This window comes from Paenarthrobacter sp. 10L420 (assembly GCF_056395385.1).
The window spans coordinates 114,091-227,456 of sequence record NZ_JBFTJK010000005.1 but is presented as its reverse complement, the minus strand read 5'-3'; the positions used below and the strand labels follow the sequence as shown (position 1 = coordinate 227,456).

103 protein-coding genes (2 of these 103 only partly in view) are annotated in these 113,366 nt (G+C 62.0%); 54 read left to right on the top strand and 49 right to left on the bottom strand.

Features of this window, described 5'->3' with window-relative positions; all coding sequences use genetic code 11:
* The 10 genes from AC1DD5_RS10770 to AC1DD5_RS10725 all read left to right on the top strand — a co-directional run.
* Window positions 1-333, top strand: partial view of a nuclear transport factor 2 family protein gene (locus AC1DD5_RS10770; RefSeq protein WP_442004994.1) — the 3' portion only. 120 nt of this gene lie to the left of the window's left edge; only the last 333 of its 453 coding nucleotides appear in the window; its start codon lies beyond the left edge, outside the window; the stop codon is at window positions 331-333.
* The gene (locus AC1DD5_RS10765; RefSeq protein ID WP_442004995.1) at window positions 330-1,082 is read left to right on the top strand and encodes an HpcH/HpaI aldolase family protein; all 753 of its coding nucleotides are present in this window, start codon (window positions 330-332) and stop codon (window positions 1,080-1,082) included. The genes AC1DD5_RS10770 and AC1DD5_RS10765 overlap by 4 nt, the downstream gene beginning before the upstream one ends.
* The gene (locus AC1DD5_RS10760; RefSeq protein WP_477521436.1) at window positions 1,079-2,722 is read left to right on the top strand and encodes a bifunctional 3-(3-hydroxy-phenyl)propionate/3-hydroxycinnamic acid hydroxylase; all 1,644 of its coding nucleotides are present in this window, start codon (window positions 1,079-1,081) and stop codon (window positions 2,720-2,722) included. The genes AC1DD5_RS10765 and AC1DD5_RS10760 overlap by 4 nt, the downstream gene beginning before the upstream one ends.
* Window positions 2,723-2,848: 126 nt before the next feature.
* Window positions 2,849-3,844, top strand: a complete 996-nt coding sequence (locus AC1DD5_RS10755) for an ABC transporter substrate-binding protein (protein ID WP_477521435.1) — start codon at window positions 2,849-2,851, stop codon at window positions 3,842-3,844.
* A 69-nt stretch (window positions 3,845-3,913) separates the two neighbouring features.
* Window positions 3,914-4,774 carry an ABC transporter permease gene (locus tag AC1DD5_RS10750; RefSeq protein WP_442004998.1) on the top strand — a complete coding sequence of 287 codons (861 nt, stop codon included), beginning with the start codon at window positions 3,914-3,916 and terminating at the stop codon, window positions 4,772-4,774.
* Window positions 4,771-5,544, top strand: a complete 774-nt coding sequence (locus tag AC1DD5_RS10745; RefSeq protein ID WP_477521434.1) for an ABC transporter permease — start codon at window positions 4,771-4,773, stop codon at window positions 5,542-5,544. Before AC1DD5_RS10750 ends, AC1DD5_RS10745 begins: the two co-directional genes overlap by 4 nt.
* The gene (locus AC1DD5_RS10740; RefSeq protein ID WP_477521433.1) at window positions 5,534-6,370 is read left to right on the top strand and encodes an ABC transporter ATP-binding protein; all 837 of its coding nucleotides are present in this window, start codon (window positions 5,534-5,536) and stop codon (window positions 6,368-6,370) included. Before AC1DD5_RS10745 ends, AC1DD5_RS10740 begins: the two co-directional genes overlap by 11 nt.
* A complete protein-coding gene (locus AC1DD5_RS10735) occupies window positions 6,367-7,056 on the top strand; it encodes a TetR/AcrR family transcriptional regulator (protein WP_442005001.1) in 690 nt (229 codons plus the stop codon). Before AC1DD5_RS10740 ends, AC1DD5_RS10735 begins: the two co-directional genes overlap by 4 nt.
* A complete protein-coding gene (locus AC1DD5_RS10730; RefSeq protein WP_477521432.1) occupies window positions 7,053-7,766 on the top strand; it encodes an SDR family oxidoreductase in 714 nt (237 codons plus the stop codon). Before AC1DD5_RS10735 ends, AC1DD5_RS10730 begins: the two co-directional genes overlap by 4 nt.
* Before the next feature lie 30 nt (window positions 7,767-7,796).
* Complete coding sequence (locus AC1DD5_RS10725; protein WP_442005003.1) at window positions 7,797-8,672, top strand: VOC family protein; 876 nt, start codon at window positions 7,797-7,799, stop codon at window positions 8,670-8,672.
* Window positions 8,673-8,690: 18 nt separating this feature from the next.
* Here AC1DD5_RS10725 and AC1DD5_RS10720 read toward each other — a convergent pair whose 3' ends face one another.
* Window positions 8,691-9,395 carry a GntR family transcriptional regulator gene (locus AC1DD5_RS10720; RefSeq protein ID WP_477521431.1) on the bottom strand — a complete coding sequence of 235 codons (705 nt, stop codon included), beginning with the start codon at window positions 9,393-9,395 and terminating at the stop codon, window positions 8,691-8,693.
* Window positions 9,396-9,520: 125 nt separating this feature from the next.
* On the opposite strand from AC1DD5_RS10720, the gene AC1DD5_RS10715 reads away from it, so the two are divergent.
* From AC1DD5_RS10715 to AC1DD5_RS10700, 4 genes are read left to right on the top strand one after another with little or no spacing between them, the layout of a single operon-like run.
* A complete protein-coding gene (locus AC1DD5_RS10715) occupies window positions 9,521-10,363 on the top strand; it encodes a fumarylacetoacetate hydrolase family protein (RefSeq protein ID WP_442005005.1) in 843 nt (280 codons plus the stop codon).
* Window positions 10,364-10,365: 2 nt separating this feature from the next.
* A complete protein-coding gene (locus AC1DD5_RS10710; RefSeq protein WP_442018966.1) occupies window positions 10,366-11,991 on the top strand; it encodes an FAD-dependent monooxygenase in 1,626 nt (541 codons plus the stop codon).
* 26 nt (window positions 11,992-12,017) lie between these two features.
* Window positions 12,018-13,991, top strand: coding sequence for a flavin-containing monooxygenase (locus AC1DD5_RS10705; protein WP_477521430.1), 1,974 nt, complete (start codon window positions 12,018-12,020; stop codon window positions 13,989-13,991).
* A complete protein-coding gene (locus AC1DD5_RS10700) occupies window positions 13,988-15,397 on the top strand; it encodes a carboxylesterase family protein (protein ID WP_442018964.1) in 1,410 nt (469 codons plus the stop codon). Before AC1DD5_RS10705 ends, AC1DD5_RS10700 begins: the two co-directional genes overlap by 4 nt.
* 63 nt (window positions 15,398-15,460) lie before the next feature.
* Here the strand turns inward: AC1DD5_RS10700 and AC1DD5_RS10695 are convergent, their stop codons facing one another.
* From AC1DD5_RS10695 to AC1DD5_RS10685, 3 genes are read right to left on the bottom strand one after another with little or no spacing between them, the layout of a single operon-like run.
* Window positions 15,461-16,378: a formylglycine-generating enzyme family protein gene (locus tag AC1DD5_RS10695; RefSeq protein ID WP_442018963.1), complete on the bottom strand. Its 918-nt coding sequence runs from the start codon at window positions 16,376-16,378 to the stop codon at window positions 15,461-15,463.
* 56 nt (window positions 16,379-16,434) lie between these two features.
* Window positions 16,435-17,097: a helix-turn-helix transcriptional regulator gene (locus AC1DD5_RS10690; protein ID WP_442018962.1), complete on the bottom strand. Its 663-nt coding sequence runs from the start codon at window positions 17,095-17,097 to the stop codon at window positions 16,435-16,437.
* Between the two features lie 2 nt (window positions 17,098-17,099).
* Window positions 17,100-18,665, bottom strand: coding sequence for a sulfatase family protein (locus tag AC1DD5_RS10685; RefSeq protein ID WP_442018961.1), 1,566 nt, complete (start codon window positions 18,663-18,665; stop codon window positions 17,100-17,102).
* A 268-nt stretch (window positions 18,666-18,933) separates the two neighbouring features.
* On the opposite strand from AC1DD5_RS10685, the gene AC1DD5_RS10680 reads away from it, so the two are divergent.
* The 9 genes from AC1DD5_RS10680 (at window position 18,934) to AC1DD5_RS10640 (ending at window position 31,645) form a co-directional block, all read left to right on the top strand.
* The gene (locus tag AC1DD5_RS10680; protein WP_477521429.1) at window positions 18,934-20,463 is read left to right on the top strand and encodes an ABC transporter substrate-binding protein; all 1,530 of its coding nucleotides are present in this window, start codon (window positions 18,934-18,936) and stop codon (window positions 20,461-20,463) included.
* A gap of 63 nt (window positions 20,464-20,526) precedes the next feature.
* On the top strand, window positions 20,527-21,468 hold the full coding sequence (locus AC1DD5_RS10675; protein ID WP_442018959.1) for an ABC transporter permease: 942 nt from the start codon (window positions 20,527-20,529) through the stop codon (window positions 21,466-21,468).
* Window positions 21,465-23,297 (top strand): dipeptide/oligopeptide/nickel ABC transporter permease/ATP-binding protein, encoded by a 1,833-nt coding sequence (locus AC1DD5_RS10670; RefSeq protein ID WP_477521428.1) that lies wholly within the window; start codon window positions 21,465-21,467, stop codon window positions 23,295-23,297. Before AC1DD5_RS10675 ends, AC1DD5_RS10670 begins: the two co-directional genes overlap by 4 nt.
* Entirely contained in the window at window positions 23,294-24,130 is an 837-nt protein-coding gene (locus AC1DD5_RS10665; protein ID WP_442018957.1) for an ATP-binding cassette domain-containing protein, read from the top strand. The genes AC1DD5_RS10670 and AC1DD5_RS10665 overlap by 4 nt, the downstream gene beginning before the upstream one ends.
* A 27-nt stretch (window positions 24,131-24,157) precedes the next feature.
* Window positions 24,158-25,567 carry a sulfatase family protein gene (locus AC1DD5_RS10660; protein ID WP_477521427.1) on the top strand — a complete coding sequence of 470 codons (1,410 nt, stop codon included), beginning with the start codon at window positions 24,158-24,160 and terminating at the stop codon, window positions 25,565-25,567.
* Entirely contained in the window at window positions 25,564-27,282 is a 1,719-nt protein-coding gene (locus tag AC1DD5_RS10655; protein WP_477517725.1) for a sulfatase family protein, read from the top strand. The genes AC1DD5_RS10660 and AC1DD5_RS10655 overlap by 4 nt, the downstream gene beginning before the upstream one ends.
* Before the next feature lie 36 nt (window positions 27,283-27,318).
* Complete coding sequence (locus AC1DD5_RS10650; protein ID WP_442018954.1) at window positions 27,319-29,775, top strand: beta-glucosidase family protein; 2,457 nt, start codon at window positions 27,319-27,321, stop codon at window positions 29,773-29,775.
* Between the two features lie 62 nt (window positions 29,776-29,837).
* A complete protein-coding gene (locus tag AC1DD5_RS10645) occupies window positions 29,838-31,346 on the top strand; it encodes a sulfatase family protein (RefSeq protein WP_442018953.1) in 1,509 nt (502 codons plus the stop codon).
* A gap of 119 nt (window positions 31,347-31,465) precedes the next feature.
* Window positions 31,466-31,645 (top strand): hypothetical protein, encoded by a 180-nt coding sequence (locus AC1DD5_RS10640; RefSeq protein ID WP_442018952.1) that lies wholly within the window; start codon window positions 31,466-31,468, stop codon window positions 31,643-31,645.
* Here AC1DD5_RS10640 and AC1DD5_RS10635 read toward each other — a convergent pair.
* From AC1DD5_RS10635 to AC1DD5_RS10625, 3 genes are all read right to left on the bottom strand, one after another.
* Window positions 31,642-33,714, bottom strand: a complete 2,073-nt coding sequence (locus tag AC1DD5_RS10635) for an FAD-binding monooxygenase (RefSeq protein WP_477521426.1) — start codon at window positions 33,712-33,714, stop codon at window positions 31,642-31,644. The genes AC1DD5_RS10640 and AC1DD5_RS10635 overlap by 4 nt on opposite strands.
* 85 nt (window positions 33,715-33,799) lie before the next feature.
* Window positions 33,800-35,173 carry a pyridoxal phosphate-dependent decarboxylase family protein gene (locus AC1DD5_RS10630; protein ID WP_477521425.1) on the bottom strand — a complete coding sequence of 458 codons (1,374 nt, stop codon included), beginning with the start codon at window positions 35,171-35,173 and terminating at the stop codon, window positions 33,800-33,802.
* 17 nt (window positions 35,174-35,190) lie between these two features.
* On the bottom strand, window positions 35,191-35,721 hold the full coding sequence (locus AC1DD5_RS10625; protein WP_477521424.1) for a MarR family winged helix-turn-helix transcriptional regulator: 531 nt from the start codon (window positions 35,719-35,721) through the stop codon (window positions 35,191-35,193).
* A 484-nt stretch (window positions 35,722-36,205) separates the two neighbouring features.
* Here AC1DD5_RS10625 and AC1DD5_RS10620 point away from each other — a divergent pair, with 484 nt between their 5' ends.
* From AC1DD5_RS10620 to AC1DD5_RS10610, 3 genes are read left to right on the top strand one after another with little or no spacing between them, the layout of a single operon-like run.
* Complete coding sequence (locus AC1DD5_RS10620) at window positions 36,206-37,525, top strand: hydantoinase/oxoprolinase N-terminal domain-containing protein (protein ID WP_477521423.1); 1,320 nt, start codon at window positions 36,206-36,208, stop codon at window positions 37,523-37,525.
* Window positions 37,522-38,604, top strand: a complete 1,083-nt coding sequence (locus tag AC1DD5_RS10615) for a DUF917 domain-containing protein (RefSeq protein ID WP_477521422.1) — start codon at window positions 37,522-37,524, stop codon at window positions 38,602-38,604. Before AC1DD5_RS10620 ends, AC1DD5_RS10615 begins: the two co-directional genes overlap by 4 nt.
* On the top strand, window positions 38,597-40,132 hold the full coding sequence (locus AC1DD5_RS10610; RefSeq protein ID WP_477521421.1) for a PucR family transcriptional regulator: 1,536 nt from the start codon (window positions 38,597-38,599) through the stop codon (window positions 40,130-40,132). The genes AC1DD5_RS10615 and AC1DD5_RS10610 overlap by 8 nt, the downstream gene beginning before the upstream one ends.
* Before the next feature lie 192 nt (window positions 40,133-40,324).
* On the opposite strand, the gene AC1DD5_RS10605 is transcribed toward AC1DD5_RS10610, so the two are convergent.
* The gene (locus AC1DD5_RS10605) at window positions 40,325-41,149 is read right to left on the bottom strand and encodes an aspartate/glutamate racemase family protein (RefSeq protein ID WP_442015872.1); all 825 of its coding nucleotides are present in this window, start codon (window positions 41,147-41,149) and stop codon (window positions 40,325-40,327) included.
* Window positions 41,146-42,498 carry an MFS transporter gene (locus tag AC1DD5_RS10600; protein ID WP_477517734.1) on the bottom strand — a complete coding sequence of 451 codons (1,353 nt, stop codon included), beginning with the start codon at window positions 42,496-42,498 and terminating at the stop codon, window positions 41,146-41,148. Before AC1DD5_RS10600 ends, AC1DD5_RS10605 begins: the two co-directional genes overlap by 4 nt.
* A gap of 432 nt (window positions 42,499-42,930) precedes the next feature.
* Here AC1DD5_RS10600 and AC1DD5_RS10595 point away from each other — a divergent pair, with 432 nt between their 5' ends.
* The 8 genes from AC1DD5_RS10595 (at window position 42,931) to AC1DD5_RS10560 (ending at window position 50,499) form a co-directional block, all read left to right on the top strand.
* Window positions 42,931-44,982, top strand: a complete 2,052-nt coding sequence (locus AC1DD5_RS10595) for a hydantoinase/oxoprolinase family protein (RefSeq protein ID WP_442015870.1) — start codon at window positions 42,931-42,933, stop codon at window positions 44,980-44,982.
* Window positions 44,983-44,993: 11 nt separating this feature from the next.
* Complete coding sequence (locus AC1DD5_RS10590; protein ID WP_442015869.1) at window positions 44,994-46,667, top strand: hydantoinase B/oxoprolinase family protein; 1,674 nt, start codon at window positions 44,994-44,996, stop codon at window positions 46,665-46,667.
* A gap of 45 nt (window positions 46,668-46,712) precedes the next feature.
* Window positions 46,713-47,168 carry a GAF domain-containing protein gene (locus tag AC1DD5_RS10585; RefSeq protein ID WP_442005019.1) on the top strand — a complete coding sequence of 152 codons (456 nt, stop codon included), beginning with the start codon at window positions 46,713-46,715 and terminating at the stop codon, window positions 47,166-47,168.
* A 62-nt stretch (window positions 47,169-47,230) separates the two neighbouring features.
* Window positions 47,231-48,526, top strand: a complete 1,296-nt coding sequence (locus AC1DD5_RS10580) for a metal-dependent hydrolase family protein (protein WP_477521420.1) — start codon at window positions 47,231-47,233, stop codon at window positions 48,524-48,526.
* 159 nt (window positions 48,527-48,685) lie between these two features.
* Window positions 48,686-49,471 carry a glycoside hydrolase family 25 domain-containing protein gene (locus tag AC1DD5_RS10575; protein WP_477521444.1) on the top strand — a complete coding sequence of 262 codons (786 nt, stop codon included), beginning with the start codon at window positions 48,686-48,688 and terminating at the stop codon, window positions 49,469-49,471.
* Between the two features lie 174 nt (window positions 49,472-49,645).
* Window positions 49,646-49,783, top strand: coding sequence for a hypothetical protein (locus AC1DD5_RS10570; RefSeq protein ID WP_477521419.1), 138 nt, complete (start codon window positions 49,646-49,648; stop codon window positions 49,781-49,783).
* Window positions 49,784-49,840: 57 nt separating this feature from the next.
* Window positions 49,841-50,194: a type II toxin-antitoxin system RelE/ParE family toxin gene (locus AC1DD5_RS10565; protein ID WP_442005022.1), complete on the top strand. Its 354-nt coding sequence runs from the start codon at window positions 49,841-49,843 to the stop codon at window positions 50,192-50,194.
* On the top strand, window positions 50,194-50,499 hold the full coding sequence (locus tag AC1DD5_RS10560) for a helix-turn-helix domain-containing protein (protein WP_442005023.1): 306 nt from the start codon (window positions 50,194-50,196) through the stop codon (window positions 50,497-50,499). The genes AC1DD5_RS10565 and AC1DD5_RS10560 overlap by 1 nt, the downstream gene beginning before the upstream one ends.
* Before the next feature lie 455 nt (window positions 50,500-50,954).
* Here the strand turns inward: AC1DD5_RS10560 and AC1DD5_RS10555 are convergent, their stop codons facing one another.
* From AC1DD5_RS10555 to AC1DD5_RS10525, 7 genes are all read right to left on the bottom strand, one after another.
* Complete coding sequence (locus AC1DD5_RS10555; protein ID WP_477521418.1) at window positions 50,955-51,056, bottom strand: IS1/IS1595 family N-terminal zinc-binding domain-containing protein; 102 nt, start codon at window positions 51,054-51,056, stop codon at window positions 50,955-50,957.
* Window positions 51,057-51,169: 113 nt separating this feature from the next.
* On the bottom strand, window positions 51,170-53,287 hold the full coding sequence (locus tag AC1DD5_RS10550) for an FUSC family protein (RefSeq protein ID WP_477521417.1): 2,118 nt from the start codon (window positions 53,285-53,287) through the stop codon (window positions 51,170-51,172).
* A 109-nt stretch (window positions 53,288-53,396) separates the two neighbouring features.
* Complete coding sequence (locus AC1DD5_RS10545; protein WP_477521416.1) at window positions 53,397-56,177, bottom strand: helix-turn-helix transcriptional regulator; 2,781 nt, start codon at window positions 56,175-56,177, stop codon at window positions 53,397-53,399.
* Between the two features lie 84 nt (window positions 56,178-56,261).
* Entirely contained in the window at window positions 56,262-56,645 is a 384-nt protein-coding gene (locus AC1DD5_RS10540) for a RidA family protein (RefSeq protein WP_477521415.1), read from the bottom strand.
* An 82-nt stretch (window positions 56,646-56,727) separates the two neighbouring features.
* Window positions 56,728-58,248 (bottom strand): carboxylesterase/lipase family protein, encoded by a 1,521-nt coding sequence (locus AC1DD5_RS10535; RefSeq protein WP_477521414.1) that lies wholly within the window; start codon window positions 58,246-58,248, stop codon window positions 56,728-56,730.
* 17 nt (window positions 58,249-58,265) lie between these two features.
* Window positions 58,266-59,177, bottom strand: coding sequence for an MBL fold metallo-hydrolase (locus tag AC1DD5_RS10530; RefSeq protein ID WP_477517742.1), 912 nt, complete (start codon window positions 59,175-59,177; stop codon window positions 58,266-58,268).
* Between the two features lie 179 nt (window positions 59,178-59,356).
* Complete coding sequence (locus AC1DD5_RS10525) at window positions 59,357-60,586, bottom strand: beta-ketoacyl-[acyl-carrier-protein] synthase family protein (protein WP_477521413.1); 1,230 nt, start codon at window positions 60,584-60,586, stop codon at window positions 59,357-59,359.
* 155 nt (window positions 60,587-60,741) lie between these two features.
* Here AC1DD5_RS10525 and AC1DD5_RS10520 point away from each other — a divergent pair, with 155 nt between their 5' ends.
* The 3 genes from AC1DD5_RS10520 to AC1DD5_RS10510 all read left to right on the top strand — a co-directional run bounded on the left by AC1DD5_RS10520 (window position 60,742) and on the right by AC1DD5_RS10510 (window position 62,857).
* A complete protein-coding gene (locus AC1DD5_RS10520) occupies window positions 60,742-61,275 on the top strand; it encodes a TetR/AcrR family transcriptional regulator C-terminal domain-containing protein (protein ID WP_477521412.1) in 534 nt (177 codons plus the stop codon).
* A gap of 95 nt (window positions 61,276-61,370) precedes the next feature.
* A complete protein-coding gene (locus AC1DD5_RS10515; protein WP_477521411.1) occupies window positions 61,371-61,952 on the top strand; it encodes a carboxymuconolactone decarboxylase family protein in 582 nt (193 codons plus the stop codon).
* A 5-nt stretch (window positions 61,953-61,957) separates the two neighbouring features.
* Window positions 61,958-62,857, top strand: a complete 900-nt coding sequence (locus AC1DD5_RS10510) for an RNA polymerase sigma-70 factor (RefSeq protein WP_477521410.1) — start codon at window positions 61,958-61,960, stop codon at window positions 62,855-62,857.
* Between the two features lie 19 nt (window positions 62,858-62,876).
* On the opposite strand, the gene AC1DD5_RS10505 is transcribed toward AC1DD5_RS10510, so the two are convergent.
* Complete coding sequence (locus AC1DD5_RS10505; RefSeq protein ID WP_477521409.1) at window positions 62,877-63,611, bottom strand: low temperature requirement protein A; 735 nt, start codon at window positions 63,609-63,611, stop codon at window positions 62,877-62,879.
* Window positions 63,612-63,659: 48 nt separating this feature from the next.
* Window positions 63,660-64,592, bottom strand: a complete 933-nt coding sequence (locus tag AC1DD5_RS10500; protein WP_477521443.1) for an aspartate aminotransferase family protein — start codon at window positions 64,590-64,592, stop codon at window positions 63,660-63,662.
* 152 nt (window positions 64,593-64,744) lie between these two features.
* On the opposite strand from AC1DD5_RS10500, the gene AC1DD5_RS10495 reads away from it, so the two are divergent.
* On the top strand, window positions 64,745-65,122 hold the full coding sequence (locus AC1DD5_RS10495; RefSeq protein ID WP_477521408.1) for a MoaF C-terminal domain-containing protein: 378 nt from the start codon (window positions 64,745-64,747) through the stop codon (window positions 65,120-65,122).
* Between the two features lie 133 nt (window positions 65,123-65,255).
* On the opposite strand, the gene AC1DD5_RS10490 is transcribed toward AC1DD5_RS10495, so the two are convergent.
* From AC1DD5_RS10490 to AC1DD5_RS10465, 6 genes are all read right to left on the bottom strand, one after another.
* Window positions 65,256-66,080 carry an SDR family NAD(P)-dependent oxidoreductase gene (locus AC1DD5_RS10490; RefSeq protein WP_477521407.1) on the bottom strand — a complete coding sequence of 275 codons (825 nt, stop codon included), beginning with the start codon at window positions 66,078-66,080 and terminating at the stop codon, window positions 65,256-65,258.
* Between the two features lie 119 nt (window positions 66,081-66,199).
* Window positions 66,200-67,612 (bottom strand): aldehyde dehydrogenase family protein, encoded by a 1,413-nt coding sequence (locus tag AC1DD5_RS10485; RefSeq protein ID WP_477521406.1) that lies wholly within the window; start codon window positions 67,610-67,612, stop codon window positions 66,200-66,202.
* A gap of 57 nt (window positions 67,613-67,669) precedes the next feature.
* The gene (locus AC1DD5_RS10480; RefSeq protein WP_477521405.1) at window positions 67,670-68,434 is read right to left on the bottom strand and encodes an SDR family NAD(P)-dependent oxidoreductase; all 765 of its coding nucleotides are present in this window, start codon (window positions 68,432-68,434) and stop codon (window positions 67,670-67,672) included.
* Window positions 68,435-68,501: 67 nt separating this feature from the next.
* Entirely contained in the window at window positions 68,502-69,305 is an 804-nt protein-coding gene (locus AC1DD5_RS10475) for a MoaF C-terminal domain-containing protein (RefSeq protein WP_477521404.1), read from the bottom strand.
* 59 nt (window positions 69,306-69,364) lie between these two features.
* On the bottom strand, window positions 69,365-70,819 hold the full coding sequence (locus AC1DD5_RS10470) for an APC family permease (protein WP_431114868.1): 1,455 nt from the start codon (window positions 70,817-70,819) through the stop codon (window positions 69,365-69,367).
* 268 nt (window positions 70,820-71,087) lie between these two features.
* Window positions 71,088-71,684 carry a TetR/AcrR family transcriptional regulator gene (locus AC1DD5_RS10465; RefSeq protein ID WP_477521403.1) on the bottom strand — a complete coding sequence of 199 codons (597 nt, stop codon included), beginning with the start codon at window positions 71,682-71,684 and terminating at the stop codon, window positions 71,088-71,090.
* 152 nt (window positions 71,685-71,836) lie between these two features.
* Here AC1DD5_RS10465 and AC1DD5_RS10460 point away from each other — a divergent pair, with 152 nt between their 5' ends.
* The 3 genes from AC1DD5_RS10460 to AC1DD5_RS10450 are packed head-to-tail and all read left to right on the top strand — an operon-like array spanning window position 71,837 to window position 74,100.
* A complete protein-coding gene (locus tag AC1DD5_RS10460; protein ID WP_477521402.1) occupies window positions 71,837-72,178 on the top strand; it encodes a cupin domain-containing protein in 342 nt (113 codons plus the stop codon).
* 20 nt (window positions 72,179-72,198) lie between these two features.
* Window positions 72,199-73,518 (top strand): flavin monoamine oxidase family protein, encoded by a 1,320-nt coding sequence (locus tag AC1DD5_RS10455; protein WP_477521401.1) that lies wholly within the window; start codon window positions 72,199-72,201, stop codon window positions 73,516-73,518.
* Between the two features lie 9 nt (window positions 73,519-73,527).
* Window positions 73,528-74,100, top strand: coding sequence for a TetR/AcrR family transcriptional regulator (locus AC1DD5_RS10450; RefSeq protein WP_477521400.1), 573 nt, complete (start codon window positions 73,528-73,530; stop codon window positions 74,098-74,100).
* A 50-nt stretch (window positions 74,101-74,150) separates the two neighbouring features.
* On the opposite strand, the gene AC1DD5_RS10445 is transcribed toward AC1DD5_RS10450, so the two are convergent.
* The 3 genes from AC1DD5_RS10445 to AC1DD5_RS10435 form a co-directional block, all read right to left on the bottom strand.
* Window positions 74,151-75,656, bottom strand: a complete 1,506-nt coding sequence (locus AC1DD5_RS10445) for an NAD-dependent succinate-semialdehyde dehydrogenase (RefSeq protein WP_477521399.1) — start codon at window positions 75,654-75,656, stop codon at window positions 74,151-74,153.
* Window positions 75,657-75,770: 114 nt separating this feature from the next.
* A complete protein-coding gene (gene hpaD / locus AC1DD5_RS10440) occupies window positions 75,771-76,868 on the bottom strand; it encodes a 3,4-dihydroxyphenylacetate 2,3-dioxygenase (RefSeq protein WP_477521398.1) in 1,098 nt (365 codons plus the stop codon).
* 31 nt (window positions 76,869-76,899) lie between these two features.
* The gene (locus AC1DD5_RS10435) at window positions 76,900-78,417 is read right to left on the bottom strand and encodes an aldehyde dehydrogenase (protein ID WP_477521397.1); all 1,518 of its coding nucleotides are present in this window, start codon (window positions 78,415-78,417) and stop codon (window positions 76,900-76,902) included.
* 242 nt (window positions 78,418-78,659) lie between these two features.
* Between AC1DD5_RS10435 and AC1DD5_RS10430 the strand changes: the two genes are divergently transcribed.
* Together AC1DD5_RS10430 and AC1DD5_RS10425 are read left to right on the top strand one after the other, a co-directional pair.
* Window positions 78,660-80,576, top strand: a complete 1,917-nt coding sequence (locus AC1DD5_RS10430) for an FAD-binding monooxygenase (RefSeq protein WP_477521396.1) — start codon at window positions 78,660-78,662, stop codon at window positions 80,574-80,576.
* Between the two features lie 157 nt (window positions 80,577-80,733).
* Window positions 80,734-81,360, top strand: a complete 627-nt coding sequence (locus AC1DD5_RS10425; RefSeq protein WP_477521395.1) for a helix-turn-helix domain-containing protein — start codon at window positions 80,734-80,736, stop codon at window positions 81,358-81,360.
* Window positions 81,361-81,422: 62 nt separating this feature from the next.
* On the opposite strand, the gene AC1DD5_RS10420 is transcribed toward AC1DD5_RS10425, so the two are convergent.
* From AC1DD5_RS10420 to AC1DD5_RS10405, 4 genes are all read right to left on the bottom strand, one after another.
* Entirely contained in the window at window positions 81,423-82,712 is a 1,290-nt protein-coding gene (locus AC1DD5_RS10420) for an ammonium transporter (protein WP_442005037.1), read from the bottom strand.
* A 121-nt stretch (window positions 82,713-82,833) separates the two neighbouring features.
* Window positions 82,834-83,967 carry a tyramine oxidase subunit B gene (locus AC1DD5_RS10415; protein WP_477521394.1) on the bottom strand — a complete coding sequence of 378 codons (1,134 nt, stop codon included), beginning with the start codon at window positions 83,965-83,967 and terminating at the stop codon, window positions 82,834-82,836.
* Window positions 83,968-84,143: 176 nt separating this feature from the next.
* Entirely contained in the window at window positions 84,144-85,397 is a 1,254-nt protein-coding gene (locus AC1DD5_RS10410; RefSeq protein ID WP_477521393.1) for an allantoate amidohydrolase, read from the bottom strand.
* On the bottom strand, window positions 85,398-86,534 hold the full coding sequence (locus tag AC1DD5_RS10405; protein ID WP_477521392.1) for an FAD-dependent oxidoreductase: 1,137 nt from the start codon (window positions 86,532-86,534) through the stop codon (window positions 85,398-85,400). It lies immediately after the preceding gene.
* 121 nt (window positions 86,535-86,655) lie between these two features.
* On the opposite strand from AC1DD5_RS10405, the gene AC1DD5_RS10400 reads away from it, so the two are divergent.
* Complete coding sequence (locus AC1DD5_RS10400; protein ID WP_477521391.1) at window positions 86,656-87,540, top strand: LysR substrate-binding domain-containing protein; 885 nt, start codon at window positions 86,656-86,658, stop codon at window positions 87,538-87,540.
* A 22-nt stretch (window positions 87,541-87,562) separates the two neighbouring features.
* On the opposite strand, the gene AC1DD5_RS10395 is transcribed toward AC1DD5_RS10400, so the two are convergent.
* Complete coding sequence (locus AC1DD5_RS10395) at window positions 87,563-87,979, bottom strand: winged helix-turn-helix transcriptional regulator (RefSeq protein ID WP_477521390.1); 417 nt, start codon at window positions 87,977-87,979, stop codon at window positions 87,563-87,565.
* 52 nt (window positions 87,980-88,031) lie between these two features.
* Here AC1DD5_RS10395 and AC1DD5_RS10390 point away from each other — a divergent pair, with 52 nt between their 5' ends.
* Complete coding sequence (locus AC1DD5_RS10390) at window positions 88,032-88,442, top strand: RidA family protein (RefSeq protein ID WP_477521389.1); 411 nt, start codon at window positions 88,032-88,034, stop codon at window positions 88,440-88,442.
* A gap of 109 nt (window positions 88,443-88,551) precedes the next feature.
* Here the strand turns inward: AC1DD5_RS10390 and AC1DD5_RS10385 are convergent, their stop codons facing one another.
* Both AC1DD5_RS10385 and AC1DD5_RS10380 read right to left on the bottom strand, forming a co-directional pair.
* The gene (locus tag AC1DD5_RS10385) at window positions 88,552-90,069 is read right to left on the bottom strand and encodes a sensor histidine kinase (protein WP_477521388.1); all 1,518 of its coding nucleotides are present in this window, start codon (window positions 90,067-90,069) and stop codon (window positions 88,552-88,554) included.
* The gene (locus tag AC1DD5_RS10380) at window positions 90,066-90,776 is read right to left on the bottom strand and encodes a response regulator transcription factor (protein ID WP_477521387.1); all 711 of its coding nucleotides are present in this window, start codon (window positions 90,774-90,776) and stop codon (window positions 90,066-90,068) included. The genes AC1DD5_RS10385 and AC1DD5_RS10380 overlap by 4 nt, the downstream gene beginning before the upstream one ends.
* Window positions 90,777-90,944: 168 nt before the next feature.
* On the opposite strand from AC1DD5_RS10380, the gene AC1DD5_RS10375 reads away from it, so the two are divergent.
* From AC1DD5_RS10375 to AC1DD5_RS10360, 4 genes are read left to right on the top strand one after another with little or no spacing between them, the layout of a single operon-like run.
* Window positions 90,945-91,451, top strand: a complete 507-nt coding sequence (locus AC1DD5_RS10375) for a hypothetical protein (protein ID WP_477521386.1) — start codon at window positions 90,945-90,947, stop codon at window positions 91,449-91,451.
* Between the two features lie 55 nt (window positions 91,452-91,506).
* Complete coding sequence (locus AC1DD5_RS10370; RefSeq protein ID WP_442005047.1) at window positions 91,507-91,722, top strand: cold-shock protein; 216 nt, start codon at window positions 91,507-91,509, stop codon at window positions 91,720-91,722.
* A 58-nt stretch (window positions 91,723-91,780) separates the two neighbouring features.
* Complete coding sequence (locus AC1DD5_RS10365) at window positions 91,781-92,383, top strand: DUF1214 domain-containing protein (protein WP_477521385.1); 603 nt, start codon at window positions 91,781-91,783, stop codon at window positions 92,381-92,383.
* A 1-nt stretch (window position 92,384) separates the two neighbouring features.
* Window positions 92,385-93,038 carry a DUF1254 domain-containing protein gene (locus AC1DD5_RS10360; protein ID WP_477521384.1) on the top strand — a complete coding sequence of 218 codons (654 nt, stop codon included), beginning with the start codon at window positions 92,385-92,387 and terminating at the stop codon, window positions 93,036-93,038.
* Window positions 93,039-93,350: 312 nt separating this feature from the next.
* On the opposite strand, the gene AC1DD5_RS10355 is transcribed toward AC1DD5_RS10360, so the two are convergent.
* Entirely contained in the window at window positions 93,351-94,001 is a 651-nt protein-coding gene (locus AC1DD5_RS10355) for a TetR/AcrR family transcriptional regulator (RefSeq protein ID WP_477521383.1), read from the bottom strand.
* Between AC1DD5_RS10355 and AC1DD5_RS10350 the strand changes: the two genes are divergently transcribed.
* Both AC1DD5_RS10350 and AC1DD5_RS10345 read left to right on the top strand, forming a co-directional pair.
* Window positions 93,987-94,592 carry a cupin domain-containing protein gene (locus AC1DD5_RS10350; protein ID WP_477521382.1) on the top strand — a complete coding sequence of 202 codons (606 nt, stop codon included), beginning with the start codon at window positions 93,987-93,989 and terminating at the stop codon, window positions 94,590-94,592. The genes AC1DD5_RS10355 and AC1DD5_RS10350 overlap by 15 nt on opposite strands.
* Before the next feature lie 12 nt (window positions 94,593-94,604).
* The gene (locus AC1DD5_RS10345) at window positions 94,605-95,732 is read left to right on the top strand and encodes a HoxN/HupN/NixA family nickel/cobalt transporter (protein WP_477521381.1); all 1,128 of its coding nucleotides are present in this window, start codon (window positions 94,605-94,607) and stop codon (window positions 95,730-95,732) included.
* A gap of 251 nt (window positions 95,733-95,983) precedes the next feature.
* Here the strand turns inward: AC1DD5_RS10345 and AC1DD5_RS10340 are convergent, their stop codons facing one another.
* Entirely contained in the window at window positions 95,984-97,138 is a 1,155-nt protein-coding gene (locus AC1DD5_RS10340) for an epoxide hydrolase family protein (RefSeq protein ID WP_477521380.1), read from the bottom strand.
* 63 nt (window positions 97,139-97,201) lie between these two features.
* Here AC1DD5_RS10340 and AC1DD5_RS10335 point away from each other — a divergent pair, with 63 nt between their 5' ends.
* Entirely contained in the window at window positions 97,202-98,152 is a 951-nt protein-coding gene (locus tag AC1DD5_RS10335; protein WP_477521379.1) for a helix-turn-helix transcriptional regulator, read from the top strand.
* Window positions 98,153-98,261: 109 nt separating this feature from the next.
* On the opposite strand, the gene AC1DD5_RS10330 is transcribed toward AC1DD5_RS10335, so the two are convergent.
* The 7 genes from AC1DD5_RS10330 to AC1DD5_RS10300 all read right to left on the bottom strand — a co-directional run bounded on the left by AC1DD5_RS10330 (window position 98,262) and on the right by AC1DD5_RS10300 (window position 107,529).
* On the bottom strand, window positions 98,262-98,558 hold the full coding sequence (locus AC1DD5_RS10330) for a hypothetical protein (RefSeq protein ID WP_477521378.1): 297 nt from the start codon (window positions 98,556-98,558) through the stop codon (window positions 98,262-98,264).
* A 173-nt stretch (window positions 98,559-98,731) separates the two neighbouring features.
* The gene (locus AC1DD5_RS10325; protein WP_477521377.1) at window positions 98,732-99,805 is read right to left on the bottom strand and encodes a LacI family DNA-binding transcriptional regulator; all 1,074 of its coding nucleotides are present in this window, start codon (window positions 99,803-99,805) and stop codon (window positions 98,732-98,734) included.
* A 152-nt stretch (window positions 99,806-99,957) separates the two neighbouring features.
* Window positions 99,958-101,136, bottom strand: coding sequence for an NAD(P)/FAD-dependent oxidoreductase (locus tag AC1DD5_RS10320; protein ID WP_477521376.1), 1,179 nt, complete (start codon window positions 101,134-101,136; stop codon window positions 99,958-99,960).
* 56 nt (window positions 101,137-101,192) lie between these two features.
* Window positions 101,193-102,239, bottom strand: coding sequence for a Gfo/Idh/MocA family oxidoreductase (locus AC1DD5_RS10315; protein WP_477521375.1), 1,047 nt, complete (start codon window positions 102,237-102,239; stop codon window positions 101,193-101,195).
* Window positions 102,240-102,427: 188 nt separating this feature from the next.
* A complete protein-coding gene (locus tag AC1DD5_RS10310; RefSeq protein WP_477521374.1) occupies window positions 102,428-103,768 on the bottom strand; it encodes an MFS transporter in 1,341 nt (446 codons plus the stop codon).
* A 1-nt stretch (window position 103,769) separates the two neighbouring features.
* Complete coding sequence (locus AC1DD5_RS10305; protein ID WP_477521373.1) at window positions 103,770-105,470, bottom strand: hydantoinase B/oxoprolinase family protein; 1,701 nt, start codon at window positions 105,468-105,470, stop codon at window positions 103,770-103,772.
* Entirely contained in the window at window positions 105,463-107,529 is a 2,067-nt protein-coding gene (locus AC1DD5_RS10300) for a hydantoinase/oxoprolinase family protein (protein WP_477521372.1), read from the bottom strand. Before AC1DD5_RS10300 ends, AC1DD5_RS10305 begins: the two co-directional genes overlap by 8 nt.
* Window positions 107,530-108,010: 481 nt before the next feature.
* Between AC1DD5_RS10300 and AC1DD5_RS10295 the strand changes: the two genes are divergently transcribed.
* Window positions 108,011-109,057, top strand: a complete 1,047-nt coding sequence (locus tag AC1DD5_RS10295) for an AAA family ATPase (RefSeq protein WP_477521371.1) — start codon at window positions 108,011-108,013, stop codon at window positions 109,055-109,057.
* Window positions 109,058-109,098: 41 nt separating this feature from the next.
* Here AC1DD5_RS10295 and AC1DD5_RS10290 read toward each other — a convergent pair whose 3' ends face one another.
* The 4 genes from AC1DD5_RS10290 to AC1DD5_RS10275 form a co-directional block, all read right to left on the bottom strand.
* Entirely contained in the window at window positions 109,099-109,560 is a 462-nt protein-coding gene (locus AC1DD5_RS10290) for a DUF5709 domain-containing protein (RefSeq protein WP_477521370.1), read from the bottom strand.
* Window positions 109,560-110,084: a peptide-methionine (S)-S-oxide reductase MsrA gene (msrA, locus tag AC1DD5_RS10285; protein WP_442005064.1), complete on the bottom strand. Its 525-nt coding sequence runs from the start codon at window positions 110,082-110,084 to the stop codon at window positions 109,560-109,562. Before msrA ends, AC1DD5_RS10290 begins: the two co-directional genes overlap by 1 nt.
* The gene (msrB, locus tag AC1DD5_RS10280) at window positions 110,081-110,542 is read right to left on the bottom strand and encodes a peptide-methionine (R)-S-oxide reductase MsrB (protein WP_442005065.1); all 462 of its coding nucleotides are present in this window, start codon (window positions 110,540-110,542) and stop codon (window positions 110,081-110,083) included. Before msrB ends, msrA begins: the two co-directional genes overlap by 4 nt.
* Before the next feature lie 140 nt (window positions 110,543-110,682).
* A complete protein-coding gene (locus AC1DD5_RS10275; RefSeq protein ID WP_442005066.1) occupies window positions 110,683-111,603 on the bottom strand; it encodes a ferritin-like domain-containing protein in 921 nt (306 codons plus the stop codon).
* Between the two features lie 338 nt (window positions 111,604-111,941).
* On the opposite strand from AC1DD5_RS10275, the gene AC1DD5_RS10270 reads away from it, so the two are divergent.
* Complete coding sequence (locus AC1DD5_RS10270; RefSeq protein ID WP_477521369.1) at window positions 111,942-112,649, top strand: RNA polymerase sigma factor; 708 nt, start codon at window positions 111,942-111,944, stop codon at window positions 112,647-112,649.
* A 66-nt stretch (window positions 112,650-112,715) separates the two neighbouring features.
* Here AC1DD5_RS10270 and AC1DD5_RS10265 read toward each other — a convergent pair whose 3' ends face one another.
* Complete coding sequence (locus AC1DD5_RS10265; RefSeq protein ID WP_442005068.1) at window positions 112,716-113,342, bottom strand: TetR/AcrR family transcriptional regulator; 627 nt, start codon at window positions 113,340-113,342, stop codon at window positions 112,716-112,718.
* Window positions 113,329-113,366 carry the final stretch of a hypothetical protein gene (locus tag AC1DD5_RS10260; RefSeq protein ID WP_477521368.1) on the bottom strand. 445 nt of this gene lie beyond the right edge of the window, so only the last 38 of its 483 coding nucleotides appear in the window; its start codon lies off the right edge, out of view; it ends in the stop codon at window positions 113,329-113,331. Before AC1DD5_RS10260 ends, AC1DD5_RS10265 begins: the two co-directional genes overlap by 14 nt.

The following is a 113,366-nucleotide window of genomic DNA, read 5'->3' as shown; positions in this document are numbered from 1 at the left end:
TCCACCGGCCCCTTGGGCGACATGGATGGCCGTGACGCCATCAAGGCCTGGGGCGAGCGTCGCGCCAAGGTCACGGGAGTTGTGGGCCGCCACCTCATCGGCGGCATCCGTTTGGAATGTGTAGGCGGGGAGCTCCATGGCTGGACGCAGTACCTGACGTTCCGGGACTCCTCGGAGAACCCGCTCATGCCTGCCAGCGTGGGTGAATTCCGGGAGGTCTACCGCGAGGTAGACGGGGAATGGAAGATCGCGCGACGCGAGATCAACCCCATATTCGGCGGAATGAACGCTGCCGCCCACGCCAAGCGCCTGACGGAAAGCACCGCGAAATGAAGTGGGAGAGCCGCGGCGGGCGGCCGCCCGCACTGTTGCACCAGGCAATCCCTTCCCTCTCCGTCACGGAGTGGGCGCTGGCTGCTGGATACGACGGCGTGGTGGTCGACCTGCAGCACGGCGAAGTGGGGCTGGAAGCAGCCTGCACCATGCTGCGGGCCACACCCCGCGATTCCGCCTACAGCTATGCCCGGGTAGGAAGCCTGGATCCGGCCCCCATCCTTCGTCTGCTGGACAGCGGTGCACGCGGAATCATCGCACCTACCATCGAGTCGGGGGAACAAGCGCGAATGCTGGTAGAAGCCACCAAGTACCCCGGTGTGGGCAACCGTAGCCTCGGTCCCAGCAGGCCGTCCCTTTATAAGGGAGAGTCCTACACCGAAGCGGGCAACCGCGCCGTGTCCACCATCGCCCAGATTGAAACAGTGGCCGGCCTGAAGAACGCGGAAGAGATCGTCACGACTCCCGGCCTGGACTCCATTTACGTCGGGCCGGCGGACCTGGCCGTGTCCTTCGGCCTTCCGGGCAGGGGCGACTGGGAAGACGGACCCGTCCGCGAAGCCATAGTCCAATTGGCTGCCTTGACGAGGGAACACGGCGTGACTTTGGGCATCTATTCTGGCTCCGGTACTTACGCGGCCGACCTTCTTGACCGGGAACTAGTCGACTACGTCGGCCTCGGCATTGACCTCGTCTTCCTTAGCCGTGCGGCTCAGGAATCCATCAAGACCCTGAGGGGCCCAGAATGAGCGACCGCAAGGACGTAATTATCATCGGAGCCGGTCCGGTCGGTTTGACTCTCGCCAACCTCCTTGGCCAGTTTGGCGTCAACACCGTGGTCTTTGAAGGCCGCGATGAACTCATTGATTACCCGCGTGCCGTCGGCATTGACGACGAGGCGCTCCGGACCATGCAGACCATCGGTTTGGTGGATAAGGTGCTGCCGCACACGGTGCCTGACCAGAAGATCCGGATCGTCAACGGCGACCGCAAGGTGCTGGCGGAAATCAATCCCACCACCCGCGAGTTCGGCTGGCCCCGAAGGAACGGCTTTATCCAGCCCCTGGTTGATAAGGCCCTGCTCGAAGGTCTGGCGCGGTACCCCCATGTGGAGGTGCGTTTTGGTTGCCGGGTGGACGCTTTTGAATCGGATTCCGACGGCGTTAGCGCCACGGTCAGCACGCCCACTGGACAGGGACGGGTTACTGGCAGCTACGTCGTGGGTTGCGACGGCGGCCGGTCGCTGACCCGACAGCACCTTGGGCTGGCATTCGAAGGCGAAACCCGATCGACGCGCGGACTCGTGATCGACGTCGCGAACGATCCCATCGGCACCCCGCATGCAGTGTTCGGTGGAGACCCCCGCCGCGGCTACGCAACGCTCAGCCTGCCCCACGGCATCCGGCGCTGGGAGTTCACGCTGTTCGAAGGGGAATCGGAAGAGGTGGCCGAGGATGATGAGTTCGTGTTCTCCCTCCTGGCCCCCCACGTGCCCGATCCCGCGCGCCTGAACATCATCCGCCGTCGGGTCTATGCCCACCACGCCCGCGTCGCGGAGAAGTTCCGTGTGGGACGTTTCCTGCTGGCGGGCGATGCCGCCCATGTCATGCCCGTTGTGGCTGGACAGGGCTGGAACTCCGGCATCCGGGATGCCTTGAACCTGGGCTGGAAACTCGCAGCCGTGGTCCACGGCAAAACCAGCGACCGCCTGCTTGATTCCTACGAAGACGAACGCCGTGAACACGTCAAGGCCATGGTGGCTTTGTCGCTGAACATGGCAAACCTCGTGACGGACCACAACAGGCTGCGCACGGCCGTCCGCGATATGGCCGCCGCCGTGGTGGACCGGCTTCCCAAGGCCCGCGCCCGCCTGAACAGCCAAGGCTACAAACCCATGCCTAAGTACGATCACGGCATTGTGGTTCCGTCGAAGCTCCCCACGTGGAAGTCACTCCCGGACAGGGAAGACGCGCCGCGTACGGTGGGAACGTTGTTCCCACAGCCCACAGTCCGCAACGAGGACGGTATCTCGGTCCTGTTGGACGACGCCACCGGCCAAGGGTGGCGTGTGGTGGTCTGGAACAACGATCCCATGGCGTTCGTCAGTGAGGCTGACGCGGAGAAGCTTGGGAGGCTGGGCGGTGTCCTTGTGCACGCAGTGCCGGCCACGCAGCTGCCGTGGGCCAAAGCTGCTGCCGCGCCTGGCGTGCGGGTAGTGGGCGACGAAAGCGGCGTGCTGAAGGCTTGGTTCGACGAAAGGCCCTTCTCTGCGATCATCGTGCGGCCCGACCATGTGGTGGCTGCTGAGTGCCTTGCACAGGAACTCAGCGGCGTTTTGGGCAAGGTTTTCAGCGTGGCTGACGTCACATTATCGCCGCAGAACGCATAACATGATTAAGAATGCATAATCCATTGACAAAGGCTTAATCCGCAAAATACTGTTGCTGCAACTCGCCAGCACAGGCAGTAAGGCGGGAAGGCCCGCCCAACGTTCACTCAAGGGAGAGCGAATCTCATGAACATCAAGAAAGCCCACGCAGCTACCGTTGCTGCCTTGGGCCTGGCACTGACCCTCAGTGGCTGCGCATCAGGATCTGTGGACGGTAGCACTCCGGCAGCAGCAGGCAGCACATCCGAGGGACTCACCAAGGTCACCTACGGTATCTTCCCGTCCAACACCGTTGCAGCCATGCAAGTGGCCATCGACAAGGGCTACTTCAAGAAGCAGGGCATCGACCTGGAGCTTGTGGTTGGAGCCGGCAGCAGCGCGGCCCAGCTGCCTGCGCTGGCGTCCGGCGAACTCGACTTCATGTTGGCCAGCCCGGTCACGGCGCTGACGGCAACAACACAAGGCCTGGACGTCCGCATTGTTGAGGGCGTCACCCAGAACGACCCCAAGATCGTGGAAGACTCCACGGCAGTGGTTGTTGGAGCCTCATCAACCATCAAGTCGGCCCGCGATCTTGAGGGCAAGAAGGTCTCGGTGAACGCCCTGGGAAGCATCGGCGAGATCGGCATTCGGGAAGCTGTAGCCAAGGATGGCGGTGACCCGAAGAAGGTCACGTTCGTTCAGTTGTCCTTCCCGGAGGTTGCAGCGCAGATCGAGGCTGGCCAGATCGACGCCGGCATGGCCGGTTCACCCTTCATGCAGCAGGTGGTTTCCAAGGGCGGCAGGGTAGTCAGTGACTTCATCCAGGAGGCGGGGCTGGGTTCTAACGAACTAGTGACCATTTCCAGTGGCAAGCTGGTGGAGGGCGACTCCGACAAGGTGAAGCGCTTCACGGCGGCCATGAAGGAAGCCCTGCCTTTCCTGACGGAGAACAACGACCTGATCCGCGATGCAATGCCGGCCGCTTTGGGGACGGACCCTGCAGCTGCGAAGAAGGCCCAACTCTCTCTCTACAACCCGGACATCTCAAAAGAAACCATCCAGCTTTTCGCGGATCTGCTCGTCAAGTACGGCATCGTCAGCACCAAGCCGGACGTTGACAAGGTGATCTGGAAGCCATAACCCGCTGTTGTCGGGGCCGCTGGCCGGCCCCGACAACAAATTTCATCGCAACAACCGAGAGCAGAAACCGTGGAAACACAAACTCCGATCCTGAGCCGCGTGGCTGTGCGCTCCCTGCCCACGCGGGAACAGACAGTGCGGCGTGCTGCGCAGTGGGCTGCTATTGGGCCGTATGTCCTGGGTGTCGCTGGCATCCTCGCCGCACTTATCGTCTGGGAAGTCTTCTCAGCCTTCGGCCCGGTCAGCCAGCACCACTTGCCACCACCATCGGTGGTCATTCCAACATTCCTCACCAACTTGACCTTCACCCAATTCTGGATCACCGTCGGCCAGACCATGTGGGCTTGGTTCCTCGGACTCATCATGGCCATCCTGGGTGGCGTAGCGGTTGGGCTCCTTATCGGTTCGAGCAAATTCCTACGGTCGGCGACCCACACCACCATCGAGTTCCTCCGCCCGATTCCGGCTGTCGGCCTGATTCCTTTGGCTGCACTGCTCTTTGGCCCGAGGATCGGCGCCGAGCTACTGATCGTAGTTTACGGTTGCTTCTGGATCGTCCTGATCCAGGTCCTGTACGGCATCACGGACATTGACAAAGTTGCTGATGACACAGTGCACACCTTGCGCATGACCTGGCTGCAGCGCGTGCGGTACCTCGTTCTCCCCACGCTCCTGCCGTACCTGATGACGGGCATCCGGCTTGCAGCTACTGTCGCCTTGATCCTGTCCATCAGCGCGGAGCTCATTGTCGGTACACCGGGGATAGGACGTGCGGTCGCCCAGGCCCAGCTCAATGACAACCCGTCGGCGATGATGGCCCTCATCATTACGTCAGGTCTTTTGGGAATCGTCGTGAACCTGATTTTCCGTTTCGTCGAGCGAAAAGTGCTCTTCTGGCACAGCTCCGTCCGTTCGGAGGTGGCGGCATGACCGTCCTCAAGCGTTTGGGCATGTGGCTGGGCCTGCCGGTCATCCTCATAGTCATCTGGTGGGCGGCAACAGCGCAGGGCGTCAACTTCTTTGTCCCCAAGCCCGACAAACTGGCCGACACTTTTGCCAAGGTGTGGTTCAGCGAGAAGTTCTTCAGCGACGTCCTCCCGAGCATGGGGCGGCTCCTGATCAGCCTCGCAATCTCCCTGGTGCTCGGCGTCGCCCTCGGAATTGCAATCGGCCTTTCCCGCAGCTTGCGGTGGCTCCTTGAGCCGTTGCTTGAGTTCATCAGGGCGGTGCCGTCAACCATCCTCATCCCGGTCCTGCTCCTGCTCATCGGTATCAATGACACGATGAAGGTGACGGTGATCGTCCTGGGCTGTCTTTGGCCCATCCTGTTGAATACGGTTGAAGGCGTGCGTTCCCTCGATGAAGTATTGAAGAACACTTCGCTGGTCTACCGGCTCCGTGGCTTCAATCGCATGCGTTACCTGGTGCTGCCCGGAGCGATGCCGCTCATCATGGCCGGCATCCGGCACAGCCTCGCCGTGGGACTCATCCTGCTGGTCGTTTCGGAGATGTTCGCCTCGACCGACGGTATTGGCTACTCGATTATTAATTTCCAAAACCGCGTTGCAATCCCTGAAATGTGGAGCGGCATCGTCCTGCTGGGGATCATAGGTGTGTTGCTCTCGGTTGCATTCCAAGCGATCCAAAAACGGGTTTTGGGATGGTACTACGGTCTTAAGGAGGCCTCCAATGACGGCTAACAAGTCGGACGTCCGTCTCAGTGTCCAGCAGGTCCGGAAGGTCTACGGCGTAGGCTCCCGCAACGAGGTGGAGGCCGTCAGGTCACTCACCTTCGATCTCCATGCCGGTGAGTTTGCCTGCCTCGTGGGTCCTTCCGGCTCCGGAAAGACCACACTGCTGAAATGCATTGCCGGCCTGCTTGAACCAACCTCCGGTGAGGTGGTGCTGGACGGCAAGCGCGTCTCCGGTCCAGCCGAGGGCATGGCGGTGGTATTCCAGGAATACAGCCGCAGTCTCTTCCCCTGGCTCACTGTGGAAGAAAACGTCGGGTTGCCTCTGAAGACATCAGGTGTGCCGAAGGCCGAACGCAGGGTACGTGTCAATGAAGCGCTGGAGGCGGTCAGCCTTTCCCACGCGACCAAGAGCTACCCTTGGCAGCTGTCCGGCGGCATGCAGCAGCGCGTGGCCATCGCCCGGGCTGTGGCATCCAACCCGAGCGTCCTGCTCATGGACGAACCGTTCGCGGCGGTTGACGCTCAGACCCGTGGCGAGCTCGAGGACCTGGTGCGGGACGTATGGAAGCGCCTGAACATGACCATCCTCTTTGTCACCCATGACATCGATGAGTCCGTGTACCTGGCGGAGCGCGTCCTGGTCTTGTCCAGCTCGCCGACCATTGTCCAGGCCGACCTCCACATCGACCTTCCGGACGTCCGCAGCCAAGCAGACACCAGGTCACTTCCCCGCTTCGGCGAACTGCGCCACGAGATCTATGAGGAAGTGCAGTTTGCCAAGATCAACCCCGGCGGAGAACGCTCTGCGACGCGTGGGGAGTTGAACGCATGAGTCCCCGGGCAGGTGCGGATGTCAGCAGCAACGGCAAGACCGAGACCGGCAAGCGTCGCCGCGTCCACCAATCCACACCGGAAAATGAACGCGCCATCCTCGAAGCTGTGCTCCAGCTGGCCGTGAAAGTCGGCTATGAAGGCACCACCATGGCCGAGGTGGCCCGGGTTGCCGGCCTGCCGATCGGTTCGGTCTACTGGCACTTCGAAAACAAAGAGGGCCTGTTTGCTGCACTGATCGACTATTGTTTCGAAAACTGGCAGACCCGTCACCGTGGACCGGAGAACAGGGCAATCCTTCGTACGAGTATCGCCGGGTCCGCCGCCAATTCGACTGATCCCGAGCACGCACAGGAAGCGTTCTGGATCATCGGCCTGCTCTTTGCCTTGGAGAAGCGGCTGGCAGGAAACGCTGCCCGCCAGAAGTACCTGGAAGTGCGCGAGCAGATGTACGAACTCATGGTTGAGGCCGTCACTCCGGGGCTCCCGGAAGCGGCCCTGCGCGCCAAGCCTGATCTTGCACGGAAAGTCGTCATGCTGGGGCGCGCCCTGACGGACGGTTTCTACATCTCGGCCTCGGCAGGTGACCAGATTGACTTCGCCGAAGCGGCCGAACTCTCGGCGCTCGCCATGGACAGGCTCGTCCAGCACTACGCCGAGCTCGGCGAGGCGGAGGACAAGGAGTGAACGCACCAGTCAAGGTAGCGCTGGTGGTAGGCGGTGGCCGCGGAATCGCGGGTGCGGCAGCCAGGGCGTTGGCTGATGACGGGTACAAAATCGCAGCCCTTTCTCCCTCCGGCAGTGCCATGGAGTTGGCACGGAGCCTCGGCGGGGTGGGCGCGGTTGGTTCGAACGGTTCCGTTGTGGACCTGCAGTCAATAACCGACTTGGCGCTGGAGACTTACGGGCGGATCGACGTCGTAATTAACAGTGCCGGCCACGCGGCCAGGAAGCCGGTGCTTGAGATCAGCGACGACGAATGGCTCGAAGGCTACGAGATGTACCTTATGAACGTTATTCGCATGGCTCGAATTGTCACTCCCCACCTCCTTGCCGCCGGCGGGGGATCGGTTGTGAACGTTTCCACCAGTTCCCCTCTTGAACCGAATCCGAACTACCCGGTGTCCGGCACTTTCCGTGCCGCCCTGGGGTCGTTCACCAAGCTGTATTCCGACGAGTACGGTCCGTCCGGAATCCGAATGAACAATGTCCTCCCAGGCTTCACCAAGGAGGACCCCGGTATCGTGCCGGCTGAATGGACCGCCCGGATACCGCTGCGCAGGGCTGCCAGCTCTGGGGAAGTGGCCCGCGTCATCCGGTTCCTCGCAAGCGAGGAATCAAGTTACATCACAGGCCAGAACATCCGTGTGGATGGCGGCTCGTCCCGCTCCGTGTAGGAGCTGGGCATTCAAAGAAAGGTTTTAGCTATGGCAGTTGGTGTGATTGCCGAGATGGGCTATCTCGCAATGCGAACCAGGGACTACGACGAGTCCCTTGAACTGGCCACCGATGTCCTCGGCCTGCGTATGACGCTGAACGATGACAACCGTGCCTACCTGTCCGCTGCGGACCGCCATCACGAGCTGGTTTACGTAAAAGGCGAAGAGGACGGAATCGACCATATCGGCCTTGTTGCGGACAGCCCGGAGGGGCTGGAAATCATCCGCAAGCGCCTGGAGGCGGCTGGGTTCCCCATCCTTACCCGCAGCCCACTCGAGCGGGAGATCGGTGAAGGCTTCGCTGTCCTGGGTCCAGAGGGATACGTCTACCACGTCTATGTGGGGATGAAGGACTTCCGTCACGGTCCTGCGTCCTTTGGTCCAGACCGGTATGGCCACATCAATATCCATCCCCAGAACCCCGCCGTCATGAAGGACTTCCTGGTGGAGTTCTTCGGCTTCAAGGTTTCCGATGTCATTGGCCAGGACTTCGCGTACTTCCTGCGGTGCAACCCGGATCATCACGGTATTGCCCTCATCAAGGGCCGCGGTTCCTTGCACCACCACGCGTGGCAGACCCAGTCCATCGCAGACCTTGGCAGGCTGGGTGACAGGTTGTTCGCCAAAGGTCGTCGGTTGATCTGGGGTCCCGTGCGCCACGGAGCGGGACACAACATCGCGGCCTACTACGTCGAGCCCAACGGCACTGTGGTGGAACTGTACACGGATCTGGAGCAGATCCACGACCTCGACCGTCCTCCCATCGAATGGGATCAAGATGACCGGACTTGGTTCAACCGCTGGGGCGTCTACAACGGCGAGGACTTCCGCTTGCACGGTGCCTTCCCCATCGCGTTGAACTAGTAACGGGCCGGGTTGCCCTTACTCGTTGGGCAGCCCGGCTTCGGCGGCGGCATGGAACTCGGCTTCTTCGATCACATCGATCGTGCGCATGTAGTGCTCACGCAGAAGCTTGGTGGCCGTCGGAGCATCGCGGGCAATGGTTGCCTCGAGAATGGCCCGGTGCTCGGCCTCGATGTCCCGGGTTTGGGCGCGCTTGTCCGGAGCGGTCCAGAGGCGGTATAGGGCGGTAGCCTCGCCCAGGGTGGCGGCGAAGTCCTGCAACAACGGGACGGGGCAGGCTTCCAGCAGCTTTGCGTGGAACTCCTGGTGGGCCAGGAACCATTCAACCGAAATATGGTTCGGGTCCTCGGTGGTGCGGCGCGGAGTCCGCTCCAGGCGGTGGTGCACTGCAAGAAGGTCGGACTCCCAGGCAACGTCGCCCTGTTCGATGGCCAAGGTCAGGCCATACTCCTCCACGCGGCAACGAAGTTCACCCAGGCCGCGAAGTTCTTCCAGGGTGTATTCGGAGACGAAAAAGCCTCTGTTGGGGCGGAATTGCAGCAACTTTTCACCAGCCAAACGCACCAGCGCTTCACGGACGACAGTGGAACTGGCGCCGTACCGCTTGGTGAGCTCACCAACCTGGAGGTTGGTACCCGGGGCCCACTGGCCAGCAAAGATTTCGGCCCGTAACTTGCCCCGGACCACTTCGCTGATGGTTTCTGCATTCGCTTGTCGTGCCATGGCACAAGCGTACACTTACGCACTCATGGATCGAAAGAACATTATTGACTCAAGAATGCATTCTTCGTATAGTTCAAACACCGGCAAGCCCGGAGGCAATGACGCCGGCACAAGAAAGGATTCACATGCGCTACGCAAGTTACTTGAACCAAGAAGGCCAGCCCACATGGGGCCTGGAGGCCAACGGAGAACTGCTTGACCTTGGTCCCAGTGGCGCCAGCCTCAGCCCCTCGCTGCAGTCGGCCATCGAGGAAGGCCTGCTGTCAGCTCCCCTGGAGGGGGACAAGGCGCCGGTCCAGCCGGTTGAAGGAACCACCTTCCTCCCCGTCCTGTCAGCGCCCGGCAAGGTCATCTGCATCGGCGTCAATTACCGCAGCCACCGGGAGGAAACCGGACGGGACGAGCTAGGCAAGCCCACCGTCTTCGCACGCTTCTCTGACACCCTTGCTGCCCACGGCGCAGACCTGCCGATTCCCGCAGAAAGCTCCATGTACGACTACGAAGGCGAAGTCGCACTGGTGATCGGAGCCCACGCGGACCACGTCAAGCCGGAAGACGCGTGGAACTACATCGCCGGCTACGCCGCGTTCAATGACTTCAGCGCCCGCGACTGGCAGCGCCACACGGGTCAGTGGACCCCCGGCAAGAACTTCCCACTCAGCGGAGCCTTCGGCCCCTACTTCATGTCCGCCGAGGAAGTCGGTGACGTCACCGAGCTCGTGGTGGAAACCCGTGTAAACGGCGAGGTCCGGCAGCATGCCGCCGTCGCTGACCTCATCTTCGACATCCCCGCCATCATCGAGTACGTCACCGCGTTCACTCCGCTGGCTCCGGGCGACGTCATTGTTACCGGTACGCCCGGCGGTGTGGGGCTGTTCATGGAGCCGCCAACATTCCTGGTCCCCGGTGACGTGGTTGAGGTTGAGGTCGGCAAGCTCGGCACCCTTCGCAACGTCCTCGTTGCTTAAGAATGCGTGGAGGTAACACCATGGAGGACTTCGAAGTTGCGGTCGTGGGGGCCGGCCCGGTTGGACTGACGGCGGCGCTGCTGCTTGCCGACGGCGGTGCACGCGTTGTGCTGCTCGAAACCGCCACGGCGCCGATGGACCTGCCGCGGGCCATCAGCATCGCTGACGAGACCTTCCGGACGATGGACCGCTTGGGCCTCGCGGAAGCGCTGAAGACGGAATCGCTGCTGGGAACCGGCAGCCGCTACTTCGGGTTGAATGACAGGCCCCTTGCGTCGTCCACGCCTGTTCCCTCCCGCATCGGCCATCCTGCGAAGTCGCAGTTCGACCAGCCCGTGCTGGAAGAGCTGCTGTGGAACAAGGCCCAAAACCACCATGGGATTGAGTTCCTCGCCGGTGCCCAGGTAACTTCCATCAGCCAGAAAGCCGACGGTGTGAGCGTCGGATTCGACTCCGACGCCGACGCCGGCGCCAGCGCCGGCACCGTGACGGCGTCCTGGCTTGTTGGGGCGGATGGTGGTCGCAGCTTTATCCGCGAGAGCCTGGGCATCGACCTGGTGGGTTCCACCCAGCAGGAACGATGGATTGTGGTGGACTTGCTCAACATCCCCGGGGCACGCGAACCCTACGCCGAGTTCCATGGAAACGGGACCCGTCCCTACGTCCTGGTTCCGGGAATCAAGGGCCGCCTGCGGCTTGAGTTCATGCTTTTCGACCACGAAGACGCGGACGAAATGACGTCCCCGGAGAAGATCCTGGAGCTGTCCAGACCCTTCCACCCGGAGCTCCGCACCGAAGACGTCAGGCGTGCTGTGGTCTACGTAGCCCATCAGCGGCTGGCACGCACCTACCGTTCGGGACGCGCGTTCCTGATCGGGGACGCGGCACACTTGATGCCTCCCTTCTCCGGACAAGGGTTGAACGCAGGCCTGCGGGACGCCCTGAACCTGAGCTGGAAACTGCTGGAAGTGCTCCGCGGTGTAGGCACGGACCGCCTCCTGTCCACTTACGAGTCCGAACGCCGCACCCACGCGGCCAAGATGGTCAAGGTTTCACGCCGGACCGGTGCAGTAGTCATGGCCGTCGGCGCTTTCCGGACCAATCTCCGGGATATTGCTTTCCGTACGGTCAGCCTGATTCCCGCTGTGCATAGGTACCTGGGTTCGATGCGGTTCATCACGCCGCCGGACTACCGCAACGGTGTGGCCATCAAAGCAGATCGCGACGTTGATCGTCGAGTCGCAGCCTGGGTGGGCCTTGCCCTCAGCCAACCGGCCGTAGCCGATGAGGACGGATCGACGGCGCCACTCGACTCACATCTGGGGAGCGGGTGGGCGCTCATCACACTTGGGGCAGGTGTCGCCGAAACGTTAGCCGGCAGCCAGTTCTGGTCCCTGCTCGGCGCTCGCCGGATCACGCTCACGGGGAATTCCCACGCGACCCGCCGGAATCGTGATGAGCAGGTCCTGATGGATGCGGGGCGTGTTCTCGCGCTTCCCGGGTTGGCCACACGCCACACCGTGCTCGTCCGTCCCGACCGTTACGTCGCTGCCGCGTTCACCGAGCAAAGTGAGCAGGCCGTGATCAACAAACTGCGTTCATACGTCCATCCGCTGTCGCGGCCGTGACGAATCAAGGAGGAAAAATGCCGAGCATGCAGGAAATGAGATCTGAGACGATGCGGTTTGACGACCTCTACTGGCAAACAAGTGCAGAGCCGATCGTCGAAGACGACGTCGACCTGGAAAAGATCGTCGCCCAGGCGGAACTTCCTGTCCTGCTCGCCGCCCTCGCGGCGGCGCTTGGCGATACCACTTTCCTCAGCAGCGATCTGCAGCCTCCCTTGACCCTGGTGGATACCCAGCCTCATCCACACGGGGGCATGTCACCGGATCAGCAGGAACGCGCCAAGGCGCTGGCTTTGGAGGGCTTGCGCAGGCTGCGGGACAAGGAAATCACCAGCGTTGACATGCTGGAGGACGACGCAGTAGCGGACCTCCTCGGCTTCCTCACGGGCGGCCGCGAGCACTGGCACGCGTCGCTGAAGCATGAACTCGACCTCGCTGCGGACAAGGGCGGAGCTCCGCAGTGGAGTTTTGACGAGGTCGCTGACGGACGCGACTTCCCGGTGTTGATCATCGGTGCCGGGATCGCCGGAATTGCTGCGACGTACCGCTATTCACAGGCAGGTGTGCCCTTCACCGTGGTGGAGGACGCACCGACCCTGGGCGGGACCTGGGCCAAGAACACCTACCCGGGTGTCCGCCTCGATACCCCCACGTTCGGATATTCGTATTCCTTCGCCCAGCGTGGTGACTGGCCACACCAGTTCGCCGAAGGCGGAGACGTTTTGGATTACGTCCGTGACGTGGCCGAGCGTGCAGGTGTGGTGGAATCCATCGAGTTCTCCACCCGTCTTGTCCGCTTGTTATGGGACGAGGAGTCACGCACTTGGCAGGCGACCACCCGCCATAACGGCGGCCTGGAGCGGGTGCGCACCTTTGCCGCCGTCGTAAGTGCACTAGGCCAACTGGACCGGCCCAACATCCCTGACTTCCCTGGGGCTGAGCTGTACCACGGCGTGACCATGCACTCGCAGGAGTGGTCGCACGACGCCGACTACCGCGGCAAGCGCGTGGCAGTCATTGGCACCGGTGCCAGCGCTTACCAGATTGTGCCCGCGCTTGCTGACGAGGTCTCCGGGCTGGTGCTCTTCCAGCGCAGCGCGCCGTGGATGCTTCCGGCTCCGAATTATCACGACGGCGTCAGCGACACCTTCACGTGGTTGCGACGCAAGGTTCCCCACTACGCACAGTGGTACCGCCTGTGGGTGACGATTCAAGGCATCCCGGGCCGCTTGCACACGGTGACCGCCGAGGACGGATGGCAGGGTGCGCCGTTGAGTGTTTCGGCCAAGAACCAGGAAGTCCGTGAAGTGCTGATCGACCGCTTGAAGGAGCAGTTCGCCGACCGTCCGGAACAGTTGGAGACCGCCATCCCCAACTATCCGCCGGGAGCCAAGCGGATGCTGCGTGACAACGGGGTGTGGGCCGCTGCCCTCAAGTCCGAGCGCACCACCGTGGTTACCGCCGGGATAGAGCGGTTCTCCGAGAAGGGGATCATCGACAAGGACGGCGTTGAACATGAGGTAGACATCGTGGTCTTCGCCACCGGGTTCAAACCCTCCGATTACCTCGACGAGGTGGAGGTTGTTGGCCGCGAGGGTGTGGAGATCCACGATTTCTGGAAGGGCGACGCCAGGGCCTACAACGGCGTCACTGTGCCCGGGTTCCCCAACTTCTTCCTTATCTATGGCCCCAACGTTGGAGGAGTGGTGGCGGGAAGCCTGCACTTCATGATCGAGCGGGCCGTCGAGTTCTCCCTGAAGGCCGTCCACGAGCTCCTGCAGCGTGGCGCCTCCGCAATCGACGTCAAGCCGGCGGCGCTGGACCGCTTTGTGGAATGGGTCGACGCCGGAAATCGCCGGATGGCTTGGGGGCAGCCCTACGTGCGCAGCTGGTATCAAAACGCGCATGGCCGGGTTTCCCAGGTATGGCCCTACACAAACGTGGAGTACTGGGAAACAACCGAGACGGTCAAAGCGGACGATCACGAGTTCCTTGCGTGACGGTTCTGTGGATTGATATTCCCGCTGGGGAGGTCAGGGCGAGTCTTCGTGCAGGAATACTGGACGCACCCGGACTTCGCTATGGGACGGCGGGTTCGGACCCGCGGAACGGTGAGGTTTCCAGGGTGGTTGCCGGCAACGCGCAAACCCGCCCGGCCGCCTTTCCGCAGCGCCCGGGCATGCTGGACGGGTTGCTTGGCGCTGCGTTGAGCGAGCTTGAACAGAATGAGGATGCTTTTACCTTGCGGGTCCAGGCCCCTGCCGGTGCCCATGGACTGCCCGTGCTCTTCTTCATTCCTGGCGGCGGTTTCACCACCGGCTCCGGGGAGAGCCGTTGGTACGACTCGCCGGACCTTGTGCGGAACGGCGGCTTTGTTCTGGTCACAGTGAACTACCGGCTCGGAGTGACAGGGCATTTCGGCTCGCTCGGGGAACCCTCGGAATCCACCAAACCCTTGCGTGATCTTCGCGCCGCACTGGCTTGGGTGCGGGAGAACATCAGCGCCTTTGGCGGAGACCCCGGGAAAGTCACCTTGGCCGGGGATTCAGCCGGTGCTTGGTATGCCTATGCCCTGAGCACGAACCCGTCAGTGCGTGGTTTGGCAGCGCAAACCCTGTTGATCAGCATGCCCCGCCTGGCGCCACTGCCTGTAGGGGTCTGGCTCAGCCATCGTGCTGCCGTTCTTGAAGCCTTGGGGTCGGGCCCTGAGGCTGCTCGAGTTCCGGCACTTCTTGATGCCCAGGAGGCTGCAAGGGCAGGTCTTCGGCCGTTCCCGTATATGCCCGTGGAGTCAGGGGAGGCTCCGGCCGACCTGGTGAGGTATGCGGATTCGGTTCAGAGGATCCACACCGGCGCCCTGCTCATCCTTACCACCGCTGAAGAGTCCGCGGCGTTCCTGCGCAACCACCCGAGGGACCAGTTCTCCACTGCGGACGTGGACGAGTTCCTTGAGCGAACCTTCGAAGACCCTGTGCTGGCTGCGGAACGCCTGGTGACCAACGGTGAAGAGCCCGATGCTTACCTCCGGATGGTTCGAGCCGCGACATTGGCACAGTTCCGCATCTCCGCCCTGGAGATCGCCGCGCACTCACCTGTGCCGGCCCAGGTGGTCCGATTCGATCACCGAAGCAAGCTTGATGGCGCCTACGCAGCCCACTGCTTTCCGCTCGCGTTCATCTTTGACGGCACTGACCGTTGGGGGGATTCCCCGATGATGGTCAACGCCTCAGAGGCGGAAACCGCTCGGGTGACTGCTTCAATGCGGGAGCTGATTTGCCGATTCCTGCATTGCGGAGTGGCCGAAAGCAGCCGCTACGACGCCGGGGCTCCGCGGTCGTTGGTCATCGACGCTGATGGGGTCCGGTCGGAGCCGGTCCGAGAAGCGGAAGTACGGGCGTTGGGGTAGGGGGGCATTCAGGGCGCGCCTTTTCGCGAATAGGCGAGCTGGCCGTCGATGCCGTGATCGCCACTAGAGCGCCACGGTACGGAATCCGCAGTTGCCGCTGGAGGATTCAGCGGTGTTCGATGTACGGGCTGCAACCCGGTATCGGTTGCAGTAAGAATCGTGACAGAGGTAGGAACCTCCGCGCATCACTCGCCCGGTCCCGATGGTGGGACCTTGTGGGTTATCGACCGGCGAGTTCCGGTAGTACTTGGGCAGGAACCAGTCGGAGCACCATTCCCAGACATTTCCTGCCACCTCGTAGAGTCCGTAGCCGTTGGCTGGAAAAGACTTCACTGGCGCCGTTCCCAGATGACCGTCTTCGGTTGTGTTCTCGTGGGGGAACGCGCCTTGCCAGATGTTGCAGCGGTGCTCGCCGTCGGGTGTTAGCTCGTTGCCCCAGGCATACCGCTTGCCGTCCAGACCCCCGCGTGCTGCGTACTCCCATTCCGCCTCCGTGGGCAGTCGGCGCCCGGCCCAATCACAGTAGGCAAGGGCGTCATTGTGGGATACGTGGACAACAGGATGGTCAGGGATATCCTCCCAGTGTGAATCTGGGCCAGTGGGGTGCGCCCAATCAGCCCCTCGGATATTCAGCCACCAGTGTGCTCCTGTCGCGACGCCGAGGATGTCGTCCGGTTTAGCGGTGGAGAGTAGGTGGAAGACAGCGGACGAGCCAAAGACTTCGGCTTCTGAACGATAGCCGGAGTCGGCGGTAAACGCGGCGAACATCTGGTTGGTGACCGTGGTGGCGTCGATGGTGAATGGGTCCACCCGGACGTTGTGCGTGGGTGATTCCCCATCGCGTGGATACCCTTCGTCGAAGGCATCCCCCATGCTGTAGGTTCCGCCGTGGAGGGGGATTCCCTCATGCGCGGGTTTCCCGGTGCGTGGCCGCGGTGAGTCAGGGTGGGGGAGGAGCTGCGCGGGAAGTGAATCGCGCATTGGGGCGCAACAGCTCTTGCCATGACCCGCATTTGAATCGCTTGAGGTCAGAGGTATCACTTTTTCGTCTTCAGGTCTCGTTGACGGATCAGGGCCTCCAGACGCACTTCCGTCGCTTCGAGCCACGCCATCAGACTGTTGACCATGTAGAGGCCTCTTTCGCTTTGCAGCCTGATGAGTTCCTCGCGCCAATAGCGTTCCTCTTCATCTTCGTCGGGGCCGAAGTCTTCTTCTGCAAGGGCCATGACAATGAGGTGGTTTTGCCGGTGTTCGCGGCGGAAGTGGAGCTCGGTGCGAACCAATTCCAGGGCTTTCTCGGGGCTGTGTGTTCCCGCGAACCTAAGCCGTACCTGGAAATCCGGGTCCAGGGGCCGAACGGGGGGCTCGTAGGGGGAGTCAATCCATTCCTGCAGTTTCCGTCGTCCTTGGTCGGTTATCTCGTATAGCTTGGCATCGGGTCCGGAGTCTCGAGGGTCAGGGACCGGGATGGCCCATTCACGGTCCACGAGCTTGCCGAGTTGGCGGTAGATCTGCGAGGTCTGTGCGCTGTAGCCAACATAGGGGCCGTGGCGGTCAAGCCATTTGCGAACGTCGTATCCAGTCCGGGCGCTGGTGCTTAGCAAGCTCAGAAGGATCACTTCAAGGCGTCCAAGGGAAGTGCCATTTTCGACACGGGAACGCTTCGACGGCGTTACGTTTTCGAGAGGTACAGTTTCCACTTTTACTCCTGGGCCATGATTGTTGCAGCAAACCGCTTCCGCATTGCCTCTCGATCTTCCTCGCTTATGGGCACCTGGGCGTGCCAGGAGACGTGTGTCGCCGAGTTCCCCGGAGTCAAGCGTTCCTCGAGATGCTTGGCGAGGTGGCCCCGACCGGTGTTGCGGAGATGCTGCATATAGTCCTTTGGTTGATTGTAGAGGGTGGGGCCTACCTGAAGTGCCCCCTGCATCGGGTCAGGAAGTGCTCCTGGAGTTCCGGCGTAGAAGCCGAGCCATTCCATGAGGTTGGACCGCATTTGCGTGGCGAGGCCCTGATCGGCGTCGATCAGGTTCTTCGTAAGGTAGGGGTCCTCCGTGACGTTGAACAGGGACTCTAGTTCGGCCCGAAAGCAGCCTGGATGGTAGGTGCGGATATATAGGTGGTCGCGGGTCCGGACGGCCCGCTGGTACGTGTGCGCCCCGTGTCCCCAGACAAGATAAGGGCGTGAATCGATGCTCTCTCCGCGGACCGCCGGCGCATAAGACACGCCTTGCCACTTTTCCGGCTGCTGCAGTCCCAGTAGGTCCAGGATGGTCGGCGCGTAATCAATGTTGTACAGCAACGCGTCGTTGCGGGTCCCAGCTACTCCATGCTGGTCGGTGATCCCGGGCCAGTGAATGATCATGGGGAGGCGATGCACAGGTTCGGACGCAAGGCCATGCTCGGCGTAGAGGCCGAGTTCGCCGAATGATTCGCCGTGGTCCGAGGAGACGACAATGGCGACGTCGTCGGCCAGTCCCATTTCCTCGATCGAGCGGCGAAGCCGGCCGAACTCCGAATCCCAGAAATGAATCGCCCCGTCGTAGCCGTTGATGAGATGTTCGAAATCCGCCCGGGTACGGATCTCGTCCGGCATATTGTGGGGCACGCGTGACTTCCGTGGTCCTCCTGAATAGTGGAGATCAAGAGCGCTGCGCGCACCATATACCTCGGCGTGGCCATCGATGGCCTCCTGGTCCGGCCAAGCGGGAGCAGGGCCCGAAGCCGCAGCTCTCTGCGTCCACGACTCGTCCTGGAGGTAGTCAGTATGCGGGTCCCAGTAGGTGAGGTGGAGGTACCAGTTTTCCACGTCTCTATGCTTCCCGATCCATTCCAGGGCAGTGTCCGTGATCATGTCTGCCGGTTCGTCGCCCATGTCAGGGGTGACTTGGATGTTTTCCCGGAAGTTGCCCATGAAGTAGTAGGCGCGGTGACGTTCAGCGAACGATGAGACCGCGGCACAGGTGTAACCAGCCATGTTCAGTGCCTGGCCCAGAAGCGGACGGTGAGGCTGCGGAGCGTGGCCGGCGTCGAGGCGGAACCGGGCATCGTCGCCAAAGTGTCCAATTACTCCGTTGGTGATCCCATGCTGGCCGCTGGTCAGTGCGGTCCTGGAGGGAAGGCATGGGGAGTCGGAGCAGTAGTACCGGTCGAAGACCACACTGCTTTGGGCCATCTCATCCAAATTGGGCGTGATGTTCCTCGCGTAGCCATAGGTTCCGGTGTGATCGGGGCGGAGCGAGTCCACGTCCACGTAGATGATCTTCATCGATCAGTTCCCTGTCTGCTGTTGCTTACGCCGAGGTGGTCATGTTTCGTGCCCCGGCATCCTTTGATGCTCTTAGTTATAGCACTAGTGGAAATGATGGAACAGTCCCTTCCGCAGATTTAGGCAAGAAAGCTATTTCACAAGTTATATAGCTCAGGTCTTGTGTCGTGACTCACAATCTGTCATTCTCGAATTACTGCTCAATGCTGAGCGGCAGGTACTGCGGCAGAAAACGGCTGGGTGCCTCCACAGCTGAAAGGACGTAACGATGCGTTTTAAGAAGGCCGCCGTAGCAGCCACGATCGCCGCCGGGCTTGTGCTGGCTGGATGCAGCGGTGGCGGCGGGACGAGCGACGGGTCGAAATCAGCGGCCAGCCTTGTTGTCGGCAACATCATCCCGCCGGCCACCTTTGAGGCAAGGAACCTCAACTGGGGTAACCAGTCGGTCTATTTCCAGGCCGTGTACGACAGCCTCCTCAAGCCCTCACCCAACGGCAAGGACGTCGAAGCGAACCTCGCCACAGACTGGAAGTACAACGAAGACAAGACCGTCCTCACGATGAAACTGCGTGATGATGTCACCTTCACGGACGGAACTCCCTTCACGGCCGAAGTGGCGGCCCAGAACCTTCTTCGGTTCCGCGATGGAACGTCCCCCCAAAAGAGCAAGGTCGTGGACTTGGCGGGTGCCACCGCCAAAGACAAGAACACTCTGGAAATCCAGCTCAAGCAGGCAAACCCCGCGTTCGTGATCTACCTGGCCCAGGCTGCAGGCATGCAGGAAAGCCCTTCTGCTTTTGACAAGCCGGATGTCCAGACCAACCCGATTGGTTCCGGGCCGTACATCCTTAACACCGGCTCCACTGTTGTGGGGACGTCTTACAAGTTCGACAAGAATCCCAAGTACTGGAACGCTGATGCAGTCAAGTACGACACCCTGACAATCAATGTTTACAACGACGCGACCTCACTGTTAAACGCACTGCGGGGCAAGCAGCTTGATGCCTCAGCCATCAACGACGTCAGCATCATCCCCCAGGTCAAAGCCGCCGGCTTCACCGATAACGGCAGTGACCTGAATTTCGCCGGCCTGATGCTTTTTGACCGCGCCGGACAAAGCAACCCAGCGCTGGGCAAGGTCGAAGTAAGGCAGGCCATCAACTACGCAGTTGACCGTGACGCCTTCCTCAAGGCCGTTGGCCTCGGCTTCGGCAAAGTGACCGGCCAGGTCTTCCGTGAAGACTCCCCGGCTTATGACCAGCAACTGAACGACACCTACAAGTTCGATCCTGCAAAGGCCAAAGACCTGCTCGCCAAGGCAGGCTACCCCAATGGTTTCGAGCTGGCGATCCCCACCTCACCGGGATTCCCGAAGCAAGTGTGGCCGTTGCTGCAGCAGCAGCTTGGCGACGTGGGCATTAAGGTCTCCTACACCGACGTCGGACAAAACATCATCGCCGACCTCCAGGCCAAGAAATACGGCGTGTCGTTCTTCACCCTCCAGCGCGACGCGAATGAATGGCAGTTGATCAGCAACCTTCTGGCCCCGACAGCAACCTGGAACACCTTCAAATACCAGGATCCAACCGTGGATGCACTGGCATCCAAGATCCGCACCGCCGAAGGCCCTGATCGGGACGCGGCCCTGAAGGAGCTCAACAAGTACGTCGTTGACCAGGCCTGGTTCGCCCCGTGGTACACACCCACGAACTTCTTCGTCACCAACGCCAAGACCAAGGTTGAGCTCAACCAAGGCAACGCCTGGCCGAACCTCTGGAACATCACCCCCAAGGCCTAGGACCACTGTCGGGGGTCCACCGAAAGGGCCCCCGACAGCCCTACCCACTGAAAGATCACCATCATGATTTCATTCATCGTGAGAAGGCTCCTCACCGGCATCGTAATGCTTGCTGCCATTACTACCGTCGGGTTCACGCTGCTGTACATGGGCGGCGGTGACATCACCAGGAAAATCCTCGGCGAATCGGCGGACGCTCAAACTGTCGCCCAAAAAGCACACGAACTGGGTCTGGACCGTCCCGTCCTTATCCAATACGGCGACTGGGTTGTCCACGCACTTTCCGGCGACTTCGGCTATTCGTGGTTCACCGGCCAGACGGTCTCCGCCGCGATCATTTCCCGCCTGTCCGTCACCTTGTCTCTTGTCATCGGTACCGTGCTTATCGTCGCCGTCGTCTCGGTGGTGCTGGGTGTGCTTGCGGCGACAAAGCGGGGCTGGATCGATAAGCTGGCCCAGCTGCTCGCCGTCCTGGGCCATGCAATCCCCGGGTTCCTCTTCGCCGTCGGCCTGGTTCTGTTCTTTGCGCTCACCCTGGGCTGGTTCGACCCGACAGGGTATGTCCCCTTCACCGAATCACCTTCGGGATGGCTGAAGACCGTGACCCTGCCGGTGATTGCCTTGGCGCTGGGCGGCATCGCCAACGTTACCCAGCAGATACGTGGCGCCGTCATCGATGCGCTCCGTAACGATTACGTCCGCACACTGCGCAGCCGGGGCATCCCTGAGCGCAGGGTCGTCCTCAAGCACGTCCTGCGTAATGCCGCGGGTCCGGCATTGGCAGTCCTCGCCGTCATTTTCGTCGGACTCCTCGGCGGCGCGGTCATCGTGGAGCAGGTCTTCGCGATTCCCGGCTTGGGACAAGTAGCCGTGCAGGCTACAACTCAGGGCGATATTCCGCTGGTGATGGGCCTGCTCGTCGCCACCGGTGTCATTGTCATCGTCTTCAACCTCCTGGTCGATCTGGCCCAGGGCTGGCTCAACCCGAAAGTGCGTCTGTCATGACAACTCCGGCACATACCACCGATCCCGAGATCGTCGTCGTACCACCCAGTTCCACAACGGTCCCCCTGTTCCGCCGGGTTCTTCGCAACCCCCTCGCCGTAGCCTCGATGGCGTTCCTCGCTGTTGCCATCCTTACCGCGGTATTTGCCCAGTTCCTCGCTCCACACGATCCGAACAACGCCGTGATCCAAAACGTGCTGGGCCTTCCAGGAGGCGAGAACCCACTGGGCGCCGATGGTGCAGGCCGCGACGTACTGTCCCGGCTGATTTATGGTGCTCAGTTCAGTCTGGCCGGCGCACTGGTCGCCCTGCTGACCGCGATGCTCATCGGCGTGACCGGTGGCCTTCTGGCCGGCTACTTCGGAAAGTGGATCGACACTCTCTGGACCTGGGTGATCTCGCTCATGATGGCGCTGCCGACCATCATCGTGCTCCTGGCCGCACGGGCCGTGGTGGGACCATCGCTGTGGCTGTCGATGCTGATTTTCGGCGTCATGCTGTCGCCGGCGTTCTTCAGGCTCGTCTACGCCTCCGTCACTGCAGTCCGCAATGAGCTTTATGTCGATGCAGCCCGCGTCTCGGGGCTTAGCGACACCCGCATCATCGCCATCCACATCCTGTCCGTCGTCCGCGCCCCTATCGTGATCCAGGCAGCCATCGTCGGAGGTATAGCCCTGGCTGTTCAGTCCGGACTGGAATTCCTCGGACTGGGCGACATCAACGTCCCCACCTGGGGTTCAATGCTCAGCGATGGCTTCACTAATCTCTACACCTCTCCCATGCTCATCCTCTGGCCGGCACTGGCCATCGGCCTGACGCTGATCTCCCTGACCCTGCTCGCCAACAGCCTCAGGGACGAACTTGAACGCGCCAACGCACCCCGTAAGCAGGGCCGCAAGAAAGCGACCGAAGCCATCGCGACCGACGTTAAGGATACGGAAGACATCATTCGGCACGCGGAGCCGGCGGCTCCCGAAGGAGACATCGTCCTCGAAGTTTCGAATCTCTCCGTTGGCTACCCGAGCCCGGACGGAGGCACGAAAAAGGTCGTTTACGACGTTTCACTCACGGTCCGAAGGGGTGAAGTCCACGGACTGGTCGGGGAATCGGGTTCGGGCAAGACCCAGACTGCTTGGTCCATCCTGCGGCTGCTGCCCGAAGGTGGCAAGATCGTCGGCGGCTCGATCCTTTTCAAGGGGAAGGATCTGGCACAGCTGTCGGGGCGGGACATGGAAAAAATGCGTGGGCGGAATATCGCTTACATTCCACAGGAACCTATGTCCAACCTGGACCCGTCCTTCACGATCGGCAGCCAACTCGTTGAGCCGATGCGCATCCAACTACATATATCAGCTGATGAGGCCAAGGAGCGTGCATTGAGCCTGCTGGCAAGGGTGGGTATCCCCAACCCTGAACGGACGTTTGACTCCTATCCCCATCAAGTCTCCGGCGGTATGGCCCAACGTGTCCTGATTGCCGGCGCCATCTCCTGCAACCCCGATCTTCTGATCGCCGACGAACCAACCACCGCCTTGGACGTCACCGTCCAGGCAGAGGTCTTGGATCTCCTTCGGGACCTGCAGTCCGAGTTTCACATGGCGGTAGTCCTCGTCACCCACAATTTCGGTGTCGTCGCCGACCTTTGCGACAGGGTTTCCGTCATGCGCCTCGGACGGATCGTCGAAACCGGCCCAACCGAGCCAATCTTCGACGCCCCACGCCATCCGTACACCAAAGAGCTCCTCGGAGCCATCCTCAGCGAAGCCGAACCACGCGGTCCACTCGTTGCTGCCGAAAGCACCACCAGCCCGAAGGGAGCAGTTCGATGAACGAGTCACTGTTGGACATCCAAAAGGTCATCGTCGAATATCCCGGCCGCGGCTTCCGCGGCAAGCCTTTCAGGGCGCTTGACAGCGTCTCCGTCGACGTTCAGAAGGGCGAGTGCGTGGGCCTGGTCGGTGAATCCGGTTCCGGCAAAACGACGCTGGGCAGGGCAGTCCTTGGATTGGCTCCTGTGACAGGAGGAAAGGTGCTGTTCCGTGGGGAGGACATCTCCCACGCCAACCGCGCCGACCGCCGTCGGCTGGCAAGCGACATACAGGTCGTCTTCCAGGACCCCTACACTTCCCTTAACCCCTCCCTGACGGTCGAACAGATCCTGTCCGAGCCGCTCAACGTCCGTAAGGTCCCCAAGGCTGAATCGTCCAAGCGGATCAAGGACCTCTTCGACATGGTCCGCCTGCCAGGCGACGCCGGGAACCGTCTACCCCGGGAGTTCTCCGGCGGGCAGCGGCAACGCATCGCCATCGCCCGAGCCCTGGCACTCAAACCCGCGCTGATCGTCTGTGACGAGCCGGTGTCCGCCCTGGACCTCTCGACCCAGGCCCGGGTCCTGGAATTGTTCCAAGACATCCAGGAGCAAACCCAGGTGGCCTACCTCTTCGTCTCCCATGACCTTGAAGTCGTGCGGCATATCAGCCACCGCGTTGCGGTGATGTACCGGGGAGAAATCGTCGAATTCGGCGATGGGGACCAGGTCACCAGCCGTCCCCAGCACCCGTACACTCAACGCCTGTTTTTCGCCGCCCCAGTGGCAAACCCGAAGGCTCAGGCGCGACGCCGCGAAGAACGCCGCCAGTTGCTCGCCGCCCAGAACGCATAGGAACACGGACTCATAGGAACACGAACAATGGACGAAAGAGTCGACGTCGGCGTGGACGGCAAGACAAACATCCTCCTCATCACGGCCGACGACATGGACGGCAACACACCCGGCGCATTCGGAGGCCCGTACGACGCCACCCCCAACCTCGACCGGCTTGCCGGAGAGGGAATGGTGTTCGGGCGCGCCCACGTCCCCGCGGCCGTGTGCCAGCCAAGCCGCTCCGCCCTCATGACGGGGCTGTGGCCGCACCGAAACGGCGCAGAAGGCTTCGAACCCATCAACGACGGCATCGGCGTTATCAACGACCATCTGAAGCAGGCCGGATACAAGGTGGGAATTCTCGGCAAGGTAAGTCACATCCAGCCAGTCGAGCGCTTCGGCTGGGACATGGCGGCTGACATGCGCCAACTGGGCCTCGGGCGGAACCCCGAAGCCTACGGCAGCCGCGCCGAAGAATTCATCGCCGAAGCCTCCCGTGACGGTCACCCATGGTTCCTCATGGCCAACGCCCACGATCCCCATCGCCCATTCCACGGAAGCGCAGCGGAGCGTGAACTCTGGACGGCAGAGGAGCGCAGCGAATACCCCGAGCCATCAAAAGTATTCAGCGGAGATGAAGTGGAGGTCCCCGGTTTCCTTCCAGACATACCGGGAGTGCGTCAAGAATACGCCGAATACTTGAGCTCTTCGCGCCGTTGCGATGACGTCGTGGGAGCCGTACTCGCCGCACTCGATCGAACAGGAAAGGCGGATGACACCCTCGTAATTTTTATGTCGGACAACGGCATGGCCTTCCCATTCGCCAAAGCAAACTGCTACCTCCGCAGCACCCTGACTCCTCTTATCGTCCGTTGGCCTGGGGTGACCACTCCGGGAAGCAGCAACGCCGACGCCTTCGTCGACATGCTGGACCTTTTCCCCACCTTCTGCGACGCCGCCGGTGTGGCGGTGCCCGGGGGAGTCGACGGTGCCACACTGACCCCGCTCCTGAAAGGCGGGAGAGAACGGGACCGCGACCAGGTCTTCACTGTCTTCCACGAGACCTCGGCCAAACAGCGTTTCGAAATGCGCTGCGTCCAGGACTTTCAGTATGGCTACATCTGGAACGGATGGGCTGACGGCAGCGTCCAGTACCGCGCCGAGAACATGTGGGGGTTGTCCTGGCCCGCAATGCTTGAGGCAGCCGAAAACAACGAGGCCATCCGACAGCGCACCGACTTCTATCTCACCCGGGCCCGCGAAGAGCTCTACGACCTCACCGCGGACCCCGATTGCCTCAACAATCTCGCCGACCAGCCCGATCTTGAACCCGTCCTCACCCGGAAGAGGACCAGCCTGTCCCGTTGGATGACCAGCACAGGGGATCCGATGGCGACAGAATTCCACTTAGGAACCGGGCAGCCGGTTGAACACACTGCGGCAGCCACGGAATGAAAACTCCCAACGTGGTGTGGATTTCCACGCATGACATCAACCCGGACCTTGGCTGCTACTCCGGCATCTGGCCCGGCGCCGACTACGCGCACACACCCAATCTGGACCGCCTGGCGGCAGACGGGGCCCGATTCGACATGGCCTTTGCCTCCGCGCCGGTGTGTGCGCCCGCCCGATCAGCGATAATGACAGGCTGCTTTCCCAACGCCATCGGCACCATGCACATGCGCACGAAGGCCATCCCCCCGGCTGAAGTGAAGCTGTTGCCGGAATATTTTCGGGCAGCGGGCTACTACTGCACCAACAACTCCTTCACTGACTTCCAGGTAGACGTCCCGCCGGTCGTTTTTGATGAATGCAGCCCCACGGCACATTGGCGCAACCGGCCGGATGAGGATACGCCCTTCTTCGCAGCCTTCCATGGAATGACCACCCACGAGTCCCAGATATATCTCGATGACGAGTCCTTCCAACGCGCCACCCTCAACGTTGCGCGACAGGTCCGGCACGACACGTCGACTGCGCCACTGCCGCCCTACTACCCGGATACCGACGTCTTCCGTAAGGCCTGGGCACGATACGCGGACCTCATCACCGAGATGGACCACTGGGTCGGCGGTATCCTCGACCAGCTCGAGGAAGACGGGCTGGTCGAGGATACGATCGTGGTCTTCTGGAGCGATCATGGCAGAGGCATGCCCCGCGCCAAGCGCTGGGCGACTGAAGCAGGCCTGCGCGTACCCCTGCTCCTGCGGTGGCCAGGTGTCATTCAACCTGGCACGGTCAGGACTGACCTTGTCCACACAATGGACCTCGCTCCCACAATGCTTGAAGCCAGTGGCCTGCAAGTTCCTGGGCACATGCATGGTAAGCCGCTCCTGAGGCGGGGCGGCTCGTTCACTGACCGTCCAAACGCCTACGTTTACGGCGGTCGGGACCGCATGGACGAATCGGAAGACACCTCCCGGACCGTCCGCGACGAACGGTACCGCTACGTCCGGAACTTCCATCCAGACCGATCGCCCATGCCCCACATCGACTATCCCGATCACACGGCTACTTGGTCGGAGCTCAGGCGACTAAGGGGAGAAGAAGCCAGGCAACTGGCGTGCGGCGAGCTGCCCAGCCGCTTGACCGACCTTCAACGCAGCCTCGTAGCAGCGTCCAAGCCAGGGGAGGAACTTTACGATCTGGAGCAAGACCCTCACGAAACCCGCAACCTCGTCCAGGACCCGGGACACATGAAGGCGCTTGCCAGATTACGGGGAGCGCTCAAGACATGGCAGGACAGCGTTCAGGACCTGGGAATGATGCCGGAACGCCAGTTGATGGAAAATTGGCGGCCCAATGGCGAGGCTCCGGTAACAGCCACACCAACCCTCTCAATCACGGCCGAAGGAATCAGCGCTGCATGCGAGACGCCGGGGGCGTCCATCGGTTGGACAGCCTCACCCCCAAATCCGAGCTCATCACCGAGGCCCCAGGAGCAACGGAAACTCATGGACCGGGTGACAGGCAGTCCTGAGGAAGACGGACGTATATGGAACCTGTACACAGCCCCGGTTCCCTCCATGGGGACCAGTTCCGTGCGCTTCAAAGCGTGGCGTCTCGGCTTCACGGCCAGCCAAGAGGCCAGTGTGCAAGGCCGGGTGGCTGGACGCGCCCCGAAGTCCCCAGAGGGTCACCTCCACGAAGACAACAACCTGCCCCTTTGAGGCGGCGAACAACAACTTGCAGCGAAAGAAGGAAACATGGAAACCATCACCATCGACCAACGCATGGAAGCACTGGTCCAAGAACTGACTCTCGAGGAAAAAGTTCAGTTGCTCACCGGGCACGACTTTTGGACGACGTGGCCGATGGAGAAGATCGGCCTGCGCCGGATCCTGGTTTCGGACGGCCCGACGGGTGTTCGTGGTGAGGCTTGGGATGAGCGGCAGCCGTCGGTGAATTTCCCGTCCGCGACGGCGATCAGCTCGACTTGGGACCCTTCCATGGCCGACCGCCTGGGCGCGGCCTCCGCTGTGGAAGCCCGGCGGAAGGGAGTTGATGTCGTTCTTGGTCCGACGATTAACCTGCACCGTTCCCCGCTGGGCGGCCGGCACTTCGAAGCCTTCAGTGAGGATCCGGTCCTCACCGGTGAACTGGCCGCATCATACGTGAACGGGGTGCAGCGCAACGGCGTCGGCGCCACACCGAAGCACTATGTCGCCAACGATTCCGAAACCGACCGGTTCACCGTTGACGTGCAGGTCGATGAGCGGCCGCTGCGCGAACTGTATTTGCTGGCGTTTGAGAGGGCCATCGTCGAGTCCAGGGCGTGGCTGGTAATGAGCGCCTACAACTCCATCAACGGCACCACCGCCACCGAGAACGAGCTGCTGGAAACGCCGCTGAACAGCGAATGGGGCTTCGACGGGGTAGTGATCAGCGACTGGACCGCGGTCCGCAGCGTCGACTCCGCCCGCGCTTCCCAGGATCTGGTCATGCCCGGCCCGCAAGGGCCTTGGGGCGACGCCCTTGTGACCGCGGTACGCGCTGGGGAGATCCCTGAAGCCAGCATTGACCGGAAGGTACTGCGGATCCTGCAGCTCGCCGCCCGGGTGGGCGCCTTGGAAGGGTTCGAAGCCGTCCAGGCGGAACCGGTGGACCGGGAAGACCTGGTCGCCTTCACTCGAGAAGCTGCTGCCGCCGGCACTGTGATGGTGAAGAACGACGGCGTGCTGCCGCTGGATCGGGCGGTGACGGGGACCGTCGCCGTGATCGGGCACAATGCCAGGCACGCCAGGACGCAGGGTGGGGGGTCAGCGACGGTCCTGCCGGACAAGGTCGTCTCGCCGCTTGAGGGCATCCGGACCGCATTCGGAACTGACAAAGTCACGTACAGCATCGGCGCCATTGTGCAGGAAGGCGTCGCCGAACTGCCACTGGGCCAGTTGACCAACCCTGCCACAGGAGAACCCGGTCTGCGGGTGACCTTCCTCGACGCCGCTGGGGCTGAACTGTTCACCGAGGACCGCCGCTCGACTGCCCTCGTCTGGTTCGGCGGCGACGCCCCGGTCAGGGAGTCCTCCACGGTGCGTCTGCACACCACCTACACCCCGGACGAATCCGGCAACGTCCGGCTGGGTGCGGCCACCGTCGGCCAGACTCGGATCTACGTCAATGACGGCCTCGTCCACGAAGCAAACATCCACGTGAATGGCAAGGACATCGCCGAGTCCTTCCTCGCTCCGCCGTCCTCAACCGCGGAAATTCCGGTCGAAGCGGGTGTTCCCCTGGATGTCCGGGTGGACCTGGACATTTCCGGCCGGACCGGACCGCTCGAGAACGCCCTCAGCGTTACCCTGGGGACCGAACCCGCCGACACGGACCCTGAAATGCTGATCATTGAAGCAGCCAAGGCTGCACGGGAAGCCGATGTCGCCGTCGTCGTCGTCGGTACCAACTCCCGGGTCGAATCCGAAGGTTACGACCGCACCACCCTGGACCTGCCCGGGCTGCAGGACCGGCTGGTCCACGCCGTTGCCGCCGCGAACCCGCGCACGGTGGTGATCGTCAACGCCGGATCTCCGGTCATCATGCCCTGGCGCCACGAGGTCGCCGGGATCCTGATCGGTTATTTCGGCGGCCAGGAATTCGGCAACGCGCTCGCCGATATCCTCACCGGGACTGCCGAACCCGGCGGCCGACTGCCCACCACCTGGCCCGCCACCCAAGGCAGCGTCCCGGTTCTCAACACCACCCCTGACACTGATGGGAAGCTCCGCTACGACGAAGGGATCCACATCGGCTACCGCGCCTGGCTCAAAACCGGCGCCACTCCCGCCTACGAATTCGGTTACGGCTTGGGCTACACCACGTGGAAACTGGACACCGTCGATGGACCCACAAAGCCCGTCACCCCAGGCGAAGCCGTACCCATCACCGTCACGCTGACCAATACCGGCGGACGGGCCGGTAAGCAGGTGGTACAGGTCTACGCTGAAAAGCCGGACTCCGACGTCGAACGGCCAGTCCGCTGGCTCGTCGCCTCCGTGCCTGTATGGGCCGAACCCGGCGACACCGTCGCCGCGACCGTGGATGTACCCACCCGTCTGCTGGCTTACTGGGACAAAGGCTGGCGCTATGAAAGCGGCGAGTACAGCCTGCGCATCGGGACGTCCGTGACAGACCTGCCCATCGAGGGAAGCATTCGTCTTCCCTGAAACTAGACAGCAGTGCACTTGGGAGTGCACGAGGTACCCAAGAACTATGGAAAGGAAGAGAGATGTCGAAGACGAACATCATCTTCATCATGTCTGATGACCACGCTGCGCACGCGATCTCGGCGTACGGCAGCCGGGTCAACTCGACCCCGCACCTGGACCGCATTGCCGAAGGAGGCATGCGCCTGGATGCCGTGTACTGCACGAACTCCATTTGCAGCCCTTCGCGTGCCTCCATCCTCACGGGAACCTACAGCCACATCAACGGCGTCTCGTCGATTTGGACGGAGATGGACTACCGGGTGCCCACGTTTGTTGATGTGCTCCACGGGCAGGGTTACAAAACCGCGCTGTTTGGAAAGTGGCACCTGGGTGAGCACGGCAGGGCCTTGCCGCGGGGTTTTGATAATTGGAAGATCTTCCCAGGGCAGGGTGACTACGTCGATCCGGAGATGGTTGATGAGAACGGTGCCACTACAGTCCCCGGGTATGCGACGGACATCGTCACCGATCTTTCCCTTGATTGGTTGAACGGGCTGACGGGAGAGGAGCCGTTCTGCATGCTTGTCCATCACAAGGCCCCGCACCGCCCCTGGATTCCTGACGAGAAGCACAAGCACCTGTATGCAGATGGGCAAATTCCTGAGCCGGAAACGTTTTTCGATGACTACGCCACCCGCAGCCAGGCTGTCCGGAACGTTCACATGACCATCGCGGATGACATGGGGGCAGAGGACCTCAAAACCGAGGTCCCGGAAGAATTGCGCGGACCCGAAAACAGGGAAGCGCGCATGCGGTGGAAGTACCAGATCTACATGCGCGATTACCTGCAGTGCATCCAATCCATCGACGACAACGTCGGCCGTCTTCTGGACTACCTCGATGAGCGTGGACTGTCCGAAAACACCCTCGTCGTTTACACCTCGGACCAGGGGTTTTTCCTGGGTGATCACGGCTGGTTCGATAAGCGGCTGATGTTTGACCAGTCCCTACAGATGCCGATGTTGATGAAATGGCCTGCCGAAATCAGTGCCGGCAGCCGTTGCGAGGCAATCATTACCAACGTTGATTTCGCGGCCACGTTCCTGGACATTGCCGGGATCAAAGCGGATGAGTCACTTCCCACATCGCAGGGCCGTAGCTTCCGGCCTCTTCTGCGAGGAGAGGCGATCGACGATTGGCCGGACGCAGCGTACTACAGGTATTGGGAGCACGATGATCCAATCCATGCTGCACCTGGCCATTACGGCATTCGCACCGCCGACTTCAAACTCATCCATTATTACAACGCCGGTCTTGATGTCCCGGGTGCCTCAGACCGCGTATTCGATGCTGAATGGGAACTGTACGACCTGCAAAATGATCCCACCGAAGTCCGCAACGTAGCTGACGATCCCGGCTACGTCCATATTCGCGCTGAGCTGGAACAAAGACTCGCCGAGTATCAGCGTCACTACCGGGATGAACCCTATGCCGGTCCCGGCACACCGCATCCGGCATGGGGTCCCCACGATGCAAACGTGCTGGAGCGAGTTGAAACGTACGTCCGAGTACTCCGGGCGTCCAGCTAGGATCCACGCGAGGGGGCTGGCCAGTCCGAAGAGACCGGCCAGCCCGGGATGCGTACTTTGTGGACCAGATTTTGCCACATTGACCCAAATTAAGCGCCGCTGTTAGGAATTCCACGACCATGAGCATCAGGCCTGCACCCGCTACTCAACACACTCCCGGCGCTGCCGTCCTCAACGCCTTGCGCTGGGTCGCGGTCATTCTCGGATGCGGCCGCCGGGAACGGGCCCGCAGATTACTCGCGCTGGTCCTCCCTCGGGAAAGTCACTTGGAGGACCGGAACACCACGCCACGAAGCTAACTGCTCCCGAGCATGCAGGCGCCGGAACCAGATCCAGACCCTAGATTCTCGCTGGCGAACGAGCGCACATTCTTGGCCTGGATCCGCACGTCCTTGGCGCTGCTCGCGGTTGGAGTCGCGGTTAAGGCATTCAGACTGAGCGCAACATGACTTCGAGGTCCTTCGTCGAAGACCCTGGTTTCGACTCGCGGGCGTAAAACGGGTGCAAAGAACGCGGCGAGTTCGGTCGTTGCGGTAAGCGGCAGGATGTTTGCCACGTATTGGTCAGGGCGGACAATCACTATGAGGCCTCCGCGGTTGAGGCCACGCAGGTCGAAGATGTCCTCTGTCGGGTCTGTTGCGTAAACCTTTTCGTAGTCCGTGAGCCGGAACGGACCGACTTGAGGTTTGAATACTGCGGGAACGGCGTTGATGTCGACGCCTGTGTGATCCTGCTGGTAGATCACTTTGACGTCGAACCACGCGTCAGGGTCGGCCCCCGACGGAGTGGCGGCAAGGGGGGAATCCGGCGAGTTGGTGATCCAGTTGGCGAACCGCTCGGTGGGCGAGTCGGCGCTGTGCGGCGCCGAGTCTGCGAAGACGTAGATTCGCCAGCGGCCGTCGGCCTTGGCGTGGTGGCCGAGGTGTACTCGATTGGCATCAGCGACTCGAACTACTCGTGCTGACTTGAAGCGCTTGCCGATGGTGAATCCGGGGGCCAGGCGCTGGTGTTTGGTGGCGGCCACCAGCATGGACGGCGCGTACTCGGTCATGAACCCGGCCGGGAACTCGGCGGTGCGGACGTAGAAGTCCTCCAGCTCGGAGGGGTTTTCGAACTCCTCCGGTTTCCTGGCCATGAGGGTGGACCACTCTTTGTCGAAGTCGATGAGGTTTTTTGCCACCACCTGCCGCTCGGCGGAGTAGGTGGACAACAGGCTCTCCGGGCTTCGGCCCTCAAGCACGTGCCCGAGCTTCCAGGCCAGGTTGAAGCCGTCCTGCATAGACACGTTCATGCCCTGGCCTGCTTTGGCGCTGTGCGTGTGGCAGGCGTCGCCAGTGATGAACACTCGGGGCATTCGGGTCCCGCGTTGCTCCGGCAGGACGTCGTCGAACCGGTCCGTGAGCCGGTGGCCCACCTCGTACACGCTATGCCAAGCGACATTGCGGACATCCAGGGTGTAGGGGTGGAGGATCTCGTTGGCCTTGCGGATGATTTCGTCAATGGACGTGCTGCGCACGGCGCCCTTGTTGTTGGGGTTCACCTCGCCCAGGTCAACGTACATTCGGAAGAGGTGGCCGCCTTCGCGTGGGATCAGCAGGATGCTGCCGCCGGTTCCGGACTGGATGGCGCACTTGAGGCGGACATCCGGGAAGTCCGTGACTGCCAGGACATCCATGACGCCCCAGGCGTGATTGGCCTGGTCTCCGACGAGGGTACAGCCGATGGACTCGCGGACCTTGCTGCGTGCACCGTCGGCGCCGATAACGTATTTGGCTTGGACAATGCGTTCCTGCCCTTCGTGGGGTCCGGAGGTGTGGACGAGGGTCACGGTGACGGGGTACTCACCCTCGTCCGAGACGCTCAGGGAACGGAACTCAAAGCCATAGTCAGGGGACATCCGTGTGGGCGAATTGGCCATGAACTCGGCGAAGTAGTCCAGCACGCGGGCCTGGTTAACGACGAGGTGGGGGAATTCGCTGATGTCGGCGGGGTCATCCGGGGTACGGGCAATGCGAATGATGCGCGAGGGGTCCGCGGGGTCGGGCTTCCAGAATGCCGTCTCGGCGATCCGGTATGCCTCGGCGGTGATCCGCTCGGCGAATCCGAAGGCCTGGAACGTCTCTACTGTGCGGGTCTGGATGCCGTCGGCCTGGCCAATGGCGAGCCTTCCGGGACGGCGCTCCACGATGCGCGTGGCGACACCTGGGAATTGGGACAATTGCGCGGCCGCGAGCATGCCGGCGGGCCCGGTGCCGACGATCAGCACGTCGACCTCGTTGGGAAGTTCAACTGGCCGGTTGATGCCGACTCCTGCTGCCGGCTGGATCAGGGGGTCCCCGGATACATAACCGTGATGGTGAAACTGCACAGGAAATTCCTCACTTCGTTGTAAGTCGGTCAGCGTCGAAGCTCTTCAGAACCAGACGCGCGTGATGTACTCGTTCAGCTGGGTCTTAGATTGTCCGTGGGGGCTGTTGCTCCATCGACGCAACGAGGTGATGGCTGAATTCTTTGGCCACTTGGAGATGCTCGGGTTTCATCGTGCAGGATCTCAGGACAGTGGTGTAGTCGCTATCAACTGCGATCCAAGGATGGTTCCTCGCGAGCCACTTGCTGTCGACCCGATACAGCGCCAAGTGCCAGCCGTCTTCGGCCAGGGCCGCGAACGCATCTTCTGTTGCCGCAGATATCTGGCTGCTCGTGGGACGCCGTGGGAAGGTACAAACGATGTCAAGTTCGGGTTCGACGACGAGCTCGGCACCGTCGGCGGCGCTGATGATTTCAGCTATTTGCAGCGCGGCCCTGCGGCCGTCGGCGATAATCGATCCCATTCCCTCGCGTGACAATCCCAGAGCTTCAACCGTGGTCCAAAATGCTGCCGCAGACGCTCCCGCTCTTGAGCACTCCAGACTGATCTCCCCAAGATGTAGGTCAGAAGAAGTGAAGTAAGTGTAGGGGGAATCGTGCGAGTAGAGCTTGCCGACAGATGGGTCAGCGAAGAGAACAGATCCGCATCCGTACGGTTGAAGTCCGTGCTTATGTGGATCGACGACGATTGAATCTGCCCGGCGTATGGCCAGGAAGGGGGCAGGATCAACCAGCGGGTCGGGACCAGTTGCCAGGAGGGTGTGGAATCCTCCGTAGGCCGCATCGATATGCAGCCGAGCTCCGAATTCGGCTGCCAGGTCCGCGGCCTCATGGACCTGGTCCAGTGCACCAAGACCGGTCGTGCCTAAAGTGACGACAACGGTCCCGACCCCGCCTTGCGCGAGCCTGGTCCTGAGATCTGCCATTGAAAGACGGCCGAAGTTGTCTTCCGGAATGGTTTCGTGTGGGGTTCCGAGCAAGCGGCACATGCGCTCGTGCGTGTAGTGGGCGTTCGTTCCGGACAGTATGACCTTGCCCGGATGCAATTCCCTGGCAACCCAAAGCGCCTCAAGATTTGCGATGGTGCCGGACGAGGTCAGATGGCCCAGATGTTCCTCATAACCGAACATTGCCGCAAGTTTGGCCACTACTTCCTTTTCCAGGACCGCGGTAGCCGGGCCTCCGTCCAGAGCATGATTATTCGGGTTGATCAATGCTGTGATGGACTGCGCAACCCAAGCCACAGGGTGCGGAGGCTTAAGGAGTTGTCCGATGTACTTCGCATCCCCGTATGGATACATGTTGACCAGTCGTTCAACCAGGGAAGAAAGGGCAGCTGAGCCTGATGAGTCAATTGTTGGTCCTCCTGCCCACAAGGTGGCGTACGCCTCCAAGTCTTTGGCGCGCTGCCTTAGTTCCGCGATTACGGCGTCGTCCAGCCGGACGTCTTGAGCCCTCATTAGTTTCTCCTGGCGGTCTAGTTGGTTCGGGGAGTCGGATGGTGCAGCAACAGCTTGCGCAGCAGTTCGGCAAGGATCGAGGCTTCCGTTTCGGTGAGTCCCGCGGCCCAGGCATGCTCGCGCTGGTTGGTGATCTGGCAGAGATCGGCCACCATTTGCTCGCCGTCATCTGAAAGCTGCACTAGCGTCTTGCGCTTGTCTTTCGGATCCGGCGCTCGGGTCACGAGCCCGGACTTCTCCAATGTGTTGAGCAAGCTCGACATCGAAGCCGTTGAAACGCTGGACAGCCGGGCCAACTCGTTTGGGTTGACTTGGCCTACGGACCTAATGGTGAACAGCAGGCGGTAGCCGGCGAAACTGATGCCCATGGGACGGTGCACCGAGACTTCCATGTCTGTGGTCATACGGTTTGCGGCCCGGATGAGATTGAAGCACAGCGCCATGGCGGGAGAATCGACGTCCGGGTACAGTTCAACGGCAGCGGCATGGGCGAGCGATTCATATTCGGAGGACCCGATGCGCTGCATCTTTGGGGCGTTAGCGCTCATAACGGAAGCACTCCTCGACGGTGGCGCATTCCACCACGGCTGCAGCAATCACATTTTCTCCAAGAAAACCAAAGGGACTGAAACTATTCGCTAGAAGTCTAGCTTACTAGCGCGAGCCGCGCTAGCTCAGGCTGCGGGAAGTTCAAATCTGATAGAAGTCGCTGGAACCCGCTCCCCGTGATCGCGAGACGGGATGGACGTCCTGCGCCGACTTCAATCCAACCAAGTTCATTGTCAACTCAATTTGCTAGATATCTAGTGTTTATACAGACTCCGGAAACTCTCGGAACTCACGGAAGCGGAGTTAGAGGCAGCACACCAGTTGCTCAACGTCTCGATAGGCTGAGGGAGCATGCGACGATGCTCTCTTCGGTGAACTTGGGGGAGACTTAGAGGACGACTAGTGGTGGACCGTATACACGTCGAAAATATTCACCACACGCCAGATACTCACCGTTGGTGGAGGCCAGGCAGGAACTGAACAATGAGAGTGGGACTGCGACTACAGGGAACCAGCTGCCGGAGCGTTGTGCTGGACGGGCGGACTGTAGTTTCCGCCGCTCGGGAGGTACACGCGGGCAGCTTGCAGGAAGCATTGGAATTGTCCCTGTCAGGGCTCCGTCGGGAGTTCAAGTCAGGCATCTCGGAGATCACTGCCAACGCCGGGCGGGTCTTGGCGGAGCGGAAACTGGACGACGTCGTCGCCATCCGCATCTCGCCCCGTCCCCCTGCGGACGCCTTCCACATGACAGTGCTGCCACCTCTTGTTGAGCCTGCAGTGACCCGGACGGTTCATGTCCGTGGTGGTCACGACTTGCGGGGAAGGCCTCTTGCCCGGTTGGATATGGAGGCGTTCCTGGCCGATCTCCCCGGCATCCTCTCCGGGGACGTACGGAACGTGGCGATCACTTCCGTCGGTTCGACGGCGTCAAGGGACCACGAAACGCGCATAGCCGACGCCATCCTCAGCAATGACAGAGACATGCGGATCAGTATTTCCAGTGACTTCTATTCCAGCGTTTTCCGGGACCGCGACTACACTGCCATCCTTAATAGTGCCCTGATGCAGACGGGGGAAGAGCTGGCTGTCATGCTTGAGGAGGCAGGCCGGCGCCACTTCCCGGACACCCTCCTGTCGTTTGCAAAGAACGACGGCGGCCGCGCACCTCTGTCACGGCTGGCCTTGGCGCCTGTGCACGGGCTGCGCGCCGAGCCCGCGATGGGAATCCTTGGAGCGGCCACGTTAGCGGGGATCCGCGAAGGGGAAGTCATTCTCTGCATGGAGGCTGGGGCTACCGTGGGTCACATCCACGGAGGGCTGCCCGTCGCGAGAAGCCTCATTCGCCAAGGATTTGACGCAAGCCTCGCCAGCAACGCCGCCATTCTTGAGCCGTACACCGCCCACCATCCGGTTCGCGCAGACATTCCCTCCGTGATTGCCGACCTCCGCGAGCGCCAGGACACCGCTCTGCCATTCGGGCTGGTGCCCACTCTGCCGGCGGCCCAGGACGCCGCGCTGGTAGGATCTGCCGCGGCGCCGCTGACAGCTTGGATCGACAGGCTCGAGACCGTCAGCGGCCGGGTTGACCTGAAACGCGTACAGAACCTCGCCGAAGACGACGCCCACTCAGCGGCGGTCCAGTTAGGCGCCAGCCCCGGCCAAACCCACATCATCGAATCGAACGTCTATGCCATGCCCTACGGCAACCCCGGAATCGTTCGAATCCGGGTCCAAGCGGCGGGAGAAACGTCCGCCAACGAAGAACACGTGCTGCCTACAGCCGCGCGGGGAGTCACCCAATGAGTACCGTACTCACTACCGAGGACGTCCGGAACTTGCGCACCGGGGCCCACTTCCTGACCTGCACCATCGATCCGACGGCGATCTACATCTACGCAGAAATGATCCAACGGGCGATGGAGGACCGGTCATTGGAACTCATCACGGTCGACGAACTTGCCCCCGACGATCTGGTGGTGGCGGTCGGAATGGTAACGCAGGGCCTTTTCATCGCCGACATGCCTCCCGTGGGCGATGAGTTCCTCGGCTGCATCCGTGCCATCGAGGCCAGTCTCGGCCGGTCGGTGCGGGCGATCTATTCGCTCGCTGCCGCAAACATCAACGGAATCGTCCCACTCATGGTTGGGCTGCAGTCTTCGCTGCCCGTCATCGATTCCGACCCCATGGGCCGGGTTTTCCCCTTGATCAGCCAAACGACGCTGAACATTGGAAACGTGGCGATCGGCCCTGTCGCGCTCATGGGGGTTACCGGGGAACGGGCGCTGGTTGAGGTCGAAAGCGCCCAGCGGGCCGAAACGCTGGTGCGTGCACTGGTGACCGAACTCGGCGGCTGGGCAGCCACCGCCATGTATCCGTGTTCCGCGCACCAGTTGATGGAGCATGGCGTCCATGGCTCCATCAGCCGAATGATCCGGATCGGGCAAATCCTCGACGCGAGCACTCCCGTTGAGAGAAAGCTGTTGTTGCTCGCCGACCTCCTAGGGAGCACCCGCATCGCCCGTGCCCGCGTGAGCCATATCGAAAGCCTCTCCCGGCCCACAGATCTCGGCCTGCCGGCGCAGCCGTCCAGCCTAACGCTGGAAGACGAAGGGACCGGACGCATCGTCCGTCTTGAAATCCAGAATGAGATCCTGCTGGTCCTCGTAGACGGTGCGGTAACAGCAGCCGTCCCCGACATGGTGACGCTGCTCAATTCCGAGCAGGGCACGGTGGTCAACATCGACGACGTCCAGGTGGGCGACGTCATGGACATCCTGAAGATCACGGCAGCGCCGCAGTGGTACACGGAGGCGGGGCTTGATCTCACCGAGCCAAAGGCCTTCGGCATTCCGATGGTGCACCCAAGGCGGCGACATGCGTAGATCGAAAAATGAAACGCGGCTCGATGTCGCCGGCCTGTTGGCGCATGGCTCCCTACGTGGCACCGCGCCGCTATATCTCACGCCATCGAGCGGGTTGATAGAAAGTGTTGTTCTCGTCTCCCAGCTTGAGGCAATCCGGCAGGTGCGGCCCAATACTCTGGTCGTCCTCTCCTCAGAGATGGGATCAGGGGGCTGGCTGGTCTCCGCAGCGCTCCGACAGGCCTGGGAGCGGAAGGCCAGCGCCGTCGTCGTGGCCGGCAGCGCCTATGCAAGCGCGGCGGTCGGACTGGCGGAACGGTTGGGCATCACCCTGTTGGCCACCGACGGGGACCCTGCAACGCTGGCACTGGCATTGGCGGCCGAGATAGGAGCGGCCCTGTCAGTGGTCGATGCGGAACTGGCCAGGGTGGCCCGGGCAGTCGCAAAGGACACCACGCTCGGTGATGTCCTCAAGACCATTTCCAGGGAGCTGGACGGGGTTGGAGTTTCACTGGAGTACGACGGCGTGGTTCTGGCCTCCGCCGGAATGCCTCCACGGGAGACTGACGAAGTCATCACCGTGGAAGTCGATGAGGCCAAAAGCGCCGTCCGTTTCACCATCATGGCCCGCGTGCCGGCTTCCGGCGTCCATAACTTGCGGCTGGTGCGCTCTATCCTTGAGGTGGCCACCCCCGCGGTGAAGTCTGCCTGGCTGATGGAGGACCTTTTCAGCACTGCCCGGGCGGTTCCCACAGCGGCGATCGCCGGGTTGGATCAGGACCCCCGAGCGTCAGGCGCGGAGTTCGAGGAAAAACACCGACAGCTGCTGAACCAGTTGGGCTGGCGCGAAGGGGAGCCGTATGTTGCAGTGTGGTTCCGCAGCGGGCAGCTCCAAGACCATCGGCCCGAGCTGACGGCCGTGTTGCGCCTGCTCTGGCGCAAGATCGCAGTACGCAGCCCCTTGGCCGAGGTTCAAGGTGGTTGGCTGACTCTCGTACCGGCCGGGGATCAAGACCCCTCGACCCAGCTCGAAACCCGAATCAGGACACGTCTGGGGCCAGCTCTTGCCGAGCTTGGCATGGTGGCGGGACTGTCCCGAAGGCAGGAGGAAGCCCCGGCACTGGCGTCGATCGTGCGTGAGGCGCGGCTGGCTGCTGAATCCGCCCGGTCAACGGGGCCTGGCACGGTTCTGGGCTTCGCCAGCCTCGGGGTGGTTGCGGCCACGACGTTCGTCGACATGGACGCCGTCGCGCTCGTGGCCGAAATAACACTGCCGCGACTGATGACCTCCCCTGACCGCGACGTGATCATTACCGCGCTGGCGTCCTTCCTCGATCACCGCGGCTCTGTCAGCCTGGCAGCGAAGTCCCTCAACCTTCACCGGAACACCCTCCAGGCCCGGCTTAACCGGGCAAGGGAACTCGGTGTCCCGCTCGATATCCCCTCTGAGCTGCTGTCCGTCCACCTCATCGCCAAAGTGCTGCGGCGATCCATGCCAGACAAAACGACTTCGGAAGACTCCCTCGAAAACCAGGAAGGCCTCGGCTGAGTTTCCAGTTTTGATTCCGGAGCTAATCAACTCAGGGATGAAGTCGACACCTCGCAGCCGAGGATTCCCTCGCCTGCCTCGATCACGGGATGTCAAGGCAAGCAAGGGTACCCGGCTACCCCCGGTCAAAGATGCCCTATTGGTGGGGCTCGACGACGCGCCGGCAGTCGGCGTGACGGGCCGGCAATGTATTTACGCGGACACCGTCGTCATTGACACTATGTGCTTTGGTTCGAGAGCCGGGAAGAACCGCTGGCGTTCCTGGGCCGTGGGCCCGTCGTAGCCCAGGCGCTTGCTGTGCGTCCAACCGAACCGACGGACCGAGTCGACGAGCTGCTCGGCATGTTTGAGCGGGGCCACAGTCGCGTCGATCACGGGTACGCCAATTTCCTCCTGAACCGTTCGGAAGAATCCGAATTCGGCCGTGCAGCCGAGGATAACGACGTCTGCGCCGTCCTGCTCCACAGCCTTGCGGGCTTCGGTCATGATCCGCTTCTCCGTGAGTACCGGGTCCGCTTGGAAGTCATCGACGCCCATCTCAAGCACGCCCCATGAAGCAAGACGCTCTGATGCGCCGCAACGATGGACGTTCTCGGCCATCTCGGGAATCCACTTTTTCCGGCCGACGAGGATGGAAAATCGCTCTCCCAGACTGCCGGCGATGCTCAGGGCCGAGTGCGCCGGGCCCACCACCACCATGCGATCGGTGATTTCACGGGCCGCCCGCAGCGCCGGGTCGTAAAAACAACCGATGACGGCGGCGTCATAGCCTTCTTCTTCCGCCCACCGCACCGTGCGCAACAGCTGTGGAAGCATGAGTGCTTCGAAAGCGTTGTATTCCACATGGGAGGGGCCCTCTCCCTCAAGGGAGACGACGTCAACCTCGGTGCCGGGACGGACTATCTGGCGGAAGGATTCCGCCATCGCCCGGTTGTACACGTCGGTGTAGAGCGGGTTGATCCATAGGATTCGGACGTTCTGCGAGAGAGCGTCGAGATTGTCGGTGGGGGTGATCATTCCAATTCACTTCCTTCGGTTTCGGGCAAGAACAGGCCAAGGACGACTGTGGCAAACAAGAACATGTTGATAAACAGAATTGTCGAGGTAGCTCCGGTGGCGGATGCCAGGAGGAAACCAACAAGACTTGGTGCGACCGTATTTGCGACGCGCTGACCGAAAATCCCGAACCCGTAACCGGAGCCACGAAGCGCGGAGGGATAAAGCTCGCCCATCCACGTGTCCCAGACACCCCAGGCTCCCAGGGCGAAGAACGCCAGAGAGAACATGCCGATATACATCTCGGTCTCGGTCGAGGCTGTTCCGAAGAAGAAACCCCCGGCAGCCGCCGCGAGGACGTAGATCGTGAATATCCATTTACGGCCAAAGCGTCCGGTCAGGTAGGACGCCGTCATGTATCCGGGGATCATGAGGACGGCGCTTAGGGCGATGAAGGAAAAGCTTGATGAGGCACTCAGTCCTCGCCCTTCAAGCAATGTTGGCATCCACGATTGAAGTCCCCAGTAGCCCCAGGAGAAGGTGAAGTTGATGAGGACCTGAATGATCGTGATCCGGCCCATTCGCTTTTTGAAGAGGCCCCAAATGGACTGCTTCTCGTCCTCCGCCACGGTGAAAATGGTGCCGCGGGAGATGCTGGCTGCCCCCAGACGGTCAAGGACATCATGCGCGTCTTCGTTCCGCCCCCGCCTCGCGAGCCAGTACGGGGATTCTGGAACCACCTTGTACAGAACGATGCCCCACAGGCTCGCAAGTGCGCTAACGGCAATGACCCAGCGCCAGCCGTGCCCTCCGATCAGAGCAGCGGTGCCGAGGGCGGCCAGGATACCAATCGGCCACCCTGCAGCAAGATAGACCGTCGCCCTTCCGCGGACCTTAACCGGGAGCAGTTCTTCAAAATAGGGGAAAGTCACGGTGAAGACGCCGGAGAACAACAGCCCGGAGAGGAAGCGAGCCACCGAGAGGGTCTCAAAGTTTGGTGCGAAGCAACTCAGCAGTGTGAAGACACCATAACCGGCGAAGCTCCAGGCGCACGTGGCTTTCCGCCCGATCCGGTCAGAGATGGGCCCCCAAATCAGCGACCCTGGGATCATACCCAGGAAGAGTGCCGAGATGGCGATTCCTACCTCCGTCATGCCGACCTGCAGGCTGGTAGCCAGATCACCAGCAACATAGGTGAGCATGAGCATTTCCCAGGCTTCGATTGCGAAGGCGAAGAAGAGGACCGCGCAGATCTTCAAGTGGATGGACCCGAAAGGCATGTCGCGGAACGCGTGCCCTACGGCCATGGAGCGAGGTGGGCTCGCCGTCCCGGGCGCTTGCCCTGAAATGAGTGGGTCGATACTGGACATGTCTTGACCTCCGATATTTTGGACGGGATAAGAAGTACACGCAGTGATTCTGTGCACGGAGAACAGTCCGGATATCAAGGAAGTCACCTCGGAGCAGCTCATCCAAGCCTCCACTCGGAGCAGGCCGTCCTAGCCTCCGGCCGAGTGATTGCAATCACAGTACAAACGAGGGGCGCTCAGGCAGTGTTCACTTTGCACTTTTTTGATTCGCCCGTTTGGGCGTAAAGCACTGCCCTTCTCAACGGGCACCGCTCAGTCGAGGTGGAAGAGGCTTGTTGCGGATCTGAGCAGGGCGTACCTGCCAAGCGCCTTTATGCACTCTGCCCGTTCAGCCATAGCCAAATCATGCAGTATGCCCACCTGACTGGTGGGCTGCATATGTAGCGTGATCTCTCACACACCGTTCCATTCCAGAACCATGAGGAGAAACACATGCCGAACTACAGGGTGTCGATGGATATCGGCGGAACCTTTACGGACATTGTGGCGTACGACCAGGACGCCGGAACCTACGCGGCTACGAAAGCGTCCACCACGCCGGGGAACTTGAGTGCCGGAGTAATCTCAGGCCTCGAATCCATAGTTGATGATCTATCGGACATCGATTTCCTGGTGCACGGCACTACCCAGGGCCTGAATGCCTTCCTGGAACGTCGTGGCGTTCCCGTGCTGCTGCTGGCCACGGCCGGCATCGAAGATACCTATCACATTGCCCGTGGCCCCCGTCTTGAGCTCTACAATGCCCAGTACCGCAAGCCTGCCCCGCTGGTCGAGCGCAAGGACGTCATCGGCGTCGGTGGCAGGCTGGACAGTCAAGGCCAGGAACTCGTGCCCTTGGACGAACTGGCAGTCCGCCAGGCCGCACGCCGGGCAGTGGAGGAGGGCTACGGCGCCGTCGCCGTTGCATTCCTGTTCAGCTACAAGAACCCCTCACACGAACTCAGGGCCCGCGAAATTCTGATCGAGGAACTCGGGGAAGACTTCACAGTCTCCCTTTCGCACGAAGCAGCCAAGGAATGGCGCGAATACGAGCGCACGTCTTCCGCCGTCGTCGAGGCCTACACGGGACCGGTGGTACGCAACTACCTCCTGGACTTGGAAGAAAAACTCGCTGACCGGGGAGTGGAAGCCCCGCTGCACATCATGCAGTCCTCGGGCGGTGTGCTCACGGCCGAGTCCGCCCGTAAGCGTCCTCTGCAGACACTGCTTTCGGGCCCGGTCGGCGGTGCCATGGGCGATGTCGAACTGGCGGGTGTCTCGGGAAACCGCAATCTCATCGGCGTGGACATGGGCGGCACATCCTTTGACGTTTCCTTGGTGGTTGACGGCAAACCGGATGTCTCCACGGAGGCCCACCTTGAAGGTCTGCCCATGCTCATGAGCGTTGTCAACATCCACACCGTCGGCGCTGGTGGCGGTTCCGTCGCTTGGCTCGAAGCCGGCGGCCTGCGTGTCGGACCGCGTTCTGCAGGAGCAAACCCCGGACCGGCCTGCTACGGCCGCGGCGGGACGGAACCTACGGTTACCGACGCCAACCTCGTGCTCGGCCGTGTCGACCCCGACTGGTTCGCCGGGGGACAAGTCGCCTTGGACCGTGAAGCCGCGATAAAAGCCCTGAAAACAGTAGGTGACCAGCTCGGCCTGGACCCCATCGCCATGGCCGAAGGCATCTGCGACGTCGCCAACTCGCAGATGGCACAGGCCATCCGGACCATTACCATCTCCCGGGGCATCGAACCCCGCGACTTCTCCCTCGTGGCCTTCGGTGGAGCCGGACCCATGCACGCCGTCTTCCTCGCTAAAGAACTTGGCATCCCGGAAACGATCGTTCCGCGCTTCCCGGGCGCTTTCTCGGCATGGGGCATGCTGCAAACCAACATCCGTAAGGACTTTTCCGAGCCCTACTTCTACCTCGACGAAGACATCGATGTGGCGGACATGGCCGGCATCCTGCGCTCAATGGAGGTCGAGGGCCTGTCGTCACTGGTCTCGGAAGGGGTTCCCGAGGAAAGCCGCGCCACGACGGCGTCCGTGGACGTCCGCTATCAATCGCAGGAGTTCTCCCTCAACGTTCCGCTGACGTCCGCTGACGAACCCGAGTCTCCAGACTTCGTCGCAAACCTCGCTGTTCGCTTTTCCGCGATGTATCACGAGCGCTACGGCCACTCCAACCTCGGCGCCCCGATCGAAATCGTCACGCTGCGGACGCAGGCCGTCGGTGACCTTGGCCGATTGGAAGCTCCCAGTCACGTCACTGCACAGGGACCGGAGTTCAAGCACGAAATCCGCCGTGTGGTCTTTGACCACGTCGAGCACAACACCGTCGTGGTCCGCCGGGACGACCTCGGCGCCGGCCACACATTCGAAGGGCCCGCCATCATCGTGGAGCAGACCGCCACCACCGTGGTTCCCCCCGGGTTCAACGTCAAGGTCGACGAGTTCGGCTCACTAATCATCCGCTCTGAAGATGTCGAAGGAAACTGAGGTACCAAAAAATGACACTTGAAGCAGTCAAAACCCTGGATCCCGTCACCGTGGAAATCATCCGCAACGCTCTCACCAGCGCAGCCGATGACATGAACGCCACACTGATCCGTTCCGCCTACTCACCCATCCTCTATGAGGGCGGGGACTGCGTCGTGGCCCTCCTGGACACCGAACACCGCGTGCTCGGACAGTCCGCCGGCCTGCCGCTGTTCCTCGGCAACCTCGAAACCTGTTCGATCGCTGTGGAGGAGATGTATGGCCGCGCGGTCTGGCAGGAGGGAGACATCTGGATCCTCAACGACTCATACCTGGGCGGCACCCACCTGAACGATGTGACCCTTTTTGCTCCTATTTTCGACGAAGGCGCAGTGGTCGGATTCGCGGCCACGCGTGCTCACTGGATGGACATGGGATCCAAGGATGTCGGCGGCTCGATGGACTCGACGGATATCTTCCAGGAAGGCTTCAGGATGGGGCCTGTGAAGCTGGTCGAAGCCGGAATCGAGACTTCGGTTGTGGACCTGATCCGGACCAACGTGCGTTTCCCCTACCAGACCATTGGTGACATGCACGCGATGATCGCAGCCCTTCGAATGGGGACCACCCGGATGAAGGAGCTCGTGGGCAGGTACGGAATGGAGCAGCTGGATGCCGCCCGGGACGAGATCTTCCGCCAAACGGAGGAAATTGAGCGTGCGACAGTCCGCAATATCCCGGACGGGGTCTACGAAGCCGAGGGTTTCCTGGACAACGACGGCATCAATCTGGACACTCCCATTCCGATCAAGCTGCGGATCACTGTAGCCGGCGACACCGTTGACTTCGACGTCACCGGATCGGCGGACCAGACCACGGGTCCGGTTAACTGTGGTGCCGCCCAGGCCGTCTCGGCACTGCGCGTGGGCTACAAACTCCTCGTCAGCCCGGAGTCCAACTCCAACGGCGGTTCCTTCCGGCCAATGACCACCCAGGTTCGGTCCGGCTCAGTGCTCGGCGCCGTAACGCCAGCTCCGTGCCAGTGGTACTTCTCCCACCTTGGGTTGCTGATCGACCTCGTCTCAAAGGCAATGGCCCCTGCCATGCCGGACCGCGTCGCCAGCGCCAGCCACGGCGACTCAATGATCATCACCGCTGCCGGTTTCGACGCCCGCTTCGGCCGGAACTTCGTCACTATGGAGGCAACCCTGGGCGGCTGGGGTGCCTGGCAGGGCACGGATGGAGAATCAGCCATGATCAACAACGTCAACGGCTCCCTCAAGGACCTTCCCATCGAGATGCTGGAAACGCGCTACCCGTTCCGGATCAACGAGTACTCCATCCGCCCCAACTCCGGGGGCCCCGGACAGTACCGCGGCGGCAACGGCGTGGTACGCGAATACGAATTCCTGGCCGACTGCGTGGTCGGACTCTGGTTCGAACGGTCAAAGACCCCCGCCTGGGGGCTCTTCGGCGGATCAGACGCCCAGGGCCCGGAAGTTGTGATCAACCCCGGCCGCGCTGATGAGATCCGCACGCTAAAGGCGAACGCCCACAAGATCAAAGCCGGCGACGTCGTCCGCCTCGCCGTGGGAGGGGGCGGCGGCTTCGGAGACGTCTCCAAGCGCTCCCGCGAAGACATCACCCATGACATCGTCAACGGCTTCATCACCGAGGACTTCGCCAAGACGCACTACGGCTACTAAGCAACGCCAGTGGATGGGTTCCCATCAAGAGAAAGAAGGGACTTTATGAGTTCTCAGTTTGAATCCTTTGACGACGTGTACGCCCACGCCCGGGAAGCAGTCGGCGTCACGCTCTTTACCGCCTCCGTCATTGCCGATAATGGCGCCAGTATGGCCCGCGTCTACACCACACATCCGGATGTCTATCCGGTGGGCGGGAGGAAGACCCTTGCGGGGGACACGAACCGGCTGTGGCTGGAGCAGGTGATCAATGGACAGCAGCCGTTCCTGGGGGCGGACAAGGAAGCGGTCCGCACGTTCTTCTTTGATTCGGCAACCATCGAGTCACTGGGTTGCGGCGCTATTGTCAACGTTCCGGTCGTGAGCAACGGCCAGACTATCGGATCGATGAATTTCCTCGGCCCTGACGGCACTTATGACCAGAGTTCGGTGGACGCAGCCTTGGAGGTCGCAAGGCGGTCTGTCCATCTGCTCGAAGAAGCCCTTACCACCGCCAACTAGCTCCTTCGCGGGCGGGCACCATTGGGGGCCCGCCCGCGAAGGCAATACGAAGGGAACAACACGTGACCACTTCCGGAATTCTGGCAGTACGGAACGCCCTGATCTTCGACGGCGAATCACCTGACCTGTTTGAGGGCTCTATCAGCATCCGGGACGGCCGGATTACAGCCATAGGGCGGGAGGTGGATGAGACCGATGTCGTCCTTGACGCTGGCGGCCGAACCGTGATTCCAGGACTTATCGATGCGCATTTTCATGCCTACGCCCTTAGCCTGACGTCCGCCAGGAACGAGACGGGTCCACTGAGCTATTCCGCACTTGCCGGCGCAAGGCGCCTCGCGGCTGCACTGCTCCGCGGCTTCACTGCGGTTCGTGACGTTGCCGGTGGGGATATTGGCCTTGCCAACGCCATCGAGGAGGGTCTGTACCCCGGGCCACGCTACTTCTTCACGGGCCCGGCGCTAAGCCAAACAGGCGGCCACGGCGATATCCGGGCCGCGAACGACGGGGGATGTTTCCATGGCGGGCACATGTGCGAAGTGGTAGATGGCGTCGATGACCTGCTGCAGGCCGTGCGTCATCGATTCCGCACAGGTGCGTCCGCCATAAAGCTCATGACTTCAGGAGGGGTCGTTTCCCCGGTCGATCCGATTCGGATTCCGCAGTACAGTGCGGAGGAAATCCGCACTGTCACGGAGGAGGCTTCCCGCCGGGGCAGCTACGCCACGGCTCACGCCTACTCGCCCGAGGCCATCCGCCATTCAGTACTTAACGGGGTTCGCTGCATCGAACACGGTAACCTGCTGGATGAGGAAACCGCCCGGTTGATGGCCGACAACGACGTCTATCTGGTCCCCACCTTGGTGACCTACGAGGCCATGGACCGGCGTGGAGAGGAAGTCGGCCTCACCAAAGTGGGAGCGGAAAAGAACCGGGAAGTGCTGGAGGCCGGGAGGAACGCCGTGGCACTGGCCCGAGATGCCGGGGTCCGGATTGGGTTTGGAACAGACCTCATGGGTGAGCTGGAGGATGAACAACTGGCCGGACTCCGCCTGCAGTGTGAAGTTCTTGGCGTCTACGGCGCACTGCGGTCGGCAACATCAACCAACGCGGCCTTGCTTCGGCGTAGTGACCTTGGACGCATCACCGAGGGGTCCTGCGCGGACTTGGTGGTGCTGGACGGGAATCCCTTCCACGACCCCTCGGTCCTCTGGGACGAAAGCCGGACGCGTACCGTCATTAAGGACGGGCAGATCATCTCCACCGGTGCCCTTTTGGGGCGCGGCGGACATGCCGTGAGCAAACCGATCCATATTAATGGCCTCCGGAGCGTTGCGGCTCAAGACATCATCGGCTGAGCATGTCGAGATCGACGAGTTTGCCAATAAGGTTCCTTCCGTCACGCTAGCGAGTCAACCCGCCTTACCTTGACGTGTGCTGGCGGGAGTCTCATGCTTGGTACCTGATTGCATAGAGCCGAAATGGGGCCGACTGTGAACATCACCCGCACCACGCCGATGCTAATCCGGTTTCGTTATCCGATGGCCGCCTTTGCAGCCATGCTGTTGATGCTCGTCGGCGTCCCTGCGGAGGCCGCGATATCACCTGGAACAGGCAATGACGTCTCATGGCCGCAGTGCGGCAAGGCGCTGCCTAAAGGCCAGGCCTTCGGAATCGTTGGCGTCAACAATGGCACCGCCAACACGACCAATCCCTGCTTCGCGGCCGAGTTGTCCTGGGCTGGTTCATCGACTGGCGGTACCGCGCAACCCAAGGTCGCGCTCTACGTAAATACTGCTAATCCGGGATCGGCCGGCTCCTGGTGGCCCACGAGCAACAGTTACGGCGGAACTACTGTGAGCAACCCCTACGGGCAGTGCACGAGTGGATCTTTTGGGGCGGCCTGCTCGTATATGTACGGGTATGCCAAGGCATATGACGATGCAAACATCCGAGGCGTGAGCACTCCGGGCTCATACATGTGGTGGCTCGACGTCGAAACGGGCAACAGCTGGTCCGCCGACAAGGCTTCCAACCGTGCGGATCTGGAAGGAATGGTGGCCTATTTCGCAGACATCGGTGCAACGACCGGAATCTACTCCACCACCAGCCAGTGGTCGCAAATAGTGGGCACAGTTCCGTCGTCAAGCTCGCTTTACACGGCCAGAAGCTGGCTTGCCGGCGCGAGTTCGCTGACGTCGGCCAAACGTATGTGCGCCGCTGCGCCGCTGACCGGAGGAGGCAAAGTCACCCTTACCCAGTATGTCTCTCGTGGCTTCGACTATGACTACTCCTGCGTCTGAATCCGGAAAACCTCGCCGGTTCCGCCTCCGGCGGCCGGTGTGAACTGCCTCGAACAGGGAATGCCGGCATGGCCGCGGCAGGGGGATCTCCCGCTTAAGGCGACGTGACCTTATACCCAGCAACTAACCGATGGTGCGATGGCGGCCGTTTTCAAAGGAGAACCCGGAGACTCCATGGCGGAGGAACAGCATGAGGATCTGCTGACTCAGGCGCAGCTGCTGGATGAGATCGGCCAGTCGGTGATCGGGATGGACAGCCACTGGCGGATCACTTACTGGAACCGCGCCTCTGAGTGCACGTCCAGCAAGTGACGCTCCACACGATATAGCTCTTGAGTTGTAGAACGCCTGAGTTGTACCATGGATTCGATGTGGAATGTTGACGTGGGACTCGTTGAGACGTGGCTGTTAGATCTTGACCAAGACTCGTATGAGCAGATAGTTGCCGCATTGGAGCTTCTCGCTGAGCGCGGACCTCAACTTGGTCGACCGTTGGTCGACACAGAGGTTCGTTCACGGCACAAGAACATGAAGGAGCTGCGGCCGGGATCCAGCGGGCGTTCGGAACTGCGAATCCTGTTTGCCTTTGATCCAGAGCGGCGGGCGATCCTGCTTGTCGCTGGGGACAAAGCGGGCAACTGGAGCAAGTGGTACAAGACGAACATTCCGGTTGCTGATGACCTGTTCGATTATCATATGAGGATTCTGAAAGGAGGCGCATAATGGCGAAGTCCATGGAGGAACTACTGGCAAAGCGTCCTGTTGACCGGGCAGCTGTGAATGCCCACAAGAAGCGCATGCTCGATGAGGTACGGGCCTACCGGCTTCGGGAGCTCCGCGAGGCCTCTGACCTGACACAGGTCGAGCTGGCCGACCGCCTGCACGTCAGCCAGAACAGGGTGTCCCGCATCGAGCACGGTGACATTGATCGCGCCCAGGTCGACACTTTGCGAAAGTACGTCGAGGCCTTGGGCGGCCGGCTGCGTGTCGAGGTTGAGCTAGGCGATGAACGAATCCAGATAGCATAACGAAAGCGACTCGAAGACGGCTCCGCCTTGACGGGTCCTGCCCGTGCCGGCCCGCGAGGTGGGAAATGCGGGAGCAGGAGGTGCCTAATTTCTGTACCTTGGGCTCCGGGTTCTCTCATGCTGCTGTCGGACGGGCCCCGGCTCCATATGTTTCCTGTTGCTACATCTCCAGGCGTGCGCTTTACCTAACCTCCAGCATTCAGCCGCATTGGACCAAGTTCGGGTTGCGCGTCCCGGTCCACCAGTGTTGATTTCCTTGGGCGTGCACGAGGCACCGCTGAACCGCGGTCTCACTCCAGCACTCGGACAGGGCCGCCATGATCCCGGAGCCGCCACCGGTGACCACGATGGTCGGGGAGGGGAGCCGGGCGAGCAGGGCAGGTCATGCGGCCTCTTTCTCGGTATTGCACCACTGCCAGCCCAGAAACGCATCCAATTCAGCCCGGCGGCTTACATCAGGACTCACCAGGGCGGCCCACCCCGCACTCCAGGCACCGGTAACGGTGCTTACCGGCACCGGTTTTCCCGTTCCGAACCATCCCGCTGCCACAAATCAAGCATTCCAGAGATGTGCAAGCACCCCAGCTACCCTAAGCTTCAAAAGCTTAGCTACTCCGGATTTTCCGCGCGATCACTGGAAAGCAAGCTCGTCCCATACACACGTTTTGTCCTATAACCCCTGCCCGTCAGCTGGACACAGCGGCGTCGCCGGGGTCATTGGCATCAGGGTGGTGCCAATGGTCTGCAGGGCAGCGTCCAGACGTTCAGCATGCAGCAGCAGCCGTTGGCTAGGAGATATGCGCTTCCTGGGCAGGCCCGACTCGTCGGCGAGCAGTGACAGGGTGATCGTGGAGGCACTTCCAACGCGGTTCGGCTTCGAACTTCCAAATTCATCGAGTTGTCTGGTTAAACATTCGACAGTGCTTGAGATGCTCCGCTCTGCGCTCCCCAGTCGGGCAACCTGTGGGACGTCCGAAACCCGCTCGACCAAGGCCGCGAGGCTTCGGGCGTGGTACCCACAAGCATCCAAGAGTCCGATCAGGGCGCGGGCACGGGCCCGCCGTCGGCGTTGCGGATTGGCCGGGTGGGCAATCGGCAGGCAGGACCTGCGGAAGGCCTCCAGCGTTTGATCGAGTTCCCGCAGATCCTGGGACAGCCCCCGGGCAAGGTGCCTGTCGTCGAGGCTGCCAATGGCGTGACGGGTGACGCGGCGGAGTGCGCGCATAAGCTCGACCAAGCGGTCGTTGCTCACTCGTTGAGCACTGATAGGCAGGATAAGGACCGCAGCGATTACCCCGCAGGCGACGCCGAGCGCTGTCTCCTCGATGCGCAGCACGAGCAAACTAATCGTGAAGGTATGGAGGAGCGAAATGAGCACGCTAAGCGCGCCGGTGATGAAGAAGGTCACAGCCCAGTAGGCGGCCGGAGGCGTGTAGAACATCCCGAAGAGGCACAGCAGGAGCAGGCACAGCCCGCTGGAAGAGCTACCGCTGGACAGGACCGCGAGCCAGAAGCCGAACACCACGCCCAGGATTGTGCCAGCCAATCGCCTGGCGCCTTGAAGCAGGATCTCCCCGGTGCTCTCCACCCTGATGAAGACCACCCAAACTGTGGCGACGGACCAGTACCATAAATCCGGTGAGAGCAAGGTTCCACCGGCTCCGGCGAGTGCAGTAGCCGCCGCGAGCTGGAACGATTGACGGGTGGTTCGACCCTCTGCGCGGGCTCGCCGCGGCTTGCCGGTAGCCCCCGCTGCGGCAGCATCTGGTGCCGAGTGATGGCCGAACACCATCAGAGCCAGCTCGCCTACTCCCTGATAGCTGTGTTGCAGTTCCGGAGGGGCGAATGCCGGCGGATGCGCCGAATAGTCCAGCAGCCGTTCGCGTACTCCTCCGTATGAGGCTTCATCGGAGTTCACCAAGCAGTCATACAGGGCCCGTATCTCGCGAACCAGATGCTCGCGGGTGTGGGCTTGCCCATCGCTGGGCAGCTGGGGCATACGCGTCAAGCGCATTGCAAGAACGGCAAGCCGGCGCGCAGCGCTTTCGGTACGTGCGATCCTCAACTGCGTGTCAGCGGTGGCTTTATCCACGTGGCATCGGTCCATGACGTCTTCAATCAGCAGCGCGCACACGTGCAGGCGGTTGATGGTGCGTTCCAATGCCCGAACTCTCCGTGTATCGTCGCGCCGCGTTTCCAGGAGCTCGATCGTCGCTTCCAGCACAGAGCGCAGACGGCTGTCGAACGCCTGCTGCAGGCGTCGCAGAATGCTTTGAACCCTGGTCGGAACGAGCGCGAAGCGCGCCAGGGCGTCAGCCGTGATGGCCATGCCGAGAGCCCCTGCCAGTTCCGGTAACTGTCCGGGCGCTGCCTTGGTGACCTGCGCCAGAAAGAGCATCATGACGCCGAAGATTCCCAGTCCCAGTCCGCGCGGGCCGAATTTGCGAGCATAGGCGGCCACAAAGATCAGCAGTGGAAAGACCACAGCCGCCGCGGCGGGACTAGGTGCCAGCAGCGTTCCAGCTGTGAGGCCGCCGAAAGAGGTGATCAGACCGCCCAGCAGGGTGAGCATCTGGTCACGGGCGCTGACGTCGCTGGTGGCGAGCGAGGCGACCATGGCGCTGAATCCACCAGTCACTACCACCTGGACAGGCTGCGCCAGAGCAGTCAGCATACCCAGCGTAAGGAGGACTGCCAGAGTTACCCGGAGAGCAGAGACCAGGCGCAGTAACCCGGGGTCGGAAGCTAGGAACCGGCCCCACAAGGCCGCTGCCGATCTTTCCCGCACGGTCGTCGCCCCTTTCATTGGCGACGGCGACCCTGCCGCCGTCGAGCCGGTCATGGTTTCGATCGGCCTCTGACAATTCTGGTCTGCCTAGCGCGCGGGGCGGTATGCGTCAGATGACTGCACCGTTGGCTGAGGGGGCGCTTTCGAGGACATCGCGGAGCTGTGCGCGGGCTGTGATGCCGAGTTTGGGGAATGTGCGGTACAAGTGCGAGCCGACCGTTCGGGGTGACAGAAAGAGTCTCTCGCCGATCTCGCGGTTGCTGAGTCCTCGGGCTGCAAGCCGGATAATCTGCCACTGCTGCGGCGTGAGCTCGGCTAGTGCGTCCGGCGCGGCATCGACGACGTCAACGCCGGACGCGCGCAGTTCCGCCTGGGCGCGTTCGATCCATGGTCGGGCGCCGAGTCGCCGAAAAGTCTCTAGCGCCGAGGTGAACCCGGGCCGTGCTTCGGCGATGCGGCGCCTGCGCCGTAGCCACTCAGCGTGGTCCAGGAGCGTCTGTGCCCGTTCGAAAGGCCATAACTCGAGCGTGGTGTCCGACAGGGCGGCGTTGAAACAGGATTCGGCCTGCTCCGGGTCGGAGAGCAGCGCACGACTTCGGTTCAACAGCGCCTTCAGACGCGCTGAAGCGCTGCTGCCAAGCTGCTGGCCACAGCGCTCAACGATCGCAGCGGCCTCGTTGATGTGGCCGCTGCGCGCGGCAGCGGCGGCCAGCTCCGCGAGAGCTGCGTAGGATGCGTGATAATGCAGAGGGGCGCCGTCAGCGCGAAAAACCATGCGCAGCTGCTCGTAGGCGGCACCATAGTCGCCTTCTGCTGCCGCGACTGCTCCAAGTGCCCGTCGGGCATAGACAGTGACGGACCGGCTCTCGAGCGGGTCGACCAGAGCAAGGGCATTTTCAGCCAGCGTACGCGCTTGGGAGGCATCCCCTTGAAAAGCGCATACCATGGCTTCGACGGCCGATGCGCACGCCGCGGCGTGCTCTAGTCCGGTTACCGCGGCCACAGAGGCTACCTCTGCGCACACGGTGCGGGCCCGCGCCCACCGGCCCTGTTCCAGGTAGGCCAGGGCGGCGGCGCAGCCCAGTCCATTTGGGAGTGGCCCGCGGGTCTGCCACAGGTCCAAGGCCATGTCGAAGGTCCTCACCGCCAGGGGAGTCTCATCCAGCAGCCAGGCCGTGATGGCAAGGTTCATCAGCCGGTCGGGCCTGTCCTTCTCCTGACGGATCATCCCTGGCAGTGCCGGGACAATGTCTGCACCACTGTGGATCGGATCAGCAAGGGCCCGCACCCACGCCCGCAGGGATGCGTCTGGCGGGTTCTCGGCGATGAGCGAGAGGATTTGCTGTATCTCGTACCTCTGCGATTCTTCGCCAGAGTAGAAGTGGGCCACGGCGGCGTCGCCTAGGATGTCGAGTGCCGACTCAGGTGCCGTGGTCGAGAGCTGCGATGCGGTGCGCGTGAGCGCAGCGTAGGCCACGTTGTGATGCATAGTCAGCGTAATCAGCTTGGCCGCCTGGTGCGATGCGGCCGCCTGGAGTGCGAAGTCGTCCGTGAGGCCGCGGGCTTGGGCGGTGAGTTCCTCCACCCATGCGAGCTGGCCCGTGAACACGGCCGCGCCTGCGGCGGCTACCAGCAACCGCGCGCGCTCTTCACGCTCCGGGGCGAGCTCGGCGGCCCGTTCCAGAGTCTTGGCCGCCGCCGCATAACCGCCGCGCCGTCTGGCCCGGCCCGCAGTCTCCTCCAATGCGGCAGACACTCCCGCGTCTGGGTGGGCAGTAGCCGCGGCCAGGTGCCAGGCGCGTCGGTCAGGCTCCTCGCGCAGTGCTTCGGCCAGTCTCAGATGGGCATCTTGCCGTGCATCGAACGACACTGCATGGTACACGGCCGAGCGGATGAGGGGGTGCCGGAATCTGATCTGCCGGCCCACCTGCCTTACCAGCCCCGCATGCTGTGCAGGCAGCCATGCCTTGTCTCCCAGGTCGGGCAGTCCGAGGAACACGGCCGTCGCTGAGTCCGCCGCGTCCGCAGCTGCCAACAGCACCAGTGCACGCTCAGTATCCTCGGGCAGCTCCTCCAGTCGTGCGGCATAGATCCGCTCCAGCCGCTCGGTGAGAGGCAGCGGACCGGCTGCCGTATTGGAAGACAGTTCCCGCCAGCGAATTGCCGCACCTGCCAGCTCAATCAGGGCGAGCGGATTTCCTGCCGCCTGGTCGAGGATCTCCAAGCGCAGTCGACCGTCCAGGATCTGGGGCTGCGCCACCTCGAGCAGTTGATTGGCCGCCGCTTCATCGAGCGGCCCCAGCATGAGCATCCGGTGCTCCCTGAACCCCGGAAGCGAGTCGCCAATCCGAACAGCCAACAACAGGGTGATCGGTTCGTCGGCCATCTGCCGGGCGACGAACGCTAACACGTCCAGAGACGCCCGGTCGATCCACTGCGCATCGTCGACCACGACCAGAACAGGCCCTCGGTCGGCCAGATCAGATAGCAAGGTCAGGACCGCTACGCCAAGGAGCATCATGTCTGGAATGTCTGGAGCGGGCTCCAGAGCGAACGCCCCGAGCAGAGCGGCGCGCTGGCGAACCGGCAGACTCTCGGCAACGGCCAGGGCGGGCCGCAGAAGCTGGTACAGCCCGGCGAAAGCGAGATAGGTCTCCGTCTCGCTGCCGGTCGCTGTCAGCACCTGGTGGCCAGCCGTGCGTGCACGCACCGCGGTGCCATCCAAGAGGATGCTCTTGCCCGCGCCCGGGTCGCCGGTAAGTACCAGGACCTGGCTGCTGGACAGCATGGACTCCACCAGGCCACCGAGGCGCGCGGCCTCTATCGCTCGCCCGACAAGCGGGTGACCGAGACCGCACTCGACTCCCGTGATCGCGCCGTGTTGTGTCACGCGCTCATTCACACGAGCCTCCAAGGGGATGAAACATTAGCACCTGTAATCATAGCCAGCTACCGCCAGCGGTGCCCCATTGTTTCAGTCGGTCAGTACTGCCAAGGCATCGATCTCAACAAGCAGCCCAGGGGGTAGCTGCATGTAGACGGTGGTGCGAGCAGGAAAGGGCTCGCCCACAGCCACGGCATACGCCGCGTTCATCTCGGCCAGGTCGGCCGGATCAGTCAGGTAGACCCGCAGCATGACGACGTCTTCCATGCTGGCCCCTCCTGCCTTGAGCACTGCGGCGATGTTGCTTCGGACCTGCGTCGTCTGCTCTGCCACGGTTGTACCGACGACGGCACCGGTCTGGAGATCGAACGGAAGCTGGCCCGATATCTGGAGGATGGGTCCCTTACGTACACCTTGGGAAAGGGGCGCGCTGGTAACCGGCGCATGCTTTGTGCTGACGATTGTCCTGCTCATAGAGTTTCTTCCTTGAATAGGGGTGGGTGGATCGAATGCCTGCCAGGCTGCGGGTCGGGCCGCTCAGCGGAGCGACCGGGGTTCAGCGCCACGCCTTGCGTTCCTCACTGCGGGGGTCCTCTTCTACAGCCCAAACGCCGTCGTCGATGCGGAGGGTTGCCCGACGGGCGGTGTCGTACCGTTCCCAGCCCGGATCGCCTGTCCTGGCGAATGCCACCCAGGCGGCGTGCACGCGGGCGGCCAGTTCAGCGGGCGGATCATCCGGACCCAGGAGGGCTTTGTGGCCTCGCAGCTGCGGCAGCCCGATGTTGTCAAAGACGAAAGGCAGCTCCATGGCGTGCGTGGCGCCGAGCTCTCCCTCAAGGCTGTTCGATCGCCAGGCGAACAAATAGCTGTATGTGCCGGAGGCGTCGTGTTCGGCATGTGCGTCGGCGAGACGCCAGCTGCCGGCGCCAAACAGAGCGTCTCCCATGATGGCGGAGCGCAGCTCGCCGAAGGAAGCTTGCGGCCGGGCTTTGCGATAGGCCTCCACCAATCGAACTGGATCCCGGTGGGAGCGCACCGCGGCCGCGTCGACGTCTGCCTCGGTCGAAGTGAAGAAGTTCCCAAATGGAGCCAGATAAAGATTGCCTTCCTCCGTGTTGATCCCCACGAGCAGGTCGACGGCGCCGCCGCGTCCGTCGGCGACCGCCTCCGCCGGCTGCTGGTCGAGTACGACGCTGAACGGGCTTAGGCCGATGAGCGGGTCGCCAGCGGTCTCGGTCTGCAGGTCGATGCCCGACAGCTTGGGCATGATGTCGACGAGGTCCTCATCCGGGATGTTCGCGAACGCCTCGACGCTGGGCTCGATCCCCAACGCCTCGGCTGCGGCGCGGGTGACCCGGGCGGCCTGCTCCGGTGTGAAGGCCCCCCAACCGCTGCCGCTCTGGACGATCGCCCTCCGGAACAGGCCCTCGGCCTGAGAATCGGCCAATACTGCGCTGACTATCGTGGCTCCCGCGGACTGGCCGAAGAGCGTGACGTTGGCGGGATCACCACCGAACTTAGCGATATTCTCCTGCACCCAGCGTAGGGCGGCCATCACATCGAGCACACCCCGGTTTGCGGGCGCGCCGGGAAGATCGAGGAAACCGGGGATGCCCAGGCGGTAGTTCAGGGTCACCAGGACGATGCCGTCACGGGCAAATCCTGTGCCGTCATAGAGTTCCGAGCGGGTGGACCCAGCCACGAATCCGCCTCCATGGACGAAGACCATTACCGGCAGCCGCTCGCCCTCTGTTTCAGGCGTCCAGACATTTACGGTCAGGTAGTCCTCTCCGCGGACCCACCCAGGTCCGAAATAGGCGGACATGTCCACGTCGCCGAGTTTGCGTTCGGACTGGGGCGCATTCGGCCCCGGATTGGTGGCGTCCCGCACACCCAGCCAGGGTGCGTGCGGCTGCGGAGCTTGGAACCGGGCGATGCCTAGCGGGGCTGCGGCGTAGGGAATGTTCAGGAACGCGGTTGTTCCGTCGTGCCGAAAGCCTCGGACTGCACCGTTAGCGGTAACGACTGTGTTTTCGGCGTTTTCGGTGTTCTCGCCGTTGTCATTAGGGTGACTCATGGTTTCTTTCTGTGGTCTTAGCCTTGGGAGTAAGGTGCGAACGGAGCCCAGCCCTTGATGGAGAACTTGCTCCCGTCCCGGACCACCTCGGCTGCGCCTGAACCACCCAAATGTGCGGGAACCACCAAGGCATTGTTATCGGCTGCCCAGCCGAGAACTTTGCGGCGTGTGGCCCTGGCACCGGCGGGGTCCTCGCAGAAGCAGCTGTTCGAGTCCGGCTCCATGATCTGTACAGGACTATGCAGCATGTCGCCGACGAACACCGCCCGGTCAGAACCGGAGTTGAGCGTGAGGACTGAAGACCCGGGAGTGTGTCCCGGCGCAAGATCCAAGCGCAGGTTCTCGTCGATCGTGTAGCCGTCCTCCCACAGCAACGTCATGCCTGCTTCGTGTACGGGCGCGACGCTGTCCTCGAAAACATTCTGATTTCCCCGACCGAGCAGCGGTTTGTAACCGTTGGCGGGGTTCCAGAAGTCGAAATCGGTTTTTGGCATCAGATAGGTGGCGTTGGGGAAGGTCGGCACCCACGTCCGGCCGTCCAAGTACGTGTTCCACCCGACGTGGTCTATGTGGAGGTGCGTGTTCACCACGATGTCCACGTCTTCGGCCCGAACGCCCGCACGGGCGAGGTTACTCAGGAAATCTGTGTTGAGGTGGCTCCAGACCGACGCGTAAGGCCGCTCCTTGTGGTTGCCGACTCCCGTGTCGATGAGAATGTTCTTTCCCCCGCTGCGCAGCAGCCAGGTCTGGATCGCTGAATTGACGATCTGCGTCTCGGAGTCCAGGAAGTGCGGCACCAACCACGAGGAGTTGTCCTCCCATGCGTGCTGCGGGCTTTCCGGGAAGAATGCCTGTGGTGTCATGTCGACGGGTCCGTAGTATTCCCAGACCCGGGTAATGCTCACATCGCCCAGGGTAATCTGGTCCATGATTCGTCCTTAGTTCTTGAAATGGTACCGCTTGTCGCCCGGGAGGCACCCGGCACAACCGAGCCAACGGTGTCCTTAAATCTTGAACCGCTCACGTGTGCGCGGGGTATCCGTCAAGTGACTGCATCGAGCACTAAGACCTCCTGCGGGACCCCGAAAAGTAGGAACCGGGTACAGCTTTAGCCCTTGCTGAAAATCAGGCTGACATTCTGGCCGCCAAATCCGAACGAGTTGGAGAGCGCTGCCGGAGACGTTCCGCGGCGTTGTTCGGTGACAACGTCCAACCCGATCCCGGAGTCCACGTTTCCCTGGTGAAGGTTGCGGGTGGGAGGGATGACTTCCTGTGCGACGCTTCGGATTGCGATGATGGCTTCGACGGCGCCGGCGGCCCCGAAGAGATGTCCCAGGGAGGCCTTGGGTGCAGTCACCGGAATGGTGTCGCCGAAGATGGCCTTGATGGCTTTTGCTTCCGCCAGGTCCCCCACGGTGGTGCCCGTCGCGTGGGCGTTGACGTGGCCCACCTCCGCTGGGCTCATGCCGGCGTCGTTGAGTGCTTTGGTGATGGCGGTGATCTGGCCTTCGCCGTCGTCCGCCGGTGCCGTCATATGGAAAGCATCGGAGGCAATGCCGACGCCACGCAGGACCGCATGGACAGTGGCACCGCGGGCAGTGGCGTGCTCTGCACTTTCCAGCACCAAAATGCCAGCGCCTTCGCCCAGGACGAAGCCGTCGCGGTCTGAGGCAAAGGGACGCGACGCAGACGCGGGATCCGCTGTAAGTGTTGAGAGGGCCCTCGTTTGCAGGAAGGCAGCGACGGTGAATGGCGTTATCGCGGCTTCAGCACCGCCTGCAATGACCACATCAGCTTCGCCGGAACGGATCAATCTGGCGGCCAGGACAATTGCTTCGGCACCCGAGGAGCACGCCGAGACCGGGGTGTATGAACCTGCCTTGGCGCCGTAGCGGATGCAGAGAGCCGCGGCGGGTCCGTTGGCCATGAGCATCGGTACTGCCCGTGGGGAGACGCGGCGCTGGCCGCGGTTTTCCAAGGTGTCGTCCTCCCGGAGCAGTGTGCCGATTCCTCCCACACCTGTTCCTACCGCGACAGCCAGTCGGGTGCCATCAACTTGGGGCGAACCGGCATCTGCCCACGCTTCTGCTGCGGCAATCATGGCGGCTTGCTGAACCCTGTCCAGTCTTTTGGCTTCGACGGCGTCAAGTCTCTTCGCTGGGTCGGTGGCCATGGGTGCGGCGATGGTTACGGGGAGCCCGCTGCCCTGCAACATGTCCGATCCGACATCCCGCACCCCTGAACAGCCCTCAAGGAGGGCGGCCCAGGTGGTGTCGACGGTGCCTCCCAAGGGCGTTGTCGCACCTATTCCTGTCACAGCAATATCTCGTGCCTTCATGGCAACTCCTTTTCTTGTATGACATACAAGATATATCGATAGTTGTATGAAGTACAATTTCTTGCATGGTCACAGAACGCAAGGGGAAACGTCTTCCGGGGGGTCCATCGCAAGCTCGTGGTCACTCGACCAAGGGTCGGATCCTGGATAGCGCGGTGAAGCTTTACCTGGCCAACACTTCGGGTGACGTGAGCGTGGCGGCGATCGCTGCCGACGCCGAAGTATTTCCCAACCAGGTGACCTACTACTTCGGTTCCAAAGACTCGCTCTTCATCCACGCAGCCTTCCTGGCATTGCTCCACGATGCGGAACGAGTTGAGGCGATTGGCCACGGTGCAGGGGGTCCCGAGTCATTTCGAAGGAACATGGCCCGCACGGTACTGATGCTCCCGTCCATGCCGTTGGTGGTGCGCGCCTTGGCAGTGGGCACATCCCGGCCTGCTCTGGCCGCTGTGGTGGATCAGCATCTGAATCTGCTGTTCCGCCAGTCCGAACGCTATCTTGCCCGTCTTATGAAGCAACGGCACTGGGAAGTGCAACGACCCATGCCCGTGGAAACCAGGACGTTCTGGAGTGCAGCCTTCGGAGCGACCCTCCTCTCGCAAGCCGGCGCCACGGGATCGGGGAGTGACGTGGACCTGGCCGGCACGCTGACTGTTCGTGGCGGGAATCCGGGGGAGAATCTCTAGCCAGCGGGCACTTCGCCTGAAGTCGACGTGTCACAGATCGGGCCCGGGCGGTGTCTTCATGTCGTAGGACACAGAACCGACCCGTAGGAGGAGTCATGACCAGCAGGATCCCGGCCGCAGAGATCACCGGTTTCTACGGCGCACTCATTAAGAAGTTCAGCGCGAAGATGTTCGGCAAAGTCCCGGAATCGCTGGGTGTCATGTGGCACAACCAGCCCGTTCTCAAGGCATCCATGGGCTTCGGACAGAAGCTGCAGAGGTGGAACAGCTGCGATGAGTCGCTGAAGTCCTACGCTCACATGGCCGTGGCCTCGTTCATCGGCTGCACGTGGTGCCTGGACTACAACTACTTCATGGCGCACAACCACGGCCTGGATCTGGAGAAGGCTCGGCAGATCCCGTGCTGGCGTGAGTCCGACGTCTTCACGCCGCTGGAGCGGGACGTCCTGGAGTATGCCGAGGCCATGAGTGCCACGCCCGTCTCGGTGACCGACGGACTGTCGGCCCGGTTGCTCGGACAATTGGGCGCGCCAGCGCTGATCGAACTGACCAGCGTCATCGGCTTCGCCAACCTCACGACCCGCAGCAACGTGGCCCTCGGCATCGAATCCGAGGGTTTCGCGGAGTCCTGTGAGCTGAAGCCGCTCGCAGCACGCAGCGGCCACGGAGTAGCCTGAGCGGCATGAGCAACCTCCGCGCCACTGACAGGCAGGATCCGTTCGTCGCCCACCGCAGCCTGTTCTTCACTGTCGCCTACGAGATACTCGGCTCCGCCGCGGATGCGGAGGACGTAGTGCAGGAGGCCTGGCTCCGGTGGGCCGAACTGGGCCGCGACGTCCGCGAGGGCGTCCGCGACCCGCGGGCCTACCTCGTTCGCACCGTCACCCGGCAGGCGCTCAACCGCCTCCGCACGCTGTCACGACGGCGGGAGGATTACGTCGGGGAATGGCTGCCCGAGCCCCTGCTCACCGTGCCGGATGTAGCCGAGGACGTGGAACTGGCCGAAAGCGTCTCGATCGCCATGCTCACGGTTCTCGAATCGCTCACCCCTGTGGAGCGGGCCGCCTTCGTCTTGCGCGAGGTTTTCGACGTGCCCTACGAGGAGATTGCCGAGGCCGTGGGCAAGTCAGCGGCAGCCGTGCGCCAGCTGGTCAGCCGAGCGCGCTCTCATGTCGCCGCCCGGCGCCCCCGCATGCGCGTGGACCGCACCGAGCAGCAGGAAGTCGTCGAACGGTTCCTTGCGGCGGTCACCACCGGGGACGTGCAGGGCTTGATGGACGTGCTGGCCCCCGACGTCGTACTCATCGCTGACGGCGGCGGCGTCGCCCAGGCGGTTCGGGTGCCGGTATATGGCGCGAAGAAGGTGACAAATCTGCTGCGGTCCTTCCCGCAGGCAGCGCTCAACCCGAGAATCGCTCTCCTCTGGCTCAACGGCAGCCTCGGCATCCGGATCGACGACGAAGCAGGTGGTCCGTCACTCATCAGCCTGGTGGTGGAGGACGGCAGGATCGCAAGGATCTTCGCCATGCGAAACCCGGACAAGCTCGGCTACTCGGAGGAGGAGACCCTGCTGGCGCGTTAGCCGTTCAGACCCAAATTGTTCAAGCTGCTTTTGCCTTCACAGCGCGGATTGTGTGGTTACTGCCGACCAATTCATGGCCGACAACTTCGATCACTGCGGATAGCGCCACCAGCCCGATCACAGTGACTAATGCGAGTACGTCCGAGGGGTTATTCGGATTGATGTGGGCCTCGGAGCCGGCGATGGCCCCCACGATGATTGCTGCGGCCAGCGGAATGAGGGTGCCAATCAGCAGTGGAAGGTGCGTGAGGTCAAAGGACTTGAGGAGAACACTCCAGGTAACAAATATCATGACGATGACGGCCGCGACCGGAACGGCGAGCGCTACGGCGATCAGAAGTAGTGACAGGTGACCGTCTTCTACGGCCAAGGCAGCAATGTGTAGTCCGGCGCCGCAATGACCACGCCGGATAACGTCCACCCTTGCACTTGAGTGAGCCGCACGAAGGGGAACGATTGCGGTGAGCAACCATCCAATCTGGGCAGCTCCGATGACGACGCTGTATGCGATGTTGGTCTGCCGTCGTCTGGAGTCCTGTCGAGCAGCACGGAGCCACAAGGCCATGAGTGGGACCCTCATGATGACGTAGCCGATCACCATAAGGATGTTGTTGGGGCTTTGCCCATCGGCCGCCGCCGAGAAGCTAACCGGCAACCCGAAGGTCAGGATCAGCACGCCGATCATTTGGACGAAGGTGGCGACGCGGAATAGCGCATCATCAATGGGAGTCAACGACTCATATAGGCACTTCATCGTCAGATCGTCAGCAAGCAGGGGCTGAAGGGAGAGCTGGCGAGATAGTTAGGACAAGCTGCCGAGTGACAGTTCGAGCTGTTCGAGCAGTATGTCTGCGTGCTCCTTACCGAATACAAGTGGCGGACGCATTTTCAGGACGTTGTCGTGGGGTCCCACACGACTGATGAGCACGCCGCGTTCACGCATGTCCTCGATGAGGATTTTCGTCAGGCCCGGGGCTGGGGTGCGGCTGCCGTCACTTTCTATGATGTCTATTCCGAAGAACAGGCCGCGCCCCCTTACGGAGCCCACGTTGACGCTGCCTTGAGCGATGTTTTCGAGGCGGGCACGAATGTACTCGCCCAAGTGGCGGGCTTTGGCCATGAGGTCTTCCTGTTCCATGAAGCGCAGCACGGCCAGTCCGGCGGCGGAAGAGACAGGGCTTCCTGCAAAGGTGTTGAAGAACATGTTGTTCTGGCCGAATTCGTCGAGCAGTTCAGCCGTAGTGACTACGGCGCCGATAGGGTGTCCGTTGCCCATGGGTTTGCCCATCGTTACGAGTTCGGGTTCCAGGCCGAACATTTCGTAGCCCCACATGCCGGATCCGGTGCGGCCGAAGCCCGATTGCACCTCGTCGGAGATGATGAGGCCTCCTGCGGCGCGGACACGGTCGGCGACGCCCTCGATGTAGCCGGCGGGCGGCTGCAGAAGCCCCTCGGTGGAGAAGAGGGGGTCAAAAAGGAATGCAGAGATGCCATGCCCCGTGGCTTGAAGTGATGCGATGGCGGCGTCAACGTCAGACAAGGACTGCTTAAGCAATGCGGGCACGTCGGCCTCTGCAACGCCGTGAGTGTCGGGAATCCGGAGGGGCCCGACATGGGAACCGAGTGGTTCGCGCACCATCAATCCCGTTGTCAGCTCGGCCAGGCTGGTCGTGTTTCCGTGGTAGCTGAAATCTGTAACCAGCACGCCGGTGTTCCCGGTGTGTTGTCGCGCGATCCGCAGGGCGAGCTCGTTGGCCTCCGATCCACTGTTGGTCAGGAATAGAGGGAGTACTCCCTGACGAGCAAGCCACTTCCATCAGCGCCTACGACAGGGCACGCCAAGGCACGGCGCTAACCGGAGTTGAAGCAGCCATTCTTCACGGCTCAGTGGGTGGGAAGCAGGGCGGAACCGCGCACGCCCCCACCGACGAACTTATCGGGCTAAGGAACCGCTACCACTACAGCCCCGAAGAGGTATACGAACACGTTTACCTGAACAACAACTTCTACACGTGGCACTGCATCAAGGGCTCAGAAGCCGGTCTGGGTGACACCGACCGCTCTCACTACATCAAAATCGCTGAGGCTCTGTATCTGTTCGTCTGGCGTGAAAAGATCGTCCCTACCCTCGGCGTCATTCTCATCGATATGTACCGACTAAAAACAGACGGCAAGATCTTTGGGTACAACGGCTTCGACTTCTCCAGCTACACGAACTTCCCCGTGGGTGCCATCACGGAAGTAGTCAACGTCACCACTCACTAATTCCATACCAGGCAGGGACACCGGACGCTGGTTGACCGGCAAGCAGCCGTCAAGACTCAGATCCTTCCAGTAGCTCCAGCCTGCCTGTGACCGACAAAAGCAGGCAGGCTGAGAGCTGAGGAATTGGGTGAAGCTATAGCGATCGAGCATCTCTGATGTCGATGCGGACCCGGGGGTCCAGGCTCAGCGATCCAGGATCGACGGCTACCATTCCACCATCGACCGGGATGACGGCCGCGTTGATATAGGACGCGTGAGGGGAGAGCAGCCAAGCGACGACGTTGCCCACTTCCTTTGCCTCAGCAGGCCGTCGACTAGGGACAAATGCCGTGGCAGTCGAATAAGCGTTTTCGCGTTCGAGGCCCAGCTCCGCCCCGTATTCCTCCATCTCCATGTCGGCCATTTCCGTGCGGGTCCAGCCTGGGCAAATGGCGTTTGCGCGCACACCCAGATGGCCGTAATCAATAGCAACGGACTGCATGAGCATGGTCAGTCCGGCCTTTGATGCGTTGTATCCGGGGATGCCTCCTGTTGCCCTCAGTGCTGCCGCGGAAGCCACTCCTACGATGGATCCCGACGTCTCCATGAGGTATGGCATGGCTGCCTTGGTCAGGAGGAACGGACCGGTCAGGTTGGTTTGGATCATGGCATCCCAGTCTTGACCGTCTAGTTGCCCTACCTTGCCGGGCCGGACAATGCCGGCGTTCAGGACCAGGCCATTGATGGATCCGAATTTGGTTAGTGTTTCTCGCACGACCTTCTGCACGCCCTCTTCTGTTGAAGCGTCGGCCACAACGGGGATCGCGCCAGTTTGCGAGGCGGTGTCTTCCAGGGCGGCTGGTCGTCGGCCGCAGATGACGACATCCCATCCGTCCGAGCGCAGGGCGGCGGTTGCGGCGGCGCCTATGCCTGTGCCTCCGCCGGTCACGATGGCTACGGGCTTACTGGTGTTCTTCACTGCGTGCCTTTCTGTCCGATAGCGGTGTGTGTAGTTTCAACCACAGCGGGAGTCCGGCCACTGGCAAGGGGATGCACGCCCTGTACGGATGTGCATCCCCTCACCTCAGATGACTCGTGTCAGCCGTTGATGACCTGGGGGACGCCCAGGGCTTTGAGGCCTTCGACGCCGAATTCGAGTCCGTAGCCTGACTGTTTTGCACCGCCGAAGGGGATCCGGGGATCCACGGCGCCGTGCCTGTTGATCCAGACGGTCCCGGCTTCCAGCTTGGCCGCAACCTCGCGTGCGGCGGACACGTCGGAGGACCACACTGAGGCGCCGAGTCCGACGTCGAGCGCGTTTGCTTTGGCGACGGCCTCGTCAACGGTGGTGTACCGGATGATCGGCAGTGCCGGACCAAATTGTTCCTCTGCCACCAGCGGGTTGTTGTTGTCGATGTCCGCTACCAGGGTTGTTGGGTAGAAGAAGCCAGGCTGCTCATGGTCGGGGTTACCGCCGATCAGTACGCGGGCCCCTGACGCTTTCGCTGCCTCCACGAGTTCGTCGACCACGTTGTACTGTGCCTTGTTTTGCAGGGGTCCCAGGACATTGTTTTCGTCCAGGCCGTTTCCCATGGGCATGGCCTTGGCAACGTTGGTCAGTTCTTCGCACACGGCGTCGTAAATGGAGTCGTGAACGTAGAGCCGCTTGAGGGCAGCACAGGTTTGTCCGGTGTTGATGAAGGCACCCCAGAAGAGGTCCTCGGCAATGGCTTTGGGGTCGGCGTCGGGCAGGACAATGCCGGCGTCGTTTCCGCCCAGTTCCATGGTGAGCCGCTTGACAGTATCGGCGGACGACTTGATGATCGCCCGTCCAGCTGCGGTGGAGCCGGTGAACATGAGCTTTCCGATGGCCGGGTGTTCGGTGAGGCGGGATCCGACATCGCGACCGCTGCTCAGAACTGCGAGCAGCCCCTCGGGTAGCTCTTCGTTGATGACGGCAACCAATGCCAGGACGCTCAGCGGTGTGTTCTGGGAAGGCTTCACGACGACGGCATTGCCCATGCGAAGCGCCGGGGCAATCTGCCAGACCGCGATCATCATGGGCCAGTTCCAGGGGCCGATGGCACCAACGACGCCGATAGGGCGGTAGTGAAGTTCAGCCCGGGTTTCGCCGTCGTCGACCATGGTTTCAGGTTCCAGCGGCAGCGCTGCGGTGGCGCGAAGCCACGCGACGCAAGCGCCTACTTCAAAACGGGCATTGGGACCGTTCAGGGGCTTGCCCTGCTCGCGCGAGAGGAGTTGAGCGAGCTCTTCGGCGGAACGCTCGACAGCGTCGGCGGCCTTCATAAGGGCAGCGGACCTGGCGTCGTGGCCCAAGGCAGCCCAGGCCGGCTGCGCGGCAACAGCGGCAGCTACGGCAGTCTCGAGGTCATCGATGGTGTGGATCGGGGCTTCTCCCACGGGTTTGCCGGTAGCCGGGTCAAAAATGGTTCGGCTGGCTTGGCCGTGCGCCGGTTCAATTCGGGAAAGCAGGGAGTCGTAGGTTTCCAATTGAATGCTCCTCTTGTTGGTAAGGGTGGTCCGCGGCTGAGCGTGGACGGTTATCTGTCAGCTGAAATCCAGCGCGGGCATCGCTGACCGTGCCGTGTAGCCAAAATCTGCCACCAAGGTTGTTCCGTTGATAGGCGCGCTGACCGGAGAGGCCAGGAAGACGGCATGACGTGCAATCTGATCGGGACGGATCACCGGCAGGTTTGAGCCTGTGAAACCTTCCGGCCGTGACAGGTCTGTCCTTGACATTGGGGTGTCCACAACCCCGGGGCACAGGCAATTGAACCTGATCAGGGGATGGTCTACGGCGAGGGATTTGGTCAGCATCAGCACTGCGCCCTTGGACGTGCTGTAGGGCGTCATCCCCGCGAAGGCAACCAGCGCGGAGTCCGACCCAAGGAGGACCATGGACGGCTCCGGGCTTTTGGACAGCAGTCCGACGGAGTGCTTGGCTACAAGGAAATTTCCACGGACATTGACGGCCATGACATGATCCCAGGTTTCAACTGACACCTGTGTCGCGTTGAGTCCGACCGGCCCTGACACTCCGGCGCATGCGATTACTGAATCCAATCGTCCGAAGATGCGCTCAACGGTCTTGAGGGCCGACTCGATGTCGGCCTCCTTGGACACGTCGGTCTGCACGAATTCCACATGGTGGCCTGCCGCCCGGAGCTGGGCGGCGGTTTCCTCGCCTTCGGTGTTCCGGTCGACGATCAGGACCTTGGCGCCTTCAGCAGTCAGAGCCTCCACGCAGGCACGGCCTATGCCGGATCCTCCTCCGGTGACCATGACTACGCGGTCGGTCAAATGCATGTCCATGAAAGTGCTCCATCGCCGAAGTTGTGCCCAGGGTGCCCATGGCTGGTTGGGCATCCCCGGGGTGTGGCTAGTGCTTGTGTGTGTCCTGGGGGTATTCGGTGGTGTTCAGGACGGTCAGTCGGGAGTTGAAGGGCAGGACTACCGGTTCTGCGGCAGGATCGTCCCATCCGAACATGCGGCCGATGGATCGTTCTTCCCGCAGGTCAACCAGTAGCACGGCTTCTACCGTCATGACCTTTTCGGTCCAGAAGAAGATGAACAGGTCTTCGGCGACGTCCCAGGTCATGCAACGATCGGTATCGGCAAGTCCGGCTTCGCCGCCGCGGACACAGTTCCAGGTAAAGGTGCCGGGGTTCAGGTAGATGTGTTCATAGGTCTCGACGTCGCTGTAGCGGTAGAAGACCCGCTTGCCCACCAGTTCCGAGGATCGCTGGTGGAGGACGTCGGTGCCATGGATGTTGGTCTGGCTGAATTCGGTGGTGCTGCGGGTCTTGCCGTTGACAACCCGGAACGTGGACACGCCACTGGTTACGGCGCCGGTGTTCCTGTCCACAACAAGGGTGACGTTCTCGGCGTCGGTGCCTTCCCCGCGGACGAAGTCAACGATGAAGATGTCCGGACGGGCCTCGATAGCCTTGTAACTTGCCGTGCCGCTGGTTTCGCTGTCGGGGCCGGAATTGATCCAGATAACCGTGGAGGAATCCTGGAAGGAATACTCCGCCGAACTGCCGCCTTGGGCAGGGATGCGGAGTGTGGTTCCTGAGAATGCCGGAGATGCCGGCAGTGTCTGGTCTCCGAATCCGTCAAGCATTGTCGAAACGGGGGGCCATTCGTTCTCTGGAATGTAATCCTGAATTTCGGCGCAGTTCATAGGTGTTTCCTGTCGTACTAGTGATTTCGTTCGTGGGAGTGCAGGAATTTGCCGGGGACTCAGACAATTTCCGCGGCGTAGTCGATGGACGGCTTTCGCAGGCCACGGGCCCAACCGGCCACGAAGAGAAGCGGGATGCCCAGGAGCAGCCACTTTGCGATCCCTCCGGCGCCGCCGAGCAGGACATCGTAGTTGTCCAGGGTGAGATAGCCGACGACGACGAAGGCGAGGAAGGATAACGCGGGTGCGATGACGGTGACCCAGATGTTGTCCCGGGTTCCTTTCCGCGCGAAGTAGACGACGATGGCCGCGGATGTAACCAGCAGTATGGAGATGAATCCAGCGGTGCCCAACGCGACGAACCATGCAAACACCGTGGTGATGGGGTCCGCCCCGGCTAGCAGGAAGATACTGATGATCACCAGAACGACCACCGCGTTGATGAGTCCTGCGAATGAGGGGGCTCCAGTCTTGGAGACTGAGCTGAGTTTGGCTGGCAACGCGCCGGCCCGGCCCAGTGCAAACAAGTAGCGGGAGAACATGTTGGACAGGCCCAAAAGCATGGCGATAAAGCTCGTCACCACCAGGATCTGCATGGCGATACTAAGCCAGGTGCCCGCGCTGGATTCGGCCAGGTCGAAGATCATCCCTGAGGGGTTCTCCGTGGCAACGGTCTGGATGTTGTCGATGCCGATGGCTCCACTGATGGCCCAGGTGGACAGTGCGTAGAAGACACCAATGAAACCGATCACCAGGTAGGCCGCCCTGGGAATGGTGCGGTGGGGGTTTTTAGCTTCCTCGGCGAAGACCACCGTGGCTTCAAAGCTGGTGAAGCAGGCGAAGGCGAACAGGAGCGAGATGCCCAAACCAGGCCCAAAGATGCTGGAGCCGGTGAACCCCTCGAACGTGAAGACTCCGAATCCTTTTTGCACGATGAGTGAAACAACCAGCGCGGCCACCACCAGGGTTTCGCCGAGGATCAGGACGCCGAGAACCTTCAGGCTCGCGTCGACGCCGCGCATCGTAAGGAAGGTGGTGATGGCAAGGATGGCAACAATCCAGAAATAGACGGGGAGGCCGAGGCCGGTCAGGCTTTCCACGAGCTGCTGCGCAAAGACGCCGAACTGCGACCATAGACCAACTTGGAGGCTGAGGTAGGTCAGAATGGCGATTCCGGCGCCTCCTGTTGCCCACTTGTTTCCCAGGCCCTTCGCGATATAGGCAACAAAACCACCCGCGTTGGTGATGTGACGGCTCATCCTGAGGTAGCCAACAGAAAACAAAGCAACCAACAACGCGGCGATTGCGTAGATGACGGGTGTCCCGGGTCCGCTCGCTGAGAACAGGACCGGGCTCGCGCCGACGACTGCAGCCATCGGCGCCGCGGCTGCAATGGCAAAAAAGGCAACGGCGATGACACCCAGTTTGTTGGCCTTCAGGCGGATGGGCGGAGTGGTTGATGCGTGCTCATCGAGTCCAAGACTTGCCGAGGTGCGGCTTGATTCTTGATTCATGGATTGGCTCTTTCATAATGCCCGGCGCAACGGGCCATGTGATGGGGAGATGGGGAGGCCTGCTCTGCGCGCCGATGCGCAGTGCGAGAGGGGAAGTCGATCGATGCTGTGTAGGACAGGCAGCCTTTTAGTGATCCTGCCCACAATCCAAACTATACAGATGTTTAGTTTGGAGTGTCAAGGGTCGATTTCGGGCATCCGTGGACCGCTAAGTTCGACGCATCAGAGAGGCGAATCAGTCAGTGTGGCCTGGGGCCGCTTGAACCCCTCAGGGTGCTGAATCTGCGGCCGTCGGTGACAGTCCCTGCCGCAGTAGCACCCCATGGACTTCCTCAAGGGACGCTTGAATTAGCTGGCGCGCAACGCCGGAAAGGTACTGAAGGACCAATCCGTCGAGTGTCGCGAAAAGCATGCGGGCCACAACCCGGGAATTGCAGGACGCGCCCGAAGCGTCGAGGCCTTCAGTGAGCGCTTCGATGTAGCTTTCGTACAACGCCAGCACCCCGGCGCGGAGTTCCGGGCGCCGCCGCGACTCAAGGATCATTTCGTACTGAAAAATCTGAAGCTCGGGATCCTCCAGGAGTAGATCGAGCAGCGAGTCCGTGAAGGACTGCCCGGCGGTGACGGCTTCCCGCAGCCTGGAAGCGCTGATGGAGCGCTCTGATGCCCATTCCAGTGCGGCCGCTATCAAGGCGTCACGAGTCCCGAAGTGATGGGCTACCAGGGAGTTGTTGACTCCTGCGCACTCTGCGACCGACCTAAAGGTCAATCCGCGCAGGCCCTTCTCCGACACCACCACTACAACAGCCCTGAGGAGTGCGTCCTTGCCGGTTCCATATTTTGTTGCGCCGCTTGGATTGCCCATAGCACTGATCCTATCCACGTGGGTGGTGGCCTTGACAGGAAACTAAGCAATTGCTTAGATCATGGTGAGTGATGACAATCACGCCTGTGGCCCGAAGGCTACCGATTTCCCAAGCTCACGATAGAGCTGCCTACACCCCATCTGGAGTCAAAATGACCAACGCCGCCTTCACTGTTTCCGATGCCCTTGACCAGGGCAAGAATGAAGCGTTCGAACTTGGATCCGTTCAATGGATCCGCAGATTTGGTGACGGGGAACGACCCGCGCTGGCCTGTGGATTCTGGCATGTAACCCCTGAGGAAGCCCCTGAACCCTTCGATCTGCTCATTGAGGCTGATGAGACCATCACGATTCTCGAAGGGCGTCTCACCATCGAAGTCGAGGGCGGACAGTCTTACAACCTCACTCCTGGCGGGGCGGCGTCCTTTAACAAGGGGGCCAAGACCCGTTGGTCAGTCCACGAGCCCACCGTCGAGTTCTTCGTCTACTCCTAACGGCCGGAAAGGAACCTGCAATGGAGACCACCGACGTCGACGTTGTCGTTATCGGAGCCGGATTCGCCGGACTTACAGCTGCCCGCGAGCTCGCACGCCAAGGCCTTACGGTGCGAATCCTGGAGGCGCGTGACAGGATCGGTGGACGCACCTGGCTGGACCGGCGTTTGGGCCGGGATCTTGAAATCGGTGGAACCTGGGTCCACTGGACGCAGCCCTATATCTGGGCCGAGCTGAAACGTTACGGGTTGGCGACGACGCCCAGCCCACAACCGCAGAAAGCCATGTGGTGGGCGGCGGGAGCTCGCCACGAGGGAGACCCTGAGGAGCTGCTGAATCTCATTGGGTCGGGCAATGAGGAATTCGTACGGGAAGCGCGACACTACTTCCCCGAACCTTTCACGCCACTGGCCACTGACGCGTTCCGCGAAGTGGACAATGTAACAGTCAAGGATCGGATCCGCTCGGAATTTCCCCCGGGAGCCAGCCGGGAAATACTGGAGTCCTTCTGGGCCTTGAATTTCAACGGACCCCTTGATGAGGCCGCGTTTACCCAGGCACTCCGATGGGTCGCTTTGACGAACGGAGACTGGAGTGTCTCTTTTGAAGCGTGCGCCACCTACAAAATCGTCGGCGGAACAGGAGCCTTGGCCCAGGCCATCCTCCGAGACTCCTCCGCGGAAATTGACTTCGGATTCGCAGTTGCTGAGATAAGCGAAGACGGAGGCATCGTGACTGTCTCCGATCGAAACGGGGAATCCGTTACTGCCGCTGCTGCCATCGTGACAATGCCGCTGCCCGTGTTGCAAAAGGTTGTATTCCATCCTGAGCTCCCGGCTCTAAAACAGGAAGCGATGGTACGCGGCCAAGTATCGAAGGGGACAAAAATTTGGGTACGACTACGGGGGATCCATGAACCGTTTGTGGCCTTGGGCGGAGCTGACTGGCCCCTTAACTTTTTCCAGAGCGAGTACGAAGTGAATGGTGACACTGTCATAGTCGCGTTCGGTCCTGATGCCAGCAATATTGACTCTACTGACGTGTCGGCCGTCGAGCATCAGCTGCGACGGCTTCTTCCCGCCGCCGAAGTTCTCGACGTCGCCACTCATGATTGGGCCGGGGACGAATATTCGGGTGAGACGTGGCCCATGCACAAGGCGGGGTTCTTGTCTCGTCACTTGGCCGGGATGCAGAAGCCGCATGGGCGCGTCCTTTTCGCCAGCTCCGACATAGCCAATGGTTGGGGTGGTTTCATCGACGGTGCCATCGAAAGCGGAATGGAGGCGGCCCAGCAAGCCGGGATCCTGCTGGAGTCTGTAGCCCTGTCTGCTCCCCGGTAGGATCAATCCATGACTTCCCAGCCTCGCAAATTGCCTTATGGCGATGGCCGTGACGCTTTGTTGGCCGCTGTCATCAGCGTCGTAGCCGAGAAAGGGCTCCGTGGGGTGACCTACCGTTCCGTTGGCTCCCGGGCGGGGGTTAACCACGCTTTAGTGACTCATCACTTTGGATCCCTCGATGGCCTGCTCGCGGCCACGATGGAGTGGGCCGTGCATCGCTCCATCGAGGAGACGGGCCTGGAAGGTATTGCGGACTTTGACGAGAGTTTTGCAGACGCCCTGATCAGCTCGGTGGGCGCAGAACCTGAACTTCAGTTGTTTCAATTCGAGATGATCCTCGAATCCCGCCGCAATCCCGAGATCCGGGAAATGGTTAGTCGGCTGTATGAGAATTACGTGCGAACCGTGGAACAGGCTCTTGTTAAGAAAGGGATCGATACACATAATGAGGTCTCCCTCGCCGCTTTTGCCGCCCTGGACGGTCTCATGCTGCAATTCCTCACAATTAGCGATGTGACGAGAATAAGGCCTGCGGTTGTGGAAGTCGGTCGCATGCTCGCCAGGCTTCAGAAGCCGGGATAGTTTTGTGCCAGCGATACGGCGGGCCCGGCTTTTGCCGGGCCCGCCGTATCTTACGGTGCGTACGGGTCGGCGATGCCGATGTATTGGGTGGTGGTGTATTCGTTGATGCCTTCGGAGCCGCCTTCGCGGCCGAGGCCTGATTGCTTGACCCCGCCGAAGGGTGCCGCGGCGTTGGAGATGACGCCGGCGTTGAAGCCGACCATGCCGAACTCGATCTGCTCCGCGACGCGCAGGAGCCGGTTGAAATCCTTGCTGTAGAGGTAGGACGCGAGCCCGTACTCGGAGGCGTTGGCCAGGCGGATGGCGTCCTCTTCGCTGGTAAAGGTGGTGACGGGGGCGACGGGGCCGAAGATTTCCTGGCCCAGGATCGCTGCGTCGTTCGGGACGTTGGCCAGGACGGTGGGCTGGTAGAAGTAGCCGGGTCCGTCCACGGGCGCACCGCCCGTAACTGCAACGGCTCCGGCGTCGACGGCGGCGCTGACCAGGGCGTGGACGTCCTCCCGGGCGCCGGCGTCGATCAGCGGACCGACCTGCGTGTTGGGTTCGGTGCCGCGGCCGGTCACCAAAGCGCCCATAGCGGAGGCGAACTTGGCCGTGAACTCCTCAGCGACCGAGGAATGGACGAGGAAGCGGTTGGCGGCGGTGCAGGCTTCGCCCATGTTCCGCATCTTCGCGGCCATCGCGCCCTCGACCGCTTTGTCCAGGTCTGCGTCTTCGAACACGATGAACGGGGCGTTCCCGCCGAGCTCCATGGAGGTCCGCAGGACGTTCTGGGAGGCGTCGGCCATGAGCCGCTTGCCGACGGGGGTGGAGCCGGTGAAGGAGATCTTCCGCAGGCGGGAGTCCTTCAGCAGCGGTCCGGAGATGCCGGATGCGCTGGAGGAGGCGACGACGTTGAGGACTCCGGCGGGCAGGCCGGCGTCGAGCATGGTCTTGGCGAAGTACTGGGCCGTCAACGGTGTGAGTTTGGCGGGTTTGAGGACCATGGTGCAGCCGGCCGCGACGGCGGGGGCGACTTTGCGGGTGGCCATGGCCAGGGGAAAGTTCCAGGGGGTGATCAGCAGGCAGGGTCCGACGGGTTTGTGTTGGACCAGAATCTTGTTTTTGCCCTCGGGTGTAGTGAGGTAGCGGCCGTAGTCGCGGACGGTTTCTTCGGAGAACCAACGCAGGAACTCAGCACCATAGCTGACCTCGCCGCGTGCTTCGGGCAGGGGTTTGCCCATTTCCAGGGTCATCAGCAGGGCGAAGTCCTCGGCGCGTTCGGTGACGAGGTCGAAGGCGCGGCGGAGGATCTCGGCCCGGGTCCGGGGCGCGGTCCGTGCCCAGGAGGACTGGGCGGCGTCGGCTGCGTCCAACGCTGCGACCGCGTCGGCACTGGTGGCGGAGGCGAGGGTGGCGAGCACCTCCCCGGTGGAGGGATCGTGCACCTCGAACGTCCCGCCGTCGGACGCGTCCCGCCACTCACCCCCGATCAACAAACCGGTAGGCACGGACGCCAGCAGGGACGTTTCCCGGTCTGGTGAAACTGTGGGAGAGAGGGCGGGAGAAGCAGTCATGGGTGGTTTCCTCGGGAATGATTGGGGTCGATGGTTGAGCCTGCTGGAAGAGGTAGCTTCAGGCTCAACCATCGGGGTCGGTGGCTGACGGGAATCCCGTCAGTTGGTTGTGGACTAGACCTGTGCTCCGAGTTTGAAGCCCTCGGTCGCCTCGCCGGAGGCGCCTTCGGGACGGGTGTAGGAGAATCCGTCGGCTCCGACGGTGACGGCCATTTCGGACTTTTCTTCGCGTTCGATGACGGGCTGCGGGTTGCCGTCGAGGTCCAGGACCAGGGAGGCTTCGGTGTACCAGGACGGGACCACGGGGTTGCCCCACCAGTCGCGGCGCTGGTTGTCATGGACGTCCCACGTGACGGTGGGGTTGTCCGGATCGCCGGTGTAGTAGTCCTGGGTGTAGATCTCCACGCGGTGGCCGTCCGGGTCAAGGATGTAGAGGTAGAACGCGTTGGACACGCCGTGGCGTCCAGGGCCGCGTTCTATGCGGTCGGAGATGCGCAGGGCGCCCATCTTGTCGCAGATCTGGATGATGTTGTGCTTCTCGTGTGTGGAGAACGCGATGTGGTGCAGGCGGGGTCCGTTCCCGCCGGTCAGGGCGGTGTCGTGCACGGTCTGCTTGCGGTGCATCCACGCGGCGTACGTGACGCCGTCGGAGTCCTTGATGTCTTCGGAGACGCGGAAGCCGAGGTCTTCGAGGTATTTGCGGCCGCGCGGCACGTCCGGGGTGACCTGGTTGAAATGGTCAAGGCGGACCAGTTCGCCGGCGGAGTAGAGGTCGTAGCGCTGGGTGAGGCGCTCCACGTGCTCCACGTCGTAGAAGAACTCGTACGGGAAGCCCAACGGGTCCTCCACCCGGACGGAGTCGCCCACGCCCTTGGTGAAGCCTTCCTTGCGGCGTTCAACCCGGCAGCCGAGTTCGCGGTAGTAGGCCTCGGCAGCGTCCACCTCGGCCGGGGACTTCACGCGGTAGGCGAAGGCAGCGGCAGCGGCGACCGGTCCTTTGCGGAGGACCAGGTTGTGGTGGATGAACTCCTCGAAGGAGCGCAGGTAGATGGTGTTCTCGTCTTCCTCGGTGACGTGCAGGCCGAGCAGGTCCACGTAGAACGCACGGGACTTGGCGAGGTCCGTGACCACGAGTTCGAGGTAGGCGCAGCGCACGATGTCCGGCGCGGGCACCGTGGGGGTGGGGATGGGGCCGGTGAAGGGGTTGCTCATGGGATTCTCTCTTCGTTGAAAGGGCGAGGGCCTACTTGCCCGTGCCGAAACGGGGGGAGTGGGCCTCATTGAGGTTGATCTGCACCGACTGCTGGGTGGTGTAGAAGTCGACGGAACGGTAGCCGCCTTCACGGCCGAGACCGGAAGCCTTGACTCCGCCGAACGGGGTGCGGAGATCGCGGACGTTGTTGGAGTTCAGCCACACCATGCCGGATTCGATACCGTCAGCGAAGTTATGTGCGCGCTTGAGGTTCTCGGTCCAGACGTAGGCGGCGAGCCCGTACTTGGTGTTGTTCGCCAAGGCGAGGGCTTCTTCATCGGTTTCGAACGGGGTGATGGCCACGACGGGTCCGAAGATTTCCTCCTGGAAGATCCGCGCGTCAGGCGCGACGTCGGCAAACACCGTGGGGGCAACGTAGTTGCCCTCGGGGAAGCCTTCGGCGCGGTCGCCGCCGGCGAGGAGGCGGCCTTCGGTCTTGCCGATCTCGATGTAGCTCATGACCTTGTCGAAGTGGGTGGGGTGCACGAGCGAACCCACCTCGGTGGCGGGGTCACTTGGGAGGCCCACCACGATGTTTTTCGCGCGCTCGGCGAAGCGGGCCACGAAATCGTCGTAAATGTCGCGCTGGACGAGCACGCGGGAACCGGCGGTGCAGCGTTCTCCGTTGAGGCTGAAGACGCCGAACACAGTGGCGTCGAGGGCGGCTTCGATGTCGGCGTCGGCGAAGACTATGGCCGGGCTCTTACCGCCAAGCTCGAGTGAGAGGCTCTTGAACTGTGGCGCGGCTGCGGTGGAGATGGTGGCGCCGGTGGAGCTGTCTCCGGTGAAGGAAACGATCGGCACGTCGGGGTGCTTGACCAGGTAGTCGCCGGCTACGCTTCCGGAGCCGAAGATCAGGTTGAAGACGCCGTCGGGCAGGCCTGCCTCGCGGAAGATCTCAGGCCAGAGTACGGCGGAGAGCGGGGTGTAGCTGGCCGGCTTCATGACCACGGTGTTGCCCGTTGCGATGGCCGGAGCGAGCTTCCACGACTCCTGCATGAAGGGGACATTCCACGGCGTGATCAGTCCTGCGACGCCGATCGGCTTGCGGTTCACATAGTTGATCTGACGGCCGGGGACCTTGAACGCGTTGTCCTCCTGACCCACTATCAGGTCAGCGAAGAAACGGAAGTTCTCCGCCGCTCGGCGCGCCTGACCCTTGGCCTGGGTGATGGGCAGGCCGGAGTCGTAGCTCTCAAGGAGGGCCAGCTCGTCGTCGCGGGACTCGACGATGTCGGCGATCTTGTGCAGCACGCAGGAGCGTTCGCGGGGCAGCATCTTCGACCACGGGCCTTCCTTGAAGGCCCGTTTGGCTGCGGCGACGGCAAAGTCTACGTCTTCCGGCTGGGCAGCGGCGACCGTCGCGTAGTTCTGGTTCGAGACCGGCTCCTGCACGTCGAACGTTTTGCCGGAGACCGAATCCACAAAATCGCCGTTGATGAAGTGCTGGAGATGCGTGGGCAGGTTTTCCGGGATTGGGTGACTGGCGGTTTCTACTGAGGTCGTCATCGTTGAGGTCCTTACTGCAGAGCGGGAACGGCTTGGATGGCCTTGAGAGGCCAGAACACGAGATTGGATCAAGTACGAAATCGTATACGAAACTATGCATCGCGAATGCGACCTGCGTCAAGGGCTTGATCGCCTCCCTTGTGGCGTCAGGTACAGTCATCTAAGCTATTGCTCAATTATTCTTTTATAGAATCTTCTGTTCAATTATCGAACATCCGTCCACAAAGAAGTGAGGAAAGCCCGTGCAGTTCCACCACCACGGTTACGTATCCGGTGACCCTCGAGTCGAGCCGGCCGCCGGCGTCGGCATCGACCGCCCGCCCGAGCTTCCGGATGAAGTTGACGTTCTGATCGTGGGTACCGGTCCTGCGGGGATGCTGACGGCGGCGCAATTGGCCCAGTTCCCGGATATCACCACACGTATTATTGAGCGTCGCCCCGGGCGTTTGGCCATTGGTCAGGCCGACGGGATCCAAGCCCGCAGCGTGGAGACCTTCCAGGCTTTCGGGTTCGCGGAGCGCATCACCGCGGAGGCCTACCGCATCACGGAGATGGCGTTCTGGAAGCCGGACCCCGTTGATTACTCGCGCATCGTCCGGGCTGCCCGGGCAGTGGATGACCCCACGGGTATCAGCGAATTCCCGCACCTGATCGTCAACCAGGCCCGTGTGCTGGATTACTTCGCGGAGTTCATGGCCAACTCCCCGGCCCGGATGCGGCCTGACTACGGCTACGAATTCCGCAGCCTCGAGGTCACTGGTGTTGGTGACTACCCGGTGGAGGTGACCCTTGGGCACACCTCCGGACCCAACGAAGGCCAGGAACGCACTATCCGTGCCAAGTACGTCGTCGGTGCCGATGGGGCGCGCAGCAAAGTCCGCGAGTCCATCGGGTGCCATCTCGCAGGTGATCAGGCCAACCATGCCTGGGGTGTCATGGACGTCCTGGCCGTCACGGACTTCCCGGACATCCGCACCAAATGCGCTATCCAGTCCGGCGCGGGCGGCAGCATCCTGCTGATCCCCCGCGAGGGCGGGCACCTGTTCCGCATGTACGTGGATCTTGGCGAGGTGAAACCCGAGGATCACGGCGCCGTGCGGAAAACGACCATTGAGCAGATCATCGGCAAGGCCAACGACATCCTGCACCCGTACACCCTGGATGTCCGCAACGTCGCCTGGCACAGCGTTTACGAGGTAGGCCACCGGCTCACGGACAGGTTCGACGACGTCCTGCCGGAGGAGCGCGGGACGCGGACGCCGAGGGTGTTCATTACCGGCGACGCCTGCCACACCCACTCCGCGAAAGCCGGGCAGGGAATGAACGTTTCGATGCAAGACGGCTTCAACATCGGCTGGAAACTCGGCCATGTCCTGGAAGGCCGCAGCCCCGAGAGCCTGCTGGACACCTACTCCGCCGAGCGTCAGGTGGTGGCGAAGAACCTGATCGACTTCGACAAGCAGTGGTCCACCCTGATGGCCAAGAAGCCCGAAGAGTTCGAAGACCCGGCGGAGCTGGAGACTTTCTACACCAGCACCGCCGAGTTCCCTGCCGGTTTCATGACCCAGTACGCCCCGTCCATGCTTGTTGCCGAAGCGCAGCACCAGGAGTTGGCAACGGGCTTCCCAGTCGGTAAGCGCTTCAAGTCGGCCCCGGTCCTTCGGGTCTGCGACACGAATCCGATGCACCTCGGCCACCATGCCAAGGCAGACGGGCGCTGGCGCATCTACGTCTTTGCCGACGCCGCCCCTGCAGGCGCCCCGGGACCCGTCGCGGAACTCGCTGAGTGGATTGCGAACTCGCCGGATTCACCCCTGGCCGCGACGCCGTCGGACGCCGACCGCGACGCCTGGTTCGACGTGAAGGTGATCTACCAACAGGACCACACCAACGTGGACATCAACGCCGTCCCCACGGCGTTCAAACCGACCGTTGGACCGTTCAAGCTCACCTACCTCGAGAAAGTCTTCGGGACGGACCCGAAAGCAGACATCTTTGAGCTGCGCGGACTCAGCCGCGACGGCGTAGTGGTAGTCGTCCGCCCGGACCAATACGTCGCCAACGTTCTCCCACTGACCGCCACCGTGGAACTTGCTGAGTTCTTTGCGCCACTGCTTACGGGGCGCCGAACGGCGCATTCAGCTCTGGCTGAGGCCTAACGATAGAGGCGACGCTTGAAAACGGTTGGACTGCCGGGGGATCCTATGGATTCCCCGGCAAGACTCAGGTTTAGATGCAGAGCGCCGTGGCCCATATGTCACGTGGGTCTCGGTGGGCCCCGCCGGGCATTCTGCGTGGCCTGCCTATACTCAAACCATGACAACCGAGAACGCCCCGAACACTCCCTCTACGGCGGATTCGTCCCCTCCGGAAAGTGGTCAGCAAGGCGCCCTCGAAGCCATCATCGCGCTGCAAGTCAGGCGCTACAGAGTCGAAGCCGGCATGTCGGCCGCTGAACTTGCTATTCGTACCGGGCTTTCCAAGGCCATGGTTTCCAAGATTGAGTCCGCCAGCACTTCATGTTCTTTGACAACCCTTCAACGGCTGGCGTTGGGGCTTAACATCCCTGTCACCGCCCTTTTCCAGGGGGCTGATACGGAGCGCGAGGCCTCGCTCACTCGTGCCGGAGAAGGGAGCGTCACGGTACGGACCGGAACTCGACATGGCCACGAGTATCGTTTGCTGGGCTCCCTTAAGCGGCGGGAACATGCCGTCGAACCCACCCTGGTCACCCTTTCCAGTGCCTCTGATGTTTTCCCGCAGTTCCAGCACACAGGCACTGAATTCATCTACATGCTCGAAGGCCGAATGGTTTACAGTCACGGATCCTACGAGTATGAGCTCGCACCAGGAGACTCTCTATTGTTCGAGGCTGAGGGACCGCATGGACCACTTCGGCTAACGGAACTCCCCATTCGCTTTCTGGCAGTTGCTTCGCATTAATTGCAGTGGCACGACTGCAACTATTCCCTGGGAGTAATCGGTCTGCACATCAGGTGCGGCAATTATGAGCGTGAAGGGGAGCCGAGCATTTCGGGTTCTTCGTCGACGAGGTAGGCTTCTTCGGCGTGGGCGGCGATGTCGATGCCTCGCATTTCGTCTTCCGGTCGTATGCGCAAGCCGACGGTGACGTGGACGAGCTTAGCTACGAGCCATGTCACGGCGAACGAGTAGACCAGCACTGCCCCAGTGGCCAGCGCCTGTGTGCCCAGCAGGCCCAGTCCGCCCCCGTAGAGCAATCCCGCAGTCTTGTTGGGTGCAGCTTCGGTCGCGAAGATGCCGATGAGCAGTGTGCCGATGACGCCTCCCACGAGGTGCACGCCCACAACGTCCAGGGAGTCATCAAAGCCGAGGCGAAATTTCCATTCGACCGCCAGGGAGCACACGGCTCCGGCGATGGCTCCAATGGCAATGGCACCCAACGGGCTGACTGCGCCACACGCTGGAGTGATGGCAACGAGGCCGGCCACGAGACCGGATGCGGCCCCGATGCTGCTGGCGCGCCCACGGCGGAGGCGTTCGACGGCGATCCAGCCCAGGAGCGCAGCGGCACCAGCCACCGCGGTGGTCAGAAAGACGACCGATGCGGTGTTACCGGCGGCGAGGGCTGAACCGGCATTGAATCCGTACCAGCCGACCCAGAGCAGACCGGCACCGACAAGTACCAGCGGGCGGCTGTGCGGACGGACGTGTTCGCTTTTGGGCCAACCGGCGCTGCGGCCGAGCACCAGCGAAAGCGCCAACGCTGCGACGCCGGCGTTAATGTGGACGGCCGTTCCGCCGGCGAAGTCGATGGCTTTCAGGCTGTTGAGGATCCAGCCGCCGGTGACAGTGCCGTCAGGGGAGTTGAGGGCAAAGACCCAGTGGGCCACGGGCAGGTAGACCAGTGTTGACCAGAGCGCCGCGAAGAGCATCCATGCGCCGAACTTCATCCGCCCGGCCGCGGCACCGGCGATGATGGCAGTGGTGATCCCGGCGAAGAAGAGTTGGAAGACGGCAAAGACTGCTGGGGGAACGTCGGCGTTGGGATCAGCGGCGAGCAGCTGGTCCATGCCCAGGTATTGGATGGGATCGCCGATCAGGCCCAATCCACCGATGGAATTGCCGAAGACTGCCGAGTAGCCGAAAGCGGCCCAGAGGACCGCGACAATGCTGACGCCACCGAAGCACATCATCATCATGTTCAGTATCCGGCGTGAACCCACCATGCCTCCGTAGAACAGGGCGAGGGCGGGAATCATCAAACACACCAAAGCCGAGCTGACCAGCAGCCAGGCCACATTTCCGGAATCCATGGGATGCCCTTTCTGAGGAGAGTGGGAATGTGCCCCACGCCGGTTTGGCGGCGTGGGGCACACATCTTTACTTATGAACCGCAATCACCGGGCGCGGCCCAGCGGCAGGAAGCGCTTGGGATTATGCGAGGGCCGGGGTGTCCCAGAGATTCAGGACAGTACCGATGTTCTTCTCCTCGGCAGCGTGGTAGAGATCGGTGGCCCAGGCGACGTCCTCAATGGGCATGCCGCCTACGGAGTAGAGGATGACTTCCTCGTCGTCACGGCGGGCAGGGAGCTTGCCGGTGGCAATGTCTGCGATCTCCTCGATTTTCGAGGCCGGTATCTTTCCTTCCTCCAGGAGCCCGAACCAGTGTGATCCCGGAATGCCGAGGATTTGGTACGCGGTGGGTCCGTATTCTTCGAGCCACGCCTGGTAGAGGCCTTCGGCGTCGATGACCAGGCGGGCGTCGCCCTGCAGGAAGTCGTCGTCGAAACGGGCCGCGGCGGGAAGGAGCAGCAGTGCGCCGGGCTTGATGGCTGATTTCGGGAAGTATGGGAAGGCGTCGCTGCCGGCGGCATCGGTGGACGTGGTGGCCATGACCACATCGGCGTCGGCGATGGCGTCTTCGATGGTTTCAGCTGGGGTGACGGTGGTGAGTTGGGGGAAGGTTGCTTTCGCCCAATTTACGAAGGTGTCGGTGCTTCCTTCGCTGCGGCCCTTCACGTACAGTGTGTCGATCGAAGGGCGCAAGGCCAGCGTGGTTGAAAGGACCGAGCGGGCGATGACGCCGGGGCCGACCACTGCGGCGACTTTGGCGTCGGCCTTGGCCAGGTGCTTGACGCCGACGCCGGGAACGGCGCCAGTGCGGTAGGCGCTCAGCAGGTTTGCGCTCATGATCGCCAGTGGCGCGCCAGTGTCGCTGTCGTTCAGGACGAATACGTGGATCGAGCGGGGAAGTCCCTTCTTGCGGTTTTCAGTGTTGGAGCCGTACCACTTCACGCCCGAGGTGCCGAAGCGGCCGCCCAGGTAGGCGGGCATAGCCATGAAACGGCGATCCGGTCCATCCTTTGGCATGCCTTCAAACTCAGGAGCGGCGGGGAAGGTGATCATGGCGCCGTGGGAATTGCCGTTCTCGCCGGCCATTCGGTAGTCCCCTTGACGCAATAGAACGAGGGCTTCCTCCATGACATCGGTGCATCGGACAAGATCGCCGACGCCGGCCTCGATCATGTCGGGCTCGCTGAGGTAACGGAAGTTGATCTTGGTGGACATAGCACTCCTTAGTCGTTGAACTTCATGAAACATGAATTACTAACAGTAAACTCGGAAGGGATTTCTGATGGGTCAAGCCAGTGTTTCCGGCCTGTTACTTCTTTCGCGGGGACAACTTATTGGTGCCCAAGCGGCACGGGTTGATGTGATTCAGAGCGGCTGTTTTGCTGAACGCCTCAGTTCATGAGGCTCGCGAGTGCGTCGGCCAGAGCCTGCGCCCCGATTTCGGCGTCCTCGTCCACCACGTGTTCTTCGGGGGAGTGGGAGACACCGCTGGGATTCCGGACGAACACCATAGCGGTGGGCACGAACGGTGAGAGGACCCCTGCGTCGTGGCCTGCCCCGGTGTCGAGGATGGGTGCATCCGGCAGCGCGCGCTGCAGTTGATTCTGCAGGGCGGGGTCGAAGTGAACGGTGGGGCTGAGGGATTCTTCTGTCAGTTCCACGGTGCAGCCTTCTTCAGCAGCGATCAGCTGCGACTGTGTGTGGATTGATCGGACCAGGGCGGCGGTGATGGCGTCGTCCGGGTGTCGGACATCGAGCCAAAAGTCCACCCTGGAGGCGATGACGTTGGTTCCACCCGGGATCGGTTGAAGGCGGCCGACCGTTGCCCGGGCGTGGGGCTGGCTCTTCGCGGCGTCGCGGATGGCCACGACCATGCGGGAAGCTGCGACCATGGGGTCGTTGCGGTCGGCCATGAGCGTTGTCCCGGCGTGGTTGCCTTGTCCTTGGACGCTGAGCCGCCAACGGCCGTGTCCCAGGATGGAGGAGGCAATGGCGATGGGACGGTCGAGATCGATGAGCCCGCGGCCTTGTTCCACATGGAGTTCAACGAACGCCCCGATACTGCCAAGGAGCTGCTCATCCTTGCCGATGTAGCGGGGGTCCAAACCGTTGGCGTGGGCGATGTCTGCAAAGGTGTTGCCGTGCGGATCCCGCAGGTTCCGGGCTTTGTTGGGGTCCATGGCACCTGTCATCAGACGGGAGCCCAGGCACGCCACCCCGAAGCGGGACCCTTCTTCTTCGGGGAACACCGCGATGGCCAGTGGCCGGGCCGGAATGGGGTTTCGGGCTTTGAGGATGTCGACGGCGACGAGGGCCGAGGCGACGCCAAGGGGTCCGTCGAACGCACCTCCTCCGGGGACGGAGTCGAGGTGGCTGCCGGTGACAAGGCTGTTGCTTCGATCCCCGCCGGGGGTGTCCCACCACGCCCAGATGGTGCCGTTGCGGTCCGTTTCCACGGACAAGCCGCGTTTGGTGGCTTGATCGATGAACCACGTCCGCAGGTCCAGTTCGGCGGTCGAATAAACGGGACGGGTGTAGCCTCCCCGCAGTGGATCGGTGCCAGTGGCGGCGATGTCGGACAGCAACGCGGTGACGGTGGCCGCCGTCGTGCTTGTCCGGGCGGTGACAGGGGTGACGTGATGCATTTAATGGGCTCCTGCTGGTGCGCTGGCGAGTCGGAACTGTTCCGGGACGGCTCCAGCGCCGGTGGCCAGGTCTGCGGCCAGTTGGCCGATCAGTGGCGCGAATTTCGCTCCGTGGCCGGAACAGGGCGAGAGGAGGGTGATGCCCTCGGCGCGGTCCAGGATGAAGTCCTCGCTGGGCGTATTGGTGAAGAGGCACGTGGTCTCTGCGTACGCTTCGGGGACCAGCCCCGGGAGGTATTTCTCGACGTAGTCGATAACTCGACGGCGGTTTGCCGGGTCGATCTGTCCGTCCTGTTCCGCTGCGGACGGCAGGACTTTGCCGCCGTTGTACTCGGCGACCTTTTGTCCGCGGAAGCCGGCATCGCGGCCGCCGGGCAGACCATAGGTCTGCCAACCTTCGCGTTTGTGGATGAAGGTGGGCCACGGCGAGCTGCTGTCGGCGTACGGGAAGTGATAAGCCTGCTCCTGCCGCACTTCAAGAGCGGGGATACTTTCCAGGAATGAAGACGGCAGGGATAGGGAGCCCAGCAGCTGGGGGAGCCAGCCGCCCGCGGCGACGATCACGTTTGCGGCCATCATCGAACGGCCGTCTTCGGAAGTCAGCGTGTAATGGCCGGCTGATCCTTTGATGGAGGCCACGGCCCAGTTGGTGTGCAGTGCCGCGCCATGGGCCACTGCCTGGTCAACCATGGCGGCCACTGATTCGTGGGCGTCGATCACGCCGGCGCCGGGGTGCCAAAGCACCTGGGTGTCGAAGGCGATCTGCGGCCATCGTGCCTGCGCTTCGTCGGGGGACAGGAGTTCATGGTCAATGCTGTGTGCGGACAAAGCCGCGGCGAGGCGTTCGGGTTGCCTGACCGTTCCATAGTCGACGGCGCCGGTAGGTGTAATGAGCTGTTTACCGCTCAGGCGCGCAAGTTCGTCCCAACCGGCCTTGGCCTCTTTGACCAGACCCGTGTAGAAGTCGCCCGGGTAGGCGTAGCGGAAAATCCGCGCCGATCCATGCGAGCTCCCGGCGTCGTTGGCCGGCGTCGAGCGTTCAAGCAGTGCAACGTCGTGGCCGCGGGCGGCAAGCTGCCAAGCCGTGGCGGCACCCGACAGTCCCGCTCCGACGACGACGTATTCGATCGATTCCATGGACGGCTCCCGTACGTGGTGGTTGATGCGTTGTTTCGCTTCAACCAGTTACCCACGCGAGATTGAACTGCGTCCAATATCATTTCTGTAGCAATTATTAGCGTCAATCGAAAGAATCATCATGGAACTGCGACAGCTCCGCTACTTCCTCGTGGTCGCCGAGGAGCTCCACTTTGGCCGGGCGGCAGAACGTCTGCACCTTACGCAGCCACCACTCACTGTCGCCATCAGGCGGCTGGAACGGGAGCTCGGGGTTCAGTTGTTTGACCGGACCACAAGGCGCGTGGCGCTGACCCATGCCGGGGAGGCGTTCAAGCGGCGCGTTCAAGACGCAGTGACCGAACTCGATGAAGCGGCCGCTGACCTTGCCAGTGTCGCGGCGGGCCTCAGCGGCCGGATCAGGGTGGGCTTCGTCAGTTCGGCCAGCTACACCACCATCCCCGAAGCCATCAGGGCCTTCCGGCAACAACGTCCCCGCGTGGAACTGATCCTGAGCCCGCTCACCAGCGGTGAACAGATCGAACAACTCCTTGACGGCGACCTGGACATAGGGCTTATCCGAGATCCCGGAGAAGTTCCGGGACTGACAATGGAGCTCGTGGGCGCCGAAGACCTCGTTGCCGTCCTGCCTGAGGCGCACCCACTGGCTTTGCAGGAGGAAATCCGGCCCGCAGATTTGGAAGGGGAACCGATGATCCTGTTCCCGTACCGCCTGATGCCCGGATTCGTGACCCGGGTACACCGGTTGTTTGATGGATTGGAAACCTCTCCGCAGGTGGTTCAGCAGACGATCCACCAGGAAACCGTCCTGGGTCTGGTCGCCGCGGGCCTGGGAATCTCCATCCTCCCCGCGTCAGTCCGACGCTTCCAGATGCCCGGCGTCCTGACCCGGCCCATCGCCGGACGGCCGCAGACGGCCCTCTACGCAGCCAGGGGACGAGGCCACTCGCCAGCGGTGGACCATTTCATGTCCGGCCTGCTGAGCAGCACAGGGGTGCGTGGCTGAAACTCGATGGAGTCGCCCACCGTCAGGTGTTTGCGGCCAGGTCCTGGGCATCGAAGGTCTCGCGTGCTTGTTCGATGTGGGGCATGTGCGCTGCGGCCCATTCCAGGAGCACGTCGATGGGGTGGCGAAGTGTCTTGCCCAATGGTGTGATGCGGTACTCGATCGCCACGGGGCGCGAGCTTAGCAGCTCGCGTTCGATGATGCCGTTGCGTTCGAGGCGACGCAGCGTCGCGGTCAGGGACTTCTGCGACACCGATGGGATCGCGCGCCGCAGTTGGCTGAACCGGCATGGCCGCTCGCAGAGTTCGTTGAGCACGCTCAATGACCACTTGTCCAGAACTTGATCGAGCAATTCCCGGTGCGGGGTGCTGATCTCCAGAGGGTCAGCATGGCTGGTGGTATCCGGCATGAAACCTGGTCTCGTTGAAGTGTCCTGCATCTACCAGGTATCAAAGATATACCAAGGTTCATCTCTCTTCCTAAGGAGTCTCATGTCTGTTCAGCGTTTCAGCCCGGAAGGCCTGTTGCAGCCCACCCCGTACCACCACGTCGCCGTCGGCACCGGCACCCGTCACGTTCACGTCGCCGGCCAGATTTCACGCCTGGCTGATGCTACCCCCGTCGCCCCGGGCGATTTGGCCGGCCAGGTCGCCCAGGCTCTCCGCAATACCGCGAGCGCGCTTGCCGGCGCCGAAGCGAGCTTCGACGACGTCGTGCGTTTGACGTTCTATGTCACCACTTGGGCCCCGGAGAAGACCGCCGCTTTCATGGAAGGTATCGAAAGTGTCGCCGCGGAGATCGGACTGCCCACGCCGATGCCGCCGACCTCGCTGATCGGCGTCGAGTCTCTGTTCGAGCCCGACGTGCTCGTCGAGATCGAAGCAACTGCAGTACTGGATTAGCAGCACCAGGTACCCGAACCGCCGCCGGGCTATGAGGAGCCACGGTGCGGAGTGTTCCCGTCCGTGCGCCCCGTGGCACTTGGAGCCAGAGCGCCAGTAGCCTGAGTGCCTACAAGGCGTCCCCCGGTGAGGTAGCGGCCATGCGGGGGACCCGGATGCAAAAGCAGGCACCGTCGTCGGGGAAGTGTGTGGCTTCTGCGGTCAGCGTGAGTCCCATGCGTTCCGCAAGCCGTGCTGCGATGGAGAGGCCGAGGCCGCTACCGGTGGGGCGTTGTCCGTTGTAGCGGTGATAGAGGACGCCGCGATCGAAGGCGACGGCGGTGTCGTCGACCGTGAGGCCAGGGCCGCTGTCCCGCACTTCGATGACGATCGCGTTGGGGATGCCAGGGAACTGCTCAGGGGATTGGGCCAACTCGGTGGTTGTGGGGCGTTCTTCTAACCTGGCGCGGACGATGAGCGGTCTCCCGCGCGGGGTGACGCGCAGTGCATTGCCCACGAGCCCATCGATGATTTGGCGTAACCGTTGCGCGTCCGTAGTCACCAGCAGAGGTTCACTCGTGGCTGCTTCCGGCAGTTGAAGCGTCAGTTCCACCCCGGCCTCCGTGGCTGCACCCTGCCATGTCCGTTGTACTTGTCCCAAGAGCGCTGCGACGTCGACGGGTTGGAGGTCCAGGGTGAAATCGTCCGCTTCCAGTCGGGCCAGTGCGAGAAGGTCGCGGACAAAACCATCGAGACGGTCCGTTTCCGCGGACAGTGTGCGCCCTATCCGGGACATGTCCTCCGGCGGGATCAGCCCGTCCTCGAGGGCTTCGGCGTAGCCCCGCATGGCGGTGAGTGGTGTTCGGATCTCGTGGGAGATGGACAGCAGGAATTCACGTTGCCTGCTTTCGCTGGACAGCAACGCGTGATCGAGGGTGTTAATGGCTTCTCCCACATCGCGCACTTCAGTAACTCCGGCCGGGTCCACGCGAACGGTCCGTTCGCCGGCAGCCATCCGCCGTGCGGCTGCAGCAGTCCTGACGAGGGGGCCGGAGAGACGCCGGGCCAGGAGTGTTCCGGCAAGCACCGCGATTAACAACCCGGCCGCAAGGGCCAGCAACGTGCGTTGGAGGAGCTGGGAGGAGGCGGCGTTCACATCGTCCAAGGACCTGCTCAGCACGATCCCCCCGCTCTTGGGAAGGGCCCTTGCCTCCACAAGGAGTTGGGCACCGTCATGGACAACTGTCGCGGACACCTTGTGGCCGGAAAGCACTTGTTGAATGTCGGCTGGCCCCAGGAGCTGTGAGGCTGGCCCCCGGACGGTGCCGGTGGCGGTGATGGTGGACAGTTCGTAGGTGTCCGGTCCAAGAAGGTGCCTCTCGCGAAGGTCCAGCGCCTGGGAGGCAACGGGTGCCGCGGCGAACGCGTCGGCTTGGCGGAACAGCTGCTGTCTGGCCTGCTCGACGGCCGCGGATCGTATCAGTGGGTAGGCGGTGCCTCCGGTGACCAGTACCGCCAGGACAGCCACCGCGGCGGTAACGAGCGTGATTCTTCCCGCCAGTGAGCGCAGCCAACTCGACGCCGGATTCCGGCTTTCGCGGTTAGCGTGACCGTCGAGCCCGCCGTTACCAGCGTCTTGGATTTTCACGTGCGGCCGCCATCGACAGAGTATCCAACACCTCGCAGCGTACGGATGGGGCTATCATCGCCGAGTTTGGAGCGAAGCTGGGCTATATGTACGTCCACGGTCCGCCCACCCGCGTAACTGGCCTGCCCCCAGACCGAAGACAGAAGCTGTTCACGGCTGAACACTCTGCCCGGGCTGGCCATCAAAAAGGCGAGCACGTCGAATTCCCTCGCGGTCAGGTCCACCGCTGAGCCATCGACGCTGACAGTGCGGCTGCCCCGGTCCAGGGTCAGGGAGCCAACCCGCAGGACGCCGCTGCCGGGGGAGCCCATGCTTCGGCGCAAGACCGTCTTGAGCCTGGTCACCAACTCCCGAGGTGAAAACGGCTTAGTCATGTAGTCGTCTGCGCCCAGTTCCAATCCCAAAAGCATGTCCACCTCCTCGTCCCGGGCAGTGACAAAAATGATGGGTGTCCAATCCTCCTGGGTGCGCATCCGGCGGCATACCTCGATTCCGTCGATGCCAGGCAGCCCGACGTCCAACACGACAGCGACGGGTCGAAGAATTCTGACCCGCTCCAGGGCGCCTTCGCCGGTGGGTTCCACATGCACGCCGAACCCCGCTTGACTCAGATACAGCCGTTCCACGTCGGCGATCGCACGCTCATCTTCCACGATCATCACGAGACCACGGGAAGGCGTCGCATCGGGAGTCGATGGTTGTTCCATGCTTCCATTGAACGCTCTGTTGGGGCGGGTAACGCAGCAACGGCCCATACTTTACCGTCCCCTTACATTCCCCGAACCTGTCCCGGACGTCGGCAGGCGATAGTGGAATGGTAAGGACCCCTACTGGCCCAATCCAATGGGGTCCCACCGGATCACTCAGGAGACGTCATGAACAACAAGCAAATGCCAAGCGGTGACGTTATCCGTCGATGGCGGATGCGCGGTGCCGCCTTGGCGGCAGGTGCTGTCCTTCTCGGGGGAGCAGCAATTGGGGCAACAGCTGCCTCGGCAGACGGTCAGAGCCCGTCCCCTTCTCCAAGCGCGTCATCCTCAGCCTCGACGGCGGGACCGGACAGCGCGAGCCACGCTAAACATCCATTTGCCCGAGCCCTTCCAGCCGTGCTGAGGGTCAGCATCCGGGCCGAGGCCGGGTTCGGGGACAAGGCCCACGAGGTCGCTTACCTCCTGATCCACCACCCCAAGGCGTTCAGCAAACTCCCCGCAAATCTGCAGACCGACCTGAAGACCTTGGAAGCAGCCCCGGCGTCAGAGCGGGACGCAGACGCCTCAAAAATCAAGGACACCGCCCTCAACGGAGGCTACGGCGAGCAGATACAGAAACACGCAAAAAACATCCAGACGAAACTGGCCCAGACACCAGCAAAGTCCCAGTAGAGGGCTTAGGTCAGCGAAGTCCCAAAGCTCAAGTACCGCAACGATGGAGCATGAAATGGCGACTGGTACGGTCAAATGGTTCAGCACCGAAAAGCGTTTCGGGTTCATTGCCCCCGACGACGGTTCAGATGAGGTCTTCGCCCACTACTCGGCGATCGTCAGCGGCGGGTACCACTCCTTGGAAGGGAACCAGCGTGTCCAGTTCGATGTTGTGCAGGGCTCCAAGGGACCCCAGGCGGAAAATATTCGTCCTGTGGGCTGGCCGCGATAGCCAAGCTGCTCCGTCCTTCCGGAGCTTCACGCAGTGCTGCCGGTGGTAGCTTGCGGTTATGGTGAATGCCCTCGCTTGGTTCTCACAGTCCGGCATCGTGCAGGGCTTACTTCTCGGTGGGGTGCTTGCGTTCTTGACGGCGATCGTCGTGATGAATGCCGTGGGCAGGGCGATCACGACGACGGTCAACGGCTGGAGTGCCATCCCCAAGTGTGGCCAGCGTGGAAACGGAGTCTTTGTGCGGGCCGCCTGCGCGAAGGCCCTGCCTCTGGTTAATGTGTTTGAGGAGGCAGCGTATTGGACAACGAAGGTTGATGGTGCAGGACAAACCTTGAGCGGCGGGAACGGATATGTCCTGCGTTTCCCTGCAGGGCAACTCCCGCCCCATAACGCTTTCTGGTCTCTCATTCCGACCGATGTTGTCGGATACATGGTGAAGAACCCCACTAACCAGTACAGCATTGGGGACCGTTCACCCCTGGTGCGGAACGCTGACGGTTCGCTCGATATTTATCTCCAACACCAAGCGCCGGGCAGAAACGAGCAAAACTGGCTGCCGATTCCCTCGGGGAAGTTCAAGCTGACGTTCCGTGTGTATCTGCCCCGTCCGGCAATACTCGAGGGCTCGTACCATTTGCCACCTGTGATAAGGGCGCACTGACATGAACCGCCTCATCCTGAAGTACGGCCGTCCCCTTACTGTTGCCATACTGTTGATCTTCGCCTGGGTCATCTTCCGGCGGATCGTCAACGGGGACGAGATCATGCCCTTGGCATTAGCCGCGGTCATCGTCTGGGGGCTGGGGACGCCGGCTTTCATTTTCTTTTGGCCGCGGCTTACGGTCCATGGCTACAAGAAGGCAATTCTCAAGCATGGTCTTGGGCAAGGCCCGATCCCTGTCAACACGCTGTATGCCGTGCCTGGAACGTCGTCCCCTTCGGCCTCCCATGGGCGCCTCATGGCGACCGGGGCCGATGATCTTCTCTACATTGGCGGCTGGCTTGACCTGGGGATGGGGCCGCAGATCCTGCACGTTCCGGACATGGCCAGCCGCTACTTCAGCTTGCAGTTCACAGACCCGTCGACAAGCGCCAATTTTGCCTACGTCGGCAAACGGACCACAGGAACCGAAGCCGGCGACTACGTTCTCAGCGGGCCCGGTTGGAAGGGGGCGGTGCCCACAGGCATGACGCAGATTTCCTCACCAGCCAATTCAGTACTCGTCATTGGCCGTGTGTTCGTCGAGAACGACGACGATCTGCCGGTCGCTTACTCGCTTGCGAAGCAGATACAGCTCGCCGCGCTGAGGCCGTAGCTGTCACCAAACCCACAATTCGCATCGGCGATCAAGACTGGCACCGGACAACGTTCTTCCTCAGAGGAGCTGACTGCAGGGCGAAGGGGTCAAACCAGCTAGATGCCGATTGTTGAGATTCACAGCCGAACAGCTTGGCCGATCAACCGTAAGGGCGAATGTGCGAGAAGGCAGCAGGGGAGATGCCCTGCAGTTCGCGATCGAGATCGCACAGCAGCAGAGGAGCCTTTCACGGGAGCAGATCATGGAGGCCATCGCGCGCCGCGGGCGTCGACCAGAAAATCTGTAGACGCGGCTAAAGAACGTGAAGGGTCACAGCGTTCGGAGAGCCGCCGTTTCCCCCTGACGGGCGTCGGAGGTGCCGGCCATTATGGCGACCAGAGCGCACATGGCTTTAACCGCATCCTCGTTGGAAAGCCCGTTGTCATGGCACAGTGACCGCCACGTCCAGAATGAAATAGCGTGGCCCATGATGGCACCGAGCCGGCCGGTCCTGTCTTGCTGTGAAAACGGTTCGCAAAGGACGTCGCGGAAGTAGGCGTTGCGGGTTTCGAGGTCCTCTCGGTGTGCTTTCGGGAGCGCATCCTTGTCCGCATAGATTCGCGTCAGCATGGCCTCGCCGTGGCGATAGAAGCGGTAAAGGTCGGACAAGCCGAACTTCAGCCGTTCCAGGGGATCGGAATGCCCGGACCAGGCGGCAGGGTCCGGAAGCTGCTGCTGTCCGCGCCAGTGCGAGGAGCACGCGGAGAATAACGCCTCATCGTCAGGAAAATGCCGATAGACCGTCAGGCGCGTGACACCAGCCTTCTCGGCGACTCCGGCGATCGTCGTGCGCGCCGGTCCCACCGAGCCGTGGAGGGCCACGGCGGCATCGACAATACGCTGCCGTGTGCTGTCCACAAGTTCGGCCCGCCTGCTCATCTGATAGCGGCGGGATTTGGATGAACCATGCTGTTCACTCAAAGTATTGACACCCGTTCTTTGCGGCCGGACAATTTCGATATACACCATTGTATATCGAAATTAGAAAGCGGGCTTGTGATGGACATTGAAGGGGCTCCGCGGCTGACGGTCGTGCAGCCGGGACAAGGGCGGCAGAGCAGCCTCGGAAGCATCGGGGTTGTGTTCAAGCTGTTTGGCGAACACACAAATGAGCAGATCTCGATCGTGGAGCATCCGTTCCCGGTCGGGGCCCTGGTTCCGCCGCACACGCATACCCGTGAAGATGAGTATTCGATCGTCCTTGAAGGGGAGATCGGGTTCAGGTCGGGCGAGCGTGAGGCCGTGCTGGGCGCTGGTGGCTACATCACCAAGCCGCGCGGGGAACTGCACACCATGTGGAACGCAGGCAAGGTCCCGGCACGGATGATCGAGGTGATTAGTCCTGCGGGGTTTGAGCATTTCTTCTGGGGATTGGCCGATCAACTCGAAGCCGGGCCACCCGATCCCGAGGCCATCGGCAAACTTGCTGCCAAATACGGGCTTCAGTTCGGGGAAGCCCCGTGGTTGCCGGAGATCATTGCCCGGTATGGCCTGACGCCTCCAATGGGCTGACAGGAACCGGTCATGGGTGTCCTGGCTTCCCTTGAGCGGCCGAAGTTCAGCAGTGCAACAACCGCGCGGTGGCGGGTGACTCCCGTGGCAGGCATGGCGGGCACCATCATCGCTTTGCACGCGGTGGGCTGGGGTGTTTTGGTTTTCAGCATCGTTCCTCAAAGCCTGCACCTCAGCTCCACACAAATCTTCGGCATGGGGATCGGAACCGGTGCGTACCTGCTAGGAGCACGGCACGCGTTCGACGTCGACCATATCGCAGCCATCGACTGCACCACCCGCAAGCTCATCGGTGAGGGCCTTAGGCCGCTCTCGGTGGGCTTCTGGTTCTCGCTCGGCCACGCCAGCGTCGTCTTCGGACTCTGCGCACTACTGGCAGGAGGAGCACAGTATCTCGGAATCCTCGTCGGTAAGGACGCCTCGCCCCTGCACGAAGCCCTCGGGCTGGCTGGAACCACTATCTCGGGAGTGTTCCTCTATATCCTGGCGGCACTCAACGTGACTCTTCTGATCCGGGTCGTTGTGGATTTCCGCCGGCTTCGGGCTGGCCACGCAGTGCCTCCAGAGACCGGATCTCCCACAACGCTGATGGTCCGTGTCCTGCGGCCGGTCATGCGGAGCATCACGCACCCGTGGCAAATGTACTTGGTAGGGCTGCTTTTCGGCCTGGGGTTCGACACGGCGACTGAAGTGGCCCTGCTGGTCATTGCCGGCGGCGCGGCCACAATGGCGCTTCCCTGGTACACCGTCCTGATCCTGCCAGTGCTTTTCGCCGCCGGCATGAGTCTGTTCGACACGGTGGACGGATGGTTCATGAACCTCGCCTATAACTGGGCGTTCTCGAAGCAGGACCGCCGGCTTCAGTACAACATCGTCCTCACGGGGCTCTCCGCAGCCGTCGCGCTAAGCATCGGAACGGTGGAGCTGATATCCGTGGTTGTTGCAAAAGCCGGAACCATTGGAGGGGCACTGGCGACGATCGGAAGCATCGATCTGACCGGATTGGGCTATGCGATAGTCGGCATGTTCGTACTCTGCTGGGTCCTGGCCGCTTGCGCCAGTCGATTGCGCACCGGCAGGAAAGCGCCTATCCGAACCAGGCCCGCTTTTAGTACGCCGAGCCGGACAATGAAACCTTGATGCGCCGGGCCTCGGCAACAGTCCTCTACAGCGCCCACCAGGAGTGTCCCGATTCCAAGGTTCTCTCGGGGTCCGACGGGACTCCGGCAAGGAAAAGGGCTCGTTTGTGCAGGTCAGGCATCGTCGGGCGCCACCATGTCGTGGGCCACAGGTGTGGTCCTAGCGATTACACCCATCGGAGAGTCGCGGGATTCACGGGGGCCCAACCTGATCGACGTCGGCCCTGATCGAGGCCGGCGCCCGCAGTGGTTTCAGCGCAGCTTCCTGAAGAACTCCCGGACGTCGGCGACGAGCAGGTCGGGGGCCTCCATGGCGGCGAAGTGGCCGCCGCGGCTGAATTCGGACCAGTGCACGAGAGTGTGTTCGAGCTCGACGGTGCGCCGGATCGACACATCCATGGGGAACACCGCGACCCCGGTCGGCACTTTGGAACGTTCACTCGCGCCCCAGGCTCCGGCGTGCGCGGTTTCATAGTAGCTGTTGGCCGAGGACCCGGCGGTGCCGGTCAGCCAATAGAGCATCACGTTGGTGAGTAACAGATCCCGGTCCACCGCGTCCTCGGGCAGTTCGGCGGCCGGATCGGTCCACTCCTTGAACTTCTCCACGATCCAGGCCAACTGCCCGACCGGGGAGTCGTGCAGCCCGTGCGCCAGGGTCTGCGGCCGGGTGATTTGGATCATCATGTAGCCGGACTGCTCGGTCTTAAGGTACTGCAGGTGATCCAGCCGCGCCCGCTCGGCCTCGGTCAGCTCTCCCGCCTCGTCCGGGTTGATCTCGGTGAACGCAGAGAGCCCGTTCGCGTGCACGCCGGCGACCTTGTCGGGGTTGAGCCGGCCGAGCCCCGGGGAGATGACCGCGCCGGTGTCCCCGCCCTGCGCGCCGTAGCGGTCGTAGCCGAGCCGGTTCATCAGCTCAGCGAAGGCCCTGGTCACCCGGTTGGTGTCCCAGCCAGCCTCGCCGGTGGGTCCGGAGAATCCGCTGCCGGGGATCGACGGGATCACCAGGTGGAACGCGTCCGCCGGATCTCCGCCATGTGCCCTGGGGTCGGTCAGCGGGCCGATGACATTCAGAAACTCCACAATCGAGCCGGGCCAGCCGTGGGTCAGGATCAGCGGCAGCGCGTCCGGCTCGGGCGAGAGGACGTGCAGGAAGTGGATGTTCTGTCCGTCGATCTCGGTGGTGAACTGTGGGTACTTGTTCAGTTCCCGCTCGTAGACGCGCCAGTCGTAGCCATCGCGCCAGTACTCGGCCAGATCCTTGAGGTAGCCCACCGGCACCCCGCGGCTCCAGCCGACATTGGGCAGGTCCGCGGCCCACCGGGTTCTGGCGAGCCGGTCCCGCAGGTCGTCCAGGTCAGCCTGGGGAATGTCGATGGTGAAGGGCCGGATCTCTGTGTTGTTCTCCATGCCGATAACTCTAGGAACCGGTTAGGTCAGATTCGGTCCTAGGACTATGGCAGACTTCAAATCATGTGGGAAACCTCGGCACGGCTGCTGCGACTACTCTCTCTTCTGCAGACCCGACGCGACTGGTCCGGCACCGAATTGGCCGAGCGGCTGGAGATTACTCCACGCACTGTGCGCCGCGATGTCGACCGGCTTCGCGGCCTCGGCTACCCCGTGATGGCCACCCCGGGCACCGCCGGTTACCGGCTGGGTGCAGGCGCGGACCTGCCACCGCTGCTGCTCGACGACGACGAAGCCGTCGCGGTCGCGATGGGCCTGCGCACGGGCGCCGGCGGGTCGATCACCGGCATCGAGGAGACCTCAGTGCGGGCACTGGCCAAGCTCGAACAGGTACTTCCGTCCCGGCTGCGCCACCGGATCAACGCCCTGCAGTCGATGGTCGTGCCGATGGCCAGCTCCGGCCCCACCGTCGACCCGAGCACGCTCACGGCCATCGCCGCCGCGTGCCGTGACTCGCTGCGCCTTCGCTTCGACTACCGCACCCACGACGGAACCAGCAGCATCCGCACGACCGAGCCACACCGGGTGGTGCACGCAGGCCGGCGCTGGTACCTCATTGGCTGGGACGTCGACCGCCAGGACTGGCGCACTTACCGCGTGGACCGCCTCGATCCCCGCACGCCCACCGGGCCACGGTTCACTCCGCGCACCCCGCCTCACCCGGATATCAGCGGCTATGCCTCGCGGGCGATCTCCACGTCGGCCTACCGCTACCAGGCCCGGTTCACCCTGCATGTCAGCGCCGAGACCGCGGCGGAGCGGATTGCCCCCACCACCGGGGCGCTGGAGCCGATCGACGAGCACAGCTGCACCCTGCGGGCCGGTTCCAACTCGTTGGACGAGTTGGCCATCTACGTGACAACCAAAGGGTTCGACTTCCAGGTGCACGAACCCCAAGAACTTGTCGAGCACGTCAGGACGCTGGCAGCCAGGCTCGCCAACGCGACCAATTAGGCGGTCCAAGGACGTCCAGTAGGCTCTGCGCATGCTCGATGAACTCAGGGCCTACCGGCTCTGGGAGCTCCGCGGGTTTCGGAGCTGACACAAGTCGAGCTTCGAGCCGTTAGGGCATGATCTTGTACAGATCGATCACGGTCTCCTCGGGCTGCGCTGCAAATCCGCCTTCGATTCCCTGCTGCATCCGGGGAAGGAGGATGCCGTCACGGAATTTCTCCCAGCTCTCCTTCGATTCGTGGACGGCCATGATGGTCCAACCTCCCTCCGAGGCGCCCGCTGCGTGGAAGGTCTGCCCCTCGGGCAAGAGCCCTTCCCCCGGGTGGACGGCAGCAATTGATGCCTCGTATTGGTCCTGTGTGCCTCCTGGGAAGAAGTGCACAACTCCATAGCCGTTGGCTTCCATGTCCGCTCCTTGGATGTGAGAATGCATTCAACATGCCAAGCAGTAGACCCCATTACTCGGGAAGTCAAGGACTTCGCGTTAGATGCTTTGTTGCTGCCATAGTGGCCGGATTCTCCGATGGCAGCAGCACCTTCCATCCCTCTGGATTTGGAGTCGCATTGTGATTTTCAGTATCAGGCGGAGCGGCTCCTGGCCGTGGATTCGCGAACCACCAGACGGCCGCCCAGGATACGGTTGCGCCGTCTCTCGTTTGGGGTGAGCATCGAAGCGGTCAGCTCCTTGAAAGCCGTCCTTCCCAGCTGATAGCTGGGCTGTTCCACGACAGTGAGTCGAGGACGTACCAGGGTGGCCCAGTCCTGATCATCGAAGCCGACCAAGGACAGGTGACCTGGGCAGTCGATACCCATGTCCTGGAGCGCGGCAAAGGCGCCGGCACTCATCTCGGCATCGGTGCAGTAGAGGGCTGTGATGCTGGGTTTGGACTTGAGAAGGTAGCGGACTGCGTCTCCAGCGGAGTGTCGCGAATAGGAACTTGAAGCCACTAACGCCGGATCATAACGAATTCCTGCGCCCCGCAGCGCCATGGCGTAGCCCAGTAGGCGGGCAGTTGCGGGGCGCAGAGATGCAGCGACCTCAGGGTGGATCTGGTCAGGTAGCAGCGCTGTCGCTTCCGTGACAATGCCGATGTTCCGATGCCCCAGGTCAAGCAAGTGTTGGACGGCCAATGCAGACGCTCCAACGTGATCCACTGCCACGTAGGACGCGGATGTGACGTTCGGCGCAGGACGGTCGAGGAGGGTGACAGCAATTCCTTTAGCCTCCAACTCCTCCAGATGGGCTGTGTCCTCATTCGAAACCGGGGCGACAATGACGCCGTCGGCCCTTTTTCCCGCAAGCACCGATACTGCCCGTCGCTCCAAGCCCAGTTCCCCTTCGGTGCTGCTAAGGAGCACGTCATATCCCGCTTCACGGGCGGCGGTCGAGATGCCCCTGACGGCGTTGGCAAAAAAAGGATTGCTGATGTCCGGAATGACGACACCCACCGTTGTGGTTTTGCCGGTGATCATGCTTCTGGCCAGGGCGTTGGCCTGGTACCCCAGAGTGTCCGCTGCAGCTTCGACTGCTTGCCGCGCCTTACTGCTGACGGAGCCGTATCCAGCCAGCGCCCGTGCCGCGGTTGATTTTGACACCCCTGCCAGCTGCGCCACGTCTATGATCGTTACTGACTCCGAGACGGGCTGGGCCATAGTCGCGTTCCTCCTTGGTCCATTTGGGATCGTTACCAGACTTTATACCCACTGTAGCCAGCCCCTGTCACGCCGCACCGGCCCTAAGCCCAGAGGCGGCAGACACCTTGCGTCCACCGCCTCTCTGACCCTTGTACGTTCTGCTTGGTTTTCTACTGCCTTACCGGTTCCCACGCTCCCGTGCCCAGGGCTTCGTGCGCAGGATCGTTGGAACCGAAGCGGTCCGGTCGGAAGGATTCAAGTACGGGGGAGGGAGTGCCTGTAAGGATCTCCTCTGCCAGCAATTCCCCGAGGATCAAACCGAGAGTAGCGCCGGAGTGACTGAAGACTGTGTACAGGCCCGGAATCCCTGGAATGGATCCGACCACCGGCAACCCGTCACCTGGGATCGGCTTGAGCCCCGCGGCGACGAGGTGGGCTGTCAGGCGTGGGTTGCCTGCGAGTACCTTTGAAGCCTCCTCCAGCAGGCCCTGCACCGACTCCCGCGGCACGGTGAACGAACCATTGTCCTCGACCAATACCGTCTGCTCTGCCCAGTCCGAGTCGAGCACAAGACGGCCATCGGGCGTGGGGCGCACCGCAACACGCGGGGTGTTAAGCACTGTCTTGACTTCTACATCGACCGGATCGGTGAGAAGCACAAATGCGGCCGTGGTCCTGTCCGGGACCGTGACCCCGAGGGCGGCGAGCTGGGCCGGAACGTCACCGCCGGTAGCGAGCACAACTTCGTCAGCAAACAACCGCGTCCCGCTGCCGAGGATCACACCGACCGCGATCCCATCCTGCACGTCGACCCGCACGTCCCCGGCGTCGCTGATCACATCGGCTCCCGTCGCCACGGCCTCTGCAACCAGCACTGGAATGAAGTCCGGCATATTCACCCAGCCCTCACCGGGGTTGAAGATGGCACCTTCTTCGGCCACGGCCTGCGCATTCACGTCCGGCGCGACTGCTGCTACGTCCCCCCGCTCGACCCAAACCGACTCGTACCCATGATGGCGTTCAAAAGCATAGGTATCCCGGAAGGTCTTTCCCGGAGCGGCCCATTTCATGGCGCCGTTGAACTGGATGTAGTGGCGGCTTTCCGGGTGGTGCGCAGTCCAAGTGCGGTAACGGTCAATGGCCAACAACCGCAGGTAGTGGTATTCGGCCGAGCGGGCACCGGAGGAGTTTAGCCATGCAATCGAACGGCCGGACGCCCCGTTTGCGAGGGACCCGGCAGTCACAAGTGTCACTTGGGCACCACCCCGGGCGAGATGCAGGGCCGTGGAAGCGCCAAAGATGCCGCCGCCGATGACAATGACGTGCTTCTTGGGAGACGTGGAGGACATGATTCTTTACTTTCTTCGTTCTTCTTATTGTCTGCTGGCTGCCCGGTTTGGAGTCTCTACGAGAGACCCCTGACGGACGAGTGGATGTTTTCGATGATCCGAAGCACTTCAATGGATTCGCGCGGATCCACAGGAAGCGGGCCGGTACCTCGGATGGATTCGGCAAGTTGCGTGTAAAAGCGCGGATACGCTCCCCGCTCCGCGGGGATTGCTGTTTCCGTGCTGCCCGTGCCGAGAATGCCCCACGCTTCTTGGTTTTCGACGCCGAAGGAAGGATCCGTGGGCAGAACTCCGGCAGCGAGGTCCGTCTCCTGGCTGTCCAAACCCCATTTGGTGTAGCCGGCAGAGGAACCGAGTACGTGGAAACGAGGTCCCGACCGGGCCGCCACACCGTTCATCCAGAGCCTTGAGCGAACCCCCGACTCGTGCAGCAGGGACACGAATGCTTCGCTTTCGCCCCCTTCAGGATTGGGCCCGTGGTTAGCCGTTTCACCGTAGGTGTCCAGGACCGGGCCAAACAACTGGATGGCCTGATCGATCAGGTGGGCGCCCAGGTCATGAAGGAGGCCACCGCCTTCGGCCGGAGTCGCTGCATCACGCCAGTTGCCGAAGCCCTCTGGCCGCCACCACTCGAAACGGGATTCGAAGCTATGGACCTGACCCAGATCTCCGCCGCGAATGAGCCTTTTAAGAGTGAGGAAGTCAGCATCCCATCGACGATTCTGGAAGACCGACAACTGCACCCCTGCACCGGATGCCAGATCAAGAAGGTGCTCCCCTTCCTGCGAGGTGGGCACGAATGGTTTGTCCACCACCACGTGCAGACCTTGGGCGATCGCTGCGGACGCGAGGTCCATGTGTGTGGAAGGCGGTGTGCACACGGCCACCAGGTCGAAGTCATCCGCGGAAGCAAATATTTCATCCGCGCTGGCAAAAACTCTTGCCGCCGGGTAGAGGCGGGCGGCCTCACCGGCACGCTCTGCATTGGCTGTCACAATGGCGTTCAGGGAAAAGTCCGGGTCCGCGGCGATCAGAGGCGCATGGAAGACCTTGCCTGACACTCCGAATCCAATAATGGCGGTCCGAATCGGTGTTGCAACCATCAGAGCACCGCCGAACGGTTGGGCTGGGCAAGCATGGCTGCCACTGCTGTCGCAGCCGCCTGGCGGACGTTTGGTCTGATCACTTCGTTTCCAATCGTGGATGCGGCCCACCCGGGCTCCGGGATTCTTGAGGCTGGGTTCGGTCCCCTTCGGAGTGAGGGGACCGAACCCAGCAGGTTTGCATACTGCTAACTCACGGCTGGGGCGGCCGACGGATTGATCGCCGTCTTGCTGTGCTGGAGTGCCTTGGGAAGGGCGAAGACAGTCACGAGGATTGAAATGACGCACGCGATGGTCATGTACCAGCCAAAGGACACGTTGGAACCTGTGATGGAGAACAGCCATACAGCGGCGAGGCCGGCCGTGGCGCCGATCAATGACGTTCCGACGTTGAAGTTCAGTGCAGATGCTGTGGACCGTACTTCCGGCGGGAAGCTCAGGACGTAGGCCACGCTGAGCGGGGCAGCAACCAGGTTGTTGATCAACGTGAAACCGATGACGCTGACCGTTGCGAGGAGGATCGACTTCTCGCCGATCGCGAAGAAGGCCGGCACGGTAAGGACAACAAAGAGCCCGTAACCCGTCAGCAGTACTACACGGGCACCAAACCTGTCGGCGAGGGAGCCGCCCCAAATGCTGGTAATGGGACCCACGGCGTAAGTCAGCATCGAGGCGAGCAATGCCTGGGATGCCGGGAACCCCGCGGTGATCAGTGCTGTTACGAAGTACGCCTGGATTGTGTACGAGCCGATGCGCTGGCCCGCACCAAGACCGATGACCTTCAGCATGTCTGCCCAGTGGTAGCGCAGAGCAGTACGCAGAGGGGTTTGCTTGACCTTCTCGGTCGCGGCTTCCTTGAGAACCTTCTGGAACTCAGGTGTTTCACTTACATGGTTACGCATGTAGACACCGATGAACGCGATCGGAATGGAAAGCAGGAACGGGATGCGCCAACCCCAATCCGCGAACGCGTGGCCGGGCATCGCAACGCTCAAGATGTAGGCGATGCCCGCGGCGAGGAACGATCCCACTGAGGCCGTCGAGTTCAGCACCCCCGCGACGAAGTTGGGCCGACGGCCTTTCTCATGCTCGAACAGGAAGTTGGCAGCAGTTGTGTACTCCACACTTGCGCCTATGCCCTGCAAAAGACGGGAGAGCATCAGCAGTACCGACGCTGCAACGCCGATGGCTGCGTAGGTCGGCAGAAAACCGATGCCGGCAGTACCAATGCTCATCAGGGCGATGGTCAGGATCAGAACGAATTTTCGACCCTTGATGTCACCAAGCGGACCGAGGATCAGCCCCCCGATGGGCCGGATGGCGTAAGAGAGGACGACGCCGATGTATACGGCCAGGAGGGCGGCAGTCGAATCGCCGGAGGGGAAGAACTGGGTTGAGATGATTGCGGCCAAGGTCCCATACAATGTGAAGTCGTAGTACTCGACGACGTTGCCGAGCATTGTGGAGATGAAAACACGACGCCGGGTGGCTGAAGCCACGGGGGCCGTGGCGCTGGCTGTATTTGCCATGTTATTTCCTAGGGGTGAGGGCGGACTGTGAGTGTCCGCTGACGATTTGACTGAACTGCTCTGGGTAGACCTCCCGGGCGAACGCCTCTGAAATCTTTCCCTCTGCGAGGTCTCGGGCGACCTCGTCCACATTCCTCAGTTCCGGTGGGCCATAGCCTCCGGCTCCGGCTGTTTCGATCGCTACGCGGTCGCCGGTCTGGAGGACCGTGTATCCGTGGTTGATGGGCCGTGCCCCCTCGCTGAGGACGGCACGCGCGCCCTCACCGGGCAGTCCGCCGTCGAGGCCCCAAGGACGGGATTTTTGACGGCTTGTATCCAGCCAGAAATGAATGTCGGGATCCTCAACACGAACCGCACGCCGGATACCCAGGCCACCACGGTGTTCCCCACCGCCGCCGGAGTCTTGAATCAGTTCGTAGGCATCGATGACGAGCGGGTACTCGGCCTCGAGGCTTTCAACCGGCAGGTTGGAGGTGTTGGTCATGTGGACCTGGACACCGTCCATGCCGTCCTTGGTAGCACGGGCCCCGCATCCGCCGCCGATGGTCTCCAGATAGACGAACTCTCGCCCAGTGCGCGAGTTCCGTCCGGAGAAGTGAACACCGGTGTTGGCGCCATTGCTTGCTGCGGTGACCCGCTTGGGGACGGCCGTGGCCAACGCGCCGTGGATGAGGTCAACGATCCTCTGGCATGTTTCGCTGCGGCCGTTGACCGCTGCTGGTTCCTGGCAGTTGATGATGGTTCCGAGCGGCGCCTCGATTTTCACGGGCCGGTACAGGCCCGCGTTGGGGACGATGTCGGCGTCGATCAGACTCTTGAGCGAGTAGTAGACCGAGGCGTACAGGGCAGTCCAGACGACGTTGACGCTTGCGCGGACCTGCGGAGGGTTTCCGCCGAAGTCGAACGAGATGTTCTCGCCGTCGATCACGATACGCACTTGAAGTTCGAGCTCGTCGTCCAGCTCGGGGCAGTCGAACTTGTCCTGGAAGGAGTACTCGCCATCCGGCATGGCCGAAATGGCTGCCCGGGTGCGGCGTTCGGTGTAGTCGAGCAGATCTTCGCCTGCCTGAACCATGACTTCGCGGCCATAGCGTTCGCAGAGGTCCTTGTACCGCTGGGATGCAAGGCGGTTTGCCGCCTGCTGTGCACGCAGGTCAGCCTGCCGCTCGTGCGGGACCTGGCAATTCAGGAGAATCAGGTTGAGCATCTCCTCCTGCAGCGCGCCTTGACGGATAAGGCGGACGGGCGGGATACGCAGGCCTTCCTGGAAGATGTGCGCGTGACCGCGATCGCCGAAATCGGCGTGGTGGGCGAGGTTGGCCGCCCAGGCGGTCAAGATGCCATCGACGAAAACCGGCGTGGCCAGGACGATGTCAGGCAGGTGGGATCCGCCGCCGCTGAATGGATCGTTGCCGATGAAGGTGTCACCGTCTTTGATCTCGTCTAACGGATAGCGGCTCAGGATGCCGTCCACGATGCCCATCAGTGAACCGAGGTGCAGGGGCGAGCCGCCTTCGTCCTGGGCAATGCCCTGCCCTTTCGCGTCGAAGAGGGAAGCCGTGCAATCCCGGCGTTCCTTAATGTTGGTGGAGTAGGCGGCGCGGACAAGCGTTTCGCCCATTTCCTCGACGACGGTCGCAAGCGCGGAGCCGATGACTTCTGCAAGAACGCTGTCGAGCTGTTGCGTGGTTTTGTTATTCATTGGGGCTCCTTCGGATTTCAATGACGAGGTTGCGCACGTCGTCGACGACGCAGACATCGGAGGGAAGCAAGAGGGTGGTGGTGTCCATCTGTTCGATGACGGCAGGTCCCACGATGCGGTGGCCGACGTCGAGCAGGCGCCGGTCGTAGACCGGGCATGAGACGTAATCGCCTTCTTCGGCAAGGTAGACGTCACGACGGGCGACGACGGCGTCCTGCGCCTTCCGTCCGTTGGCGGCAGCGCGTACGATCTCGGCACGGGGGACGTCTGCGATGGCCTGAAGCCGGAAGGTCACTGCCTGCACGGCCTCGTCGTGGGCACTGTAGCCGTACATGCGGTCGTGCGCGCGCTGGAAGCCTTCGATAATGCCGGCGATCGCTGCGGCATCGATGTCGCCTTCGGGGAGCTCGACAGGAAGTTCATAGTTCTGCCCCGCGTACCGCATTTCCAGGCGACGGACGACGCTCCGGCGTTCTGTTTCAATCCCTTCCTCATCAAACCAGTCCGAGGCATGGTCGGAGAGTTCAGCGAAGATCTTAGCGATGTCTTCCGCATTATCAGGGGATACATGCGTGATCTGTGTGCGCATGAAATCGCTGCGAATATCCGTCATGAGCAGCCCGAGCGCGGACTGGGCGCCCGGTGTTTCCGGAACCACGACGCGGTCGACGCCGAGCTCAATGGCCAGCCGGGAAGCATGCAGAGGGCCGGCGCCACCGAACGGGACAAGGGCGTAATCACGGGGATCGTAACCTCGCTGTACCGAGATGACACGTATGGCCCGTGCCATGTTCGCCGTGACTACCCGGATAATGCCCTGCGCCGCCTCCGGAACGCTCATGCCAAGGGGATCTGCGATAGCCTTGACCGCCCTGTGGGACGCCTGTGCGTCGATCTTCAGCTGGCCGTCCAGGAGATACTCCGGATTGAGGACTTGGAGAACCACGTTGGCGTCCGTCACGGTGGCATCCTGTCCGTTTCCGTAACAGGCCGGGCCGGGGAAGGCACCGGCGCTCGCCGGGCCGACCTTGAGGTGGTTACCACTATCGATCCAGGCAATTGAACCGCCGCCAGCACCAACGGTGTGGATGTCCAGCATGGGGGAACGGATCGGACGGCCGTCCAGCTCCATGCCGGAAGTGACCTTGGGTTCGCCATTCTGCACAAGGGAGACGTCAGAGGACGTGCCACCCATATCGAACGTGATGATGTCCGGGCTACCTGCCGCGCTGGTAATTGCAGCGGCGCCCACAACACCGGTGCTCGGTCCGGAGAGAACCAGACGGACCGGCATCTTCTCGGCCGTTGCGAAGGGGATGATTCCACCGTTGGACTGGGTCACGTGCGGGATGCACTTCAGTCCGTTCTCGGCAAGGCGCTGACGCAGGCGACCGAGATAGTTTGCCACCACAGGGCCGATATAGGCGTTCGTGACGACGGTGGAAAGGCGTTCGTATTCACGGAACTCGGGGAGAACGTCACTGGACAGGGACACATACGCCTCAGGGAATTCCTCAGCGATGACAGCAGCTATCTGCTGCTCGTGCTCTGGCCGTAGGTAGCTGTAGAGGAGGCAGACTGCAATGGATTCAACCTGCTGTTCCTTCAGTTCCCGCACGGCAGCCCGGACTTCATCAAGGTCCAGAGGCGTTTCGATGCGTCCGTCGTGGCGTACGCGCTCGGTCACTTCCAGACGAAGGTCACGTGGAACGAAAGGCTCCGGCTTGTCGGCCTGCAGATCGTAGAGGTGCGGGCGGCGACCGCGTCCGAGTTCCAGCAGGTCCCGGAAGCCCTTGGTGGTGATAAGCCCTGTGCGCACGCCGCGCCCGGTCAGGAGTGCATTCGTGCCCACTGTGGTGCCGTGCGCGAGGTAGGTAACCTCCTCGATCGAGCGCCCGCCCATTTGTTCGAGCAGTTCCTGGATGCCGAGCACAATTGCGCGTCCGGGATCGTCGGGTGTCGATGAGACCTTACGGACGTGTACTTGTCCGTTCGCCTCGTCGAACGCACAAAGGTCGGTGAAGGTACCACCGGTGTCTACGCCGATTCTGAGAGTCATGATCTTCCTGTCATCTGATTTCGCTTTTGCCCGAAGGGGTCTGTCGACAACGTCGGCCAAGATCCTCTAATGGGGATGGATGCGGTAGTTGCGACTTTGGGGAACGTTCCCAAATCTGCTGAACAAAATTCTAGGGACGTGATGCAGGCCACGTCAATACCCCATTTTTGATGTGTTGAAGAGCCATTCGGTTCACCGCGCGAACAGCCCCGCCGCCCGATGCCAAAGGAAGGGAAGTGGGCCAGAAGCGGGAAACTTGGCGGGAATTCCTTGACCTGGGCGGTGAAGGCGGCTTAGTCTCAATAAATCTTGGGAACGTTCCCTAAAACTTCGCTTCGTGAGGAAAGAACGGCGAGAGTGATGAAGAGATGACAGGGACAATTTGCCACCGGCCTGTATGCGCGAACACTCTGACCAAACTGCGTTGACACCAGTGGAGCCCACCTCACCCTGCTGGGAAATCGAGTATTACAGTTGATGTATGGCTGCCAGCCGCAATCCGCTCGATGACCTGCGCGAAACCATCGGCCACTTGGCCAATCAGCTCAAGCTGCCCGGTTCGGAACGTGTCGATGACCTGGTGGGCGATCTCATCGGCGCCAGGCCCGGGCCGGCCCGGCCGCTGTCCGAGGTGCAGGCCGAACTCGACGCGCTGGTGGGACTGGAAACCGTGAAGGAACAGGTGCGGGGCCTGGTCGCATTGCTCCAGGTTCAGGCCCGCCGCAAGGCGCACGGACTTCCGGAGGTGGCCACATCCCAGCATCTGGTGTTCCTCGGAAACCCGGGCACAGGCAAGACGACCGTGGCGCGGCTCCTGGCCGAGATGTACCGCGCGGTCGGTCTGCTGCAGAAAGGGCACTTGGTCGAGGTCGATCGTTCGGGCCTGGTGGGGCAGTACGTCGGGGCGACCGCCATCAAGACGGACCGGGTGATCCGGCGTGCGTTGGACGGTGTCCTGTTCATCGACGAGGCGTACGCACTGGCCCCGGAGGACGGGCGGATGGACTTCGGCCCGGAGGCGATCGAGGTTCTGCTCAAGCGGATGGAGGACCACCGCCACCGCCTGGTGGTGATCGTCGCCGGGTACCCGCGGTTGATGGAATCCTTCTTGCTCTCCAACCCCGGACTGCGCTCCCGGTTCGCCCGCGAGATCACGTTCCCCGACTACTCCGTCGACGAACTCCAGACGATCTTCCACCAGATGCTGGCCCAACACGAGTACACGCTGGAGCCGGGTGCGGACCAGATGCTGCGTCGTATCCTCATCGGGCTCCACGCGGGCGAGGACTCCGGCAATGCACGGTTCGCCCGCACGCTGTTCGAACAGGCGCTCAACCGCCAGGCGCTGCGGCTGTCGCTCGACGAGGAACAAAGTCTCGATGCCCTCGATCGTGAGGCGGTCACGACGCTCACCGCGAACGACATCGCCGAGGCCGCGCTGGCCTTGGGTGAGGAACCGGAGCCGGAGCCGGAGCCGGAACCGACGCCGGAACGGGAACAGTCACGCTGGTGGCGCTGGCTGCTCTGACCGGCCTCGTTTTGCATCTTCGTCGCTTACAACCAGGTTGTTTACGACCAGCGCATATCGTCTTCTTCCAGGACGATGTGGACTGCTGCTTCCTCCGCCGATGCACCGGCACCGTCTAAACCGTTGTCTTCCGCCCAGTAATCCGTTGCCGGATCGAAACTCTCTGGGGAGCCGGCCCATGTCAGCCGGCCAGCTCGCACAGAACCGACCTGATCGTCGATAACCTCGCCGTCTGTGTCGGTGGTGTCGCCGATACCGTCTCCGATCACTTCTTCAGTCACTTCGGGGATCTCTCGGGCAAGCCGGGCGGATAGCGGTTCCCGGGACCTCGCCTCGCTCAATGTGAAGCCCCAGGAGAGGTCAGCCGGGCGCCAATCCAACGGCGAGTACCCGGTTTCGTTTATCTCGTCTCCGAGTTCATCGGCGTCGAGGCTCTCGTCGGGCGGAAGCAGGCCGAAGTACTCGGCCTGGTCCTCGAAGCCGTTGCCGTCGAGGTGGTCCATCAGGTTCCTCCGAACGCGGTCTGGCTCTCGCGCTGCGGAAGCTTCCATCCTGGGCGGGGGTAGTGGCAGGTGTAGCCGTCTGGGTACTTCTGGAGGTAGTCCTGGTGTACTTCCTCTGCTTCCCAGAAAGCTCCGGCCGGTTCGACCTCCGTGACGACTTCGCCGGGCCAAAGTCCTGACGCGTCGATATCTGTGATGGTGTCCAGCGCGATCTGCCTCTGCTCTTCACTGGTGTAAAAGATGGCGGACCGATAGCTGCGGCCCATATCATTCCCCTGCCGGTCCGGGGTCGAAGGGTCGTGGATCTGGAAGAAGAACTCGAGCAGATCCCGGAAGGAGAGGATGTCGGGATTGAAGACAATCTCAACGCTTTCGGCGTGGTTACCGTGGTTGCGGTAGGTGGCGTTTGGTGTGTCGCCACCGGAGTATCCGGTTCGGGTGGAGATCACACCCGGCTTCTTTCGGAGCAGCTCCTGGGCGCCCCAGAAGCAGCCGCTCGCGAGTATCGAGCGGTCGCGGCTCATGATTCTTCCTCCGTGGCGAAAAGCCTGCGAAACTGCCCATATCCAGCTGCCTCGAGCTGCTCCAAGGGTATGAAGCGCAACGCGGCCGAGTTGATGCAGTAACGCCAACCGCCGTCGGCGGCTGGGCCGTCATTGAAGAGGTGACCGAGGTGGCTGTCACCATGCTTGGAACGCACCTCGGTCCGGACCATGCCGTAGGTGTGGTCCTCATTCAGGACGATATTGCTTCGGTCAATAGGCGCCGTGAAGCTGGGCCAACCTGTGCGGCTGTCGAATTTGTGGAGAGACGTGAAGAGCGGCTCTCCGGAGATGATGTCGACATACAGGCCGGCGTCGTGGTTGTCCCAGTACTCGTTCCGGAACGCCGGCTCCGTCGCCGCTTTCTGGGTGACGTCGTACTGCTCGGGAGTGAGTTTCGCAACTTTGTCACGATCTCTGCTGTAGTCGGGGGTGGACATTGGATCCTTCTTTCCTGTGGGGTGGTTCCAGACCGTGGGCAAAAGCCCAAGTCGGCATGATCGATCGGAGTGATCGTCTACTTCGCACGCGTGAACGCAGTCAGCTTTCTCTCGGGACCGCTGACTGGCGCGGGCTGCACTCAGTCCTCGCTCGGCCCGGTGCCGTGGACGATGTCTCCATTGAGTCCGTCGGGGTAGAAGCCGCCGGAGGTGCCTGATTGGGCGCCGAGGTAGACGATGTTGAGGATTTGCGCTGCGCTCCGGCCAAAGGTCCGGCCGTATGCGTCGGTTGGAACGAGGTTGGCCACGTCCCGGTTGCCGAGGTCCTGGTCATCGTCTCCGGGGCCGCTTACCGTGTTGCGGAGCGCGGAGATCTTGTGCACGACCTCGAACACGGAGTCGTCCGCGAGTCCTTCGCTGAAGAGGGTGGCACGGACGATTCCGGCGTGGTAGGCCTCCGTGGCCAGCAGGCCGGCTGCAGCGTCCAGGTAGGTCTTGTTCGAGATGAACGGTGCTGCCCCTTTGAAAGCGGTGACTCCCACGTCTTCGAAGAGGAAGGCGGCGAAGAGGAAGTTGCGGTCGTTGGCGTATGCGTCGAAGATCTGTCCGGGCTCGATCAACCCGGCAGCGGTGGCTGCAGCAGTGAAGCTGTGGTCGAGGGAGATGCGTGGCCGTGCAACGGCCGCGCCTCCGAGTGCGCTGCGGAGGAACGCGACATGGGCCTGCTCGTCCATGGCGATTTCGCGGGCAATGTTCTTGATCAAGGGACTGCGGAAATCGACCTGCCGGCCACCATAGACCTGGCCGGGAGTCCCGATCCCTCCCACCATGTCTTCGGGAAGTCCCTGCCCGGTTGCGCCACGAAGGTAGAACTCGGCCTCAAGGTACTCAAGGTTGAGGGCGAAGTTCAGGATGGAGGCATCGCTGGGCCCATCCTCAACTGTAGTGGCCGGCCCCGCGTTGGTCCCGGCTTCGGCAACCATGGCGGCCAATTTGACACGGTCCTGTGCGGTCTCTCCGCTGGCGTTAATGGCGTCGCTAATAAAACGGTTCTCAGACATCTGACTCCCTTACCCTTCTTTGAATCCGGTCATGCCCAAGGGCGACCGCTGACGTGCTCGAGGTGGCTGTCGAAACACTCCAACAGTTCTACCTTAAACAGGACGAAATAGTCCAGATATCGACGCGCCCGAAGCCAGCAGAACGCGATGACATCGAGGCCATATACGCAAATAAGACTTGCCGAACAAAGCCTTGAGACTCTAGTCCGGACTAAATAGTTCCATTTAGTGGGACGGGCAGATCAAACCAACTTCACCGACAAACCACGCGCCACAACGCGACGACGAACCTGCAGGAGCCATCAGCGGCACAGCCGCCTGCGCCCATGCTGAACCCGATGACGACAGAGCTATGGCGCACGCACCGATTTGGACTTACCGACATGGACATGGACTCCTCATCCTGGCTGAACGCACTCGGCGATGCCGGAAGCAAACGGGACGCGGCGTTGTCCCGGCTGCACAATATGTTGCTGAGGGTGGCTTTCCATGAGTCGTATCGCCGTGGACCCGCCTTCCGAATCAACGGGCCGGAGCTCGAGGACCTTGCACATCAGGCCGCCGATGATGCGATGGTTTCCCTACTTGAGAAACTCGACACTTTTCGCGGGGAGAGCAGATTCACCACCTGGGCTTACCGCTTTGTCGCGCTGGAGGTCTCGAACAAACTCGCCCGGCACTTAAGGCGTAGGCCATCCGTGTCCCTGGATGCCGAGGAATGGGAACAACTCCCTGCACTCTTCGGAGCGGACCCGCTCGCTCAGACACAGCAGCGGGAACTGATCACGGCCGTGCAGCGGGCAATGAACGAGACATTGACCCATCACCAGCGCCGCTTCTTCGTCGCGGTCGTGGTCAACGGTGTGTCAATCGACGCGATGGTGTGTAGATCTGGATCGAATCGGGGCGCGATCTACAAAACCATTTTCGATGCCCGGCGCAAAATCCGTGCCTACCTGATCGCCAACGAATATCTGGAAGGGGAGCCGGCATCTGGCCAATCCATCGAACACACGAAGGTGGAAGCTCATGTCCGGATGGCATGAGCGGCTTGAGCAGTTCGCTGGCACCGCGAGGATCAGAGCCTGATCCTCTGGCTTTGTCAGGGAGACTTAGTCAGTAGACAGGCTCTCGATATGAGAAAGCGCCATGTCAATCGATGTCGCCATGGGTGTTACATCCCGGGCGGTCTGTGCCAGCATGTATCCTCCTTGGACGGCACCCATGAGTCCGGTCGCGAGCTGCTCAATCGAGGCCTCAGGTGGAAGCGCACCACCATCCTGAAGCCTGCGCAACACGCCGGCCAGCAGTCCTTGCCACTCAGTAAAGAGCTGAGACACGGCGCGTCGGGCGGCATCGTCTTGATCGGAGACTTCGGCGGCCAGCGAGCCGAGCGCGCAGCCGTAGGCGCCATGTCGTAGTGCGTTGTTCTGGACCAAGGCATCGCGCCAGCGGCGCAGGCCCGTGACCGTGGAGACGTGGCCAAGAGCATCGCGCTCACGCTGGATGATGCGCGCGCCCACATGATCTACGACGGCCCGCACGAGTTCGTCTTTGCCTGCGAAATGGTGATACAGCTGCGACTTGCTCACTCCACTGGCCATTACAACGTCGTCGAGCGTGGTGGCCCCAACCCCCTGGACATAGATCAGCTCGGCCGCCGCGGCGACGATCTTTGCCCGCGTCTTTTCACCGCGCGCCGTGAGGCGCCTGCCACTGCGCGAGTCAACCGTTGTCATCACAAATCCATTTTATCGAACTGC

What these genes read in the sequence shown, in the direction of transcription:
- AC1DD5_RS10745 (WP_477521434.1), top strand. Translation starts at nt 4,771, where the DNA reads ATGACCGTCCTCAAGCGTTTGGGCATGTGGCTGGGCCTGCCGGTCATC.
- AC1DD5_RS10740 (WP_477521433.1), top strand. Translation starts at nt 5,534, where the DNA reads ATGACGGCTAACAAGTCGGACGTCCGTCTCAGTGTCCAGCAGGTCCGG.
- AC1DD5_RS10620 (WP_477521423.1), top strand. Translation starts at nt 36,206, where the DNA reads ATGAGAGTGGGACTGCGACTACAGGGAACCAGCTGCCGGAGCGTTGTG.
- AC1DD5_RS10600 (WP_477517734.1), bottom strand. Translation starts at nt 42,498, where the DNA reads ATGTCCAGTATCGACCCACTCATTTCAGGGCAAGCGCCCGGGACGGCG.
- AC1DD5_RS10310 (WP_477521374.1), bottom strand. Translation starts at nt 103,768, where the DNA reads ATGGCAAATACAGCCAGCGCCACGGCCCCCGTGGCTTCAGCCACCCGG.
- msrB (WP_442005065.1), bottom strand. Translation starts at nt 110,542, where the DNA reads ATGTCCACCCCCGACTACAGCAGAGATCGTGACAAAGTTGCGAAACTC.
- AC1DD5_RS10675 (WP_442018959.1), top strand. Translation starts at nt 20,527, where the DNA reads ATGATTTCATTCATCGTGAGAAGGCTCCTCACCGGCATCGTAATGCTT.
- hpaD (WP_477521398.1), bottom strand. Translation starts at nt 76,868, where the DNA reads ATGAGCAACCCCTTCACCGGCCCCATCCCCACCCCCACGGTGCCCGCG.
- AC1DD5_RS10270 (WP_477521369.1), top strand. Translation starts at nt 111,942, where the DNA reads ATGACGACAGAGCTATGGCGCACGCACCGATTTGGACTTACCGACATG.
- AC1DD5_RS10525 (WP_477521413.1), bottom strand. Translation starts at nt 60,586, where the DNA reads ATGAAGGCACGAGATATTGCTGTGACAGGAATAGGTGCGACAACGCCC.
- AC1DD5_RS10320 (WP_477521376.1), bottom strand. Translation starts at nt 101,136, where the DNA reads ATGTCCTCCACGTCTCCCAAGAAGCACGTCATTGTCATCGGCGGCGGC.
- AC1DD5_RS10640 (WP_442018952.1), top strand. Translation starts at nt 31,466, where the DNA reads ATGAGCATCAGGCCTGCACCCGCTACTCAACACACTCCCGGCGCTGCC.
- AC1DD5_RS10760 (WP_477521436.1), top strand. Translation starts at nt 1,079, where the DNA reads ATGAGCGACCGCAAGGACGTAATTATCATCGGAGCCGGTCCGGTCGGT.
- AC1DD5_RS10685 (WP_442018961.1), bottom strand. Translation starts at nt 18,665, where the DNA reads ATGAAGATCATCTACGTGGACGTGGACTCGCTCCGCCCCGATCACACC.
- AC1DD5_RS10510 (WP_477521410.1), top strand. Translation starts at nt 61,958, where the DNA reads ATGAGCAACCTCCGCGCCACTGACAGGCAGGATCCGTTCGTCGCCCAC.
- AC1DD5_RS10315 (WP_477521375.1), bottom strand. Translation starts at nt 102,239, where the DNA reads ATGGTTGCAACACCGATTCGGACCGCCATTATTGGATTCGGAGTGTCA.
- AC1DD5_RS10290 (WP_477521370.1), bottom strand. Translation starts at nt 109,560, where the DNA reads ATGGACCACCTCGACGGCAACGGCTTCGAGGACCAGGCCGAGTACTTC.
- AC1DD5_RS10715 (WP_442005005.1), top strand. Translation starts at nt 9,521, where the DNA reads ATGCGCTACGCAAGTTACTTGAACCAAGAAGGCCAGCCCACATGGGGC.
- AC1DD5_RS10295 (WP_477521371.1), top strand. Translation starts at nt 108,011, where the DNA reads ATGGCTGCCAGCCGCAATCCGCTCGATGACCTGCGCGAAACCATCGGC.
- AC1DD5_RS10505 (WP_477521409.1), bottom strand. Translation starts at nt 63,611, where the DNA reads ATGAAGTGCCTATATGAGTCGTTGACTCCCATTGATGATGCGCTATTC.
- AC1DD5_RS10450 (WP_477521400.1), top strand. Translation starts at nt 73,528, where the DNA reads ATGACTTCCCAGCCTCGCAAATTGCCTTATGGCGATGGCCGTGACGCT.
- AC1DD5_RS10415 (WP_477521394.1), bottom strand. Translation starts at nt 83,967, where the DNA reads ATGTCCACCAAGATCAACTTCCGTTACCTCAGCGAGCCCGACATGATC.
- AC1DD5_RS10435 (WP_477521397.1), bottom strand. Translation starts at nt 78,417, where the DNA reads ATGACGACCTCAGTAGAAACCGCCAGTCACCCAATCCCGGAAAACCTG.
- AC1DD5_RS10660 (WP_477521427.1), top strand. Translation starts at nt 24,158, where the DNA reads ATGGACGAAAGAGTCGACGTCGGCGTGGACGGCAAGACAAACATCCTC.
- AC1DD5_RS10405 (WP_477521392.1), bottom strand. Translation starts at nt 86,534, where the DNA reads ATGGAATCGATCGAATACGTCGTCGTCGGAGCGGGACTGTCGGGTGCC.
- AC1DD5_RS10615 (WP_477521422.1), top strand. Translation starts at nt 37,522, where the DNA reads ATGAGTACCGTACTCACTACCGAGGACGTCCGGAACTTGCGCACCGGG.
- AC1DD5_RS10365 (WP_477521385.1), top strand. Translation starts at nt 91,781, where the DNA reads ATGGTGAATGCCCTCGCTTGGTTCTCACAGTCCGGCATCGTGCAGGGC.
- AC1DD5_RS10470 (WP_431114868.1), bottom strand. Translation starts at nt 70,819, where the DNA reads ATGAATCAAGAATCAAGCCGCACCTCGGCAAGTCTTGGACTCGATGAG.
- AC1DD5_RS10350 (WP_477521382.1), top strand. Translation starts at nt 93,987, where the DNA reads ATGCTGTTCACTCAAAGTATTGACACCCGTTCTTTGCGGCCGGACAAT.
- AC1DD5_RS10330 (WP_477521378.1), bottom strand. Translation starts at nt 98,558, where the DNA reads ATGGAAGCCAACGGCTATGGAGTTGTGCACTTCTTCCCAGGAGGCACA.
- AC1DD5_RS10705 (WP_477521430.1), top strand. Translation starts at nt 12,018, where the DNA reads ATGCAGGAAATGAGATCTGAGACGATGCGGTTTGACGACCTCTACTGG.
- AC1DD5_RS10465 (WP_477521403.1), bottom strand. Translation starts at nt 71,684, where the DNA reads ATGGGCAATCCAAGCGGCGCAACAAAATATGGAACCGGCAAGGACGCA.
- AC1DD5_RS10720 (WP_477521431.1), bottom strand. Translation starts at nt 9,395, where the DNA reads ATGGCACGACAAGCGAATGCAGAAACCATCAGCGAAGTGGTCCGGGGC.
- AC1DD5_RS10735 (WP_442005001.1), top strand. Translation starts at nt 6,367, where the DNA reads ATGAGTCCCCGGGCAGGTGCGGATGTCAGCAGCAACGGCAAGACCGAG.
- AC1DD5_RS10445 (WP_477521399.1), bottom strand. Translation starts at nt 75,656, where the DNA reads ATGACTGCTTCTCCCGCCCTCTCTCCCACAGTTTCACCAGACCGGGAA.
- AC1DD5_RS10325 (WP_477521377.1), bottom strand. Translation starts at nt 99,805, where the DNA reads ATGGCCCAGCCCGTCTCGGAGTCAGTAACGATCATAGACGTGGCGCAG.
- AC1DD5_RS10360 (WP_477521384.1), top strand. Translation starts at nt 92,385, where the DNA reads ATGAACCGCCTCATCCTGAAGTACGGCCGTCCCCTTACTGTTGCCATA.
- AC1DD5_RS10665 (WP_442018957.1), top strand. Translation starts at nt 23,294, where the DNA reads ATGAACGAGTCACTGTTGGACATCCAAAAGGTCATCGTCGAATATCCC.
- AC1DD5_RS10725 (WP_442005003.1), top strand. Translation starts at nt 7,797, where the DNA reads ATGGCAGTTGGTGTGATTGCCGAGATGGGCTATCTCGCAATGCGAACC.
- AC1DD5_RS10345 (WP_477521381.1), top strand. Translation starts at nt 94,605, where the DNA reads ATGGGTGTCCTGGCTTCCCTTGAGCGGCCGAAGTTCAGCAGTGCAACA.
- AC1DD5_RS10400 (WP_477521391.1), top strand. Translation starts at nt 86,656, where the DNA reads ATGGAACTGCGACAGCTCCGCTACTTCCTCGTGGTCGCCGAGGAGCTC.
- AC1DD5_RS10305 (WP_477521373.1), bottom strand. Translation starts at nt 105,470, where the DNA reads ATGAATAACAAAACCACGCAACAGCTCGACAGCGTTCTTGCAGAAGTC.
- AC1DD5_RS10560 (WP_442005023.1), top strand. Translation starts at nt 50,194, where the DNA reads ATGGCGAAGTCCATGGAGGAACTACTGGCAAAGCGTCCTGTTGACCGG.
- AC1DD5_RS10390 (WP_477521389.1), top strand. Translation starts at nt 88,032, where the DNA reads ATGTCTGTTCAGCGTTTCAGCCCGGAAGGCCTGTTGCAGCCCACCCCG.
- AC1DD5_RS10765 (WP_442004995.1), top strand. Translation starts at nt 330, where the DNA reads ATGAAGTGGGAGAGCCGCGGCGGGCGGCCGCCCGCACTGTTGCACCAG.
- AC1DD5_RS10460 (WP_477521402.1), top strand. Translation starts at nt 71,837, where the DNA reads ATGACCAACGCCGCCTTCACTGTTTCCGATGCCCTTGACCAGGGCAAG.
- AC1DD5_RS10630 (WP_477521425.1), bottom strand. Translation starts at nt 35,173, where the DNA reads ATGAGGGCTCAAGACGTCCGGCTGGACGACGCCGTAATCGCGGAACTA.
- AC1DD5_RS10380 (WP_477521387.1), bottom strand. Translation starts at nt 90,776, where the DNA reads ATGGAACAACCATCGACTCCCGATGCGACGCCTTCCCGTGGTCTCGTG.
- AC1DD5_RS10475 (WP_477521404.1), bottom strand. Translation starts at nt 69,305, where the DNA reads ATGAACTGCGCCGAAATTCAGGATTACATTCCAGAGAACGAATGGCCC.
- AC1DD5_RS10625 (WP_477521424.1), bottom strand. Translation starts at nt 35,721, where the DNA reads ATGAGCGCTAACGCCCCAAAGATGCAGCGCATCGGGTCCTCCGAATAT.
- AC1DD5_RS10455 (WP_477521401.1), top strand. Translation starts at nt 72,199, where the DNA reads ATGGAGACCACCGACGTCGACGTTGTCGTTATCGGAGCCGGATTCGCC.
- AC1DD5_RS10275 (WP_442005066.1), bottom strand. Translation starts at nt 111,603, where the DNA reads ATGTCTGAGAACCGTTTTATTAGCGACGCCATTAACGCCAGCGGAGAG.
- AC1DD5_RS10420 (WP_442005037.1), bottom strand. Translation starts at nt 82,712, where the DNA reads ATGGATTCCGGAAATGTGGCCTGGCTGCTGGTCAGCTCGGCTTTGGTG.
- AC1DD5_RS10605 (WP_442015872.1), bottom strand. Translation starts at nt 41,149, where the DNA reads ATGATCACCCCCACCGACAATCTCGACGCTCTCTCGCAGAACGTCCGA.
- AC1DD5_RS10595 (WP_442015870.1), top strand. Translation starts at nt 42,931, where the DNA reads ATGCCGAACTACAGGGTGTCGATGGATATCGGCGGAACCTTTACGGAC.
- AC1DD5_RS10530 (WP_477517742.1), bottom strand. Translation starts at nt 59,177, where the DNA reads ATGGACCAGATTACCCTGGGCGATGTGAGCATTACCCGGGTCTGGGAA.
- AC1DD5_RS10570 (WP_477521419.1), top strand. Translation starts at nt 49,646, where the DNA reads ATGGCGGAGGAACAGCATGAGGATCTGCTGACTCAGGCGCAGCTGCTG.
- AC1DD5_RS10645 (WP_442018953.1), top strand. Translation starts at nt 29,838, where the DNA reads ATGTCGAAGACGAACATCATCTTCATCATGTCTGATGACCACGCTGCG.
- AC1DD5_RS10680 (WP_477521429.1), top strand. Translation starts at nt 18,934, where the DNA reads ATGCGTTTTAAGAAGGCCGCCGTAGCAGCCACGATCGCCGCCGGGCTT.
- AC1DD5_RS10755 (WP_477521435.1), top strand. Translation starts at nt 2,849, where the DNA reads ATGAACATCAAGAAAGCCCACGCAGCTACCGTTGCTGCCTTGGGCCTG.
- AC1DD5_RS10300 (WP_477521372.1), bottom strand. Translation starts at nt 107,529, where the DNA reads ATGACTCTCAGAATCGGCGTAGACACCGGTGGTACCTTCACCGACCTT.
- AC1DD5_RS10655 (WP_477517725.1), top strand. Translation starts at nt 25,564, where the DNA reads ATGAAAACTCCCAACGTGGTGTGGATTTCCACGCATGACATCAACCCG.
- AC1DD5_RS10540 (WP_477521415.1), bottom strand. Translation starts at nt 56,645, where the DNA reads ATGAGCAGGACAATCGTCAGCACAAAGCATGCGCCGGTTACCAGCGCG.
- AC1DD5_RS10565 (WP_442005022.1), top strand. Translation starts at nt 49,841, where the DNA reads ATGTGGAATGTTGACGTGGGACTCGTTGAGACGTGGCTGTTAGATCTT.
- AC1DD5_RS10335 (WP_477521379.1), top strand. Translation starts at nt 97,202, where the DNA reads ATGTGGGAAACCTCGGCACGGCTGCTGCGACTACTCTCTCTTCTGCAG.
- AC1DD5_RS10590 (WP_442015869.1), top strand. Translation starts at nt 44,994, where the DNA reads ATGACACTTGAAGCAGTCAAAACCCTGGATCCCGTCACCGTGGAAATC.
- AC1DD5_RS10375 (WP_477521386.1), top strand. Translation starts at nt 90,945, where the DNA reads ATGAACAACAAGCAAATGCCAAGCGGTGACGTTATCCGTCGATGGCGG.
- AC1DD5_RS10370 (WP_442005047.1), top strand. Translation starts at nt 91,507, where the DNA reads ATGGCGACTGGTACGGTCAAATGGTTCAGCACCGAAAAGCGTTTCGGG.
- AC1DD5_RS10425 (WP_477521395.1), top strand. Translation starts at nt 80,734, where the DNA reads ATGACAACCGAGAACGCCCCGAACACTCCCTCTACGGCGGATTCGTCC.
- AC1DD5_RS10670 (WP_477521428.1), top strand. Translation starts at nt 21,465, where the DNA reads ATGACAACTCCGGCACATACCACCGATCCCGAGATCGTCGTCGTACCA.
- AC1DD5_RS10585 (WP_442005019.1), top strand. Translation starts at nt 46,713, where the DNA reads ATGAGTTCTCAGTTTGAATCCTTTGACGACGTGTACGCCCACGCCCGG.
- AC1DD5_RS10340 (WP_477521380.1), bottom strand. Translation starts at nt 97,138, where the DNA reads ATGGAGAACAACACAGAGATCCGGCCCTTCACCATCGACATTCCCCAG.
- AC1DD5_RS10650 (WP_442018954.1), top strand. Translation starts at nt 27,319, where the DNA reads ATGGAAACCATCACCATCGACCAACGCATGGAAGCACTGGTCCAAGAA.
- AC1DD5_RS10535 (WP_477521414.1), bottom strand. Translation starts at nt 58,248, where the DNA reads ATGAGTCACCCTAATGACAACGGCGAGAACACCGAAAACGCCGAAAAC.
- AC1DD5_RS10695 (WP_442018963.1), bottom strand. Translation starts at nt 16,378, where the DNA reads ATGCGCGATTCACTTCCCGCGCAGCTCCTCCCCCACCCTGACTCACCG.
- AC1DD5_RS10480 (WP_477521405.1), bottom strand. Translation starts at nt 68,434, where the DNA reads ATGGACATGCATTTGACCGACCGCGTAGTCATGGTCACCGGAGGAGGA.
- AC1DD5_RS10410 (WP_477521393.1), bottom strand. Translation starts at nt 85,397, where the DNA reads ATGCATCACGTCACCCCTGTCACCGCCCGGACAAGCACGACGGCGGCC.
- AC1DD5_RS10710 (WP_442018966.1), top strand. Translation starts at nt 10,366, where the DNA reads ATGCGTGGAGGTAACACCATGGAGGACTTCGAAGTTGCGGTCGTGGGG.
- AC1DD5_RS10515 (WP_477521411.1), top strand. Translation starts at nt 61,371, where the DNA reads ATGACCAGCAGGATCCCGGCCGCAGAGATCACCGGTTTCTACGGCGCA.
- AC1DD5_RS10575 (WP_477521444.1), top strand. Translation starts at nt 48,686, where the DNA reads ATGCTAATCCGGTTTCGTTATCCGATGGCCGCCTTTGCAGCCATGCTG.
- AC1DD5_RS10395 (WP_477521390.1), bottom strand. Translation starts at nt 87,979, where the DNA reads ATGCAGGACACTTCAACGAGACCAGGTTTCATGCCGGATACCACCAGC.
- AC1DD5_RS10265 (WP_442005068.1), bottom strand. Translation starts at nt 113,342, where the DNA reads ATGACAACGGTTGACTCGCGCAGTGGCAGGCGCCTCACGGCGCGCGGT.
- msrA (WP_442005064.1), bottom strand. Translation starts at nt 110,084, where the DNA reads ATGAGCCGCGACCGCTCGATACTCGCGAGCGGCTGCTTCTGGGGCGCC.
- AC1DD5_RS10610 (WP_477521421.1), top strand. Translation starts at nt 38,597, where the DNA reads ATGCGTAGATCGAAAAATGAAACGCGGCTCGATGTCGCCGGCCTGTTG.